Source organism: Zavarzinia compransoris (assembly GCF_003173055.1).
Classification (GTDB): Bacteria; Pseudomonadota; Alphaproteobacteria; order Zavarziniales; family Zavarziniaceae; genus Zavarzinia; species Zavarzinia compransoris.
Genome location: NZ_QGLF01000005.1, coordinates 276026 through 386159, shown reverse-complemented (window position 1 = coordinate 386159; position 110134 = coordinate 276026). Strand labels below are relative to the sequence as shown.

Below are 110134 nucleotides of genomic sequence, written 5' to 3'. Positions count from 1 at the left end.
CACATCCGGATTCCAGGCCTGCCCCATCCAGCGGCCGTCACCCTTGACCGTGCAGTTCCCCTTGGCGTCACACAGGACCTTTCCGGCGAAGGGGGTGGATATCAGGCGCTTGCGGGATGTTTCGACCCAGCTGTTGACCAGATTGCCGCCGGCGTCCCAGGCCAGGCGAAGCTGAACCGCGGCCTCGTAATCGAGCATGTCGACGACGCCGGCATAGGTACGGACCGCCACGGGATTGCCGGCCAGGGCTGGGAGCCCCTGGGTGCCCAGGCCCGTCAACTGCCCGCGCATGCCGAGCACCAGGGATTCGACATAGGGCTTGGCATTGGCGCCCAATGCGGGCGCGAGGCCGACGACGTAAACCTCCGCCCGCTGGAGATCGATCCCCAGGGATGCCGCGCGTTCCAGCCCCGCCCGCCGCGCCGCCGCGGGATCGGCCAGGCCGGCCGGATCGAGATCGGCGAAGGATGAAACCAGCAGGATGCGCGGAATCCCGTTGGCGAGATCGACGAAACGCCCGCCATTGGCCAGGCCGGGCAGAAGCGCGGGTGTTGCCTTCTCCCCCGCTTCCGCCTTGACTCCGCCCTTGCCGGCAAGGGAGTTGAGCGTGCCCTGCAGGCGCTTGCGGAACCCATCGCGCGCTTCCTCCTGCACGCCGTCGACGGATCCCTCGAAGAGGCTGCCGAAGGTGCCCTGCGCTTGCCGGCGTGCCTCCAGGTCCGCGGCGGAAATATTGGGCGAGCAACCGGAAAAGAGCAGCGAAAGCTCCCGGCTTTCCAGGCGGGCCACCTGCACGGTCAGCAATTCGCCCGGCAGCATGGCATTGGTGGCGGCGGATTGGCCCGCATCGGCGATTTTCAGGATCGGGGACATCCAGCCGTTATTGTGTCGGCGGATGTCCGCCGCGTCGTCCGCATCGGACGGCCTGTGGCGGACGAGGGCTTCGTCCACGACCACCACGGTCTGGCGCAGCGGGCGGTTGTCGCCGGTGCGGCAATACTGGTGATCGCGGACCGTTTCGAGCGGTTCCGCCCGGGCGGGACCGGCCCCGAACGGCAGCAGGAGCGCCAGGGCCAGGGCCAGGAGATATTCACGCATAGGGCAACTCCAGGTTCTGGCGTTGATACGTGGCGGCATCGACAAGCCGGTGCGGGTTTTCCACCGGCAGCATCAGATCCTCGACTTCGAAGCGGGCTTTGCCGCCCTGTGCCTTCAGCGCGTCGATCAAGCGGTTGCGATAGATTTGCAGCGCCGCGATCACTTTCCCGTCGACGGCGCGCAACCGCTCGAATTCCGTGCGAAGGGTCTGGTAATCGGGGAGATTGTTCAGTTCGATCCGCACCCGGCTCTGGAGATTGGTGCGTTCCTTGTCGCGCGTGGCGAGATGCAACTGATTGCCTTTGTCGATTCCGGTTTCCTGGAACTTCCGAAGTTTCCTGTTCAGCCTTTCGAGCAGACGTTCGATCTTGCCGAATTCCGGAATTGGGCAATGGGCAAACCAGGCAACCACCATGCCGGCCAGCCAGATGCCGACATTGATGCCCACGGTGGCCGCAATCTTCATATAGAGGCCGGCACCGACCCCCCCTTCACCGAGGATGTCAAGTTCGATTTCTTCCTTGAGCAGACTGTATCGAGCCCAGACAACGGGGAACATCGCCAGATCGAAGAGAATAAATCCGACCGCCAATCTGACCCGGTGATTCCATTTCTCTCCCGATGGCACCCCAGGTCCAAAAATACTACTCCACTGTAGTATGGACTTTCCGATTACGTCGCTTGAAACAGCAGTGAGTATTACGATAAGAATCGTAAATGCAGCAATAGCAGCCGGGGGAAATGACGGAATACCTTTTTGAATGCCAGAATAGTTCATAAAAAATTCGAGCATTCCCAACAATGATAGAGCAATTAGGTAAATAATCCGCGACCATTCGTTCGCAGCATTACCACCATTCAACGCCTTTTTTGCCTCATACTCTTTGTTCGCAACATCAATCTTATGAAGAACGTCCTTTATTTTTGGATTGTTGTAGAATTTTTCCCGCTCGGCGCGGATCGACTGGTTCTTTTTCTGCTCGGCTTTGCTGATTTCCGCTTCCAGCAGAAAACCGCGCTTGTCTTTTCCAAGGTCGATATCGTCGAACCGCTGCCGCAGCGGCTGAAGTGCCGCGATGCGCCATGACGCGATATAGGCGGTGTACCACTCCTTCATCCGCGGGGTGAGGAAGGCGGGGTGGCTTTCGCTGGCGCCGAATTCGGATGTCAGCGGGATGAGGGCCGACTTCGCCTCCCCCTCGACAGCGCCGAGGAGGTTGGTGATCAACGCCCCGTCGGGCGACAGATCGAGATTCTCGTAGCCCTGTCCGGGACTGGCGGGATTCGCACTCATAGATCTGGTACTCCCTGGACTTCGAAGCGACTGTCTCCGATACGGAGATCGATTGTGTCGGCGGGTCCGATGTAGGTGGTGCCGCCGGGCGCGGCCGGCGGCGCGGTCGCCCCGCCCCTTTCGTCATTCGGCGCCGGAACGGTGGCGCGCGGGTCCTCTTCGATTACGGTGCCGGGCGCCTCCGCCGGCGGCGCGATCGTGGGGAGGGGGGTGGGTCGAGGTGGCCGCCGCGGCGGCACGGGGGCGGTCGGCACGGGAACGGCCGTCACCCGCGGCAGGGCACGGATGCCGCGCTGGCATTCCTCGATCACCGCCGCGGGCTGGCCGGCGCAGACGATGTCCTTCTGCCGGGCGAGCCAGGTCGCCACCGCCTCGGGCCGGGCCGCGATCAGCAGTTCCACGCGGCGGTTCCGGGCCATGTTGTCGGCCGTGGTATTGGGCAGGAGCGGCAAGGCTTCGCCGAAGCCCACGCGCCAGAGATGAACGAGACCGATGCCGCGGGCGGACAGGGCCACGGCCACGGCATCGGCACGGGCCACCGACAGGCGGTGATTGTAATTGTCGTCGCCTCGCGAATCGGTGTGCCCGGCGACGAAGACGGCGACATCCGGCACATCGCGGCGCAGGGTATCGGCCATCAGGTCGAGCACGCGGGCGGCATCGGCGCGCAGGTCGCTGCGCCCGGTGTCGAAGAACACCCGGTCGGGGAACACCACCCGGAGAACCGGCGTCTCCCGCCCGTAGGGCAGCGCCCCGGCCTCGATCACCGCATCGAAGAAGCTCGGCCCCTCCGTCCCGTCCCGGGCGGCGAGGCGGAGGAATCTGTTCTTGCGGTCTTGATGCTCGTCGCCGATTGTATCGAGCCAGTCGCCGAGCACGGGCGGACCGCCGTTGCGCGCTCCCCCGACGGCGGGGGGCTCGGCGCAGGCGCCCAGCAAGGCGAACGACAGGCCGGCGAGCACGGCGCCGGACCGCCATCGCCCGCGCCGCGAATATTCCCTACGTTCCTGGTACACTTAAGCCCCCGACCTTATCGCCCCGATACTGCGGGCACGGTAGGGGACACAACCGCCCGGCGGTATTGCGCCTCCTTTCGGGAACTTGTGCTGGCGCTATTTTTTTTGTTTTCCCGCAGACCGGCCGGGGCCGGAAACGGAAACGGCGGTCACATGACGATGAATTCGACCGTCGCCGTGCGCACCGGATCCTTGGGATGAAGCTCCAGGTGGCGGATGATTTTCTGCGCGGTACTGTCCGACAGGCGCACCGCCGCCATCCGCGAGGCGCTTTCGCCCCTTGCGTCCGCGTCTTCCAGGTCGGGGCCGCCGAACAGCCGGATCAGCGTCTCCGAGCCCTCGACCACCATCAGGCGATAGCGCCCGGCGGGCTTGCGCAGGACCATGCCCGGCATGCTGAGCACGGATTCGACCATCAGCGTGTCGGGCAGGCCCGGAATCGGCGCCAAGGTCTCGATCGCATGCTCGATGTCGAGGACGAATTGAAGGACGGCGACATGCTTGCCCTCCGTCGCGCGGACCACGATCTCCACCCTCTCGCCGATATGAAACACTTCATTCTCGGGATGGCCGTCGTCGACATAGGCAACGCCGCGTTCGCGCCGGCTGTTCGTCCGGCGCAGGGTGATGGAGAGGCCGCTTTCGGCGGCGTTCTCATCCAACCGGCGCGCGAGACTCCGGCGCGGGTCGGCTTCATAGACCCCGACGCCATGGACGCATAGTTCCCTGCGGAAGGCTTCCTCGTCCGTAATATCGAACAATTTGTCCGTCAGGCCATAGACGCCAAGGCCGAAGCCCTGAATGATCGCGGCGGCGTCGCCGATGCGAAGGGGGGTGCTGCCGTTGCGGCGCTGCGTCACCCCCGACGGCTCGATCAGCAGGATTTTGGCCAGATTGGCGTTGGTCAGCTTCTTCGCGGGATGGGTGGCGCCAAGGACGCGAAACAGGGTTTTGATCTGCCAGTCGAAATCTGCCATTGCTATCTTTTCCGTGTCTATACTTCCCTGGAAAAGGGTTGCGCGATTTTGAACATGTCTCCGGATTTGTCACTTTTGCGAGGTTTCGCGGCGTTGTGCACGCTTTGTTTTTTTCGCCCATTCGGTGCATGTCAGGCCTGATAGCACTGAAACGCCGCCCAGTGGCATGGCGCCGCGAACGCGGGCACGAGGTTGAGCACCGCCGCCGCATCGGCCAGGGCAAGATCCGGCGGCTGTCCCCGGACGAGGGCGCCATGGATCAATACGGCCATGCGGGCCGCGGCCTCGTCGTCCACCGGCCACAGGGTGGCGATGACGTAGCGCACCCCCAGGGCGGTCAGCAAGCCGGCCAGGCTGCGTCCGCCGCCATGGCCCGCACTGCCGCAACCGGACAGAAAGACGAGATCGATACCATCGAGGTCGCGAGCGCCGAAAGCGGTCTCCAGGGGGATCGCCTCGCCCTTGGCGCCGATCAGGCAGGAGGCGGCAAGGTCATCCTCCTTCAGCCTGAAATGCGCGGCGATATGCAGAAGGGCGGGGCGATCCCGCAGGGCGGCGTCGAGCGCGGCGCGGTCGAAATCCCGGATCACCGCTTGTGCCGGAACGCCGTGCAGCGCGGCGACCGCAAGGGCCTCGTCGTCCACCCGGCCGAGGGGGGCATCATCGGCGCCCGGGGACGAAAGAATGCACACACCCCGGCGCGGCCCCTGCCCGGCCACCGGCGCTGCCGGGTGGCCGCAGGTCCTGATGGTCAGGCCGCGCCCGGTGCCGAGCGGGATACCGTCGAGCAGCAGGGCGGCAAAGGGCAGGCCGGCGACCGGCCCGAAAGGGGCGATATTCAGGGATGCCGCATCCCGGACCCGCGCCGCCAGCGGACCGAACAGGGCTTCGCCCAGGGCCGCGCGCTCCGCCGTCGCGTCGCGATGCAGGCGGATCTCCAGCGCCAGGCGCTGGACCAGCCCGGCCAAGGCGTCGGGCGCAAGCGCGACCACGCTCTGCCTTGGTCCGTCAGGCTCGTAGACGATGCGAAGAAGCCGGCCGTCCCGCGGCAGGAAGCTGACGCAGAGCCCGGAGGCCGCCGCCGGATTGAGCGCCGGAAAGGCGGGCTCGAGATCGAAGGCCATGACCGCGCAGTAAAAGGCCGCGCCATCGGCCTGCCCCCCGCGCGCGGCTTCGGCCGCCGCCCAGGCCGCCGCCGCCGCCGCGGCGATGCGGGGGCCGGGGGCCCAGTCCCGGTACTGCCGCGACCGCAGGCTCGCGCCATGCAGCATCATGGCATGAAGCCCGGCGACATCTTCCGCCCCGCGCAGGTAATCGGCGGCGACCAGGGCCTGCTGCAACGGCTCCAGGGCCGACAGGATCATGGTCCGCCGAAGGCGGGCGTCATGCGGATTGCGCGGCAGGGTGGCGGCAACCGAGTCCAGCCGGCGCAGGAACAGGGTGGCGGTCAGCACCGCAGGGCCGACCCGGCCCAGCTTGAACAGGGCGACCGCGAGCGCTCCCAGCATGGCCCAGTCGTTGGGGCGGCTTTCCTGGCAGCCGAGCAGGTGCAGGGCCTGATCGACCAGGACCGGATCGATATCGTTGGCCGCGATCTGGATTTGCAGGCGAACCAGCGCGTCCCGGGACCTTTCGCCGGGGCCGGCGGTTTCCGGCGGGGGCTCCCGGCCAAGGCGGGCGGCGGCTTCGGCCGGGGCATCCAGTTGCAGGCAGGTCAGGGCGACAAAGCGATCGACCTGCGGCAGCAATGGGGACCAAGGCCCGGTCATCATGCTGCGGATGATGTCGTGCCGGCGCAGCAGCAGGGCAAGATCGCCGGTTTCCAGCGGCGGAAACAACCGCGTGACCGCCATCTGCACCTTGACCTCGTCCGTCGGCCATGTTTCGGCCTCGGCTTCGGCCCATGCCATCAAGTGCCGGCCGCGAGAATAGTCGCCCAGTTCGTAGGCCGATTGCACCGCATTGGTGAGCACGAAGAACAGATCCTGGTCCAGGGCGGAAATCAATCCGCAGGCATCGGCGAGGGCCGAATGAATCTCCCGGGCCTGATCGAATTGGCCGTCGGTTTCGAGCAGCCGCGCCCGGGCGGAATACCATTTGATCCATTCCCGCAGGTCGTCGTCGGACAGGCCCGCGGGAAAGGCAAGAGGTTGCGCTTCATCGAGACCGGGCGGACGGGCGAGATCGACCATCGCCTTCGCCCGGTCCAGCGCCCCGGCATCGAAGCAGACCGTATAAAGCACCCGCCGCAGGTCGCGCAGCGCCCTGTCCCGCCGCGCCGGGTCGTCCACGGCACCGGCCGTGACGTGCCGGGCTTCGTCGATCAAGGCTTCCGCTGTCGCCGCAGTCAGGCCCCCGGCGTCGCGGCGCTCGAACAACCGGCGCAACAGGTCCTGGATGTCGGCCGGATCTTCTCGGCGGGAGCCCGAAGGTGGCACATGAGTCTCCTCGCTGAGGCCCGGCACAGGTATCGCCATGACGCGCAATGTCAACCGGCACGATCTTGCCCGATCGCCCCGATTCCCCGGATCGCCAATTTCTCGGATCGCCAATTTCCCCGATCGGTGGACGGCGAAGCGGTCTCCACGTCGCCCGGCGATGCCTATTGCACCGGCAGGCCCGGCAGCCCGCCGAGGCCCTGCAGCATCTGCTGCATCGGCATCACCTGATAGCCGGGCGGCACGCGGAAGCGGGCCGGATCCTGGGGCCCGAGGTCGACGTGACTGGCTGCAATCACATAGGTTTTGCCCTGGTCGACCGTTTCCGAATAGAGCATGACATTGTCCCCGGTCAGGCAGACCTTGGATTCCGCCGTCTCGCCGCCCAGGGTGCCGACGGCGCTGTAATAGGTACAGCTATGGCCGGCGATCGTCTTGGTGCCGAGGGGCGAGAGCTTGACGTCCGCCTCGGTCATCATCTGCTGGGGCGACAGGCCGGCGCCGGGCCCGGTCATGCCGGGCATCGGCTGGCTCATGTCCATCTCGAAGGCCATCTTCACCGGGGCCGACATCAGGACCACCATCTTGTTGCTGTGCAGGTCCATCAGGCCGGTCATGGCCTGGCCCTGCTCGGTCATGTCCATGCGCATCTTGCCGTCGTGATGCGCCATGGTCATCAGGTGGCCGCCGGGCTGGACCTGATAGGTGACCGAATAATCCACCTTCGGCAGGGGCATGGGCTCCGCCGCCGCGGGCAGCGCGCTGCCGGCGGCAAGGACGAGGCTGGCGGATATCAGACGGCGCATCGGCTTTCTCCCGTTTCGGGCCATGGTGCCATGGCAGCCCCCGGATAACAAACCGGGGGCGGGCCCGCCGGTTCCCCGGCCCCCCTATTGGCGCGGCATCCCCGGCACGCCCATGGCGCCGAGCCCGCCCAGCATCTGGGACATGTCCATGACCTGCATCCCCTTCGGCACCTCGAAGCGGGCCGGATCCTGGGGCTTCAGGCTGACCGAGGTCGCGGTCATGACATAGGGCTGGCCCTGGTCCTTCGAGACCGCTTCCAGCATCACCATATCGTCGGTCAGGCAGACTTCGGAACGGACCGGCTTGCCCCCGTCCCCCTCGCAGAAGGCTTCGTAGACGGTACAGCCGAGGCCGGCGATCACCTTGGTGCCGAGGGGCACCGGGGTATAGCGGGCGCTGCCCACCACGCCGGTCGGCGTCAGGCCCTTGCCGGCGCCGGGCAGGGGCTGGTCCATGCTGATCTTCATGGCCATGCCGTCCGCCAGCATGAACATCACCCGCTTCACCGGGTCCATGAGGATGGTGGCCGGGCGGCCGCCCTCGTCGGTATCGATGCGCATCCGGCCGGCGTGATGGCTCATGGTCATGACCATGCCGTCCGGATCGATGCGATAGGTGGCGCTATAGTCGACGCGCGGCCGCAGCATGTCCGCCGCCTGCACGGGCAAGGCGACGGCCGCCACGGCCGCCCCCAGCGCCAACCCGGAAATCATCCCCCGCATCCGTCCCTCCCGTCGCGAATCGTCCCACCGCGAATGATCCGGCCGATCATGCCACAGGCGGGCGGGCGCGGCCGTGACGGCCGTCACCGCGCCGCCGCGTCGCCGGCGGCGCAAGGTTGACGCTTGCGTCAACTCTCCCGGCCGGGCACCCTGTCGACCAAATGACAAATAGTCCGGCGATCCCCGCGCCGGCGCGGAGGAGAGCACCATGTCCGAACTGTCGCTGTTCGATCCCCTGCTGCACGAAGTGCCCAGCCCCTATTACACGCCCGCGCATCGGGAGTTCCGGGCCATGCTGCGCAAATGGGTGGACGAGCATATCGCCCCCTTCGTCGACGCCTGGGACGAGGCCGGCGGCTTCCCGCGCGAACTCTACCGCAAGGCCGCCGATATCGGCCTGATCGGCATGGGCTTTCCGGAGGCATACGGCGGCGTTGAGGGCACCGACCTGTTCCATTCGATCATCGCGACCGAGGAACTGGCGCGGCCCGGCTGCGGCGGCGTCATCGCCTCGCTGATGAGCCATTCGATCGGCGCGCCGCCGATCCGCGATCTCGGCTCGGACGAGATGAAGGCCCGGGTCCTGCCCGGCATCCTGTCGGGCGAGAAGATTTCCGCGCTCGCCATCACCGAACCCTCGGGCGGTTCGGATGTCGCCAACCTCCGCACCACGGCGGTGCGCGACGGCGATCATTACCGCGTCAACGGCGAGAAAGTCTTCATCACCTCCGGCATCCGGGCCGATTACATCACCACGGCGGTTCGCACCGGGGGCAAGGGGTTCGGCGGCATTTCCCTCCTCCTGATCGAGACCGAGCGCCCGGGCATCACCCGCACCCCCTTGAAGAAAATGGGCTGGTGGGCGTCGGATACCGCCGCCATCCATTTCAATGACGTGAAGGTCCCAGCCGACAACCTGATCGGGCCGGAGAACGCGGGCTTCCTCGGCATCGTGCGCAATTTCAACGCCGAGCGCATCGGCCTGGCCGCCGGTGCCAATGCCTTCGCCCGCGTCGCCCTGGAAGAGGCGCTGGCCTGGGCGCGCCAGCGCCAGACCTTCGGCAAGCGCCTGGCCGACCATCAGGTGATCCGCCACAAGCTGGTGGACATGGCCCAGCGCGTGAACGCGACCCAGGCCCTGCTGGAAAACCTCGCCTGGCGCATCGAACAGGGCGATGCCCCGATCGCCGAGATCTGCATGCTGAAGAACCAGGCGACCACGACCATGGAATTCTGCGCCCGCGAGGCGATGCAGATCCTGGGCGGCGCCGGTTACATGCGCGGCGTGAAGACCGAACGCATCTACCGCGAGGTGCGGGTGAATGCCATCGGCGGCGGGTCGGAAGAGATCATGCGCGATCTGGCGGCGCGCCAGATGGGCCTGTAGACTGCGCCTCCCTTTCATCCGGCTGCGTGGGGTTACGGTGCGTCCCTCCCTCGTCATCTTCGATTGCGACGGCGTCCTGGTCGATTCCGAAGGGATCGCCAACCGCGCCCTGGCGGCGGCGGTCACCGCCCACGGCCTCGCCCTGGACGAGGCGGGCAGCCGGCGGGAATTCGTCGGCCTGTCCATGACCTCGGTCATGGCACGGATCGAGGTCCTGACCGGCAAGGCCCTGCCGCCGGACTGGCTGCCCCGGCTCCAGGCCGAAACCTATGACGGCTTCCGCGCCGGGCTTCAGGCCGTGCCCGGCATCGCCGCCGCCGTCGCGGCGGTGCGGTCGGCGGGGCTCGCCACCTGCGTCGCCTCTTCCGGCACGCCGGACAAGATGGCGCTGACCCTGGGCCTGACCGGCCTCGCCCCCCTGTTCGAAGGCCGGATCTTTTCCGCGCTCGAGGTCCGGCACGGCAAGCCCGCCCCCGACCTCTTCCTCCATGCCGCCGCCCGCATGGGTCACGAGCCCGGCAAAAGCGTGGTGGTCGAGGACAGCGTGCCCGGCGTCACCGGGGCGGTCGCCGCCGGCATGCGCGCGCTCGGCTTCGCCCGCGAGACCGATGCCCGCCTGCTGGCCGCCGCCGGCGCCGAAACCTTCACCGACATGGCCGCCCTGCCCGCCCTTTTGGGCTTGCAACCGTGAATTGCCGACCCCATCTCCTGGCGGAAGGATCGGGGCAAGGCACCCGATCCCGCGAAAGAGAGGGGTGCCCATGACCATCGACGATATCGTCAAACAGCGGGCGGCCGCCCTGCTGCACACCTTCCGTTATGACTGGCCCCCCTCGGTCGAGGCCGAAGATGTCCGGGCCCTGGACAAATTGACGTTTTTTCCGGACGCATTCGGGCCCGGCGCGGTCAGCGGCCAGTTGGACCGGCGTTCGATCGCCAATGTGGTCATCATGGCCGGCAGCGACCGCCCCCATGACGCCAGCCTCTGGGTCAGGGCCAGCTACCGGGATTACCGCGGTGCCTATATCGCCTTCCTGAAGAAGATCTACGGCCTGACCGTAACACCCCAGGACCTCGCGCCCTACGATGTCGATCACCTGCTGAACCGCGCCCGCGCGGGGGGCGGCGGTAAGACCATGCTGCGCATCGAAGCCGTGCGGCGGTCCACCAACCGGCAATGGGGAGCCCTGATCGAGAAACTGGCCGCGTCGGACAAGATCGCCGGCAACCGGAGAACCAGCCGCCTGATGAGCTACCTGATCGCCGGCAAGGTCGCCGACTGCGCACCGCCCGCCGGCCTCGACGACCGGGCCGGCCGGGAACAGCTTGCCGTGGCATTGTCATCGCGTGGCCTGAACCCCGACGAGGTCCGGAAGGGCCTCGACAACATGCTCGGGCATATCGCGCGCAATCAGACGTAACCTCGACAGTAAAAGACCGGACGGCAAGCATGACCGCTGACCTTACCCTGCCTCATTTCGACGTCACCTGGCGCGGCGGCACCGATGCCTGGGAATGCGACCAGATGGGTCATATGAACGTGCAGTTCTATGGCGCCAAGTTCGACGAGGCGGAAGCGGTTCTCCTTGCCCGTCTGGGCCTGCCGGCGGGCGGGGCGGCGCAACCCCGCGCCGACCACATCGTCTTCCGCAAGGAAAGCCGGGTCGGCGCCGCCCTCTGGGTGCGCAGCGCCGTCATCGGCGCCGATCCGGGGGCCGGCACCCTGCGCCTCCGCCATATCATGTATCATTCGCCGAGCGGCGCGGTGGCGGCCACGGTCGAAACCCTGGTCGGCAACCTGCCGGCCGCGGTGGTCGCGGCCGGTGCCGCCCGCGGCGTCGATCCCGCGCTGGTCGAGGCCGGGGCCGCGTTCCCCGCCGTCGCCGCCCTCGACGGCGTCGGCCTGGAGCGCGCCCGGGCGCTCGCCCTGGTCGAGACCGGGGTCAGCGCGATCATCCCCGAAGACCTTCGCCCCGGCGGCATGATCGGCCGGCGCGGCCTGATCCGCCGCCTGTCCGAGGCGGTGGGGCATCTCATCGCCTCGGAAGACACATCGTCGGAAAGCCTGCGCGGCCGGCACATCGGCTCCGCCGCCCTGGACTACCGGATCCGCTGGTCGCGGCCGGTGGCGCCGGGCGATGTCGTCGTCCTGCGTTCCGGCGCCTCGGGCACGGTCGGGCGCACGCTCCGCTTCTTCCACTGGCTGCTGGACGAAAAGACAGGGGAAGCGCTCGCCACCGTCGAGATCGTCGCCGTCTATTTCGACATGCAGGCGCGAAAGGCCATCCCGGTACCGGCCGAAATCCTGAAACTGTTCGAGGGCCGCACCGTCGCCTGGCCTTGAGTCCCCGTTCCCAAGCCCGCCCGACCCTGCCAGGATGAAGATCCGACCCACGAACACGGATGGCGGGAATGAGGTTTCCCTCCCTTGGGCTTTTGCTCCTGCTGCTGGCTGCGGCCTTGCCGGCCACCGCGCTGGCCGGGCGCCTGTGCCTGCTGCCGGTCGGCGACGGCGCCCCCGGTGCCGCGGACCTGGGTGACGCCTGGCGGATCGTCCGGAAAATCGACAGTTTCCACGGCCGCCCTCGCCCCATCATGCAGGGCGGCAATAGGCGCGGTGTCTGGACCATCGACGAGAACCGCCGCCTTGTCCCCTATGGCGGCCCCTATCCGACCTTCGGCCTGGCCGCGAGATACCTGCATGATCCGGCCACGGACCGGCTCGTCGGCATCGATCGCACCGGTCTTTATGTCGCCCCCGCGGCGGACGGCCGCTTCCAGCCCCTGGCCACACCGCCGGGCTTCCGCTTTTACGACATCGCCCTGGCGCGCGGGCAAGTCTATGTCGGGGTCGCCGACGCCGGCGTTCACCGGCTGGCGGGCCCGACCCTGGTTCCCGCCTTCCCGCCGGCGGTGTGGACGGTACGGGAGGTGGAGGGCATGCCCGGCCTTCTCGCCACCGCGGCGGACGGCCTCATCCTTCATGTCGGCGAGGGGGCGGTGCAGACACCGCTCTATACCCTGGCGAAAACGACGGGGGATTATCTTCTCACCGCCGACCTCCTGCCGGGCAACCGGCTGCTGCTGCGCAGCCAGAAGGAGACCGTGGCCATCGACCTCGACTGGGCGGACGGCACCCCCCGCCCGCGCGCGGTCCATAGGCTCGAACGGCGGCAGACGAATCGCGCGGCCGCCGATCTCGTCTCGAAGGCCCTTGGCCTCTACCTCACCCTGTCCGACGCGGAACCGGGCCGCCTGCTGCGCCTGGGGGCCGCCGGGCTCGAAACCGTGGCCAGCCTGCCGCTGCGTCCCCATCCCTTCACCGACCTGCCCGCGCTTGGCCTCGTCCTGGTCAATGCCGGCCATGTTTCGGACCGCATCGGCAACGGCGGGCTTTACGCCTATGACGGCGATAGGCTCGTCCCCATTCCAGACAGTGGTGCCGACGCCATCGGCACCTGGACATGGATCCGGCCGGCCGAAACCATCGGCAAAATCCTGATCTACAGCGAACGCGGCCTGTTCGAACTCGGGCCCGACCTGCGCATCCGCCCCCTGCCGCCGCCCGAAGGCTTCCCGGCCGGGGAAGCCATCCGCGACATCGCCGAAATGCCGGCGTCCCGCCGTGTCGCGGTCATCACCGCCGGCGGGCTCTATACGATCGACGCCGAAGGCCGGGCGGAAACCGTCGCCGGCGGCCGCGATCATGAATTCCCCCACCTGCCCAGCCCGGCCTATCTGCAAGGCCGCCAGGAATTGCTGATCGTCGCCGGGGACCGCCTCCTCCTGCTGGCGGACGAAGCCTTGTCCGGCCCCTGCCCCCCGCCCTGACTATTTCCGCCGGCGATCCGGGTCCAGCAGGCCGGCGACACCCTGCAAGGCAGTGGAGGCGGCCGCGCCCAGCGGGTTGTCGTGAACCGCCTCGGCGATCGTGCGCAACTGGGCATTGGCCGCCGCCGCCGTCGTGCTCACCGTCCCGGTGACGGTGGGGACGGGCTTCTTCCGGGACAGTCCGACGATCAGGGCCGGCGCCAGGAAAACCAGCCCGGTCACGGCCGCCGCCAGGACCGGACCGGCCAGCCCGGCCAGCCCCGCAAACAGCGCATAGGCCAGAAAGCCGGCGCCGACCATCGTGGGCCCCGCCAGCAGCAGGGCACGGGCATAGGTCCGTTCCATCTCGATCCCTCCCGCCGGGCCGTCTTCCCGGCGCCGGACCGATGATCGAAGAGGCCCGGCCCACACGCAATGCCGGAATGCCCGGAAACGGTGCGGACGAAAAAGGCCGGCGGGTCGCCCTGCCGGCCTTCGTCTCGGTGTCGCGGCCGATTACTCGGCGGCGGCGGCCAGCTTGGCGGTCTGGTAGAAGGTCTCGCCCTTGGCCGCCATGTCGCGCAGCAGCTGGGGCGGGGTATAGCGCTTGCCGTATTTCTGGGCGTAACTGTCGGCCAGCTTCACGAATTCGGCAAGGCCCAGACGGTCGATATAGGACAGCGGGCCGCCGGTCCAGGGCGCGAAGCCCCAGGCCAGGATGGAACCCACGTCGGCGTCGCGGACGTCGGTCACCACCTGTTCCTCGAAGCAGCGCGCCGCTTCGACGGCCTGGCGGACCAGGAGGCGGGTACGGATTTCCGTGATCTGGTCGCGGCTCGCCTCGGCGATCTTCACCGGGGCGAGTTCGGCCAGGCCGTCCCACAGGTACTTCTTGCCGTCGGCCGGGTATTCGTAGAAACCCTTGGCGTTCTTGCGGCCATAGCGGCCGAGCTTCACCACCAGGGTCTCGACGATATCGTCCGCCGGGGTCGCCTCATAGGCATCGCCCAGGTCCACCTTAGTCTGGGTGCGCACCTTGTGGCCGAGGTCCAGCGCCACGTCGTCGTTCATCTCCAGCGGGCCGCGCGGCATGCCGGTGGCACGCCCCACGTTGTCGATGATGGCGGGCGCAATGCCTTCCGCCAGCATCTCGATGCCTTCGTTGACATAGGTGCCGAAGCAGCGGCTGGTGTAGAAGCCGCGGCTGTCGTTGACGACGATCGGGGTCTTCCGGATCTTCTTGACGTAATCCATGGCGACCGCAAGGGCGCGCTGGTTCGTCTGCTTGCCCATGATGATCTCGACCAGCATCATCTTGTCGACGGGCGAGAAGAAGTGGATGCCGATGAAGCTCTCGGGCCGCTTGCTGGCCTCGGCGAGGCCGGTGATCGGCAGGGTCGAGGTGTTCGAGGCATAGATCGCGGTTTCCGGGATCACGGCCTCGGACTTGCGGGTGGCTTCCGCCTTCACGTCCCGGTTCTCGAACACCGCCTCGATCACCAGGTCGCAGCCGGCGAGATCGGCGTGATCGGTGGTGGTGGTGATCAGGGCGAGGTGCTTTTCCTTCTTCTCCGGCGTCGACTTGCCGCGCGAGATCGCCTTGTCGAGCAGGTTGGTCGAATAGGCCTTGCCCTTGTCCGCCGCCTCGATCGTCTGGTCGAGCAGCACGCATTCGATGCCTGCCGCCGCCGAGACATAGGCGATGCCGGCACCCATCATGCCCGCGCCCAGGATGCCGAGCTTCTTCACCTCGGTCGCCGGCTCGTTCTTCGGGCGGCGCACGCCCTTGTTCAGCTCCTGCATGGAGATGAACAGGGTGCGGATCATGTTGCCCGCGGTCGGATCGAGGAGGAGGGAGACGAAGTAACGCGTCTCGATCCGCAGGCCGGCATCGAAGGGCACCTGAAGCCCTTCATAGGCGCAGGACAGGATCGCCTTGATCGCCGGGTAATTGCCGAAGCTCTCCTTGTGCGACATGGCGATGCCGCCCATGAAGGTCTGCGCGCCGCCGGGCGAATAGACCGCGCCGCCGGGGATCTTGAAACCCTTCTCATCCCAGGGCTGAACATTGCGCGGCGAGCCGAGGAGATAGTCCTTGGCCCGGGCCAGCAGCTGGTCGGCCGGGACCACTTCGTTGACGATGCCTTCCGACAGCGCCTTCTTCGGGTCCAGTTCCTTGCCCTGGAGCAGCAGCGGCAGGGCCTTGGCGATACCGACGATGCGCGGCAGGCGCTGGGTGCCGCCGGCGCCGGGCAGCAGGCCGACCTTCACTTCCGGCAGGCCGAGCTTGGTCTTCGGATTGTCGGCGGCGATGCGGTAATGGCACGCCAGCGTGATCTCGAGACCGCCGCCGAGCGCGGTGCCGTTGATGGCGGCGACGAAGGGCTTGCCCGAGGTCTCATACTTGCGGAAAATCCGCTGAAGGGTGCCCGAATTCTCGGTCAGGGCCTTCGCGTCCTTCGGGCCGAAGGCGGTCTTCACCAGCATGTCGAGATCGGCGCCGGCCAGGAAGGCATCCTTGGCCGAGGTGACGATCACGCCCTTCACCGCCGGGTCCGCGATCGCCTTCTCGGTCGCTTCGGCGAAATCCCGGATCGAGGCTTCGTTCAGCACGTTCATCGAACGGCCGGCCATGTCCCAGGTGATGGTGGCGATGCCGTCGGCGTCGACGTTGTAATTGATATTGTTGCTCATGGTAGCTCTACCCCGTCGCTCGATCAGACGCGCTCGATGATGGTGGCGGTGCCCATGCCGGCACCCACGCAAAGGGTGATCAGGGCGGTGTTGAGATCGCGGCGTTCCAGCTCGTCGAGCACGGTGCCGAGGATCATGCCGCCGGTGGCGCCCAGCGGGTGGCCCATGGCGATGGCGCCGCCGTTGACGTTGATCTTGTCGTGGGACACGTCGAGCGCCTGCATGAAGCGCAGCACGACCGAGGCGAAGGCTTCGTTCAGCTCGTAGAGGTCGATGTCGGTCGACTTCATGCCGGCGCGCTTCAGGGCGCGTTCGGCCGCGGCCGAGGGGCCGGTCAGCATGATCGAGGGTTCGGAACCGATCGAGGTGAAGCTGCGGATGCGCGCACGCGGGCGGATGCCGGCGGCGGCAGCGGCTTCCTTCGAGCCGACCAGCACGGCGGAGGCGCCGTCGACGATACCCGACGAGTTACCGGCATGGTGGATATGGGTGATCTTCTCGACTTCCGGATAGCGGAGTTGCACGACGCCGTCGAAGGCCATTTCGCCGAACATGGCGAAGGACGGCTGCAGCGAGGCGAGCGACTGCATGGTCGCGTCCGGGCGCATGTGCTCGTCGTGGTCGAGAATGGTCAGGCCGTTGATATCCTTCACCGGCACCACGGAATTCTTGAAATAGCCGTTGTCCCAGGCATGCTTGGCGCGCTTCTGGCTTTCGATCGCGTAACCGTCGACATCTTCGCGGGAGAAGCCGTATTTCGAGGCGATCAGGTCGGCCGAGACGCCCTGCGGCGCGAAATAGGACTTGAAGGCGATGGCCGGGTCCATTGGCCAGGCGCCGCCCGAGGTGCCCATGGGAATGCGCGACATGCTTTCCACGCCGCCGCCGATCGACATCGGGCTCTGGCCCGACATGACCTGGGCCGCCGCCATGTTCACGGCTTCGAGGCCCGAGGCGCAGAAACGGTTGATCTGCACGCCGGCGGTGGTTTCCGCGTAATCGGCGTTGAGCACGGCGATACGGGCGATATCGGCGCCCTGCTCGCCCACCGGCTCGACGCAGCCGAGCACGACGTCCTCGACCAGCGCAGTGTCGAGGTTGTTGCGGTCGCGGATCGCCTTCAGCGCCGTGGTGGCCAGGTGCAGGGAGGTCACCTCGTGCAGGGAACCGTCCTTCTTGCCCTTGCCGCGCGGGGTGCGCACGGCGTCGAGAACATATGCGTCAGCCATCGTCTCTCTCCTCTGAATTCCCGAATGATTTGCCCCGGGGAGGCACGCCCCGGGGCCTGTTCTTCTTGATCGTCCGCGTTACAGCGTGCGGCTGATCAGTTCCTTCATGATTTCGTTGGTGCCGCCGTAGATCTTCTGGATGCGGCCGTTCACGAACATCTGCGCGATCGGATATTCCATCATGTAACCATAGCCGCCATGCAGCTGGAGGCATTCGTCGACGACCTTGCACTGCAGTTCCGAGCACCACCACTTGGCCATGGCCGCGGTCTGGACATCGAGCTTTTCCTCGACCAGAAGCTCGATGCAATGATCGACGAAGACGCGGGCGATGCGCGCCTCGGTGGCGATTTCCGCCAGCTTGAAGCGGGTGTTCTGGAAATCGTAGATCGACTTGCCGAAGGCCTTGCGCTCCTTCGTGTACTTCAGGGTCAGTTCGAGCGCCTTCTCCACCGTCTTGATCGCGGTGACGCCGATCTGCAGGCGCTCGGACGGCAATTGCTGCATCAGCTGGATGAAGCCCTGGCCTTCCTCATGCCCCAGCAGGTTCGAGGTCGGGACGCGCACCTCGTCGAAGAACAGTTCCGACGTGTCCTGCGCCGCCATGCCCACCTTGTCGAGGTTGCGGCCGCGGCGGAAGCCGTCCACCTCGTCGGTCTCGACGATGACCAGGGAGGTGCCGTGCGCCCCCTTGCTCGGGTCGGTCTTGGCGACGACGATGATCAGGTTGGCCAGCTGGCCGTTGGTGATGAAGGTTTTCTGGCCGTTGACCACATAGTGGTTGCCGTCCTTCTTCGCCGTGGTGCGCACGCCCTGGAGATCGGAGCCGGCGCCCGGCTCGGTCATGGCGATGGCGCCGATCAGTTCGCCGGTGGCAAGGCGCGGCAGCCAGCGCTGCTTCTGCTCTTCCGAGCCATAGGCGAAGATATAGGGCGCGACGATATCGGAATGCAGCGAGAAGCCGGGGCCCGAGGTACCGGCCTCGATCTGCGCTTCCATCAGCATGGCGGAGGCGCGGAAGTTGAGGCCCGAGCCGCCGTATTCCGGCGGCATGGTGGCGCACAGGAGGCCGGCCTCGCCCGCCTTGGTCCAGGCTTCCCGGTCGATCACGCCCTGCTCGGCCCAGCGTTCGTTGTGGGGCACGCATTCGCGCTCGAAGAACTTCAGCGCGTTGTCATACACCATCCGGTCTTCTTCACTGAGCTTCAGGGTGCGCTCGAACATGGCGGTTCTCTCCTCTGCCAGATTGTTCTTCTATGTCGTGGAACCGGGGAATGCCCCCGGTTCCAGATTTCCTTCTTTTCCTTGCCGGGGGGAACGGCGCTGGCCACGCCGCTCCCCCTTCGTCCCCTCCGCGAGGCTTGCCCGATCAGAAGTTGGCCGCGTCGAGGGCCATGATCGTGTCGGCGCCGGCCGACAGTTTCGCCAGCAGGGCCTTGGTATCGGGGACGACGCGGGCGACGAAGAAACGCCCGACGATCAGCTTGTTGTCGTGGAATTCGGTCGCCGTGCCGGCGGCCTTCGCCTCCAGCGCCACCTTGGCCATCAGCGCCCACATATAGGCGAGGACCTGGATGCCGAAGAGGTGCATGTATTCGACCGAGCCGGCGCCCGCATTGTCCGGGTTGGCCAGGGCGTTCTGCATGAACCACATGGCGCCGTCGCGGAGGTCGTCGGTCGAGGCGCGCAGGCCGTCGAGGAAGGGCTTCAGCCCCTCGTTGCCCTGGTTCTCGGCGATGAAGCGCTCGATCTCGCCGATATAGGCCATCAGCGGCTGGCCGCCCTTGTGGCCGAGCTTGCGGCCGACGAGGTCGAGCGCCTGCACGCCGTTGGCACCTTCGTAGATCTGGGTGATGCGGGCATCGCGGACGAACTGCTCCATCCCCCATTCCTTGATGTAGCCGTGGCCGCCGAACACCTGCTGGGCGTTGACCGCCGACTCGAAGCCCTTGTCGGTCAGGTAACCCTTCACGACCGGGGTGACCAGGGCGACGATATCCTCGTTGGCCTCGCGCACGGTGGCATCGGGGTCGCGGTGGGCGAGGTCGATCTTCAGGCCGGTCCAGAGGTAGAAGGCGCGGGCGCCCTCGACGAAGGCGCGGATCGACAGCAGCATGCGGCGCACGTCCGGATGCACGATGATCGGATCGGCCGGCTTGTCCGGGAACTTGGTGCCCGAGATCGAGCGCGCCTGGAGCCGTTCCTTGGCATAGGCGGCGGCGTTCTGATAGGCGACCTCGGCCTGGGCGAGACCCTGCACGCCGACGCCGAGACGGGCGGCGTTCATCATGGTGAACATGGCGCGCAGGCCCTTGTGCGCCTCGCCGATCAGGAAGCCGGTCGCCCCGTCGTAATTCATGACGCAGGTGGCATTGCCGATGATGCCCATCTTGTGCTCGATGTTGCCGGCCTTCACCGCGTTGCGCGCACCGAGCGAGCCGTCGGCCCCGACCATGAACTTCGGCACGATGAAGAGCGAGATGCCCTTCACGCCTTCCGGCCCGCCCGGGATCTTGGCCAGCACGAGATGGATGATATTGTCCGACAGGTCCTGCTCGCCGGCCGAGATGAAGATCTTGGTGCCGGTGACCTTGTAGCTGCCGTCGGCCTGCGGCTCGGCGCGGGTGCGCAGCAGGCCGAGGTCGGTGCCGCAATGCGGCTCGGTCAGGTTCATGGTGCCGGTCCATTCGCCCGACACCAGCTTCGGCAGGTAGGTCTGCTTCTGCTCGTCGGTGCCCCAGACATGGATCGCCTCATAGGCGCCGTGGGACAGGCCCGGATACATGCCGAACGCCATGTTCGACGCCGAGACGAATTCGTTGACGGCAAAGCCGAGCACATAGGGCATGCCCTGGCCGCCGTATTCGGGGTCCGAGGTGATGCCCGACCAGCCGCCGTCGATGAAGGTCTTATAGGCTTCCTTGAAGCCCTTCGGCGTCGTCACCACGCCGTCGGCGATCTTGCAGCCTTCCTGGTCGCCCGACTGGTTGATAGGGGCCAGCACGCGCTCGCACAGCTTGGCGCCTTCCTCGAGGACGGCGTCCACCACGTCCCGGGGGGCATCGGCGAAGCCCGGCAGGTTGGAATATTTCTCGATGGTCAGCACGTCGTGCAGGACGAAACGGATATCGTCGACGGGCGCCTTGTAACTGGGCATGGGTCTCTCCTCAGACTTCCTGTGGCAGGAGCGGACGGGGAATCGCACGGCCCTTCGGCGACCTGGCCGTGACACCGCCGCCCGTTTTGGACTTGCGCCGCCCGGCTCCGCTCCAGCGTGCCTCGCCATAGCGGCAAGACAATGACAACTCAAGCACGATTATCGACATGATTGTCAGCATGGCGACGATCATGCGGCCATTCCGTCGCGGCAGGCGCCGGCACGGCACGGTGCCCGGTCGCGGCTGCCGATACTGTCCCCCGCGGCGGGGAAAGCGGGCGGGCCGCACCGAACAGAGGGGCGGCCGGGACAGGGCCCCGGCCGGCATGGGTCAAGGCCGCGCGACGACACGCGGCCGGAAGAGTGGCGGCACTCACGCCGTGCCGACCTTCCTGCGCTTCGGCGCGGCGACCGGCTGATGGGGGTCGATGCCCCGCTCCTTCAGCAGGCCCTCGAGGAAGCCGCAGGCATTGGTCAGCTCCACCAGGGTCTGGTCGATGTCCTGGCGCTGGCGCTCCAGGCTCGCGGCCTTGTTGCGAGCGATCAGAAGGGTGCGGCGGATCTGTTCGGTCTGGCCGTCGCCGAGATCGTAGAGATCCAGAATGTCGCGCAGTTCGGCCAGCGAGAAGCCCACCCGCTTGCCGCGCAGGATCAGCAGCAGCCGCACCCAGTCGCGCTGCGAATAGATCCGGGTCTGGCCATCCCGGCGCGGGTGCAGCAGGCCCTTGTCCTCATAGAAGCGGATGGCGCGGGGCGTCACGCTGAATTCTTCCGACAGCTGGGTGATCGAATAGGTTTTCGACCCCGCGGGTTCAGCCCCTGCCTTCATCCGATCGTCTCCTCCGAACGTGGGCAGACTCATAGATGACGTTGACGTTAACGTCAACTGGCAAATCGTCAGCGATGGCAATTTTATATCGCGCCGCAGTGCGAAATCATTTCAGGAATTCCAATATCTGGCACGAAACCGGGGGCGACCCCATATTCCCCCGGATGGACGAGGAGAATTGGCCCATGAATGGCTTGCGGCGCCTGCTGTTGCGGTCGTGGCAGGCCGCGGTGAGCGCCGGCGGGATCTTTCTCGCCTATTGCGGCTGGGTGATCGACGGCGCGGTGGGGCTGGCCCTGTTCACCCTGATCGCCGCCCTCCTGGTGCCCCTGCGCCTCCATCCGCGCCGGGCCCTGGCGACCCTGGCGGAGTTCCTGGCACTCTTTTCCCGCTGAGAGGCCCCTATCGGGGGAAATGCTCCACATGGGTTTCGGCGGCGCGGCCATAGTAGACGACGCGGCGGCCGGCAAAAGAGACCAGATAACCGGCACAGCCCGCCGCCCTGGCCCCTTCGGAAAAAGCCTCGTAGCGATAGTCCGCCGAACCCGACTGGGCCCAGCGGACCAGCGCTTCGATCCCGGCGGCGGCGAAGGCGGCCGCCACCGGCCCCCGGCCCCCGGGCATGGCCAGGGCCACGCTATCGCCGTCCGGCCGGTAGAAAATCTGGGCATGGCGACGATAGTCCACCGCATAACCCTCGAAACCGGCTCCGGCCAACCGGCCGACGATTTCAGGGAAACTCAGGCTGCCGTCATGGGCCGCCCTCAGGCAGGCTTCGGCAATGGCGATCCGGTCCGCGTCCATGGTCGTCTCCTACAGGCAATGGGTCATCGCTCAGTCGAGGGGGATCCGCGTCAGGCGCTGCCGATCCACCAGGGCCTTCAGCATCCGGTCCAGGCTCTCCCGCTCCGCCGGGTCCAGGGCGCCGAAATAATCCGCATCATTCCGATCGGCGATGGCGGCAAGGACAGGCACCTTGGCCCGCCCCGCCGCGGACAGGAACAGACGCTGGCCCCGCCGGTCCCCCGGATGATCCCCCCGCTCCGCCAGGCCCTTGGCCTGCAACCGGTCGGCCAGCTTGCTGATCGCCCCCCGGGTCAGGCCCATCTTCTCCGCCAGGGCGGAGGGGGCGACGGCCGCCTCGTCGTAGAGGGCGCGCAGGACACACCATTCCGCCACGGTTACGCCCTCGGCGCCCAGCCTGCTGGCGAAATCCTGCGATACCGCATTGGAGACCATGCGCATCCAATAACCCGTATGCGCGGTTAGATCCGAGACGAAAGCCATGGCCACCTCATTAGTTGACTAGGAAACTATACCCGCATTGTTTCCTAGTCAACAACAATCCATCCCGCCCTTGTCCCGGGCCGGGCTTCGAGGCGAGAATGGCGCCAACGACACGAGGGGAGCGCCATGACCAGCAACCGGCCGCAGCGGCTCGAAACCTACGCCGAATTCTTTCCCTACTACCTTCAGGAACATGCCAAGCCGGCAACCCGGGCGCTGCATTATATCGGCACCGGCCTGAGCTTCGGCTTCCTGGCGGCGGCGATCGCGACCGGCAACGGCTGGTGGCTGGCGGGCATGCCGCTGGCCGGCTATTTCTTCGCCTGGGTCGCGCATTTCGGCATCGAGAAGAACCGCCCGGCCACGTTCACCTATCCGCTGTGGTCGCTGGTCTCGGACTACCGGATGTTCTTCCTCTGGGCCGGCGGGCGGCTCGGCCGCCATCTTCGGGCGGCCGGGGTTACGGACTGACGCGCCGCTCGGAAGCCTCTGGCCACCCTGGCCACCCTCGCCCATACTCGGGCGACCGGCATCGCCTTCGGCCCCGAGTCTCAGATGCAGATCTACCTGCCCATAGCCGAGCTTTCGGTCGATGTCTTCCTCCTGCTTGGGCTTGGCGGCGCAGTCGGTTTCCTGTCCGGCCTGTTCGGGGTCGGCGGCGGCTTCCTGATCACGCCCCTGCTGATCTTCATCGGCGTGCCGGCCCCGGTCGCGGTCGGCACCGGGGCGCAGCAGGTGGTGGCGACCTCGGTTTCCGGCGTCATCGCCCATTGGCGGCGCAGCAATGTCGATGTCCCCATGGGCCTCGTGCTGACCGCCGGCGGCCTGGTCGGGTCCGGCCTCGGGTCCTGGGCCTTTGCCGCCCTGCGCAAGGCGGGCACGGTCGATGTCGTCATCGCCATCGCCTATGTGCTGTTCCTCGGCTCCATCGGTTCCCTGATGTTCATCGAGAGCGCGGGCGCGCTCTGGAAGCAGCGGCGCGGCACGGTCCGGCGCCGCAAGCTGCACCAGCACAATTGGGTGCACGGCCTGCCGTTCAAGATGCGCTTCCGGAAATCGCGGCTCTATATCAGTGCCCTGATGCCGCTCGCGGTCGGTTTCTGCATCGGCGTGCTCTCCGCCATCATGGGCGTCGGCGGCGGCTTCATCCTGGTCCCGGCCATGATCTACCTGCTCGGCATGCCTACCCAGGTGGTGATCGGAACCTCGCTGTTCCAGGTCATTTTCGTTACCGCCTTCGTTACCTTCCTGCAGGCCTGGGCCAACCAGTCGGTCGATATCCTGCTCGCCATGCTGCTGCTGTTCGGTTCCGTGATCGGGGCGCAGTTCGGCACCAGGGTCTCGCTGCGCCTGAAGGGCGAGCAATTGCGCGTGCTGCTCAGCCTGCTCGTGCTCGCGGTCGGGATCCGGCTGGCGGTCGATCTTCTCGTCACCCCGGCCGAACTCTATTCCCTCACCCTGATCGGGGCCCGGCTGTGAGGGCGCGCCTCGCCCTCCTGCTGTTCGCCGGCCTGCTGCTCGGCCTGCCGGCGCGGGCCGACACGCTGATGACCGACCTGTCGCAGCGCCTGATCGCCATCACCTCCAGCTTCACCGGCTCCTCCATCCTGGTCTTCGGCGCCGTGGTCGCCGACGGGCCGGGCAAGCGCGATGTGGTGGTCGTGCTGCGCGGGCCCGACCAGGGGATCCGGGTGCGGCGCAAGGAACGGGCCTTCGGCATCTGGGTGAACACGGACGCCCATCCCTTCGCCGGCATTCCCGCCTTCTATGCCGTCGCCTCGACACGGCCCCTGGCCCAGATCGGTGCCGCCTCCCATCTCGCCCGTCACCAGATCGGCCTCGAGGCGCTGAAGCTCCGCGAGCGCGACCGCCCGGAGGGGGAGGAGATCACCGCCGACGTCCTGCCCTTCCGCGAGGCGATCCTGCGCCTGAAGCAGCGCGCCACGCTTTATTCGCCCCAGGTCCAGCCGGTCACCTTCGTCGGCCCCAGCCTGTTCCGGGCGGAGTTCCACTTCCCCTCCAACGTGCCCGTGGGCAGCTACAAGGCCGAGATCTATCTGTTCAAGGACGGCGATCTGGTCGGCGCCAATTCCTCCGCCCTCTTCGTCGACAAGACCGGGGTGGAGCGCTGGATCTACAAGGCCGCGCTCAACTATCCCGCGCTCTACGGCCTTGCCGCCGTCGCCGTCGCCGTCGCCTTCGGCTGGGGTGCCGCCATCGTCTTCCGCCGCACCTGAGATGTTCTTCGTCGCCGCGAAACTGTTCTGGCTGGTCGCGGCCCCGCTCAATCTGGCGGTCCTGCTCGGCCTCGGCGCCGTGGCCGGTATCCTGTGCCGGTGCCCGCGGCTGGCCCGGCGGCTGGCCGCGGCAGCCTTGGCCGTGCTGTTGCTGGCGGCGGCGACGCCGCTCGGCCCCTATGCCGCCGCCGTGCTGGAACGGCGCTTTGTCCCGGCCCCGGCCCTGCCGGCAGCGATTGCCGGGATCCTCGTCCTTGGCGGCGGCATCGACACCGAACGCTCGCTCGGCTGGGGCCGGCCCATCCTCGGCGCCGAGGCCGAGCGGCTGACCGCCCTCATCGACCTCGGCCGGCGCTATCCCGAGGCCCCCGTGATCTATGCCGGCGGCTTCGGCGGCCTCGGCACGGTCGCGCGGACCGAGGCCGCTTTCGCCCGCGACTTCCTCCTCGCCGCCGGCTTCGACCTGACCCGGGTCGCCTTCGACGGCCGCTCGCGCAATACCCGCGAAAACGCCGTCGAGGCCCGCATGCTGGCCGGCGACAGCGCCGGCCGCCCCTGGGTCCTGGTCACCGGCGCCCTGCACATGCCGCGCGCCGTCGCCGTCTTCCGGCACGAGGGCTGGCAGGTGATCCCCTGGCCGGTCGCGCCCGTCACCCCGGGGCCGGACGCGATGCCCTGGACCCCGCTCGACACCGCCGCCACCCTCGGGCAATCGACCCGGGCGCTGCGCGAATGGATCGGGCTCGCCGCCTATCGCGCCGCCGGCTATACCGCGACCCTGCTGCCTAAATAGGGAAGCGGCAGCCATCCGCCAGCCTGTGGCCGCCAGCACACGGTAATTTACCTATGATAAATTGTTATTTATATTTTATTGACGAACATATTTCGGATAATCGTTGATGGGCGGGAAGCCGGCGGGAATTCCCCTCCGCCCGACGGCCGCACCCAGTCCGAGGTTCTTTCGATGCTCCGCCCCGTCAGCGCGTCTTCCCGCGCCACCCTCACGCTTGCCCTCGCCGCCGGCGCCGCCCTGGGGGCGGCCTTCCCGGCTTCGGCCACGGTCGGCTATTTCTCCCATGGCTATGGCGTGCAGGCGAAGGGTATCGCCGGCGCCGCCATCGCCTATCCCAAGGATTCGATCGCGATCGCTGCCAACCCGGCGGGCGCGGCCTTCCTCGGCGACCGTTTCGATATCGGCGTCGAAGTGTTCAGCCCCGACCGGGGCGCCACCATCGCCGGCAACGGCGCCGGCCCGGACCAGCATTACGACGGCAGCGACACCGAATTCTTCGCCATTCCGGAACTGGGCTATATCCGCCAGGTCAGCGATACCCTGTCGCTCGGCGTCGCGGTCTATGGCAACGGCGGCATGAACACCGATTACGGCACCAATCCCTTCGGCCGTTTCGGCGCCCAGGGTGCCGCCGGGGTCAATCTCGAACAATTGATCGTCTCGCCCACCATCGCCTATGAATTCCTGCCCGGCCATGCCGTCGGCGCCTCGCTGAACGTCAGCTACCAGCGTTTCGAGGCCAAGGGCATCGGCCTGTTCGCCGGCTTCTCCCAGGATCCGGCCCATGTCTCGAACCAGGGCGTCGACGATGCCTTCGGCTATGGTTTCCGCATCGGCTATCTCGGCGACATCACCCCCTGGCTCAGCATCGGCCTGAACTATCAGACCAAGACCTGGTCGCAGGAATTCGAGAAATACCGCGGCCTGTTCGCCGACCAGGGCGATTTCGACATTCCGGCACACTATGGCCTGGGCGTGACCCTGAAGGCGCCCTACGGCCTGGACCTGACGGGCGAGGTCCAGCGCATCGAATATTCGGGTGTCGGCGCCGTCGGCAATCCGGTGAACAGCCTGTTCCAGGGCGTGCCGCTCGGTGCCGACAACGGCCCGGGCTTCGGCTGGGACGATGTCACCGTCTTCCGCCTGGGCGCCAATTACCGGGTGAACGGGAACTGGCAGGTCCGCGGCGGCTGGGCCTATGTCACCGATCCGATCCCGGCCGACCAGACCTTCCTCAACACCCTGGCCCCCGGCGTGGTGCAGCATCACTTCACCCTGGGCGCCACCTGGAACAGCGACGGCGGCCTGGAACTCAGCGCCTATGGCCTTTACGCCCCCAAGGTGCGGGTCGACGGCGAGAATTCGATCCCGCCCGGCTTCGCCGGCGGCAATGCCAATATCGACCTGTCGGAAATCGCGGTCGGCGTCGCCGTCGGCTACAAGTTCGGCAGCCGCTGAGACTGAATACAGGCCGGCGATGACCTTTCCGGTCATTGCCGGCCGCAGCACCCTGCCGCACCCTGGCGCCATCGCAACCCGGAGGGGATGAAGATGGCGAATATGGCCGGGCTGATCGAAACCATCATCGTGGCGGCGCCGCTGGCCCGCCGCCTCGGCATCCGCCTGCTGGCCGTGGGCGACGGCCGCCTGGAGCTTGCCCTGCCCTTCTCGCCGGACAATGTCACGGTGGGGAACACGGTTCACGGCGGCGCCATCGCCAGCCTGATCGACATCGTCGGCGCCGGCCTGTCCTGCCTCGTCGCCGATCCGGAACGGCACACGGGCGGCGCCACCGCCACCCTGGACGTCAACTACCTGCGCCCCGCCCTCGGCATCGACCTGGTCGGCCGGGGCGTGATCCTGCGCGCCGGCCGCACCTCCCTCGTCAGCGAGGTCGAGGTCCGCGCCCCCGACGACCGGCTGATCGCCAAGGGCACGGTCAACAGCACACTCTTTTAAGCGGCCGCCAGCCCGCGCCGCAGCGAGGCCGCCATCTCGCGCATCGCCCGGTCGGCGGCGGGCACCGTGCCGGGGAACGCGATGAAGCCGTGGATCAGGCTTTCATACATCAGGACATTGACCGGCACCTGGGCCGCCGCCAGTGCCTCGCCATAGGCCTGGCCCTGGTCCTGCAAGGGATCGAAGCCGGCCAGCACCAAAGTCGCCCCCGGCAGGCCGGCGTGGCTGTCGGCGCCGAGCGGCGTGATCCGCGGGTTCGAGGTATCGCTCCCCGGCGGCAGGACGCTGGCCATGAAATGGTCGATCATCGGCCGGGTCAGCAGGAAGCCCCGGCCATAGGTCTCAAGCGAGCGCCAGGGCCGGGTCATGTCCACACTCGGATAGATCAGCAATTGGTGGCGCGGCGCCGGCACGCCCAGGCGCTCGCCCAGCAGCGAGATCACCGCGGCGATATGGCCGCCCGCGCTGTCGCCGCCGACGGCGATGCGCGCGGGATCGGCGCCGAGCACCGCCGCATTCTCCCCGACCCAGCGCCAGACCGCTTCCGCATCCTCGCTCTGCGCCGGGAAGACATGCTCGGGCGCCAGCCGGTATTCGGCCGACAGGACGAGGCAGCGGGCCTCGTCCGCCAGCAGGCGGCAAGGCACCTCGTAATCGTCGAGGTCACCGACGACGAAGCCCCCGCCATGGAAGAACACCAGCAGCGGCGCCCCCGGCCCCACCCCTTCGGGGACATAAAGCCGGGCGGACAGGGGCCGCGCCGGCCCCGGGATGACCAGCCGGTCGATCCGCGCCATCGGCCGGGGCTTGCCGCCGACGACGGCGCAAAGCCGGTTGTATTGCTGCCGGGCCCGCGGCGCCGGCAGGGATTCCATCGCCGGCTCGCGCGAGATCAGGCGCAGGATGAACTGGACCCTGGTGTCCAGCGTCCGCCCCCCGATCCGGATCGGGCGGCGCCCGGCAAGAAAGACCAGGGCTTTCTCCGGCAGCCGGACCAGCCAGCGGACGACGACAGCCTCGATCTTGCGTAACAGGCGCAACCAGCCGCTCATGACCCTCTCCCCGGGATGCTTCGGCATCTCCGCCAAGGGAGAGGTAGCAATATTACCGCCCGGGGACAATCTTGTCAGTTGACCAAATTCGCCCGAATTGCCGATGAAATTTCCTGCAAAGCCCGGTCGGCGCTGCCGACGACGCCGGGCAGCGAGACGAAACCATGGGTCAGAGTGTCGAATTCGAGCACTTTGACCGCAACGCCGGCGCCGGCCAGCGCCGCGGCATAGGCGCGGCCTTCGTCCTGCAGGGGGTCGAAGCCGGCGATGATCACGGTCGCGGCCGGCAGGCCGTCCATGCTGTCCGCCTTCAGGGGCGAGACCCGGGCATCGGTGCGATCCGCGTCGTCGGGCAGGAAATGGCCCATGAACCAGTGCATGGCCGCCTTGGTCAGCAGGAACCCTTCGGCATAGGTCTCGTGCGAGGCCCATTCGCGCGAGACGTCTGTCACCGGATAGATCAGCAACTGGTGCCTGGGCAGGGGCAGGCCCGCCGCCTTCGCCTGCTGGCTGACCACGGCGGACAGATGGCCGCCGGCGCTGTCGCCGCCGACCCCGATCCGGGCCGGATCGGCGCCATAGTCGCCGGGATCGGCCGTGACATGGCGCCAGACCGCCAGGCAATCCTCGATCGCCACCGGGAACCGGTGCTCCGGCGCCAGGCGATAGTCGACCGACAGCACCTGGCAGCGGGCGGCATCGGCCAGATAGCGGCAGACGCGGTCATAGGATTCGAGATCGCCGATGACGAAGCCGCCGCCATGGAAATAGACCAGGGTCGGCGCCGGCCCCGGCGGCAGGTCGTTCGGGACGTAGAGGCGGAGCGGGATATCGCCATAGGGGCCGGGGGCGCGCCGTTCCTCGACGCGGGCCATGCCCCGGGCGCCGCCGCCGAAAGTATAGGCCATGTCGCGGTAAAGCTGGCGGGCGCCGCTGACCGGCAGCGTCTCGATCGCCGGGCGCTTCGCGGCCAGCGCCAGCAGGAACTGGAGCTGGGGATCCAGGGTCTTGCCCTCGATCATGACCGGCCGGCCGCCCGCCATCTTCACCAGCCACGAGCGGGGCAGGCGCACGAGAATGGAGACCAGGATCTTCTCGATGACCCGGCGAATGGACATTGCTGTTTCCCCCTGCTGAAAGCGTCGGTATCGATGGTCGGTCAGGATTGCGGCGGGGCGGCCCAGCCGCCCAGCGCGCCGGCGACGAGAAGACCGGTGGCGAAACGGGCCGCCCGCTCGACGTCATTGTCCCCGGTCTCGATCATGCGCGCGGCCAGATTGACCGCGATGCCGTGAATGGCCAGGGTCAGCATGTCGGCGTCGGTCGTCGGCGGTAGCAGGCGGCGCACCACCGCATCGGCGATATCCTCGCGCAGTTCGTCCCGCCCCTCGGCCAGTTCCGGGCTGGCGAAAACCGAGGCGATCGCCGCCATGTTCCGCCGCATCAGGTCGTAGGTCGGGCGATCCTCGACGACATAGCGGAAATAGGTCAGATAGGCCTGATAGCAGAAATCCTGGAAACTGCGGGCCGAGCGCCGCTCCGCCCGCAGGCGCTGGCGCACGCGGCGGGCGCTGTCCTCGACCACGGCGCGGAACACCGCCTCCTTGGTCGGGAAATAATTATAGAAGGTTCCCGAGGCCAGCGAGGTGCGGCGGATGATGTCGCGCACCGTCGTCGCCTCATAGCCGAGACTGGCGAAGACTTCCCGCGCCGCCGCCAGGATCTGGGACCGGTTCTGCGCCTTGGTGGTCGCACGCTTGCCGGCCTGCAGGGCGTCCTCCGCCTCGTCCTCGGTGTCGATCACCGGCAGATCCTGTGTCGCCGCCAGCCCCTGTGTCATCAGCCCTCCATCCCCTGCCCGTCGGGTCTTCCCCCCTCGCGGGCCTTGGGCCTCTTGCCGGGGAAAAATGATGCCGGCGTCAAAGCCGGCCGGCGGACCGGCCCTAGTCCGCGCCGGTGCGCCCCGGCGCCATGATCACGAAAATGACGCCAAGGTCAAATGCGCCGAGTGTTTTGGGACCTTTTCCCGTCACGCCCCTTCCCGTCATGCCCCGGTAAAGCGGGGCGGGCGCTTTTCGATGAAGGAAAGCACCCCTTCGGCGGCGTCGGCGCTGCGGGCCAGGCGGCGCTGGGTCTCGCCGAAACCGGCGATCGCCGCCTCCTGGCCGTGCAGGGCATAGGTGCGGGCATTGTCCCTGGTGGCGCGCACCGCCAGCGGCGCCTTGTCCGTGATCTCGCCGGCGATCGCCAGCGCCCGGTCCAGCACCGACGCCGGTTCGACGATCTCCTGGACGAAGCCGAGGCGGCGGGCTTCCCCGGCATCGAATTCGCTGCCGGTCAGCAGCCAGCGCATGGCATTGCCCCAGCCCGCGCGCTCGACGAAGCGGAAAGTGGCGCCGCCGGTCGCCATGATGCCGCGTTTCGGCTCGATCTGGGCGAAGCGGCAGTCGCTGCCGGCGACGACGATATCGGCGGCCAGCATCAATTCGATGCCGGCGGTGAAGCAGATGCCCTTGACCGCGGCGATCACCGGCTTGCTGCGCGGGCGGCCACGCAGGTTGAAGGCATCCACCTTGTCGGGCGCATGGGGCAGGTCGCCGCCCTCGGCCATGGCGGCGGCGAAGCGCGGCAGATCGATGCCGCCGGTGAAATGATCGCCATGGGCGTGCAGGATGCCGACCCAGAGCCCGGGATCATCCTCCAGCAGCGTATAGGCATCGTTCAGGGCGTGAAACATTTCGGGCGTCAGGCCGTTCCGCTTTTCCGGCCGGTCGAGGCCGATCAACAGCAGGTTGCCGCGGCGCTCGACGCTGATGCGCCCGGCCGGATTCGCTTCGCTCATGCGGGTGCTCCCCCTCGTCCTGGTGTTTTTCGTCTTGTTGTTTCTTGGCTTCGCATAGCGCATTCCAAAAGCCGTGAAAACGCCGGAAGCAGGGCACCCGCCCGCCAAAGCGGTTCCCACGTCGGCTGAAACCGCGCTAGTGTCCGTTCGAATTGCCACTTGAAGGCCATCATGCCCCGCTCGCCGCGTCTTCACCTCCTCCTGCTCGTGCTGCTGCTTTGCATCCCCGCCGCCCCCCGGGCCTTCGCCGCCGAGGAGAACAGCGCGGAAAAGCCGATCGCCGGGGCGCCCGTCGCTTCGGACGGCCGGCAGGTCACCAGCCAGATCACCAGCTGGAGCGCGAGCCTCGACAAGCTGGAAGTGACGGTGCGCAATCCCGCCGCCGACGAACAGACGATTCTCGAAGCCAGAACCCAGGTCGAGGCGATCCGCGACGAAGCCCAGGCGCTGGCCGCATCGGTGAACAGTTCGCTGGCCGAGACCCGGGCCCTGCTCGACGCCCTGGGCCCGCCGCCGGCGGACGAGAACACCAAGGAATCGCCCGAGCTTGCCCGCCAGCGCGCCAGCCTGAACGCCGAAATCTCCGATCTCGACGGCCGGGCCAAGCGGGCCCTGGTGGTCGCCGCCCGCGCCGACGCCCTGGTCCTGATCGCGGTCGAGAATACGCGGAAACAGGTCACCGCCAAGGTCATGGCCCAGGGTCCCTCGCCCTTCTCGCTGGAACTTTGGGAAACCGGCCTGCCCGAGACGCTGGACGCCATCACCGCCCTGTCCGGGGTGCCGCTGGCGTGGTGGTCGGCGCCCGAGACCGGCGCCAAGCTGGCGACGGCATGGCCGACCGTGCTGCTCGTCATCGTCGGCGCCACCATCGTCGGCTGGCCGATCCGGCGCTGGCTGCTGCGGAAGGGCGGCCCGAAGCCCGAGGAGGAAGAGCCGAGCCAGGGCCGCCGCGTGCTGGCGGCGACGGCGGCCGGCCTTGCCACCTGCGCCATTCCGGTGCTGGCCATCGTCTCGGTCTATGTCTCCTTCAGCGTCCACGGCCTGCTGACCGGCGATTTCAGCCTGCTGGCCCGGGGGCTGGTGGCCGGCCTGTCGATCTATATCGTGGTCTCGGGCTTTGCCCATGTCGCCCTGCAACCGCGCCTGCCCCAGTGGCGGATTTCCGGCCTCTCGGAGAAAAGCGCCGAGACCTTGGAAAGCCGCCTGAAGCTGCTGGGCGTCATGATCGGGGTCAACAGCTTCATCTGGATCGCCTTCAACCTGGCCCAGGCGGACGGCAGTTTCCGCGCCCTGGTCAATCTCTTCGCCAATTCGACCATCGCCTTCGGTCTGTGGCCGATCCTGGGCGACCGTGCCTGGTATCGCAGCGAAGCCATGGTCTCTGCCGAGGCGACGGGGGGCGAGACGGTCGATCCCCGGCTCTACGTCTTCCCGCGGCGCGTGCTGCGCCTCCTGGTGCTGGCGATCCCGGTCACCGCGCTGGCCGGCTATTATAATCTTTCCGATTACATCACGCGCAACGTCATCCTGATCGGCGCCCTGTTCGGCATTTTCTCGGCCCTGACGACGGTGATCGGCGAGGCGACCGCGGCCATGCTGAATGCCCAGCGCGGCCCCTTGCGCCAGGTCCGGAGCGCCCTCGGCCTGTCGGACGATTCGGGCAAGGTCGCCCATTTCTGGCTCGCCGGCTTCTTCAACGTCGCCCTCGGCTTCGCCCTCTTCCTCGCCTTCCTGCCCAGCGCGGGGGTGCCGCGGCAGGATATCGCCAATTTCCTCGAATCCGGCATCTCCGGCGTCCGGATCGGCAATTTCACCATTTCCTTCACCGACATCCTGCTGGCGATCGTGGTCTTCATCGTCGCGCTGCGCCTGACGCGCATGGTGCAGCGCCTGCTCGAGCGGCGGATCCTGCCGCAGACCCGCTTCGATACCGGGGTGCAGAATTCGATCAAGTCGGCCGCCGGCTATGCCGGCACCACCCTCGGCCTCGTCATCGCCGTCTCGGTCGCGGGCATCAACTTCTCGAATATCGCGATCATCGCCGGCGCGCTCTCGGTCGGTATCGGCTTCGGCCTCCAGAACATCGTGAACAATTTCATCTCCGGCCTCATCGTGCTGGTCGAACGGCCGGTGAAGGTGGGCGACTGGGTGGTGATCGGCGGCGCCGAGGGCACGGTGAAGCGCATCAACGTGCGCGCGACCGAGATCGAGACCTTCAAGCGCACCACGGTAATCGTGCCGAACGGCGACCTCATCTCGCAGCCGATCGTCAACTACACGCTGCACAACAAGCTGGGCCGCATCGACATTCCGGTCGGCGTCGCCTATGGCAGCGATCCCTCGACGATCGAGAAGACCCTGATCGAGATCGCGAGCAGCCACAAGTCGGTGCTGTCCTTCCCGAAGCCCCGGGTGTTCTTCCTCAATTTCGGCGCCAGTTCGCTCGATTTCGAGCTGCGCTGCTTCCTTGCCAATATCGAGGAGGGCGCCCTGGTCCGCACCGACCTCATGTATGCGGTCGAACGCACCTTCCGCGAACGGAAGATCGAAATTCCCTTCGCGCAGTCCGAGGTGAACTTCAAGGACCGTGACTTCGATCGGATCGAAGCCCTGATCAACCGTTTCCTCGACCAGCGCGACGCGCAGCGGGCGGAACCGGCGGGCAAGCATGAAGGAACCGGGAACGCATGAGCGAGGACAACGGGCAGGAGCCCGCAAAGGTCATCGGCGAACTGATCGGCGAGAACAAGCATCTGCTGCTGTCCGCCGTGCCCTTCGCCATGGCGGTCGGCATGGCGGTGGAGGAGGTCGGCCCGGCCCGCGCCACCCTGTCCCTGCCCTGGCGCGAGGATCTGGTCGGCAATCCCGAGACCGGCGTCCTGCACGGCGGCATCGTCACCGCGCTGATCGACAATGCCTGCGGCACGGCGGTGATCTGCGCCCTGACGCGCATGACCAGCGTCGCCACCCTCGACCTCCGCATCGATTACCTGCGCCCGGCGACCCCGGGGCAGACCGTGTTCGTCGATGCCGAATGCTATCGCAAGACCCGCAGCATCGCCTTCATCCGGGCGCTGGCCCATCACGGCGACCGCGGCGATGCCATCGCCCATTCGGTCGCGACCTTCATGCTGGGCGCCAACCGGACCGGGCCGTCGCGCCAGATCGCCGAAAAGGTGGGCCAATGACCGACCGCCAGCGCCTGCCCCGCCTCACCCACCCGGTCAGCACCGAGGACATCGGCCGCCTGATGCAGGCGATTCCCTTCGCCCGCCTGCTCGGCGTCACCGCGACGACCGACGAGTCGGGCAGGGTGATCGCCCATATGCCCTATGCCGATCACCTGATCGGCAATCCGCGCCTGCCGGCGCTGCACGGCGGCACCATCGGTGCCTTCCTCGAAATGACGGCGATCGCCCAGCTCGTCGCCGACATGGCCGAGCCGGGAATCCCGAAGACGATCGACATCACCGTCGATTACCTGCGCTCGGGCCGGCCGCGCGACACTTTCGCCAAGGCCATCGTCGCCAAGCACGGCCGGCGCATCGCCAATGTCAGGATCGAAGCCTGGCAGGACGATCCGACCCGGCCGATCGCCACCGCCCACGGCCATTTCATGCTGCCCGAAGGGGGCGAGGCCGCGGTGCCCCCCGCTACCGACGAAGGCTGAGCCTCAGCGGCGCCGGGCGACGGCCAGGGCGCCCAGCCCGAGCCCGAGCGAGATCAGCGCGTTCCACCCGGCCATCGACAGGCCGAACAGCGACCAGGCGACATCGCCGCAGCGGACCACCGGCGCAGTCTCGATCTGGGACAGAAGATCCTGGACCGAGCCTGCCGTACTGCCGCCGCCACCGCAGGCGGCCAGCCCCTGCCACCAGCCCTGCTCGACCCCGACATGAAAGCCGGCGATCCCGACCCCGGCCACCAGCCCGACCAGGGCAAGCCCGAGGCCCAGCGCCGCCGGCAGGCCGCGCGGCAGCACCAGGGCGAGAACGGCGCCGGCCATGGCCGCGCCATGGGCCCAGCGCTGCCAGATGCATAATTCGCAAGGCGCCAGCCCGCCGCCATATTGGAACAGCAAGGCCCCGCCCAGCAGGGCGGCCGATCCGGCCAGCACCAGCGCCGCCCCCCGCCGCGCGCCCGATCCCGCTGCACCGCTTTTCCGCATCACCGAATCTCCAGCCGACCTGCTGCCCCAAGATACGATGGCCAAGCCACCCGATCCATCGCCCCCTGCCCCCCGCCCTCGTCGGAGGAAGCGCTTGCGCTCCCTGCCGCACGCTGTTATCTAGCCGATCTCCCCGGCCGGCCCCGCCGCCGGCGACACGCGCGGGCGTGGCGGAATTGGTAGACGCAGCGGACTCAAAAAGTGGTTTGTCTACCGTGCGACAGAATATCGCGGTGAATTGAAAAGCTGTTGTAGTTCAAGGAGTTGCCGGGGTAGGAGAAAAGCGGTCGAGGGAACCTCAAAAAGCGCTAGGTGCAGAATAGGTGCAGAGCGCGGAGGCTAGAATCGGCGGTAATGTGCGGGCGTGGCGGAATTGGTAGACGCAGCGGATTCAAAATCCGCCGTCCTTACGGATATGTCGGTTCGAGTCCGACCGCCCGCACCATGGTTTGCCTTGAATATCCGCTGCCGGAACGGAAAGGGCGGCACCTTGCGGCGCCGCCCCGGCCTCGACCTGAACCGCCGGCGGGCGGCGCTCGGTCAATAGCGGTAGTGTTCGGGCTTGTAGGGGCCGTCGACCTTGGCGCCGATATAGGCGGCCTGCTGTTCGGTCAGGCTGGTGAGCTTGGCGCCCAGCTTGGCCAGATGCAGGCGGGCGACCTTTTCGTCCAGGTGCTTCGGCAGCATGTAGACCTTGCGCTCGTAATTCTTGTGGTTCCCGAACAGTTCGATCTGGGCGATGACCTGGTTCGAGAAGGACGCCGACATCACGAAGCTGGGGTGCCCGGTGGCGCAGCCGAGGTTGACGAGGCGGCCCTCGGCCAGGACGATCAGGCGCTTGCCGTCGGGGAAGATCACCTCGTCCACCTGGGGCTTCACATTGTCCCACTGGTAGTTGCGGAGCGCGGCGATCTGGATCTCGCTGTCGAAGTGGCCGATGTTGCAGACGATCGCCCGGTCCTTCATCGCCCGCATGTGGTCGAGGGTGATCACGTCGATATTGCCGGTGGTGGTGACGAAGATGTCGCCGGCCGGGGCCGCCTCTTCCATGGTCACCACCTGATAGCCTTCCATCGCCGCCTGCAGGGCACAGATCGGGTCGATCTCGGTCACCATCACGCGGGCGCCCTGGCTGCGCAGCGAGGCGGCCGAGCCCTTGCCCACGTCGCCGTAGCCGGCGACGACGGCGACCTTGCCGGCCAGCATGACGTCGGTCGCGCGCTTGATGCCGTCGACCAGCGACTCGCGGCAGCCGTAGAGATTGTCGAACTTCGACTTGGTGACGCTGTCGTTCACATTGATCGCCGGCACCTTCAGCGTGCCCGCCTTGTACATTTCGTAGAGGCGGTGGACGCCCGTCGTCGTCTCTTCCGAGAGGCCGAAAACGCCGCCCATCAGTTCCGGATATTCATTGTGCATGAGAACGGTGAGGTCGCCGCCGTCGTCCAGGATCATGTTGGGGACCCAGCCGTCCGGGCCCTTCACGGTCTGGTGGATGCACCACCAGAATTCCTCTTCCGTCAGGCCCTTCCAGGCGAAGACCGGCACGCCGGCCGCCGCGATCGCCGCCGCCGCCTGGTCCTGGGTCGAGAAGATGTTGCACGACGACCAGCGCACCTCGGCGCCGAGCGCGGTCAGGGTCTCGATCAGCACCGCGGTCTGGATCGTCATGTGCAGGCAGCCGGCGATGCGGGCGCCCTTCAGCGGCTGGGCGGCGCCATATTCCTCGCGCAGCGCCATCAGGCCGGGCATTTCCGTCTCGGCGATGCGGATTTCCTTGCGCCCCCAGTCGGCAAGCGCGAGATCCTTGACCTTGAAATCGGTGAAAGCGGCCATGTCCATCATCCTCGGGCCGTGACGGGCAAGCCGGGCACGGCAGTTATACGCGGCTGCCCGCGTGGAATGGCCCTCTTCTACCAGCCTGCCCGGGGCGGCGCAACCACCGGGATAAAGATATCTTTATGTGTTGATGCATCTTCCGGTCACCGGCGGGCCGTGGCGCAGGCCCCGGGCCTGGGATAGGATCGGGTCATGCTCGACAGCCTTCTCGCCTCCCTTTTCGCCTTCGGCTTCACGGCGCCGGACCTGCTGGCTCTCGGCCTGTTCGGGGCGGTGTGGTTCGGCTACGAGCCGGGGCTGAACCTGGTCGGGCGGCGCTTCCGCACGATCAATTTCACCATGAAGGTGGTCCGGCGCCACTGGATGGAGAATATGGCGAAGCGCGAGATGCGGGTCGCCGATGCCGCCCTGATGGGCCATGTGATGAATTCGGCCGCCTTCTTCGCCTCGACCACGGTACTGATCGCGGCGGCCCTGCTCGGCGCCCTGGCCGGCCTCGACGGCTTGCAGCAGACGGTCGAGTCCCTCGATTTCACCACCAGGACGACGCGGGGCCTGTTCGAAGTGAAGGTGCTGCTGCCGCTTGCGGTTTTCGTCGCCGGCTTCTTCCGCTTCTCCTGGGCGCTGCGCCAGTTCAACTACGCGATCGCCCTGATCGGCGCCACCCCCGGGCCGCAGCAGGCCGAAAGGGCGGAAATGGACACGATGGCGGACCTGACGGCCGACGTCCTGTCGCAAGGGGCACAATCCTTCAACGGCGGCATCCGCGCCTATTATTTCGCCCTGGCGGCCCTGTTCTGGTTCGGCGGCCCCTATGCCTTCACGCTGGCGACGCTGGCCGTCGTCGTCACCTTGCTGCGGCGCCAGATCAGTTCGCGCACCGCCGTCGCCATCCGCAACGAGGCAAGAAAGCTGACCCGTTATTAAACATTTAAGGCAAAAGGGCTGCCCGGCACCCAAGCCGCACAGCCCTTTTCGCAGCCGGCCACCCCTGGGGGGCGCCGGCAAGCCCTGAGTGGGATCAGACCCTGAGATCGATCAGGCGGCGTGCGCGACGCTCTGATGCGCCCAGACCGAGCCGGCCAGGGTCTTCAGGGCGACTTCATATTCGCCTTCCAGGGCCAGTTCGCGGGCCTTGCGCTCGGCCCAGCGGAGGTGGCGGGCCTCGAACGTCTCGGTGGCGGTCACGACGTCGGTCGCCAGCACGCGGTCATTCTGCTTCAGTTCGATGATCATTTCAGAGTCTCGAATATCCAAGCCTTCGCCAGCCAAGGAGGGGACCGGCGCCCCAAGCCCGGATCAAGGACAGGATCGCTGCCCCACTTCCCGGCTTCCCCAGATAAACCCACCGGCCTTGGATGGGTTCCAGAAAACTTTCGCACAGGGGAATATTGCACTGCAATATTTCAATTTCGCGGCGGCAGCAGATTCTTCCCCCACCTTGGTCCAATCCCGGGCCATGCCGGCCACGCAAAAAAAGCGGCCCCGAAGGGCCGCTTGCCGAGAGAGCCGCGCGGGCGGCAGGGATGGGAGGAAACCGTCCGGCGTTTCGCCTCTCGAGTGATCAGAAGCGATAGCCGACGCCGAGGCCGACCAGCAGGGGGTTGATGTCGACATCGGCCTTGACCGCGCCGTTCACCTTCACGTCGGTCGACAGGAAGATCTGCTTCACGTCGACATTCAGCGCCCAATGGTCGTCGATGGCGAAATCGACGCCGGCCTGCAGGGCCCAGCCGAAATTATTGTCGTAGTCGACCGTGGTGCCCGACGGCTCGTCCTTGCCGTAGAAGATCGTGTAGTTCACGCCGACGCCCAGATAGGGGCGGATCTTCGCCTCGGGCGCGAAGTGATACTGCACCGTCAGGGTCGGCGGCAGCAGCCAGACGCTGCCGAGGTCGACGTCCGGCCCGGTCACCTTCACGTCGTGGGGCGTCGTGCCCAGGATCAGTTCGACCGCGATATTCTTGGTGAAGAAATAGGTGATGTCGAGTTCGGGCACCACGGAGTCGTCGATCGAGACGTCGGTGCTCGGCCCGAGAACCGGGTTGATCTTGTCCAGGTTTTCCTCGGGCAGCACGATCAGCGCCCGGCCGCGCACCATCCAGGGGCTCTGTTCGGCCGCCTGGGCACCGGTCGTCTGGATCAGGCCGCCCGCAAGACCGGCGGCGAGGACTGCGGCCGCCGGCAGGCCGGCCTTCAACATCTTCAGCATTGCTCTTCCCTCCTTGGCGACGGCGTCACGGCGTCACCTGCGGGATTGACAGTGCCCCCCGCACCAGGGTTAAGCGTTGATTAAGGTCAATCCCTTGCGGCTGCGACGAAATGGACCAGGGGCGTTCCGCAATCTTGACCTGGATCAAAGCAAGAAAAGGGCAGCGGGCGTTTCATCGTGTCATGGCCGACACACATCTCACTGCGCGCTTTCCGCGCTACACCAGCTTCCCCACCGCGCCGCATTTCCATGCCGGCATCGATGGCGAGACCTATGCGGACTGGCTGTACCGCCTGCCCGAGGACCGGGACCTGTCGCTGTACATCCATGTACCCTATTGCGACTCGCTGTGCTGGTTCTGCGGCTGTCACACCAAGGTGATGAACCGGGCGGCACCGGTAACACGCTATGTTACCGCCGTCGCCACCGAGGCCAGCCTGGTCGCCGAAAGCCTGGGCCGGCGGGCGCGCATCGCCCATCTCCATTTCGGCGGCGGCAGCCCGACGATCATGAGCCCGCAGGACATCGGCCACCTGATGCGCAGCCTGCACAACCGCTTCGTCATCGACGCCGGGACCGAGATCGCGGTCGAGATCGACCCCCGCGACCTCGACGAGCGCAAGCTCGACGCCTGGGCCGCCGCCGGCATGACCCGGGCCAGCATCGGCTGCCAGGACCTCGATCCCCGGGTCCAGCGGGCGATCAACCGCATCCAGCCCTTCACCGTGATCGCCCGCGCGGTCGAGGGCCTGCGCCGGCGCGGCGTGCAGTCGATCAACATCGACCTCGTCCACGGCCTGCCCTGGCAGACGGTCGAGGGCCTGCGCGAAACGGTGCGCGCCATCCTCAGCCTCGCGCCCGACCGCATCGCCCTGTTCGGCTATGCCCATGTCCCGCAGATGAAGCCGCACCAGCGCCTGATCCCGGTCGAAAGCCTGCCGGACGCCGCCGCCCGCCACGCCCAGGCCAGCACCGCCTTCGACATGATCGTCGCCGCCGGCTATGAGGCGATCGGCCTCGACCATTTCGCCCGGCCGGAGGATACGCTGGCCCGGGCCGCCGCCACCGGCCGGCTGCACCGCAATTTCCAGGGTTACACCACCGACGACGCCGGGGTCCTGATCGGCCTCGGCCCGTCGTCGATCGGCGAATTGCCCGGCGGCTATGTCCAGAACACGCCCGACGTCACCGCCTGGCACAAGGCGGTCGGCCAGGGCCTGTTCGCGACCGCCCGGGGCTTCGCCCTGTCGGCCGCCGACCGCCTGCGCCGCAGCGTGATCGAACGCCTGATGTGCGATTACCAGGTCGATGTCGATCATGTCGCCGCCCAGCTGCGCCTCGATCCCGCCCTGGTCGGCGACGCCTGGCCGCGGCTGGCCGCCCTCGGCGACGAGGTCGAGATCAGGGGCCGCCGTGTCGCCATCCCACCCGAGGCCCGCGCCCTGGTGCAGAAGATCGCCGCCTGTTTCGACGACCGCTTCACCGCCCCCGAGCCGCTGGCCGGCCGCGCCGCCTGAAGGTTCAGGCGGCGGGCAGCGACAGGCGGAAGCAGGTCCCGGCCGGGGCAGACACCAGGTCGAGATCGGCCCTGCCGTTGCGCAGCAAAGCCCGGGCGATGGCGAGGCCGAGGCCGGTGCCGCCGCTGGCCCGCCTGGTCGTGAAGAAGGGTTCGAACAGGCGGTCGCGGTCGCCGGGGGCGATCCCCGCGCCGTCGTCCGCCACTGTGATCGTTACCATCCCCCCGGCTGCCCGGACGTCCAAGGTTACCCGGCGGGCACCCGCCTGCCGGCTGTTCTCGAACAGGATGGAGAAGACCGCTTCGAGGACATCCTCCGCGATCGCCGCCGCCGGCCAGGGCGGGGCCGGCAGCTCGACCGCGAAACCTTCGCCCGCCAGGGCATCCGCCGCCCGCCGGCAGGGCACGGCGGGATCGACGGGACCCGGGGCCGCCGCCACCGCCATATCGGCCCGCGCCAGCGACAGCAGCCGCCCGACCAGCCGGTTGAGACGGCCCGCATCGGCCAGGGCATTGGCGATGAAATGCCGGCGCTCGGCCTCGGTCATGGCCGCGCCGTGGTCTTCCAGCAACTCCAGCGCGCCGCGGATGCCGGCCAGCGGCGTCTTGAACTCGTGGCTGACCGCCCGGGCGAAATCGCGGAGATAGTTGGAACGCTGCTCGATCCGCGCCGCCATGATGCGGAAATCGTGGAACAGGGCGCGGATCTCCACCGCCGCGGTCGGCGGCGTTTCGGGCAGGACATGGCCGCCGGCGGCAATGGTCGCGGTCGCCCGGCCCAGGGCGTCGATCGGCCGAGTGATGGTGCGCGACAGCACGCCCGCGACGGCGACGATGACGGCCAGCCCGGCGACGACGCCGAGCGCGATCTTGCCGAGATCGTCGTAAAGCCCGCGGAACAGCCCGCGCGGCGAACGCGACAGCAGCAAGACCGCCCGCACCTCGCCGCCGGAGACCACCGGCAGGGTGTAATGCACGCGGATCGCCGCCGCCCGGCTGAGCATTTCGAGGGCATAGCGCGGCTCGTAGTCGCCGCGCCGGCGCAGCACGGTGGACGCCGCCCCCGCCAGCGCCGCCCGCACCTCCGCCACCGTGCCGTAGGAAAGCCCGAGATCGTCCCGTCCGAGGACGACCACGCCCCGGGCATCGAGCACGCGGACGGCGGCGAGCGTGGTCAGCACCGCCCGCTCGACCACCGGCGCGACCGCCCTCGCCGCTGCCCCGAGGGCCGGATCGGCGGCCCCAGCCGCCACCGCCGGCGGCCGTTCCGCCAGGATTTCCATGGTGTTCAGGTCGATGGTCAGGGGCCGGGGGGCATAGGCCGGGGCATCGGCCGGCGCCGGTGGCGGCACGCCCAGGGCGTTCAGCAGGGCGGCCTCGATCACCGCCGCCTGGGCGATCAGTTCCGCCTCGGTCTGGCGCACCAGGGTGTTTTCGTAGACGCGCAGGAAAATCGCGCCGAGCGCCGGCAGCAAAGCGACGAAGAGCAGGACGGCGGTCAGGATGGCGCGCAGGCGCAGGGGCGGCCAGCGGCGCTTGACCGCATCCTTCAGGCGGGCGAGCACGTCGGCCCGTCGCCCCGGCAGGGGCCGATCCTGTAACCGATGCCGGCCCGGGTCTCGATCGCGTCGCCGAGGCCGGCGGCGGCGCATTTCCGCCGGATGTGGCGGATATGGCTGTCGATGGTGCGGTCGGTGACGGCAAAGCCGGGCCCGTGCAGCCGGTCGATGATCTCGTCGCGGGAAAAGACCTTGCCCGGGGCCGCCGCCAGGGCCGCCAGCACCTGGAACTCGGTCCGCGTCAGGCCGAGGTCGCGGCCCCCCGCGGTCGCCGCCCAGGCCGGCAGGTCGAGGTGCAGCAGGCCGTGGCGGAGGGCCGGGGCCGCCGGGGCGGCGCCATCCGGCCGCCGGCTGCGCTTCAGGATGGCGCCGATGCGGGCGACCACTTCCCGGGGCGAGAAGGGTTTCACCACATAGTCGTCGGCGCCCAGTTCGATGCCGATGATGCGGTCGATCTCGTCGTCGCGCGACGACAGGAACAGGATCGGCAGGTCGCCGCCCGCGCGCAGGCGCCGGCAGACCTCCAGCCCGTCGAGGCGGGGCATGTTGATGTCGAGGACGACGAGGTCGGGCGCCGCCGTCGCGACCATGGCAAGGGCCGCCTCGCCCTCCGCCGCCTCGGCAGGGGCATAGCCCGCCTTCGCCAGGGCGAAGGCCAGCAGTTCGCGGATATGGGGATCGTCGTCGACGATCAGGATGCGCTTGGCCATGGCCGCCATCACTGTCATTCCCGGCCCTCCCGGTCAATCAGGCGCTTCGCTTCGGCAAGGCGCCGCGCCCCCAGGAAACTCCACTCGGCCGGCCGCGCCTGCCGGCGTTCCAGGCAAGCCAGCAGGCGCTGGCGCAGGGCCGCGGCCCGGCGGCGCATATCGTCCGGGGCGTCGCTCCGCTCCAGGGCGAGCAGGGGCAGCAGGGCGGCATCGCCCAATTGATCAAGGTAATCCCAGTCGAGCGCAACCCCCTGCCCCGTCCGTTCCAGATTGTGGCGCGTGTTCCAGCCGGCGACCACCGCCGCCGGATCGATCGCCAGCAGGAACAGGAGCACGGTCGCCCCGGCGGCCGCGGCATTGGCGTTGATCAGCCAGGCGCCGCTGCGCCCGGCCAGCAGCCGGAAGCAGATCAGGCCGAGCCCGAGCGCCACCAGTGCCATCCAGACCAGGGCCAGCAGGCGCAGTTCGGTCAGGGAATAGGCGTCGATATAGGCGAGGGTGCGGCGCAGGCTGGAGGCGACCAGCAGGATATTCTGCCCGATCCACAGCACCACCAGCCGGCGCAGCAGGGGATCCGCCGCCGTCCGCGTCCCCGGGCGCAGGGCGGCCAGCACGAAAAGCCCGGCCAGCAAGGCGGTGAAGATCAGCGGATAGGCGCCGCGGTGGGCATAGGCCGCCAGGGTGACGCCCTCGGGCAGCGCCGCCCCGCTCCACAGAAATGCCAGATCCAGGGTGTTCTCGATGGCGAACAGCAGGTTGAACAGCAGCAGGGACAGGCGCACCGAGGCGGTGGAAACCCCCGGCCATTCCACCGGCCGCCGGCTTTGCCGCACCCGCCAGCGCAGCCGCGCGGGCCGGAGCAGCCCATAGGCGAACAGGAAGCAGACACCCCAGAACAGCAGCCGTCCCGGCGTCACCCCGCCCAGCAGGGACCAGGGCGTCAGCGCCGACAGCGCCTGTTCGACCAGGGGATTGGCACTCGAGAACAGCAGCAGGAAGAGCAGGCCGCCCCCCAGCGGCAGGGCCAGAAGCCCCAGCACCTGGCCGAAACCGGGCCCCGGCCCCAGCCGCCCGCGGATCTGCGCCAGGGCGATGCCGAGCGACACCGGCGTCAGCGCGCCGCGCCAGACGACGGCCCGAAGGCCGCGCCAGGCATCGAGTCGCGCCGGCGCCCGGGGCAGCAGGGCCGCCGCCCCGACCGCTGGCACGAAAAGGACGGCGGCCAGGGCCCCCGGCCGCTCGACCAGCGCCGCCAGCAGGAGAAGGGCCAGCGCCAGCACGCCCAGGGCCGGACGGTGGCGCAGCACCTCCGGCCGTGCCGCCAGCAGGGCCACGATCAGGCAAAACCCGAACAGGGCTGAGGCAAGGCCCGAGAACGGCCCGAACAGGAACAGGTCGCCGGCCGCCGCCAGCAGCAGGGCAAGGCCGATCCGCGACCAGAAGGAAAAGCGCAGGGACATGAACCACCTCCGCCCCGGACCCTGGCAGCCGGATGCGCAGGCCGCTGCGCCCCTCCCGCGTCTTTCCCGTGCCGGCGCGGTGCAGAACGGGTGCAGGGCGGCCCCGCTGCCGGTGTCGCCCTGCATCCGGGCACTTTTGACCAACGAACGGGCAGACACCCATCCGCTGCACAAGATACGTTCACCCCTCGACGCCGGGGCCATCTTCGGGTTCAATCGGGGGCAACGATAATTTCAAAACTTCGCCCCCGGACCCTCGGCCGGGCGGCATCGTGTCATTGGTCTTTTGTGCCGGTGCCCCGCGCACCGCGATTTCGGAGCGAGCATGACCATCAGGGTGGCCCTCAACCACAAGACGACCTACAAGTACGACCGTCTGGTCAATCTTGGACCGCAGACCATCCGGCTGCGCCCGGCGCCGCATTGCCGGACGCCGGTGACCGGCTATTCGCTGCGCCTCACGCCCAGCGTGCATTTCCTGAACTGGCAGCAGGACCCGCAGTCGAATTATCTCGCCCGCGTGGTCTTCCCCGAAAAGACCCGGGAATTCGAGGTCGAGGTCGATCTGGTCGCCGAACTGGCGATCATCAATCCCTTCGATTTCTTCCTGGAAAAGACGGCGGAACGCGCCCCCTTCACCTATGAGCCGAAGCTCGCCCACGAACTGAAGCCCTATCTCGAGATCGAGCCGGCGGGCCCCGAGCTTGCCGCCATCCTGGCCAAGGTCGACCGGCGCGAGCGCGGCACGGTGGATTTCCTGGTCGATCTCAACCGTCTCGTGCATCGCCACGTCTCCTATGTCATCCGCATGGAGCCGGGGGTGCAGACGCCCGAGGAGACGCTGACCCTGAAGAAGGGCAGCTGCCGCGATTCGGCCTGGCTGCTCGTCCACATGCTGCGCCACCTGAAGCTGGCGGCGCGTTTCGTCTCCGGTTACCTGATCCAGCTGGCGCCGGACGTGAAATCGCTGGACGGGCCTTCCGGCACCGAGGTCGATTTCACCGATCTCCACGCCTGGACCGAGGTCTACCTGCCCGGCGCCGGCTGGGTCGGGCTCGACCCGACCTCCGGCCTCTTCGCCGGCGAGGGCCATATCCCGCTCGCCTGCTCGCCCGAACCGGGCAGTGCGGCGCCGATCACCGGCATCGTCGACGAGGCGGGGGTCGAATTCGACTTCTCGATGAAGATCACCCGCATCGAGGAGGCGGCCCGCGTCACCAAGCCCTATTCCGAGGAGCAATGGGAGGCGATCGTCGCCGCCGGCGACGCGGTCGAGGAACGGCTGGTCGCCGGCGACGTGCGCCTGACCATGGGCGGCGAGCCGACTTTCGTCTCGATCGACGATTTCGACGGCCCCGAATGGAACACCGAGGCCCTGGGCCCGACCAAGCGCGGCCTCGCCAACACGCTGGTCCGCAAATTGAAGGACCGCTATGCCCCCGGCGGCGTGCTGCACTATGGCCAGGGCAAGTGGTATCCGGGCGAAAGCCTGCCGCGATGGGCGCTCGGCTGCTACTGGCGCGCCGATGGCGAGCCCCTGTGGCAGGACCAGAAATACCTGGCCGACGAGAATGTGAATTACGGCATCACCCTCGAACGGGCCGAGGACTTCCTCCAGACCCTGGCGGCCAAGCTCAAGGTCTCGCCGGACAATACGCTCGCCGCCTTCGAGGACCCCTGGTACTGGATGTGGCGCGAGCGGCGCCTGCCGATCAATGTCGATCCCCTCGAAAACCATATCGAGGACGCGGAAGAGCGCGAGCGCATGAGCCGCGTCTTCGACAAGGGCCTCGACACGCCGACCGGTTTCGTCCTCCCGCTCGAATGCTGGATGACGGTGGAAGGGCCGCTGTGGCAGGCGAAACCCTGGAAGTTCCGCTCGAAGCGCGTCTTCCTCACCCCCGGCGATTCGCCGGTCGGCTATCGCCTGCCGCTGCAAAGCCTGCCCTGGGTGAGACCGGAGGATTACCCCTACCACTTCGAGGAGGATCCCTTCGCGCCGCGCCCGCCGCTGGCCCCCGCAGGCCAGTCCGCGACGGTGACGGTCCAGGTGCCCGGCCGCCTGCCGGTGCGCCCGCTGCCGCCGCCCGACCCGCGCTGGCCGACCCAGCCGGCGGGCAATTTCGTCGGCGTCTCCATGCCCGGCGTGATCCGGACCGCCCTTTCGGTCGAGGTGCGGAACGGCCGCCTCTATATCTTCATGCCGCCCCAGTCCTATCTCGAAGCCTGGGTCGACCTGATCGCCCGGATCGAGGAGACCGCGGTCGAACTCGACATGCCGGTGGTCCTCGAAGGTTACGGCCCGCCCAAGGACTGGCGCCTGAGGAATATCATGGTAACGCCGGACCCGGGCGTGATCGAGGTGAACATCCACCCCTCGAAGACCTGGCGGGAACTGGTCGATCTCACCACGACGCTCTACGAGGATGCGCGCCAGACCCGCCTCGCCTCGGAAAAATTCATGGTCGACGGGCGCCATGTCGGCACCGGCGGCGGCAACCATATCGTGGTCGGCGGCGCGCGGCCGGAGGACAGCCCCTTCCTGCGCCGGCCGCACCTGCTGCGCAGCCTGCTGTCCTACTGGCAGAACCACCCGAGCCTGTCCTACCTGTTCTCGGGCATGTTCATCGGCCCGACCAGCCAGGCGCCGCGCATCGACGAGGCCCGGCATGATTCGCTCTACGAGCTGGAGATCGCCTTCCGCCAGGTGCCCGACCATACGGACGTGCCGTCCTGGCTGGTCGACCGCCTGTTCCGCCACCTGCTGGCGGATGTGACCGGCAATACCCACCGCTCGGAATTCTGCATCGACAAGCTGTTCTCGCCCGATTCCTCGTCCGGGCGGCTCGGGCTGCTCGAACTCCGCGCCTTCGAAATGCCGCCCCACGCCCGCATGTCCTGCGTGCAGCAGCTGATCCTCAGGGCGCTGATCGCGCATTTCTGGGACCACCCCTATCCGCCGCGGCTGGTGCGCTGGGGCACGGAACTGCACGACCGTTTCCTCCTCCCGCATTTCGTGTCGGAGGATCTGGACGATGTCGTCGCCGACCTCAACCAATGGGGCGTCGCCTTCGAGCGCTCATGGCTGGAACCGCATTTCGAATTCCGCTTCCCCCATTACGGCACCATTCACCAGCGCGGCCTGACCCTGGAACTGCGCCAGGCGCTGGAACCCTGGCATGTGCTGGGCGAGGAAGGCATGGCCGGCGGCACCGTCCGCTTCGTCGACAGTTCGGTCGAACGCATCCAGGTGAAGGTGAACGGCATGACCGACGGGCGCCATGCGGTCGCGGTCAACGGCTATCGCGTGCCCCTGACCAATACCGGGCGCGAGGGCGAATATGTCGCCGCCGTGCGCTTCCGGGCGTGGCAGCCGGCCTCGGCCCTGCACCCGACCATTCCACCCCACGGGCCGCTGGTGTTCGACATCGTCGACGAATGGTCGGGCCGGGCGATCGGCGGCTGCACCTATCACGTCTCGCACCCGGGCGGGCGCAACTTCGTCACCGCCCCGGTCAATGCCTATGAGGCGGAAGGCCGCCGCCTCGCCCGCTTCTTCGGCTTCGGCCATACGCCGGGACCGATGACGCTGGGGCCGGTCGAAGTGTCGCGGGAATTCCCCCTGACCCTGGACCTGCGCCGCCAGTAAGGCTTTGCCCGGCGCCGGACCGACGTCCGGCGCCGGCAAATGACTGTGTTCGACAGGTGATTGACCGGATAATACCGGCAATTGACTGCATCAATTCTCTCCAGGAATGATCGTGAAAAACCGTGGCGGCCCCGGACCTGCCTGATACGATGAGTCGCGTGAGTCTAGCGACCGAACCCACAAGCCCCGAGGACGGGGCCCAGATCCCCCTGCCCTTGCCCGGCGCCCCCCTGGCGGCCGACGGGCAGGCTGCGGCCTTTTACCGGCCCGCCCCCGGCACTTACGACGAATGCGTGGACGGCCAGGGCCAGCTGCGCCCCCATTGGGCCGAACTGGTGGAAAGCCTCGAAGACCTGGGCCCCCGGGAATTCGGCCAGCGCACCGCCCGCGCCCGCCAGTTGCTGCACGACAACGGCGTCACCTACAATGTCTATGGCGACCCGCGGAATGCCGCCCGCGCGATCGAACTGGACCTCGTCCCCCTCGTCATCTCGGAGGAGGAATGGGCCGGGATCGAGCGGGGCCTGATCCAGCGCGGGCGCCTGATGAATGCCCTGCTGGGCGATCTCTACGGTGCCCAGCGCACCTTGAAGGACGGCGTGCTGCACCCGGGCGTCGTTCTCGCCAATCCGGATTACCTGCGCCCCCTGGCCGGTTTCCGGCCGCCGGGCGATCTCTGGCTGCATGTCTATGCGGTCGATCTGGTGCGCGGGGCGGACGGCCGCTGGCTGGTGGTGGGCGACCGCACGCGGACCCCGGCCGGCCCCGGCTATGCCCTCGAGAACCGCATCATCACCTCGCGCTCCCTGGCCGAGACTTATCGCGCCATGAAGGTGAAGCGCCTGGCCTCGTGGTTCGGCACGCTGCGGCAGACGCTGCGCAACCTCGCGCCCTGGACGCGCTATCCGCGCATCGTGCTGCTCACCCCCGGGCCCTATAACGAGACGTATTTCGAGCACGCCTATCTCGCCCGCTACCTCGGCTATACGCTGGTCGAGGGCAACGACCTGACGGTGCGCGGCGACCGGGTGTTCCTGAAGACCCTGGGCGGCCTCGAACCGGTCGACGTCATCCTGCGCCGGGTCGACGACGATTTCTGCGATCCCCTGGAATTGCGCGGCGATTCGACGCTGGGCGTGGCCGGCCTCGTCCAGGCGGTGCTGGCCGGCCATGTGGTGGTGGCCAATGCGCTCGGCGCCGGCCTGGTCGAGACGCCGGCCCTGCTGCCCTTCGTGCCCGCCCTGTCGCGCCACCTGCTGGGCGAGGACCTGCTGCTGCCCAATCTCGAAACCGTTTGGGCGGGCGAGCCCCAGGGCCGCGCCCGGCTGACCGCGAAATCCAGCGCCTATGCGCTGCGCCCGGCCTTCCCCAGGATCGGCGTGGCGCCGCCCGCCGATCTCGAGGCCTGGAACCACCATCTCGACGAACACGCCTATGACGCCGTGGGCCAGGCGCCGGTGCGGCTGTCGACCGCCCCCGGCTATACCGCCGCCGGCGTAGCGCCCCAGCCCGTCGTGCTGCGCGCCTTCCTGACCGCGACCGACAGGGGCTTCTCGGTCATGCCCGGGGCCCTGGTCCGGGTGGCGCCCACCGCCGACCGGCCGCTGCTGCGGCTTCAGCAATGGGGCCTGTCCAAGGATGCCTGGGTGCTGTCGGCAAGCCCGGTCGAACAATTCAGCCTGCTGCGCTCGCCCGATACCACGGTCGAGGTCAAGCGCCAGGGCAACAACCTGCCCAGCCGGGTGGCCGACGATCTCTATTGGGTCGGGCGCTATGCCGAACGGGCGGAATTCGGCGTCCGCGCCTTCCGCGCCGTGATCCAGCGCCTGATCGACGGCGGCAGCCTGGTCGGCCAGGGCGAATTGGGCCCGGGTGCCGCCTTCCTCGCCATGGTCGGGGAAATCCCCGCCGAACTGGCTGATCTCGCGACCACGGACCGGGCGGAATTCGATGCCCAGCTGCTGCCCGTGCTGACCGACGAATTCCGCGCCACCGGCTTCACCTCGGCGGTGCGGCGCCTCAACATGAACACCGGCATGGTGCGCGATCGCCTGTCGGTGGACATGACCCGCGTGCTGCTCCAGCTGAACGGCCAGATCGACCGGGTGCGCAAGGCGACGCCGGGGGATTACGTCGGCCTGCTCGACTGTTTCGATTCCCTGGTCGCCTCGATGGCGGCGCTGTCGGGCCTCGGCATGGAGAACATGACCCGGGGCCAGGCCTGGCGCTTCATGGACCTGGGCCGGCGGGTGGAACGGGCGCTGATCGCCATTTCCCTGGTGCGCGGCCTCGTCATGGGCGGCGACGAGGGCGACATGCGCGCCCTCGACCTCGCCCTCGACATCGCCGACAGTTTCATGACCTATCGGGCGCGCTATTTCACCGGCGCCCAATTCGCCCCCGTGCTCGACCTCCTGCTGCTCGACGAGGCCAACCCCCGCTCGCTCGCCCGTCAGATGTGGGCGATCGCCGACCATGTCGAGAATCTCCCGCGGGAAAAGGGCGCCTTCGGCTCGGGCGCCGCCCGCCTGCTGGCCCAGACCGCGCTCGCCGAATTGCGCGGGGCCGAGATCCAGCGCCTGGCCGGCACCGCATCCGATGGCCGCAACACCGAATTATCGGCCCTGCTCGATGCGGTCGGCGTCACCCTGCCCGAGCTTTCGGACATTATTTCCCAGACCTATTTCAGCCATGCCCTGGCCGTCCGGCCGGGCGGGCCGATCCGCAGCACGGCGATGACGCCATGATCCGCTATCAGGCCCGGCACAATACGGTCTACGACTATGGCGAGGCGGTGACCCTCGCCCATCATCTCGCCCATCTGAAGCCGCGGCCGGTCGGGCGCCAGGAGGTGCTGCGCCACGAATTGCGCGTGGTCCCGGAGCCGACCACCTGGAACGAGCGCACCGACGGCTTCGGCAATCCGATCGTGCAATTCGCGATCGAGGAACCGCACCAGCGCCTGATCGTCGAATCCCTGATCGAGGTCGAGATCAGGACCGAAACCCCGCCCGCGCCGGATTCGCGCCCGGCCTGGGACGTACTGCGCGCCCGCCTCGACGAGGCGGGGCCGGAGACGCTGGGCCTGCATTCCTTCCGCGAGAATTCGATCCTGATCGAACTCGCCGCTGAATTCGCCGACTTCGCCCGCCCCGACTTTCCCGCCGGGCGCCCGATCATCGAGGCGGTCGCCGCCTTCAATGCCCGCATCCACCGCGACTTCGCCTTCGATCCCCAGGCGACCACGGTGACCACCCCCCCGCGCGAGGTGCTGCGGGTGAAACGCGGCGTGTGCCAGGACTTCGCCCATCTGATGATCGCCTGCCTGCGCTCGCTGGGCCTGCCCGCCTGCTATGTCAGCGGTTACCTGCGGACCACGCCGCCGCCCGGCCGGCCGCGCCTCGTCGGCTCGGACCAGTCGCATGCCTGGGTCGCGGTCTGGATCGGTGGCGGCGACTGGCTGGAACTCGATCCCACCAATGATTGCATCCCCTCGGTCGATCATATTACCGTCGCCCATGGCCGCGACTACGACGACGTCGCGCCCTTGCGCGGGATCATCGTCGGCGGCGGGCCGCACCGGCTCCAGGTCGGCGTCGACGTCGTGCCGCTGAAAGATGGGGCAGCGCCGAAAAATTATGCAGATGGGAAGCCCTGAATAGGTCGTGCCGATTTTTGATGCGGTGCATCCGAATAGTTTGCTAGGCTCGATTCAGGGTTGATGCGAGGGCTTGGATGAGCGGCGTTCTTTCCCGATATGATCAGGGTCCTTTCTTCTGCGAGATCATGGGGCGATCGGGAACGCCCGCCGCCGAACATACGGCAGCGATCCGCGAACGATTGGCTCAACTCGACCTCGACGCGCTGCAACGGCGCTCCGAGGATGCCGAACGGGAGTTGTACAACCTCGGCATCACTTTCACCGTCTATTCGGACAAGGACGCGATCGACCGCATCCTGCCCTTCGACGTCATCCCCCGCATCCTCTCCCGCGAGGATTGGGCCCATCTCGAGGCCGGGGTAATTCAGCGGGTTACCACGATCAACCTGTTCCTGGCCGATGTCTACGGGCCCCAGCACGCCTTGAAGGACGGTATCGTCCCGGCCGAACTGGTGCTCGGCAACAGCAATTTCCAGGAAGCGATGATCGGCGTGAAGGTCGCCCATGGCGCCTATGCCAATATCTGCGGCATCGACGTGGTGCGCGACGATGCCGGCAAGTTCATGGTGCTCGAAGACAATGCCAGGACGCCGTCGGGCGTTTCCTACGTGCTCGAGAACCGGAACATGATGCTCCGGGCCTTCCCGGACCTGACCACCGACATTTCGATCCGCCCGGTCGACAATTACGGCCCCAAACTTCAGGAGGCGATGGTCGAGATCGCGCCGACCGAGGTCGCCGATCCGCAGGTCGTGCTGCTCTCCCCCGGCACCTATAATTCCGCCTATTTCGAGCATATCTTCCTCGCCCGCGAGATGGGCGTGCCGCTGGTCGAGGGCCGCGACCTCGTGGTCGAGAACGACCGTGTCTACATGAAGACGACGGGCGGGCTGGAACGGGTGCATACGATCTACCGCCGCCTGAACGACGACTTCCTGGACCCCGAGGTGTTCCGCCCGGATTCGACCCTGGGCGTGCCCGGGCTGATGCGGGCGCTCAGGGCCGGCAATGTGGCGATCGCCAATTCGGTCGGCACCGGCGTCGCCGACGACAAGGCGGTCTATGCCTATATGCCGCGCCTGATCAAATATTACCTGCAGCAGGAACCGATCCTGGACAATGTCCAGACCTTCATCTGCCGCGAGCAGGAAGCGCTGTCCTATACGCTCGACAATCTCGACAAGCTGGTGGTGAAGCCGGTGGCCGAATCCGGCGGCTACGGCATCACGGTCGGCCCCAAGGCCTCGAAAGAGGAACTGGAGGTCTGCCGCGCCAACCTGCTGAAGGACCCGTCGAACTACATCAGCCAGCCGACCATCCAATTGTCGGTCTGCCCGACGCTGGTCGAGGGCGAGGTGGAACCCCGCCACGTCGACCTGCGTCCCTTCGCCATCACCGGCAAATCCACCTGGGTCCTGCCCGGCGGTCTCACCCGGGTCGCGCTGCGCCGCGGCTCGCTTGTCGTCAACTCCAGCCAGGGAGGCGGGTCGAAAGACACGTGGGTGCTTGGCTAGACTTCTTGCCCGTTTCGCCGAAGACATGTTCTGGCTCGCCCGCAATATGGAGCGGGCGGAGAACCTGGCGCGCATTCTCGACGTCAACGAAACCTTCAGCCGCGATGCCCGGGGCTCGCAGAACTGGCTGTCGATCGTGCATCTGCACGCCGACAACGAGCGGTTCTTCGCCAAGTACCAGGCGGCGACGGCGAACAACGTCATCCATTTCTACCTTCTCGATCCCGAGAATCCGTCGTCGATCTATTCCTGCCTCAAGGCCTCGCGCGACAATGCCCGCACGCTGCGCCCGCTGATCTCGACGGAACTCTGGACCCAGCTGAACATGTTCTACAGCTGGATCCGCACGCTGACCCCGGCCGACGTGAACCGCGCCGACCTCGCCCGCGTGTGCAACAAGATCAAGGAAGGCTGCCAGAGCCATACCGGCATCCTGGAAGGCACGCTCTATCGCGACGAGGGCTGGTATTTCTACCAGCTCGGCAAGCTGATCGAGCGGGCGGACCAGGGCACCCGCATGCTGGACATCAAGTACCACATGCTGCTGCCGGCCACGACCGAAGTGGGCTCGCCCCTCGACGTGTCGCAGTGGAATGCCCTGCTGCGCTCCGCCGCCGGCTATCATGCCTATCGCCGGGTGCAGCCCCGGGGCATGAGCCCGACCTCGGTCGCCGGCTTCCTGATCTTCAACAATGCCTTCCCCCGCTCGCTCGCGGTCTGCATCGCCTCGATCGACGAGATCGTGGTCCGCCTGCGCCAGCGCTATGGCCTGCGCGCCGGCAACCGCACCCTCGAAATCCTCGACGGCATGCGCGGCACGCTCGCCAACCGCTCGATCGAAATGGTGCTGGGCGGCGGCCTGCATGAATTCCTCGACTGGGTGCAGGTGCAGCTGATCGCCGTCACCGACGATTTCGGCCGCTCCTTCTTCGGCCACGCCCCCTCGCCCGAACAGGCTCAGGTGGCCTGATACCGTATTGCCGGGGCCTTGCGCGGCCCCGGCATTTCCCTCCCCCGGTTCAGGGGGTGATCGCCCTCACCGCATCGTCAAGCCCGATCGTGTTTGATATTCTCCTGCCATTCCAATCAGGGGGACGAACATTATGAGATTCTTCGCCTTCATCGCCGCCCTGCTGGTGGCTGCGACGCCGGCTTTCGCGGGCAAGCGCATCGATGAATATGTTTCGGGCTATTGGACGACCTATGCCTTCCAGAACGACAATGGCAGCTTCGACCATTGCGGCATGGAAACCCGTTTCGACGACGGCATGATGCTGGGCATCCTGCTGTCGGACAACGGCGTGAACATCGTCTTCATCCAGGACCGCTGGCGCCTGCAGAAGGGCGGCAATGCCGCGCTCGAGATCCGCATCGACCGGCGTTACAACAAGTTCAGCAGCATGACCTATGCCGATACCGACATCATGGTCGCCGGCCTCGGCTTCGATCCCGGCTTCTGGCAGGCGTTCAAGGCGGGTTCGACCATGTATCTGACCTCGTCCACCGGCCAGAGCTGGACCGTGAACCTGAAGGGTTCGAACAAGGCGACCCAGGCGCTCACCGTGTGCTACGACCTCTACGCCCCGAACGGGCGGAAGGGCATGTTCAAATAGGCGGCACAGGCTGCATGGAACAGGCGGAACGGCACCCGTTCCGCCTTTTTTTTCAAGTCAGTAATCGAATTTGTAGTTCAGGCCGACGGAAGTGTTGTTGGCCTGGCCGATATTCCCCTCGACGGTGACGCGGGGATAGACCTCGACCTCGATGTTGATGGCGCCGGAATCCGGCGTCAGCCCCTGTTCGAAGCCGAGATAGACGCCTTCCGCGATATAGCGCCCGGCCGACAGGCTGGTGCCCGCCAGCGCCCCGCCCTCGCCCGAGGTATCGGCCGAATCGTCCGAGCCGATGTCCAGCCGGTCCAGGCCCAGGGCATCGCGCACGCCGCCGATGAGCCCGGGCCCGCCGCCGCCGACCCCCGACAGTTCCAGCGCCGTCTGGCCGAGGCGAAGCGCCTGGGTCGCGGTCAGATTGGCGACTGAACGGCCGAACAACACCCGGCTCAGCACTTCGTCGTTCGGCAGGGCCGGTTCGGACGAGAGTTCGATCTTCAGCGCCGTCACGGGGCCGGAAACCGAGACTTTCGCCTCGACATCGTCGGCCGGGGCCGAGGCCACCACCTTCACCTGGGGCGGCGCCGCAAGACCGGAGGGGAAGGTCAGCGACCCCTCCGAAATGGCGAAGGGCCGGCCCGCCAGCGTATAGGTGCCGCGCACCACTTCGAAACCACCCGAAACCTCCGGCGCCGTGATCGCCCCCGCCACCTTGATGGTGCCACGCCATTCCGAATCGAGGCCGCGGCCGCGGACGAAGAATTGCCCCGGGGCATTGATCGCCAGATCCAGCCGGCCAACCTTGGGTTTTGCCGGCGCGCCGCCGCCCTGCTCTGCGGGCGCCAGGGATTCCGGGGCCTGCGATTCGGACGCCGACGCCGGGTCACGCACCTCGACCACCGGAACCGAGGGCGGCGGCATGCTGGCCGCGATCTCCACCCGGCCCTGGCGGATGGTGACCGTGCCCTTCACGTCGGGCGCGGTGGCGGTGCCGCCCACCGCAAGGTCGAGATCGCCGTCCGTGGTCGCTAGGTCCAGGCGGGAAAAGCGGAAACGCTCTGCCCGGATCGCCGCCTCCAGGGCGAAATCGCCGTCCGGCAATTGCCGGGCGGCGCCGCGCCCGGTCAGCTTGCCCTTTTCGCCGTCCGTCGCGGTCAGGGTTTCGAGGGTCGCCGCCGTCCCCGTGAACGTCATGGCCAGGGCCAGATCGCGCAATTCGAAGCCGGACAGGCCATTGGCGAAGCGCCCGCGCTCGATGGTCAGGCGGCCCGAGGGTTCGGGCGCCGAGATCGGCCCGCGGATGGTCGCATCCAGCGCCAGCCGGCCCCGCACCTCATTGTCGCCCAGCGGCAGCAGGGGCGCCAGCCGGCGCAGGTTGGCATCGACCTTGACCGCAAGGTCCAGGCTGCCCCGTTCCGCCGGCAGGGGAATGCCGCCGTCGATGCGGATCGGCACGCTGCCCGTGGCCTTGATCGTCGCCTCGCGGATGCCGGACACCGACAGGTCGACCTCGCCCTTGGCGCCCGACCAGTCGAAACGCAGGTCGACATCGGGGCGCGGCATATCCGCCGCCGCGACATCGACGAGGCCGGCCGGCGGCAGCAGTTTCCGCGCCGCCACCGTCAGGCGCCCGCCGTTGCCCTTCAGGGACAGGTCGGCATCGACGGTGCCGCCCGGCACCTGCCCCTCGGGCAGGATCCCGGCAAGATCGCCGAGGTCGAAACCGGCAATGCGCAAGCTGCCGCCGACCGTGGTGCCCAGGCTGATCTCGCCCGTGATCGCCGCCTTGCCGAAGCCGAGGTCCAGGCCCTTGACCGTGGTCGCGGCGCCGAGCCCGACCTCCAGCGGCTTCCGCAGCCGGATCGGCGCCTCGGCCACTTGCCCGGCCAGCGTGGCGAGTGTCACCTTCGCCGTCTCGCCGCCCTGATAGCGGCCCTTGGCGTCGAGGTGCAGGGGCGCCGGCACCGCCCCGCCCTTGAGGCCGAGGGTGAAGGCGACATCGGCGAAACTGGCCAGTTCCGCCTTCAGGTTCAGGCTTTCCACCGTGGCGGTGCCGGCGGCGATGCGGCTGACCGTGGCTTCCGCCCGGCCCTTGCCGGCGCCCAGCAGATCATCGAGTGCCGCCTTCGCCTCGATCCGGGCGACGGTCGCAGCGCCGGCGGCGATATTGCGCCCGTCGAGGGCGACATCCGCGCCCTGGCCGCCGTTCCGGGGCACCAGGGCCAGATCGAGGGTCAACGCCCCCGCCAGCGTCTGCCCGGCCAGGGCCGAGAAGCGGTCGAGCCGCGGCGCCGCCAGCTTCAGGCCGCCCGCCGCCAGGCCGGTCTCAAGGCCATAGGCGAGATCGCCGCTGACCGCGGCCCCCATGACATCACCGGCCAGCCCCTTGACCTGCGCCTCGCGGCCGTCGAAGGCGAGATCGGCGCCCAGGGTCAGCGGATAGGCACCGCCGAGCGCAAGGTCCAGCCGCCCGGTCGAAACCCCGGCCGCATCCGGCGCCGCCTTGATCACGGCGCGCGGATCGCCCAGCGCGGTGCCGCCGAAGGCCAGACCCTGGCCGTCCAGGGTCAGGTCGATCACCGGCAGGCCGATGGTGCCGCCGATGGTCGCCGCCAGGGCGGCGCTGCCGGCAAGGCCGGGCTCGCCCAGGCGGGCCAGATCCTCGGCCCGGGCGGTGACGGTCGCGGCCACCGTTTCCGTCGCCGGATCGAACCGCCCGCTGCCGCCGGCGATCAGCGCCGCGGTCGCGATCGAAAAATTCTCGACCGCGACGCCCGTCGCATTGTAACGCCCGGCGACCGAGAGCTTCGGCGTCTCGCCCAGAAGATGGGGCACGAGATCGGCGCCCGCGACGGCGCTGGCGGCCAGCGCCAGATCGAAGGCGATATCGGGCTCGTCGAGCCGTCCCTTGGCCGTCACCGCCAGCGTGCCGGCGCCGGTCAGCCCGGCATCCGGGACCACCGCGAGATCGGGCAGGCCGGCCCCGAGATCGGCCGTGAAGGTGCTGAAACCATCGGCGAGCGCCGCCTTGCCCTCGATCGTCGCGCCCGGGGCGGTGACCGTCAGGCGTGAGACATCCGCCGTGCCCGCGGCCAGATCGGCACTCGCCATCAGTTCCACCCGCCCGGGCCGCAGGGCCGCCGGCACGGTGGCCAGGGCCGCCAGGGGGGCGGCGGGGTCGATGGCAAGGGTCGCCGCCAGTTCCGCCCTGGCGCCGTCGGCCAGCCGGCCCTTGGCGTCGAGCACAAGGCCGGTCAGCCCGATGCGGGCATGGTCGAGGTCCAGCACCGATCCCGCCACCGTCAGCCCGAGGTCGAGGGCGATGCCCTCCGCCGCCAGCGGCGCCAGGTCGGGCGGCAGGAACGGGCCGGGCGCGGCCGTCGCGACCAGCGCCGCCGTGATCACCCCCGGCGCGCCCCGGCCCAGGCGCAATTGACCGTCGATGCCGGCGCCTTCGGCCGCCGCCGACAATTGCGCACTGAAGGACGACAGCGGCCCATCGCCCGCCAGCGACAGGCGGATCGGCCCCGCGCCCGAGAGGCCGGCGATACGGGCGATGGGGCCGGCCGGCGGCTCGTCCAGCGCCAGCTTCAGGGTCAGGTGATCGTCGGCCGGCCGGTGCACGGCATCGAGGGTAAGCCGGGTTGATTCCTGCCCGGCCAGGGGCGCCAGCACCAGGGCGGCACCGGCCGCGCCGTCGTCGCCGACCCCGAGACGGCCGCTCAGGGTGTAACGCGTCTCGACCCCGGCGACCGCGGCCCCGAGCACGATCTCCCGCACTTCCAGCCGGTCGAGGGCGAGGCCCGCCGGCAGTTGCGGCAGGGACAGGTCCAGGGGCTCGTCGCTCGGCGGCGGCGCTTCCGCCCCGCCCGCCGGCAGGCGCGCCAGGGTGATCCGTTCGGCCGTGACCTTTTCCACATGGATGCGGCCGCCGATCAGGGCCCAAGGGTCGACGGCGACCGCCGCCCCCTCGACCGTCGCCCAGGTCCCGCCGGCATCGCCCAGCTCGACCCGCCCGACCAGGGGGCCGAAGGGCAGGCCGCCGGACAATTGCTCGATCTTCAGGGTGAAGTCGGGGCCGGAGACCATCTCCGAGACATAGGCCGCGAGCCAGGATTTCACCGCCGGCACCTGCAAGGCGCCGAGCGCGGCAGCGGCGAGGGCGACGGGCGTCGCCAGGCCGATGCCGGTCCATTTCAGGGTGCGGGACAGGGCAGGTTTCATGATCGCCTTCACCCGCCTCAGAAGGCCTGGCCGATGGAAATATAGATCTGGATGATATCGTCGCTGTTGCGCTTGCCCGCGACCGGGGTCGCGACGTCCAGGCGCAGCGGCCCGATCGGCGACATGTAGCGGAGGCCAAGACCGGCACCGATGAAAAGATCGGCGCCGAAATCGGGCAGCGAATCCTCGAACACCGAACCGAAGTCGACGAAGGGCACGATGCCGATGCTTTCGGTCACGCGCCAGCGCATCTCGACGGCGCCGGTCGCCAGCGACTTGCCCCCCGTCGCCTCGCCGCCGATGCCGAGCGGTCCCGCCTTCTGGAAGGCATAGCCGCGCAGCGAATCGCCGCCGCCGGCATAGAAGCGCTTGTCCGCCGGCAGCGACAGGGTGGAACCGCCGAAGGTGGCGCCGAGCCCGCCGCGCAGCGCCAGCACGTAATCCGCCGCATCATCGAGCGGCAGATAGACCGAGGCCAGCGCCTTGCTGACGATGAAGGTCCCGGCCGTGCCCGCCAGATCGTAATAGGGTGTCACCGACAGGGTGAGGCGGTGGCCCCGCGTCGGGTCCAGCACGTCGTTCGACGTATCCTGCCGCGCCACCGCGGGGAAGCCGATCAGGGTGTAACTCTCACTGTTGCCCTGGTCGTCGATATAGCTCTGTTCGAGGGTGACGCCGCCCGAGAAGAACCATTCCGGCGAATAGCGCCATTCGAGGCCGGCGCCGATCAGCAGGCGGTCCATGTCATAGGCTTCGAGCTGTTCCTGTTCCGCCTTGGCCTGGGCGACGAGGTCGACGCCGCGCCATTCGAAATCGGGCTTGCGCGCCCGGCCTTCCAGACTGTAGCCGGTCTCGGCGACATCGGCGGTGACGCGCAGCGACTCCCGCCCGCCCATCAGGTTGCGGTGTTCCCAGAAGGCGCGGAGGCCGGCGCCCTCGCTGGTCGAATAGCGGATGCCGCCGCCGATGGTGCGGGGCGGGCTTTCCTCCACCCGGATCAGCACCGGGGCGGGCCCGTCGCCGCCCTGGGGCGGGGGTTCCACGGTCACGGTCACGGTGCGGAACAGGCCGGTCTCGACGAAGGTGCGGCGGGTCTCCTCCACCTTCGCGGTATCGACCTGCTCGCCCGCCTGCCAGCGCAGCAATTCGCGCGCCGGCTTGTCCTTCAGGCGCTCCAGCCCCTCGAAGCGGACTTCGCCGAAGGTGACCAGGGGCCCGTAGTCGATCGCCCAGGCGGCATCGACCCGGGTCGCGCCCCGGTTCAGCACGATGTCGCGCTTCGCCACCTTGGCGAAGGGCCGGCCCCGGCGCCCGAGATCGGCCAGGATCGCGCCCTCGGTATCGATCACGGCCTGGGCGGCATAGGGCTCGCCCTCCTTCAGGGCGATGCGGCCCGGCGCCGGCGACAGCGCGGGGCCGAGCGGCACGCCGCCGGGATCGGTCAGGCGCACCGTGCCCACCCGGTACTGCGGGCCGGGCGTCACCACCATGACCACCGGCACCGGGCTCTTGTCCTCGTCCATCGAGACGTCGATGGTGCCGTCGAAATAGCCATAGGCATCCAGGATCTTGCGGATGCGGTCGACGTCGCCGCGCACCCGGTTGCGCAGCGCGGTCAGGCTGGGCGGCGGCTCGTTCTTCTTGTTGATCAATTCGCTGGTCTCGCCCAGCAGCGACCAGGTCAGGGGATCGGGCATCCCCTTCATGTCCAGCGAATAGGGGCTGTCGGCCCGGGCCGCGACCGGGCCGAGCAACAGAAAGGACACAAGGCCGAGAATAAGTGCCGCCCGGACTTCAAAGGAGACCCGCATTCCGTTAGCGTCCCACCATCATGACCGCGTCTCCCTATGCCCCCGTCGGCTGGTACCGGCTAGTATGGCCGATCCTCCGGCACTTTGAACCCGAAACCGCCCATGGCCTGGCCTTGGACCTGCTGCGCCACGGCCTGCTGCCGCCGGTCTGCGCCGGTACCAATCCGCCGGTGCTGGCGGTCCGGGCGCTCGGCCTCGATTTCGCCAATCCGGTCGGCCTTGCCGCGGGCTTCGACAAGAATGCCGTCGCCGCCCGCCAGTTGCCCCGCCTCGGCTTCGGCTTCGCCGAGGTCGGCGGCGTCACGCCCAAGCCCCAGGCCGGCAATCCTCGCCCAAGGCTGTTTCGCCTTGATGGCGATTTTGCGGCCATCAATCGTATGGGCTTCAACAACCAGGGCGAGATCGCCGTCGCCGCCCGGGTGCGCGCCGGCCGCAGGCCGGGCTTTCCCCTGGGCATCAATCTCGCCAGCAACACCGACAGCGACAACCCGGCCGAGGATTTCGTGCGCCTGGTCGGCAGCTTCGCCCCGATCGCCGATTACCTGACCGTCGACGTCTCCTGTCCCAATACGAAAAACGGCCGGATGTTCCAGGACCCGGTGAAACTGGATGATCTGCTTCGCCGATTGCTGGAGGCGCGGGCGAATTACCGCACCCCCATGCTGGTGAAACTCGCCGCCGACCTGACCGAGGGCGAGGCGCTGGCGATCGCCGAGGTCACCCTGCGCCACGGCCTGGCCGGCCTCGTGGTGGCGAATACCAGCGCCGCCCGCCCGGACAGCCTGACCTCGGACAAGAAGGCGGAACGGGGCGGCCTGTCGGGCCGGCCGATCTTCGCCGCCTCCACCGCCCTGCTGGCCGCGATCCGCCGCCTGGGCGGGCCGGGGCCGGTGCTGGTCGGGGTCGGCGGCGTCTTCACCGGCGCGGATGCCTATGCCAAGATCCGGGCGGGGGCCAACCTGATCCAGCTCTATACCGCCATGGTCTATCGCGGGCCGGGGGCTGTCGGGGCGATCAAGCGCGAACTGGCGGCCCTGCTGGCCCGCGACGGTTTCACCGGCGTGGCCGATGCGGTCGGGGACGGCACCCTCTCATGACCGGCCCGGGACGCCTGTTCCGTATCGCCGGCTCATCCCGCGTGATGACCCTTTACGGCAAGGCGTCCCCTGTCCTCGAACCCTATCTCGCCCGGCGCAGCCTGCCCTGGAACGTCGACGGCAAGAGCGTACGCCATTGGCTGACCCGGGCCGGGTTGCTCCACGCCTTTCTCCAGGCGCAGGTTCAGGGCGGCGAAGACTTGCCCGCCGGCGGCATCGTGGCGCCGTTGCCGAAAGCCGACCGGCTGAAGTGACCTCTTCTACGGCGGCCCCCGGCCCCGCTGTTTCGATATTGAGCGTTTTTTTGCGGGAAATCGGTGATATATTTCGCGTCCTGATCGCAGCGAAAAATAATACCGCGGGGCGCTCATGACAGGCCGGCTTTTCTTGCTCTGGATGCTGGCGGTGACGGCGGGCCTCGGCGCCTGCGCCACGCCGCCGGCGGAAACGGCGGCCGCCGTGCCGGTGCCCGAGGCCCAGGACCCCCGCACCGCCCTCATCGCATCCGTCCCCAACGGCAGCCTGATCTTTCGCCTGAAGGGCGAACACGACATTCAGCATGTGCAAAGCGGCATGGCCTGCCCCCTGGCCCGCATGGCGGAGGCGGACCGGCTGATTCGCCTCTTCGTCTTCCCGAACCCGCGGGACGGCGACGACGTCGCCTGCGACTACGCCTTTTTCGGCGGCAAGCTGACCGCCTACGCCACGCGCAACACGGGTCTCACCGCCGAGGCCGTGGTCGGCGCAACCGCGGACTTCATCAGGGGGGCGCATCCGGAAGCGACACCCGCAGCCCTCGACCTGCCGGCAGCCGATGGCCTGCCCAAGATCACGGGCGCGGTCTTCAACATCGTCCTGGACGGCAAGCCGGCCAGAACCAAGGTCCTGGTCGCCATCAAGGACGGCTGGGTGATCAAGGTGCGCGCCACCTATCCGACCGATCCCGCGGCGCCGGCGGAACCGCTGCTCGCCGATCTCGGCGCCAGCCTGTGGATCTTGCCCGTCCTGCAATCGATGCCGCCAAGCGCCCGGACCGTCTTGCTGACGGATTGAACCGGACCTCACATCACCGTCAGCTTGCCGCCCTTCCAGACGTAATAGACGACGCCGGGCTTGGTCAGGTCGCCATGGGCGTCGAAGGACATTTCGCCGAGCACGGTGGAGAAGCGGTTGACCCGGATGGTCGCCGCCAGCCGCTTGCCGTCGATGGCGGCGGCCGGGTCGGGCTTGACTTCGAGGCGCAGGGCCGCGGTCACCACTTCGATCGCGGCAAAGGCGTTAAGGGCATAGCCCGAGGGGTCCTTGCGCGCCGCCAGCAGGCGCTCCACCGCCTTGGCCGCGGTCGGATAGTCGAGGGGATTGCGCGCGAAAGTGACGATGGCGCCGTCCGCCGCCTTGCCCGCCGCCTCGCCGAATTCCGGGCTGGCCAGGCTGTCGGGCCCGATGATCGAGGCGGTGACGCCCGCCTCGCGCAGCGCCTTGACCAGGGGACCGGCCGCCGCCGGCGCCGCCGCCAGGAAGACGACGCCGACCCCGGCCGACTTCAACTTGGCCGCCGCCGCCTTGGGCGCCAGCGCGGAGCCGAGTTCGAGATCCGCCGCCGGCACCGGCAAGTCCAGCTTGGCGGCCGCCGCCTTGAAGGTGGTCGCCACCTGAAGGCCGTAGAGCGTGCCGTCGCGGACCACGCCGATCTTCTTGCCCGCCAGGGTCTGCTTCACCAGCGCGGCCGCGATCAGCCCCTGATAATCGTCGCGCCAGACCGTGCGGAAGACGAGGCCGGTGCCCGCCGGCGCCCCTTGCGTCAGCCGCGGATCGCTGGAGGCGGGCGTCACCATGACGGTGCCGGCCGGCCCATAGACCTCGGCCGCGGCAGCGCTGGCGGCGGAACAGAAATGGCCGATCACCCCGGCCGCCTTGGCGGCGACGAATTCGGCGGCGACCGCGCGGGCCCTGTCGCCGTCGCAGGCATCGTCGCGAACGAGCAGCCGGACCTTCCGCCCCTCGATGCCGCCGTTGCCGTTGATCACCTCGACGGCGAATTCGGCGCCGATGCGCAATTGCTCGCCGAAGCCGGCCCGTTCGCCGGACAGGGGGGCGCCCAGGCCGATCACGATCTCCGGCAGGCTGGCCGTCGGGGTGCTCGCCATCGGCGCGGTGCCGCGCGGCCCGCCCTGGGTCCAGAACCAGGCCACGGTGGCGGCAAAGGCGACCAGCGCCACCAACCCCAGAACCAGCTTGCGCATACTCCCGCCCCCTCACGAGCCACCATTCCGCCGACGCTAAGGTTCGTCACGATTCGGCGCAACCGCGACTATTCCCGAAACAGAAGGGCCCCAAAACAGAAAGGCCCGGCCGTCGCCGGCCGGGCCCTTCCCGTCACGAAGCCGCGCCGATCACTTCTTCTCGGCGTATTGGCCCTTCGACCATTCGTAAACGATGTATTCGGGATTCTTTACATCGCCCTTGGCATCAAAGCTGAGGTCGCCCAGGACGGTCGGGAACGTACCCGCGCGGATCGCTGTGGCAACTTTCGCCGTATCGGTCCCGCCGGCGGTCTTTACCGCATCGGCCCAGACCTGGATCGCCGCATAGGTATACAGGGTGTAACCCTCAGGATCATAGCCGGCAGCCTTGAACTCCTCGACGACCTTAGCCGCGGTGGGCTTCAGGCGCGGGTCAGGAGCAAAGGTGAAAAGGAACCCCTCGCCCGCTTCGCCGGTAATGGACCAGACTTCGGCGGTATTCGCCGCATCCCCGGAAAGAAATGTCGCCTTCAATCCCTGTTCCGAGGCTTGCCGAACGATGAGGGCCGCTTCGGTATGATAACTGCCAAGATAAATGACATCCGCACCCGCCGCCTTGATCTTGGAAATCAATGCGGTGAAGTCCTTGTCGCCTTGCGTGAAGGCTTCATACAATACGGGTTTGACACCCCCGGCTTCGAGCCCTTTGACCGTCTCATCGGCAAGGCCCTTGCCGTACGCCGACTTATCGTGAAGGACCGCGACCTTCTTTCCCTTCAAGTGCTCGATAATATACTTCGATGCAGTCGCCCCTTGATAATCGTCGCGTCCGCAGGTTCGGAAGATATTGGTCCAACCCTTGACAGCCGCTTCTTCGGTAAACAATGGATTGGTTGAAGCCGGCGAGATTTGAAGAATGTTATTCTCGTTGTAGACAGCTGAGGCCGGGATCGACGAACCCGAACAGAAGTGGCCGGCGACGAAGACCACGCCCTTGTTCACGAGGTCGTTGGCGACCGCCACGGCCTGCTTCGGATCGCAGGCGTCGTCGCCGACTTCGAGCTTCAGCTTTTCGCCGTTCACGCCGCCGGCGGCGTTGATGTCGGCGATCGCCCGTTCGGCACCGCGGCGCATCTGTTCGCCGAAGGCGGCGTATTGGCCGGTCATCGGCCCCGCGGTGGCGATGACGATATCGGCCTGTGCAACGCCGGCGATGCCAATGCCGGCAAGCAGGGCAACGGCGGCGAGCCCGGTTTTGAGCTGCTTCATGCGATCCTCCGATAATCTCCCCCGACGCGTCTCGACGCCGACATGGCGACCGGGTAACGCGCCGCAGGACAAGAGCCTAGACACAACAACACGGCCCGCGCAACGGGCCGATCCCGAATTCGTCACCCGACCTTGGTCTTCTCCGGCGCGCGGTCGCGCCAGGTGAAGGGGCCGGTCTGTTCATAAAGCCAGGGGTACTGGCGCGCCATCTTGGCCGCCAGGGTCAGCCGGTGGCCGACCAGGGCATAGGCCGACAGGATGATCCCGTTCAGGACATAGCCCTGCAGCGACCACAGGTGGCCGGAGAACAGGCCCCAATGCAGGAAGCGGTCGAAAATCGCGACGCCGAAGCCCGCCGCCACCGCCACCCAGGCCGGGCGCCAGGTTTCCGCCACCGCCTGCCCGGCCAGGAAGCTGCACAGGCCGAACAGGACCAGGGTCAGGCCGATGAAGGGGCCGAGCGTGGTATCGAAAATCTCTGCCATCTCAATGCCCGCCTTCGAGATAGGCCGCGCGCACTTCCTCGTTGCCGAGGAGATCGGCGGAGGAGCCGCTCATCTGCACCCGCCCGCCCGCCAGCACATAGCCGCGGTGGGCCAGCTTCAGGGCGTGGTAGGCATTCTGCTCGACCAGGAACACGGTCATGCCCTGGCTCGCGTTGATCTCGCGGATGACCTGGAAGATCTGGCGCACGATGATCGGCGCCAGGCCCAGCGACGGTTCGTCGAGAAGGAGAAGGCGCGGCCGGCTCATCAGGGCACGGGCGATCGCCAGCATCTGCTGCTCCCCGCCCGACAGCGTGCCGCCGCGCTGGTGCTGGCGCTCCTTCAGGCGCGGGAACATGGCGAAGGCGCGCTCCAGGTCTTCGTCGAAGAAGGCGGGGTCGGTGACGACGGCGCCCATGCGCAGGTTCTCGAGCACGGTCATGCGCGGGAAGATGCGCCGCCCCTCCGGGCTCTGGGCGACGCCCATGCGCATGATCCTATGGGTGGGCAGGCCGGTGATGTCCTGGCCGTCCAGCAGGATGCGGCCCGCCGTCGGCTTCGGCTTGCCACACATGGACATCAGCAGGGTCGACTTGCCGGCGCCATTCGCCCCGATCAGGGTGACGATCTCGCCCGCATGGATCTCGACGTCGACGCCGCGCAGCGCCTCGATCGCGCCATAGGCGGCGCGCAGGCCCTCGATCTTCAGGAGCGGCGTGCTCATGCCACCGCTCCTTCCGCCTCGTCGTCCTCGCCCAGATAGGCGCGGATGACATCCGGGTTGGCCTTGATCTCGGCGGGCGTGCCCTCGGCGATCTTGCGGCCGTAGTCGAGGACCACGATGTGGTCGGAAATGCCCATGACCACGCTCATGTCGTGTTCGATCAGAAGGATGCCGGCGCCGTAATCGTCGCGGATCATCAGTAGCAACGTGTTGAGTTCCGCCGATTCGCGCGGGTTCAGCCCTGCCGCCGGCTCGTCGAGGCAGAGCAGCGCCGGCCCGGTGCACATGGCCCGCGCGATCTCCAGCCGGCGCTGGTCGCCGTAGGGAAGCGAGCCCGCCGGCTCGTCCGCCCGCGCCAGAAGGCCGGTGCGGTCGAGCCAGAAGCGCGCCCGCTCGATCGCCTCGCGCTCGGCGGCGCGATAGCTGGGCCAGCCGACCAGGCCGAGCAGGCTGTAACCGCTAGCGACCATGAGGCGGTTGTGCTGGGCGACCAGCAGGTTCTCGAGCACCGACATGCCGGCGAAGAGCCGGATGTTCTGGAAGGTGCGGGCGACGCCGGCGGTCTGGGTGATGCGGAAATCGTCGAGGCGTTCCAGCAGATAGGCCTTGCCGGTCTCGTGGCGGGTCAGGGTCAGGCGCCCGACGGTCGGCTTGTAGAAGCCGGTCAGGCAGTTGAACACCGTGGTCTTGCCGGCGCCGTTCGGGCCGATGACGGCGGTGATCTGGCGCTTCTGCGCCTCGAAGGAGACGTCGTTGATCGCCGTCAGCCCGCCGAAGCGCATGGTCAGGTGCTCGACCTGGAGCAGGGGTGCGCTCATCGCGTCACCCCCTTGCGGCCGTGCAGCAGGACTGTGGGATCGCGATGGGCCAGCAGCCCGCGCGGCCGCCACACCATGATCAGCACCATGCCGAGGCCGAACACCAGCATGCGGTATTCGGCCAGGCCGCGGAACGCCTCGGTCAGGCCGATGACCAGGATCGCGGCCAGCGCCACGCCCAACTGGCTGCCCATGCCGCCCAGCACGACGATCGCCAGGATCATGGCGGATTCGAGGAAGGTGAAGCTCTCGGGCGAGACGAAGCTCTGGGTCGTGGCGAAGAAGGAGCCGGCGAAACCGGCGAACATGGCGCCGATGGCGAAGGCCGTCAGCTTGGTGTTGGTCGGGTTGATGCCAAGGGCCCGGCAGGCGATCTCGTCCTCGCGCAGCGCTTCCCAGGCCCGCCCCACCGGCAGGCGGCGGATGCGGATGGTGAAGACATTGACGATAAGCGCCAGCACCAGGATCAGGTAGAAGAAGAAGATCGAGCGGTGCAGCGGCGAAAACTCGATGCCCATCAACTGGTGGAAGGGCACCACGCCCTCGGGCGCATTGCGGACGAAAGGATGGCCGAAGAAGGTCAGCCGCGGGATCGAGCCGATGCCGTTCGGCCCGCCCGAGAACGAAGTCCAGTTGAGGAGGACGATGCGGATGATCTCGCCGAAGCCAAGCGTCACGATGGCGAGATAGTCGCCGCGCAGGCGCAGCACCGGGAACCCCAGCAGGACGCCGAAGCTGGCGGCCAGCAGCCCGGCGATCGGCAGCGCGCCCCAGAAGCCGAAGCCATGGTCTTTGGACAGCAGGGCATAGGTATAGGCCCCGACCGCATAGAAGGCGACATAGCCGAGGTCCAGCAACCCGGCGAGGCCGATCACGATATTGAGGCCCCAGGCCAGCATCATATAGGTGAGCACCCGGATCGCCGTATCCAGTATATAGGAATTGGCGAAGGGCATCAGCGGCAGCAGCAGCGCCGCGACCAGCAGCAGCGCGCCGAGCCCCTTGGTGAACAGCCGGCGCAGGCGCTCCGCCCTGGCGTCGTCCTCGTCGGTCGGGGCCCGGGCCATGGCGGCGCGATGCGCCCCGACCTGGCCCGCGACGCCCCGCAGCACCAGGGCGACGCCGGCCGCGACCGACAGCACCTGCAGCAGGCCCGCCGGCCAGGGCAGCAGGAAGCCGGCGGCGATAAGCGCCGCGCCGATGCCATAGGCCGGCACCGGCAAGCCGCGCTCGCCGAGCGCCAGGCCGAGCCGGCCGAAGAAGACGAGGACGATGCCGATCGCGACCTCGGTGAAGCGGAGATCGACGGTCAGCTGCCCGCCCCGGTCGAGGGTCTGCAAGCCGACGATGGGCCCGGCCAGGGCCATGGCGACGAGGGCGACCAGGGCCGCATCCCGGAGCGCCGCCAGCGGCGGGCTGAGCGCCACCCGGGCGCCGCCGATCGAAGCGTGAGCGACGGCCATGGTCACACCTTCTCGATTTCGGGCCGGCCGAGCAGGCCGGTCGGGCGGAAGATGAGCACGAAGACGAGGATGGTGAAGGCCGCCACATCCTTGTATTCGACCGAGAAATAGGCCGACCACAGCGCCTCGATCAGCCCGATCAGAAGCCCGCCGAGCACCGCCCCGGGCAGGGAGCCGATGCCGCCGAGCACGGCCGCGGTGAACGCCTTCACCCCGGCGAGGAAGCCGATATAGAAGTCGATCACGCCGTAATAGAGGGTGACCATCATGCCGGCGACGGCGGCCAGCGCCGCGCCCATGACGAAGGTCATCGAGATCGTGCGGTCGACGTCGACCCCGATCAGCGACGCCATGGTGCGGTCCTGCTCGCAGGCGCGCTGGGCCCGGCCGAGGCTGGTGCGCGTGATCAGATAGGTGAAGCCGACCATGAGGGCGATGGTCAGCACCACGATGAAGACCTGGAGGTAGGACAGGGTGACGGTGAAACCGTCCGCGCTGGTCATCAGCTCGAAACCGCCGCGGATCACCGGCGCGATCGGCTTCGGCCGCGCGCCCTGGGCGATCTGGACATAGTTCTGCAAGAAGATGGAGACGCCGATGGCCGAGATCAGGGGCGCCAGCCGGAACGACCCGCGCAAGGGCCGATAGGCGATGCGCTCGATCGACCAGCCGTAGAGCGCGGTGATCGCCATCGCCAGGAGCAGGACGAGGAACAGCGCGAGCGGCACCCAGGTGAGCCCGACCAGGCCCATGACGATGATGCCGATGAGGGAGACGAAGGCCCCGATCATATAGACCTCGCCATGGGCGAAGTTGATCATGCCGATGATGCCGTAAACCATCGTGTAACCGATGGCGATCAGGGCGTAGACCGAACCGAGGGTGATGCCGTTGATCAGCTGCTGAACCAGATATTCCATGGCTCAGCCCCCTTTGCCGCAAGGCCGGCAGGACGCAAACGACAGCTCAGGACAGGAACGGGCATCGCCCGCCGCCAGGTAGATCCGCAAATTCCAACCCCCATCGGAAGAGCCCCGTTCGGCTGTCGCTCTTATTGCCGGGGCCGATTGATGGAAAACGTTAGCGCCCATTTCCGCCTGCCGCAATCGCGCTGCTGCGATTGGATCGAGACAATCGGCCGAAGGTCGCAGGGCCGGAGGTCGGTGTCGCAAGACGGCAAGCCCGGGCCACCCCCGCCCCGAATCGCCTTTCACGATTCGTTAGAGCTTTTGCCCTATAAACAAAACCGTCAGCGTACCCTCGTCGAAAACGCCGCCCGTCCCCCCCCCGATGGCGGCGACGATGGCCGATCATCCCCCTTTCGGCCTTCGGGAAGCCCGGCAGTGCCCCCCGCTGCCGGGCTTTCTCGTCTTCTCCGGTTCCGGCGTTCCCGGGCTTGCTTGTGCGCCGCATCTGTCCCCAAACTGTAACGGACATAAGCGGGAGGGGGCCCATGCAGAAAGATGCGCGCGGCAACGACGTCACCACCGACAATCCCGCGGCCGTTTCGGCCATCAACCGCATGATCGAGCAATGGCTGGGCTATGGCCAGTCGGCCAGCGTCATCTTCGAGGGTGTCGCGGCCGATCCCCGCTGCGTGATGGCGCAGGTGCTGGGCGCCGTGCTCAACCTCTTCCTCGAATCCGCCGCCGGGCGGCGGGCGGCCCGGCCCTTCCTGGCCCGGGCGCGCCAGCAGGTCGAGAAGGCGACAAGGCGCGAGCAATTGTGGCTGCTGGCGGTCGAAGCCTGGGCCAAGGGCGATACGGATCTCGCCATCCGCCTGCATCTCGATATCGCCGCCCATTGGCCGGGCGACCTCGCCAGCGTCAAGCTCTGCCAGCATCACCAGTTCAACCAGGGCGATGCGGCCGGCATGCTGGCGCTGTCCGAAGCCACGCTGCCGGCCAGCCGCGACGATCCCCATGCCCATGGCATGCGCGCCTTCGCCCTGGTCGAGAACCACCGGCTGCGCGAGGCGGAAGCCGCCGGCCGCCACGCCGTCGACCTGCGCCGGCGCGAACCCTGGGCCCATCACGCCGTCGCCCATGTCCTGGCTGCCGAGGGCCGGATCGACGAGGGCATCGACTGGCTGGAAAGCCATGCCGACAGTTGGGACGACTGCAATTCCTTCATGCTGACGCATAATTGGTGGCATCTCGCCCTGATGCATCTCGATCGCGACGATGCCGGCGCCGCCCTGGCGCTCTATGACACGCGCATCTGGGGCGTCTGGAAGGATTGCGCCCAGGACCAGGTCAATGCCGCCGCCCTGCTGTGGCGGCTGGAGACGCGGGGCGTCAACGTCGGCCACCGCTGGCACGATCTGGCGCGCCATGTCGCCGCGCGCGAGATCGATCACATCGAGCCCTTCCTCGATCTTCACTACCTGATGGCCTTGCTGCGCGGTGCCGGCCCGGCCCAGGCCGAGCGTTTCCTGGCCAGCCTGACCGCCCAGGCGCCGCTGGCCAAGCGCCACCGCCAGCGCGACTGGACCGGCGTCGCCCTGCCGCTGGCCGCCGGCCTTGCCGCCCGCGCCCGGGGCGACCATGGCACGGCCGCCGCCGCCTTCGCCGCCGCCCTGCCCGGCCTTGCCCGCATCGGCGGCAGCAACGCCCAGCGCGACCTGTTCATCGAATGCTGGATCGACAGCGCGCTGCGGGCCGGGGCGACCGCAGGCCTTGCCCCGGTGCTGGCGGAGCGGGCACGGCGGCGCCCCACCGTCGCCCGCCATTTCCGCGACCTCGCCCATCTCGCCCGCATCGAGGGCGCCATTCCCCGCGCCATCGACGCCGAACACCGGGCCGAGGCCCTGGCCCGCAGCTACGCCGTGTAACCCCCCTCGCCCCGCTTGCGGGGAGAGGGCGGGGTGAGGAGCAGACCGCTGCCCCCGCATGCCATCCCCAAACGAAACGGGCCGCCCTTTCGGAGCGGCCCGTCGCTTGGGTCGAAGCCGCGGTCAGAGCTTCTTCACTTCATCCAGGAACTTGGCCACTTCGCCGCGCATCAGCGCCGCCTGATCGGCCAGCGAGATGGCACCGCTGGCGACCTTCGAGACCGCAGCACCGGATTCGCTGGTCGCCTGGCTCAGCGCGGCGACATTGTTGGTCACTTCGCGAGTGCCGCCCGCCGCTTCCTGGACGTTGCGGCTGATCTCGTGGACGGCGCTGCCCTGTTCCTCGACCGCGGCGGCGATGGCGCCGGCGATTTCGTTGATCTGGCTGATGGTCTGGGTGATCGCGGTGATCGCCCCGACCGCGTCGTGGGTCGCGCCCTGGATCGAGGTGATCTGGCCGGCGATTTCCTCGGTCGCCTTCGCCGTCTGGTTGGCGAGGTTCTTCACCTCCGAGGCGACGACGGCAAAGCCCTTGCCGGCCTCGCCGGCGCGGGCCGCCTCGATCGTCGCATTGAGGGCGAGGAGGTTGGTCTGGCCGGCGATATCGTTGATCAGCTTCACGACGGCGCCGATCTTCTCGGACGCCTCGGCCAGGCCCTTCACGGTGACATTGGTCTTTTCCGCCTGGGCGACCGCGGCCTGGGCCACGGTCGACGACTGGGTCGCCTGGCGGCCGATCTCGGCGACCGAAGCGGCCAGTTCCTCGGTCGCGGCGGCGACCGTCTGGACGTTGGACGAGGCTTCGTCGGCATTGGTGGCGATGGTTTCCGACTGGGCGACGGTTTCCTGCACCACCGCGGCCATGACATCGGCGGCCGAGCGCATTTCATCCGCCGAGCCGGCGACCGATTCGACCGCCGTCTTCACGTTGCGCTCGAAACTGTCGATGACCTCGACCGTCTTGGTCACGATCGACCAGGTCACCATCGGGCCGATATAGGAACCGTCGTCGTCCATGATGGCGGAGACCCGCAGGTCCAGGGTCTCGGGCCCGAGCCTGATCTTGGCATTGTGCGGCAGGTTGCGCGGGTCGGCCAGCAGGCGGCGCTGGTGCGACGGGTTCTTGTGGAAAATGTCGATGCAGGTGCCGAGCGCGCGGTCGGCCTTGATCGGCAGCAGGTGTTCGACCGCCCTCAGCGTCGTGGTCGAGGTGCGGTTGATATAGTTGATTTCCAGCGTGTCCTTGTCCGCGGTCATCACATTGATGGGCATGTCGTCCATCATGCGCATCAGCAGCTTGGTCTGCTGCTCCTTCTTCACGAAGTCGGTGATGATCGACCAGGTCAGCATCGGACCGATATAATTGCCCTGGACGTCGCGGATCGCGGAGACCTGAAGGTCCAGGATCTCGGGCCCGAGCTTGATGCGGGCGCGATGCGGCAGGTTCTTCGGGTCGGACAGCATGCGGCGCTGGTGCGCCGGATTCTTGTGGAAGATATCGATGGAGCGGCCGAGCAGTTGATCGGCCTTCGCGGGCAGCAGGTGTTCGAGCTTGCGCAGGGTCTCGACCGAGGTCCGGTTCATATAGGTGATCGAGAAATCCTTGAGTTCGCACATCATGACATTGACCGGCATGGCATCGAGCATCTGCTTCAATGCCGCCAGCTCGCCCTTCACTTCGGCGAGCGAGCCTTCGGCCGCGGTCGCGGCTGACTTGGCGGAGGCGAGTTCAGCCTCGAATTCCCTACGGCGCGTTGCAAACATCTTGGGGCCCTCTTGGACGATTGTCCCGCATGCATTGATGCCCGACATCGTGATCCGTATTCCCTAATTATTGGTAAGCTGCGGCGCCCCGACCAACCGAACCCGAGGCTGTATGTCACTTTCCCTTGCCGAAACCGTCGCCGCCATCGCGGCCGACATGGCCGGCCGTACCGAACGCGGCAAGGTCGCGACCTATATCCCGGAACTGGCCGGCGTCGATCCCGGGCAATTCGGCATCGCGGTCGTCGATGCCGAGGGCACCCTTACGGCGGCGGGCGATTCGGAGACGCCCTTCTCGATCCAGAGCGTCTCCAAGGTCTTCACCCTGACGCTGGCGCTGGGCAAGGTGGGCGATACCCTGTGGAACCGGGTCGGGCGGGAGCCGTCGGGCAATGCCTTCAACTCGATCACCCAGCTCGAATACGAGAAGGGCATCCCGCGCAATCCCTTCATCAATGCCGGCGCCATCGTCGTCGCCGATGCCATCCTGGCCGGCCATACGCCCAAGGTGGCGCTGGGCGAGATCCTGCGCTTCCTGCGCTTCATCGCCGACGACGAGGACATCCACATCGACCAGAAGGTCGCCCGCTCGGAACAGGACACCGGCTTTCGCAACGCCGCGCTGGCCAATTACCTGCGCGCCTTCGGCAATCTGCGCGCCCCGGTCGAACAAGTGCTGGGGGTCTATTTCCATCATTGCGCCATCGCCGTGACCTGCCGCCAACTGGCCCTGGCCGGCCGCTACCTGGCCTTCGGCGGGCGCCATCCCACCGCCGGCGGCCGGGTGGTGTCGGCGGGCCGGGCCAAGCGCATCAACGCCCTGATGCTGACCTGCGGCCATTACGACGGCTCGGGCGACTTCGCCTTCAAGGTCGGCATCCCCGCCAAATCCGGCGTGGGCGGCGGCATTCTCGCCGTCGTCCCCGGCAAGGCCGCCATCGCCGTCTGGTCGCCCGGGCTGGACGCCCAGGGCAATTCCGTCTTGGGATCGGCGGCGCTGGAGATCCTGTCCCAGCGCATGCAATGGTCGGTGTTCGGGGCGTGAGCCCGCCCGAAACGGTCGGGGCCCGACCTAGCCGATACGGCTATGGAGCACTTCTTTCCTCCGGCCAAAATTGATCGTCTATAATTTTCTCGAACGACCAAGGGCATTTGGCCGGAAAGGTTATCTCCGGCAGACCGGTTTCATCCGCAGCCAGGATCAAGGCATTGCCATAGGCCTGTTCGATGACTTCCGGGACTCTCGATTTCAGGCTGGGATTGTCCTTAAGGTGAACCGCGAGATCGCGCCGCTGCACCCTGATGGTCGCTTCCCAGGAAGACCCCCGCCGTACAGGCTGAAACTGCCATTTCAGCAAGTGCAGGAACAATATGGCGAGACGATTTGCCAATTCCCGCTTTTCGGTCTTGCCCATGCTCTCGATTTCCTCGGCGATATTCTCAATGTCGGCCGCCGCCAGCTTCCCGGCACGCAGAAGGGCAGCCTGTTCATTGGCCCAGGCATAAAAATCGCGATCATAGAGACCGGATTTCGAAGAGGAGGGTGGCATATCTCGATTTCCTCCAGAGACGCCGCAACAGTTTACAACGGTCGGGCCCCGGGGGCACATCGCATGTCGAATGAGCTGGCGAAGGGCTTGAAGAGCCGGCCCCTCGGGCCCGGCTCTTCATCATCGCGGCAGGACGGTCAGCCCCGGCGTTCGACCATCATCTGCTTGATGCCGGCGATCGCCTTGGCCGGGTTCAGGCCCTTGGGGCAGGTGTTGGCGCAATTCATGATGGTGTGGCAGCGATAGAGGCGGAACGGGTCCTCGAGATTGTCGAGGCGCTCGCCCGTGCCTTCGTCGCGGGTGTCGACCAGCCAGCGGTAGGCCTGGAGCAGGATCGCCGGGCCGAGATAACGGTCGCCGTTCCACCAGTAGCTGGGGCAGGAGGTGGAGCAGCAGGCGCAGAGGATGCATTCATAGAGACCGTCGAGCTTTTCGCGGTCGTCCTTCGATTGCAGCCGCTCGCGCGTCGGGGCCGGGGTCTCGGTCTGCATCCACGGCTTGATCGAGGCGTATTGGGCGTAGAAATGGGTCAGGTCGGGGACCAGATCCTTCACCACCGGCATATGCGGCAGCGGATAGATCTTGACCTCGCCCTTCACGTCCTCGATCGCCTTGGTGCAGGCGAGCGTATTGCCCCCGTCGATGTTCATCGCGCAGGAACCGCACACCCCCTCGCGGCAGGAGCGCCGGAAGGTGAGGCTCGGGTCCAACTCGTTCTTGATCTTGATCAGGGCGTCCAGGACCATGGGCCCGCATTGATCGAGATCGACCTCGTAAGTGTCGAGGCTGGGGTTCTTGCCGGTGTCCGGGTCGTAGCGATAGACCTTGAACGCCTTCACGCGCTTGGCGCCCTTCGCGGCCTTCACCGTCTTGCCGGTGCCGACCCTCGAATTCTTGGGCAGTGCGAATTCAACCATTGGCCTTGCCTTTCGTAATCCCGCCGGTCGCGCTCAGTAAACGCGCGGGCGCGGCGTGATGTATTCGATTTCGTCGGTGAGCGTGTAGGTATGGACCGGACGGTAGTCGAGGGCGACATTGCCCTGCTCGTCGGCCCAGGCCAGCGTGTGCTTCATCCAGGTTTCGTCGTCGCGATTGGCGAAATCCTCGCGGGCGTGGGCGCCGCGGCTTTCCTGGCGGTTGGCGGCGCCGGTCATGGTGACCAGGGCCTGGCGCAGCAGGTTGTCCAGTTCCAGGGTTTCCATCAGGTCGCTGTTGTAGATCACCGAACGGTCGGTCACGCCGACGTCCGACCACAGGTCCCAGACTTCCTTGATCAGGCCCTTGCCCTCGTCGAGCACGTCGCCGGTACGGAACACCGCGCAATTGTTCTGCATCACCCGCTGCATCTTAGCCCGGATGACCGCGGTCGGCGTGCCGCCCTTGGCGTTGCGCAAGCCGTCGAAGCGGCTGAGCGCCGGCTCGGCCGAATCCTTGGCCAGGTCGCGCTGGGATTCGCCCGGCTTCACGATCTCGGCGGCGCGGATGGCGGCGGCGCGGCCGAACACCACGAGATCGATCAGCGAGTTGGAGCCGAGGCGGTTGGCGCCATGGACCGAGACGCAGGCCGCCTCGCCGATCGCCATCAGGCCGGGGATCACGTGATCCGGATTGCCGTCCTTCAGGGTCACGACTTCGCCGTGATAATTGGTCGGGATGCCGCCCATGTTGTAGTGGACGGTGGGCAGCACCGGGATCGGCTGCTTGGTGACGTCGACGCCGGCGAAGATCTTGGCCGATTCCGAAATGCCCGGCAGGCGCTCGTGCAGGATCTTCGGGTCGAGATGTTCGAGGTGCAGGTAGATATGGTCCTTGTTCGGACCGACGCCGCGCCCCTCGCGGATCTCGATGGTCATGGCGCGCGAGACGACGTCGCGCGAGGCCAGGTCCTTGGCCGACGGCGCATAGCGTTCCATGAAGGCTTCGCCGTTGGAATTGCGCAGGATGCCGCCTTCGCCGCGGGCACCCTCGGTGATCAGGCAGCCCGAGCCGTAGATGCCGGTCGGGTGGAATTGCACGAATTCCATGTCCTGCAGGGGCAGGCCAGCGCGCAGCACCATGCCGCCGCCGTCGCCGGTGCAGGTATGGGCCGAGGTCGCCGAGAAATAGGCGCGGCCATAGCCGCCGGTGGCCAGCACGACGATCTTCGCCCGGAAGCGATGGATCTTGCCGTCGTCGAGGCACCAGGCGACGACGCCCCGGCACTCGCCGTTCTCCATGATCAGGTCGAGCACGAAATACTCGATGAAGAACTGGGCGTCGAAGCGCAAGCTCTGCTGGTACAGCGTGTGCAGGATGGCGTGGCCGGTCCGGTCGGCGGCGGCGCAGGTGCGCTGGGCCTGGCCCTTGCCGAAATGGGTGGTCATGCCGCCGAAGGCGCGCTGGTAGATCTTGCCCTCGGGCGTGCGCGAGAAGGGCACGCCGTAATGTTCCAGTTCGACCACCGCCGCCGGAGCCTCGCGGCACATGTATTCGATGGCGTCCTGGTCGCCCAGCCAGTCCGACCCCTTGACGGTGTCGTACATGTGGAAGCGCCAGTCGTCCTCGCCCATGTTGCCGAGAGCGGCGGAGATGCCGCCCTGCGCCGCCACGGTGTGGGAGCGGGTGGGGAACACCTTGGTGATACAGGCGGTCTTCAGACCGCGTTCCGCCATCCCGAAGGTGGCGCGGAGACCGGCGCCGCCGGCGCCGACGACCACGACGTCGAACGTATGGTCCGTGATTGCATAAGCCTGGGGCATGACGTCACTCAGATCGCGATTTTGAGGATCGAGAAAACGGCCGCGGCACCAAGCACGACGGTCGCGAAATTCACCAGCATGGAAACGATCAGCTTGGTCGATTCCGCGTGGATATAGTCTTCGATGACGACCTGGGCCCCGAGTTTCAGGTGCCAGAAGCCGACCCCGACGAAGAGGCCGAGCAGCACGGCGACGAGCGGCTGCGCCACCCAGCCGACGAAGACTTCATAGGGGCTGCCGGCCAGCACGACGAGGCTGGCGACGAACCAGATGGTGAGCGGCACCAGGGCGATGGCCGAGACGCGCTGCAACCACCAGTGATGGGTGCCGTCCTTGGCCGAGCCGAGGCCGCGGACGGCGCCGAGCGGCGAACGAAGGGAGCTACGGGGGGAAGCCATGGTTGCGACCTCAGAAAATATAGGCGGCCAGCCAGACGATCACGGTAAGCGCGACCGACCCGGCGACGACGGCGAGCGACGCCTTGTGCGAGACCTGCTTGTCGAAGCCCCAGCCCGCGTCCCAGAACAGGTGGCGCAGGCCGTTCAGCAGGTGGAAGCAAAGCGCCCAGGTGAAGCCGAACAGGATGATAAGGCCGACGAAGGAGCCGGCGAACCACTGGAAGGTGGCATAAGCATCGGGGCCCGACGCGGCGGCGACCAGCCACCAGGTGAGCAGCAGCGTGCCGAAGCCGAGGCCGACGCCGGTCGCGCGGTGCGTGATCGAGGCGAGGGCGGTCAGCGGCAGTCGGTAGACCTGGAGATGCGGCGAAAGCGGACGCTCGAATTGAGCCATCGCTGGTCCTCATTCTGTTGGGTCGAACCCCAGCCCGACCTTTGGTTGCCCCCCGTGGGGGGCCGATACGCGGCGGGCCAGGGCGGCCCGCCAAACGGCCTGATACTAAAGGCGGATCACCGCCAGTCAACGAAACCTAAGTCAAAAGTGGAAGCAGCGCTTCCAGGGCCACCCCGGCGGGCGCCGGGATGGCGATACACGTTCAGCGGCGCGGGATCAGCACCCAATAGTCGAAGTCGAGCACGACATGCTCGCCCGACTCGGGGAAATCCGCCGCCGGCAGGTTCTTGGTGGCGACGAGGCGAAGGCGCAGCGCGCCCACATCCCTGCGCCCCGGGATCTCGGCCTTGTCCTTCACTTCCGACCACGCGAACAGCGTGTCGCCGGCGAAGGTCGGGGCCGCATGGCGCCCGCCGTTGATCGCGGCGATGAAGAGCGCATTGCCGAGGCCGTTGAACGACAGCGCCCGCGCCAGCGAGATGACGTGGCCGCCGTACATCAGGCGCCGGCCGAAACGGCCGTCCTTCTCGGTGAACTGGTTGAAGTGGACGCGCGCCGTATTCTGGTAGAGGCGCGTCGCCATCATGTGCTCGGCTTCCTCGATGGTCATGCCGTCCACATGGTCGATCTTCTCGCCGACGGCGTAATCGTCCCAGAGATGGGGCGAGCCCGACAGCACGCTATCGAAGGTCGAAAGGTCGAGGCCGGCCGGCACGGTCAGGAACTCGGGCGAGACCACCGGGGCGAGGTCGGGGACCACCGCTTCGGGCGCCGGGCTCGCCTTGTCGCGCTTCCTGACCATGACCCAGCGGTAATAGTCGAGCACGAGGTCGCCGGCATCGTCGCGGCCGACGGAGCGGACATAGACCGTGCCCGTCTCCTTGTTCGAATTTTCCTTGAGGCCGGCGACCGTCGAGGTGGTCGACAGCGTCGTCCCCGGCGCCACCAGCTTGTGGAAACGCCCCTGGGCGTAGCCGAGGTTGGCGACCGCGTTCAGCGAGACGTCCGGCACCGTCTTGCCGAAGACGACATGGAAGGTGAGCAGGTCGTCGACCGGCGCCCCCGCCAGCCCGATCGCCCGGGCGAAGGCGGCCGACGACTGGGCGACGAAACGGCTGCCGGTCAGCGCGGTATAAAGCGCGACATCGCCCTCGGTCACGGTGCGCGGGGTCGCGTGCACCAGCTCCTGGCCGACCTTGAAGTCCTCGAAGAAATTGCCTTTGGCGGTCTTGGGGGCGGTCTTGGTGCTCATCGCCTCACCCCCGCGCCGCGATGGCGTCGGCCAGCGCCACGATGCGCTTGGCATTGTCGACATGCAGGTTCTCGATCAGCTTGCCGTCGACCAGGACCACGCCCTTGCCCTCGGCTTCCGCCGCGGCGAAAGCGTCGATGATCTTGCGCGACCAGGCGATTTCCGCCTCCGACGGCGCGAAGACCTCATTGGCGCCCTCGACCTGATTGGGATGGATCAGGGTCTTGCCGTCGAAGCCGAGTTCGACGCCCTGGAGGCACGAGGCGCGATAGCCCTCCTCGTCCTTGAGGTCGAGATAGACGCCGTCGAGGATGCTGAGGCCATAGGCCCGGGCCGCCAGCATGGTGATGCCGAGCGAGGTCAGCATCGGCAGGCGCAGCGGCGTATGGCGCGAATGCAGGTCCTTGGTCAGGTCCGAGGTGCCCATGACGAAACAGGTGAGGCGCTTCGACGCGGCCGCGATCTCCGCCGCGCGCAGGATGCCGAGCGGGGTCTCCATCATCGCCCAGATCGTGGTCGTGGCCGGGGCGCCCGCCTCGTTCAGCAGGGCTTCCGCCTTCAGGATGGTCGCCGCATCCTCGACCTTGGGCAGGAGGATGGCATCGGGGCCGAGCGGCGCCAGGACCTTGATATCGTCCAGGCCCCAGGGGGTTTCGAGGCCGTTGGTGCGGACGACGACTTCGCGGAAGCCATAGCCGCCGGTCTTCAGGGCCTCCGCGATCTGGGTGCGGGCCAGGTCCTTGGAATCCGGCGACACCGCATCCTCGAGATCCAGGATCAGGCCGTCCGCCGGCAGGCTGCGGGCCTTGTCGAGCGCGCGGGCATTCGCCCCCGGCATGTAGAGAACAGAGCGGCGCGGCCGGACAGTGCTCATGATTTCCCCATCGATCGGAAATAAATTGCGAAATTGGCGCCGACTATAGTCAGGCCTGGACGACAGGCAAGGTCGCAACGCAGCAATTTTACCGCTTAGCGAAAGCAGGCTGGCCTTCGAACCGGTCCGCGCCCAAGCTGGCGGCCATGTCGGCCCCGATCGTCCTCTCCATCCAGTCCCGAGTCGCCCACGGCCATGTCGGCAATTCGGCCGCGGTCTTCGTGCTGCAATCGCTCGGCTGCGAGGTGATCGAGGTCCCGACCGTGCTGCTTTCCGCCCATCCGGGCTACGGCCCGCCGGGGGGCGGGGCCCTGCCGGTCGAATTGTTGCGCGGGGTGATCGACGGGCTGGAACGGATCGGCATGCTTGCCCGCATCGATGCGGTGATCGTCGGCTTTCTCGGCACGGTCGAGACCGGCCATCTGGCGGCCGACGCCATCCGCCGGGTGCGGGCGGCCAATCCGGCGGCCCTGGTGGTGATCGATCCGGTGATCGGCGACCGGGACGGCGGGCGCTATGTCCGCGACGGCATCGCCGAGGTCTTCCGCGACCACCTGATCCCGCTGGCCGACGCGGTGAAGCCGAACCACTTCGAACTGGAATATCTGGCCGGGCGGCCGCTCCCGGACCTTGCCGCCGCCCTTGGGGCCCTGGACGCCCTGAAGGTGCCGGTCGCCGTCGCGACCTCGCTGGAATTGCCGGAGGGCGATCTCGGCACCCTGGCCCTGGTCGGGGGCACGGCCTGGCTGGCCCGCACCCGGCCCGCCGCCGATCCGCCCCACGGCCTCGGCGACTCGCTGGGCGCGGCGCTGGCGGCCCATATGAGCGCGGGCGAAACCGCCCTGACCGCCCTCGGCCGGGCCATCGGCATGGTGGAAGCCCTGATCGGTGCCGCCCGCAGCCTGGGCCGGGCGGAACTGCCGCTGATCGAGGCGGCGAGCCTGATCGCCGGGGCGCCGCCGAAGCGGCTGGAACGGCTCGCCATCCCACCCCGGTGATGGGCCCGGTGACGGGAAAGGCTTATTCTTCGGCCGTGGGGGCCTTTTCCGGCTCGGCCTTCTTGGCGATGCCGTCGAGCTGGCGCTGCATCGCCTCGATCTGGGCGCGCAGGGCCGAGATTTCGGTTTCCGAACCGCCGGCGACCGGCGCCATGGACGGCAGTTCCCCGGTCGGATTGTCGCCGGTCGCGGCGCGCAGCGCGGCGAAGGGCGAGAAGGCGCGGATCGCGCGCTCGAACAGCTGGAAATTCTGCCGCGCCAGTTCCTCGAAGGTGCGCAGCGGGTTCTTGCCCGAGAACGCCTCGGAGATCACGCTCTTCACCTGCTCCTGGTTCTTGGCGAAGGATTCCATCGACAGTTCGAGATAATTCGGCAGCACGCCCTGAAGCTGGTCGCCATAGAAGCGGATGAGCTGGCGCAGGAAGCGGATCGGCAGCAGGTTCTGGCCCTTGCCCTCTTCCTCGAAGATGATCTGGGTCAGCACGGAACGGGTGATGTCCTCGCCCGTCTTGGCGTCATAGACGACGAAATCCTCGCCGTTCTTCACCATCTGGCACAGGTGATCGAGTGTCACGTAACTCGACGTCGCCGTGTTGTAGAGACGCCGGTTGGCGTATTTCTTGATGGTGACGGGCGCTTCGCCAATCGTTTTTTTTGCCACAGCCGTACCAATCGTTCTGGGGGACGTTTCCGCGGCATTCTCGCTTGTTGCGGTGCCGTGACGCAAGCGCCGCGTGAGACCGAAGGCGCAGCAAAGCGGTTGCGGGGCCGCGACTAATTTCTCGTTTACCGCCGTTGGCCGGTCATGCAATGTGGCGCCGCGACGGCCGGAAAGCCGCCCGAAATATTCAGATGAAGGCACCAGGCGAACCCCGCGCGGTGCCGCAGCAGATCTGGGAGAGAACACATGACCGACGTTGTCATCGTCGCCGCTGCCCGTACTCCGGTCGGCTCCTTCAACGGCTCGTTCGCCGACGTGCCGGCCCATGTCCTCGGCCAGACGGTGATCACCGAAGTGCTGAAGCGCGCCAATGTCGCGCCGGCGGATGTTTCCGAAGTCATCCTCGGCCAGATCCTCGCCGCCGGCCAGGGCCAGAACCCGGCGCGCCAGGCCACGGTCAACGCCGGCCTGCCGGTCGAAGTGCCGGCCTGGGGCATCAACCAGCTGTGCGGCTCGGGCCTGCGCGCGGTCGCCCTCGGCTTCCAAGCGGTGAAGAACGGCGACTCGGCCATCGTCGTCGCCGGCGGCCAGGAAAGCATGAGCCAGGCCCAGCATGTGGCGCACCTGCGCTCGGGCACCAAGATGGGCGACCTGAAGTTCGTCGACAGCATGCTGAAGGACGGTCTGACCGACGCTTTCTACGGCTACCACATGGGCATCACCGCCGAGAACGTGGCGCGCCAGTGGCAGCTCACCCGCGAGGAGCAGGACGCCTTCGCCGTCGCCTCGCAGAACAAGGCCGAGGCCGCCCAGGCCGCGGGCAAGTTCAAGGATGAAATCGTCCCCGTCACGATCAAGACCCGCAAGGGCGACATCGTCGTCTCGGAAGACGAATACATCCGCAAGGGTGCCACGATCGACGTCATGACCAAGCTGAAGCCCGCCTTCGACAAGGAAGGCACGGTCACGGCCGGCAATGCCTCGGGCATCAACGACGGCGCCGCCGCCGTGGTCCTGATGAGCGCCGAGGAAGCGAAGAAGCGCGGCCTGACCCCGCTCGCCCGCATCGTCTCCTGGGCCCAGGCCGGCGTCGATCCGAAGATCATGGGCACGGGCCCGATCCCGGCCTCGCGCGCCGCGCTGAAGGCCGCCGGCTGGTCCGTCGACGATCTCGACCTGATCGAGGCGAACGAGGCTTTCGCCGCCCAGGCGCTGGCCGTCAACAAGGATCTCGGCTGGGATACCTCGAAGGTGAACGTGAACGGCGGCGCCATCGCCATCGGCCACCCGATCGGCGCTTCGGGCGCCCGCGTGCTCGTCACCCTGCTGCACGAAATGCAGAAGCGCGACGCGAAGAAGGGTCTCGCCACGCTGTGCATCGGCGGCGGCATGGGCGTCGCCCTGACCGTCGAGCGCGACTGATCTCCTTAACCGTCACCCGGCCGGGGCCAAACCCCGGCCGGTCTCTCTGCAGCGAATATAGGGCATTGGAGGAAAACATGGCTCGGGTTGCGGTCGTCACCGGCGGCACGCGTGGTATTGGCCACGCCATTTCCGTCGCGCTGAAGGATGCCGGCTACATCGTCGCGGCGAATTACGCCGGCAACGACGAAGCGGCGGCGAAGTTCAAGGAAGAGACCGGTATCGCGGTCTACAAGTGGAATGTGGCGAGCTTCGCCGAGTGCCAGGAAGGCCTCGCCAAGATCGAGGCCGAACTCGGCCCGGTCGAGGTCGTCGTCAACAACGCCGGCATCACCCGCGACGGCCTGCTGCACAAGATGTCGCTGGAGCAGTGGACCCAGGTCATCGACACCGACCTGAATTCCCTGTTCAACATGACCCGCCCGGTGATCGAGGGCATGCGCACCCGCGGTTTCGGCCGCATCGTCAACATCTCGTCGATCAACGGCCAGAAGGGCCAGGCCGGCCAGACCAATTACTCGGCGGCCAAGGCCGGGCTGATCGGCTTCACCAAGGCGCTGGCCCAGGAAGGCGCCTCGAAGGGCATCACCGTGAACGTGGTGGCGCCCGGCTACATCAACACCGAAATGGTCGCCGCCGTGCCGGAGCCCGTGCTCCAGAAGATCATCGGCCAGATCCCGGTCGGCCGCCTCGGCAAGGCCGAGGAAATCGCCCGCGCGGTGGTCTTCCTCGCTTCCGACGATGCCGGCTTCATCACCGGTTCGACCATCACCGCGAACGGCGGCCAATATTACGCCTGATCACCGCATGACGATGGTGACGACGCGCGGCCCCAGCGGCCGCGCGACGCTTTTGGGCACGGGCGCGATCGCGCTCTGGTCCGTTCTCGCGGTGCTGACCGCGCTGGCCGGCGACCTGCCCCCCTTTCAGATGACCGCCGTCACCTTCGGCATCGGCGGCCTGCTGCTGGCGCTCGCCAATCTGGTGCAGGGCCGGGGCTTCGCGCTCTACCGCCAGCCGGCCGCCGCCTGGGCGGTCGGGCTGGGCGGGCTGTTCGGCTATCACGCCCTCTATTTCACCGCCCTGACCGCGGCGCCGCCGGCCGAGGCCAGCCTCGTCTGCTATCTCTGGCCCTTGCTGATCGTGGTCGGCTCCGCCCTCCTGCCGGGGGAAAGGCTGCGGCCGCTGCATGTGCTCGGCGCCCTGCTCGGGCTGGGCGGGGTCGCCTTCCTGCTCGGGCCGAAGGCGCAATTCTCCCTCGATGCCATGGGCGGCTATCTGGCGGCGCTGGCCGCCGCCGTCACCTGGGCCGCCTATTCGCTGGCGTCGAGGCGCTTTGCCGCGGTGCCGAGCGCCATCGTCGCCGGCTATGCCCTGGGCACCGCCGTGCTCGCCGCCGCTGCGCATCTTCTGTTCGAGACCTGGGTCTGGCCGGCCGGGGCGGGGGCCTGGGCGGCGCTGGCCGGGCTCGGCCTCGGGCCCGTGGGGGCGGCCTTCCTGCTCTGGGATATCGGCATGAAGCGGGGCAATCCCCGGCTGCTCGGCGCCCTCGCCTATGCCGCCCCCCTGGCCTCCACCCTGATCCTGATCGCGACCGGCAAGGCGGAGGCGAGCCTCGGCATCCTGGTCGCCTGCCTCGCCATCACCCTCGGCGCCATTCTCGCCGGGCGGAAGGGCTGAGCTTCCAAAGCACGGCCGCCTCGCCTACCCTTGGCGGAAAACGGCGCCTGAGGGAGAGAGCGGCATGATCAAGGTCCACCACCTGAACGATTCCCGGTCCCAGCGCGTGCTCTGGCTGCTCGAAGAACTGGGCCTGCCTTACGAGATCGTGCCCTATCAGCGCGACGCGGCGACGCGGCTGGCGCCGGACAGCCTGAAGGCCGTGCATCCCCTGGGCAAGAGCCCGGTGATCGGCGACGGCGACCTGACCGTGGCCGAATCGGGCGCCATCGTCGACTATCTGATCACCCATTACGGCAAGCGCCGCTTCGGCCCCCCGCCGGATGTCGAGGGCGAGGTCCAGTACAGCCATTGGATGCATTTCGCCGAAGGCTCGGCCATGCTGCCGGTCATGCTGATGCTCTATTGCAGCCGCCTGGGCGAGGCCGCGGGGCCGCTCTGGCCGCGCATCCAGTCCGAGATCGACAATCACCTGTCCTATCTGGAAGGCGAGTTGGCCGACCAGGAATACTTCATGGGCGCCGAGGTCACGGGCCCCGACTTCATGCTGGTCTTCGTGCTGGAAGCGGCGCGGGCCTTCGGCCAATTGGCCAAATACCCGAAGCTCGCCGCCTATGTCGACCGCATCCACGCCCGCCCGGCCTACCGGGCCGGGATCGAAAAGGGCGGCCCCTACAGTCTCGGGGGCTGACAATCCCCCACCTCAAGGGTAAGCATCGCGCCCCCTTGAGGAGAAAGCGCCATGCCCCACGGCCGGATGATCGTACTCGACGCGGGCCCGTCCCGCTTCCAATTGCGGGCCGCCGCCCTGATCCGCGCCGGCGACCATGTCCTGGTGCATAGTCCGGCCGGCGAGAATATCTGGTCCCTGCCCGGCGGCCGGGTCGAATTCGGCGAGAGCGCGGCCGAAACCCTGGCCCGCGAAATCCGCGAGGAATTGTCGCGCGCGGCGGCAATCGGTCCCTTGCGCTGCCTGATCGAGAATTACTTCACGCTCGACGGCCGGGACGTCCATGAACTCTGCCTGATCCACGACGCCGCCTTGACCGAGCCCCTGCGTTTTCACGAAACCGAGATCGTGCACCGCTGCCGCGACGGCGCAACCGACCTCGAATTCCGCTGGGTCCACGCCGCTACCCCGGCCCTCGATGCCATCGGCCTTTACCCCGCCCCCTTGCGCCAGCTGATCGGCGCCCTGCCCGACGCACTGTTGCATGTCGTGCATCGGGACACGGTATAGAGATCACCGCCGCGGTGTCGGCCGCCAGTCGGGCGGGGCCATTTCGAAGCCTGAAAACTCGAAGCCCGGCGCCACGGTGCAGCCGACCAGGGTCCAGCGCCCGAGGCTGACCGCCGCCTGCCAGCCCTGGGCCGGGACCACGGCCTGGGGCTGCTGGCCGAGATGAATCTCGGGCCCGAGGTGCACGGCTGAAATATCGTGGCCGTTCGGCGAGACGGAAAGGGCCAGCGGCGCGCCGGCATACCAGTGCCAGACCTCGACCGCATCGACCCGGTGCCAATGGGACGATTCGCCGGCCTGCAACAGGTAATAGATCGCGGTCGAGGCCGGCCGCCCCGGCCCCGCGTCGCGGAATGTCTCGCGGAAATGCCCGCCTTCCGGGTGCGGCCGGAGATCGAGGCGCCGGATGATCTCGGCCGCGGGCAGATCGCTGACGATCACGCCGGATCCTTCGGCACGGTGGCCAGGAAGGAGGGGCGTTGGGCCGCCTGCCCGAACCAGGCGGCCAGCGCCGGGCGGCCGCTGCGCCAATCGAGATTGGTGAAACGGAAATCGAGATAGCCGAGCGCCGACAGCACCGTGATCTGCCCGGCATCGAGGCCGGGGCCGAAGCCCGCCACCTGTGCCTCGACGGCATCGAGGCCGCGATCGATCGCCCGCCGCTGCCGCGCCACCCAGTCGGCGGAGCGTTCCGCCGCCGGGCGCCGGCTTTCGAGCAGGGTCAGCACCGCGGCGTCGAGCACGCCGTCGGCCAGCGCCTGAAGGGTGAGCACGCGGACCCGCGCCGGCCCTTCCGCCGGGATCAGGCGCGGGCCGCCGTGCAGCGTGTCGAGATGATCGAGGATCACCGGGCTGTCGAAGATCACCGTGCCGTCGCCGAGAACGAGGGCCGGCACCTTGCCCAGCGGGTTGGTCGCGCCGATATCCGTATCCGCCGCCCAGACATTCTTCGGCAGCAGTTCGATGCGCGCCGCGAGGCCGGTCTCATGGGCCAGGATCATGACCTTCCGCACATAGGGCGAGGTCGGCGACCAGCACAGCGACAGGCGGCTCACCGGAAATTGTCCTTGGCCTTGCGGGTGGCGGCGAAAACCGCGACCGGATCGGCGCCCGCCATGTTCATGGCCTTGGCGAAATCCGGATTGTCGGCGCGGAGGAACGGGTTGGTCGCCAGTTCGACCGCGATGGTGGTGGGCACGGTGGGCTCGCCCCGGCGCCGCGCCGCCTTCACGCTCAGGTCGCGGACCCGGAGCGCGGCATTGTCGATATCGACCGAGACGGCGAAGCGGATGTTCGATTCGGTATATTCATGGGCGCAATAGACCGCCGTCTGCCCCGGCAGGTCGGCCAACTTGTTGAGGGAGGCCCACATCTGTTCCGGCGTGCCCTCGAACAGGCGGCCGCAGCCGACCGCGAACAGCGTATCGCCGACGAAGACCGTCTCCGCCCCCTCGAACCAATAGGCGATATGGCCGGCGGTATGGCCCGGCACGTCGAGGACCACGCCCGCCTGGCTGCCGATGGCGACACTGTCGCCCTCGCCCACCGCGCGGTCGATGCCGGGGATGCGGGCCGCCTCGCGGCGCGGGCCGGTGATGGTCAGGCCGTAGCGGGCCTTGAGTTCCAGGTTGCCGCCCACATGATCCGGATGGTGGTGGGTGTTCAGGATCATGGTCGGGCGCCAGCCCAGCTGATCGAGCGCGGCCGCGACGGTCGCGGCATCCGCCGGATCGACGATGGCGACGGCACCGCTCGCCGGGTCGCGGACGAGGGGCACGTAATTGTCCGTGAGACACGGGAGGAGATGGATATCGAAGCCAGTCATAGGAACAGTATAGGCAGACGCGCGGCAATCGGCCACGATGCCCGCCAATCCGGATTGAAAACATGCGGCTGGACGTCACCGAATTCCGTGCATTCTACGATAGTCCGCTCGGCGCCGTCACCCGCCGGTTGCTGCGCCGCCGCCTGCGCGAGATGTGGCCGGACCTGCATGGCCTCACCCTGCTCGGTCTCGGCTATGCCACGCCCTTCCTGCGCCCCTTCCGTGATTCGGAAACGCGGGTGATCGCCCTGATGCCCGGGCCGCAGGGGGTGACGCGCTGGCCGCGGCGCGGGCCCGCCGCCGTCGCCCTGTCGGAGGAAACCCTGCTGCCCCTGGCGGACGGCTCGGTCGACCGCATCCTCCTCCTCCACGAACTGGAACTGGCGACCGACCTGCGCCCCCTGCTGCGCGAGATCTGGCGGGTGCTGGCGCCCGAGGGCCGGATCCTGGCGGTGGTGCCGAACCGGCGGGGCATCTGGGCCCGGCTGGACATCACCCCCTTCGGCGCCGGCCAGCCCTTTTCGCTCGGCCAGATCGAGCAGACACTGCGCGGCGCCATGTTCGAGCCGCGGCGCAGCCTGCCCGCCCTCTACCTGCCGCCGACGCGGCGGCGCTTCCTGCTGCGCACCGCCCCCTTCTGGGAACGGCTGGGGTCGCGCTGGAGCAAGGGTTTCGCCGGCGTCTGGCTGGTCGAGGCCTCGAAAAGCCTCTACGCCCTGACCCCGCCGGGCGAACGGGCGAGCGCCCGTATCCCCTTGAAAAACAAGGTTCTGGTCCCTTCCGCCCGGCGCTCCGACCCCGCGTCGGAGACGGCCCGGCGGGGCGGCTGAGCGCCAATGTTTTCTTTGCGTTCCCCTGTACATGCGTCTAAAAACAACTGGCTCCCGACCCTTGATCCCCGACCGCAGCCCCGATTTCACCAGCCCTTTGCCGGCAGTACCCTGAATGAGCGACAACCCGATCGACCTCGACGCCCTGCGCCGCGAGATCGACCAGATCGATGACCGCCTGCACGACCTGCTGATCCAGCGTGCCGAAACCGTGCAGCGCCTGGCCAGCGTGAAGCGCAGCGGCCCCGCCATGCGCCCGGAACGCGAGGCCAGCATCCTGCGCCGGCTGGTCGGCCGCCACCGGGGGCCGCTGCCCGCGGGCGTCGTCGGCCGCATCTGGCGCGAGATCATCGCCAGCCTGACCCGGTTCCAGTCGCCCCATTCGGTCGCGCTCTATGCCGCCTATGGCACCATCGAGCATTTCGACGTCGCCCGCGCCCATTTCGGCGCCGCCCGCATCGACCTGCACGACACGCCGGTGCAGGCGCTGCGCGCCGTTGCCGAAAGCGCCGGCCAGGTGATCGCCGTCATGCCCCTGCCGGGCAGCGAGGAACAGGCGTGGTGGCCCCTGCTCGCCTCGACCGATTCGCAGCGCCCGCGCATCGTCGCCCGCCTGCCGTTCCTGCGCGACGGCACCAGCCCGGTCGAAGCGGTGGTGGTCGCGCCCTTCGGCCCCGGCCTCAGCGGCGACGACGCCTCCTATCTGATCATCGTCACCGGTTATGGCACGGAAATCAGCCGCGGCCGCCTGAACGACCGGCTGGTCGCCGCCGGCATCCACGGCCAATGCCTGGACAGCCGGCCGCGCGGCGGCGACACCCTGCATCTGTTCGAGGTCGACGGCCTGCTGGACGACCAGGATCCCCGGCTCCAGGCCCTGATCGCCGCCCATGGCGACGAGATCGCCCAGGCGATCCCGGTCGGCGGCTATGCCCGCCCGCTCGATCTCGCCGCCCGCTGAACACCCCGGTCTGGAATTCGTAGTGAGGAGAGGCGTCATGCCCCCCGTCGAGCAGAAGCCCGTTCCCCGCCCCGGCATCCTGGACATCGCCGCCTATGTCGGCGGCCGCGCCAAGGCCGAGCCGGGCCAGCGGGTGATCAAGCTGTCGTCCAACGAATCGGGCATCGGCCCCAGCCCGAAGGCGGTCGACGCCTTCAAGGCCAGTGCCGCCGACATGCACCGCTATCCGGAAGGCACCGCCCAGGACCTGCGCCAGGCGATCGCCGAACGCTTCGACGTGCCGGCCGACCGCATCGTCTGCGGCGCCGGCTCGGACGAATTGATCCACCTGCTGACCACCTCCTATGCCGCCCCCGGCGACGAGGTGCTCTATTCCGAGCACGGCTTCCTCGTCTACCCGATCTCGGCCCATGCGGCGGGGGCGACCCCGGTCAAGGCGCCGGAACGCGACCTGACCACCGATGTCGATGCCCTGCTCGCCGCCGTCACCCCGGCGACCCGGATCCTCTATCTCGCCAACCCGAACAACCCGACCGGGACCTATCTGCCGGCGGCGGACGTGGCTCGCCTGCACGCCGGCCTGCCGCCCCATGTCCTTCTCGTCCTCGACGCCGCCTATGCCGAATTCGTCGATGCCGCCGACTACGAGGCCGGCTTCCGCCTGGTCGAGGCGGCCGAGAATGTGGTCATGCTGCGCACCTTCTCGAAACTCTACGGCTTGGCCGCGCTTCGCCTCGGCTGGGCCTATTGCCCCGCAGGGGTGGCGGATGTCCTGAACCGGGTGCGCGGGCCGTTCAACGTTTCGACGGCGGCCCAGGCGGCCGGCATCGCCTCGCTGAAGGATGTCGATTTCCTCGACCATGCGCGCCGGCACAATGCGACCTGGCGGGCCTGGCTGACCGGCCGGCTGGCCCAGCTCGGCCTCGAAGTCACGCCCAGCGTGGCCAATTTCCTGCTGGTCCGCTTTCCGGACGAGGCGGGCCGGACCGCGGCCGAGGCGGACGCCTTCCTGACCGCGCGGGGCATATTGCTGCGCCGGGTCGCGGCCTATGGCCTGCCGAAGCACCTGCGCATCTCGATCGGCACCGGCGAGGAATGCGAACTGGCGGCCGCCGCCATCGCCGATTTCCTGCGGGGCGATCATGGCTGAGACTACCCCCCCCCTGTTCCGCCGGGCGGCCCTGATCGGCATCGGCCTGATCGGCTCGTCCATGGCGCTGGCCATGCGCCGGGCCGGCCTTGCCGGTGAGATCGTCTGCGCCGCCCGTTCCGCGGCGACCCGGGCGACGGCGCTGCGCCTCGGCCTCGTCGACGCCGCCTTCGCCGAGGCAGCGGAAGCCGTGCGCGGGGCCGACCTGATCGTGCTGGCGACGCCGATCGGCGCCTTCGGCGCCATCGCGGCTGAAATCGGCCCGGTGGTCGAGGCCGGCGCCATCGTCACCGACGTCGGCTCGGTCAAGGCCATGGTGCTGCGCGACGTCGGGCCGCACCTGCCGCTGAACGTCCACCTGGTGCCCGGCCATCCGGTCGCCGGCACCGAACATTCGGGGCCCGAGTCGGGCTTTGCCGAATTGTTCGAGAACCGCTGGTGCATCCTGACCCCGCCCGAGGATGCGGACGAACGCGCGGTCGACAAGGTCGTCGCCCTGTGGGCCGCCATGGGCGCCAAGGTCGAGCGGATGACGGCGCAGCACCACGACCTGGTGCTGGCGATCACCAGCCACGTGCCCCACCTGATCGCCTATAACATCGTCGGCACGGCCTCCGATCTCGAAGCCGTCACCCAGTCGGAAGTGATCAAATATTCGGCCGGCGGCTTTCGCGACTTCACCCGCATCGCCGCCAGCGACCCGACCATGTGGCGCGACATCTTCCTGAACAACAAGGAAGCCGTGCTCGAAATGCTGGGCCGCTTCGTCGAGGACCTGACCGCGCTTCAGCGCGCCATCCGCTGGGGCGAGGGCGACACCCTGTTCGACCTCTTCACCAGGACCCGGGCCATCCGCCGCTCGATCGTCGACGCCGGCCAGGAAACCCAGGCCCCGGACTTCGGCCGCCGCGCCCCGGGGGAGTGATCCCCCGGGCATCCATCCTCAGAAGATCGGTTGCAGTTCGCCGACCGGGACCGGGCCGACCATGATCCGGCCGTCCTGCAAGGTGGCCGAGACCGGCACGCGGCCTTCCTGGTCGCGGGCGATGAAGCCGATGGCGCCCAGGGCCTGCTTGATGCTGCGGGCCTGGCCGTCGTTGAGCCGGCCCTCGGCGACCGCCGCGTCGATCAGGGGCTCGAGGCCGCCGATCCGGCCCGAGATCGCCCCCATCGGCCGCATCTCCCGGTCGACCGCGAAGGACCCGGTCAGGGTCAGGTTGAGGCTGCCCCATTTCACCTCGCCCCGGGTCAGTTCGACCGTGCCGCCGCCCCGGGCCCAGGCGTCGACGATCGTGCGGAGGTTCTGGCCCGGTGCCACCGGGGGCAGCGGACCGGCCAGGCCGACGGTCAGGGCCAGCCGGTCGATCTCGGGCCCGAGCGGGTTACGCGCATCGGGCGGCAGGCGGATGGCTTCGCCGTCGATCGCCAGTTCGCCCAGCAGGGGCGCGGTGGGCGCCGCGCCGCCCGCCGCCGGGGCCGCGCCGCCGTCGAGGCGGCGGGCGTGAATCTCGAACACTTTGGCCGTGACCGGCGCCGCCAGGGTCGTCGCGGTCACCACCGGCCGATCGCCCGAGAAGGCGAAACGGTCCGGCTTGCCGTCGGCGAAACCGACCGAGATCCCGGTCGAGGCGGCCTTGTAGGTCGCGCGCTGCTCGGCGCCCTTGGGGTCGGTCCAGCGGAACAGCACTTCGCCCTCGATGCCGGCGACGACGAGGCGGGGGTTCCAGGGCAGGGACAGCACGGTCAGCCTCGGCACCGCCAGGGCACCCTTGCCGGGCAGGTTGGGGCCCGCAACGGTGATATCCTGCGCCACCACCTCGATCCGGTAGGGATAGCCGGAAATACTGAGATCGGTATAGGCGACCTGGATGCCCTGGGCCTCCTGCTGGGCGACCCAGGCGTCGATCCCGTCCCTTACCTTGCCGGCGAGATAGAACCAGAAACCGGTCCAGGCCCCGACCGCCAGCAGCACGAAAAGACCGAGGTAGAGATAGCGTCGCGAACTGCGCACAATGGATCTCCTTGCGTGGCGGCTTTCTCTATAGGCAATGATCGCTGCCGGGGGAAGTAACGTACGGTCAGGGGGCCTGAAGGTCAAAATGGCGGCTGCTGGTGATTGCTGGGTCTTTGCCTATGGTTCGCTGATCTGGCGGCCGGGTTTCGCCTTTCTCGAAGCCGTGCCGGCCACGCTCCACGGCTATCACCGCGCCTTCTGCATCTATTCCCACCACTACCGCGGCACGCCGGAGCGGCGCGGCCTCGTGCTCGGCCTCGCCCGGGGCGGGTCCTGCCGGGGCATGGCCTTCAGGGTAGCGGCCGACGCCTGGGCGGAGACGCTCGGCTACCTGCGCGAACGCGAACTGGTGACCAATGTCTATAAGGAACGGCTGCTGCCGGTCCGCCTCGCCGCCGGCGTGGTCGAGGCCGTGACCTATGTCGCCGATCCCGGGCACGAGCAATATGCCCGCGGCCTGACGTTCGAGGATCAGGTGCGCATGATCGCGGGCGCCGCCGGCATCGCCGGCCGCAACCGCGACTATCTGGCGGCGACAGTGCAGGAGATGGAGCGCCTGGGCCTGGGCGACGGCGTGCTGCACCGCCTGAACCGGGCGGTGCAGGCCCTGCCCGAGGCCCCGCTCGGCGAACACGAGATCGCCCGCCACGCCGGCTGAGGCCGCGCGAAGGCGGCAGCCTTCTCAGTGCAGGCGGGACAAGCCCGCCTCGGCCAACGGGCTTTGCGCGAAGACGTGATCGAGGGCGGACAGGCGGCCGCAATCCGTATCCGCCAGGCGCAGCCCGCCAAGCGAAAAGGCATCGGCGACATGGCCGAGCGCCGCCGCCCCGGCCCGCGCCGCCGGCACGTCGAGCAGGGTTTCCAGTAGGCCGCGGGCCAGCGTCCCCTGCCCGGCCTGGCAGGCCGCCAGCGAACGCAGCATCAAGGCCTCGTCGCGGCCGAGCGTCATGGCGCAGGGGCTGCGCATCTCGACCGGGCGATGGGCCCCGGCGGCGGCGATGCGCAGAAAGGTTTCGAGCGGGGCTAGAGCCCGCGGCACCTCGGCCACCGCCAGCGCTTCCTGGATGCGGCGGCGCGCCGCCTCTTCCCCCAGGATCAGGTGCAGGCCCTGGCGGAACGACCACAGCGCCAATTGCCCGGCGAAACGAAGATCGCGCAGGCGCGGCTCGCGCAGGGCCGGCGCCCCGATCTCCCCGCCCGCGGCCGTGCCACCGCTCACCGTGCTACCACTCACCGTGCCACCACTCACCGGGCCCCCGCTCACCGGCCGGGCCGCCTCGGCCGCGCGGTTCGGATTCTTCTCTTGCATCGGGCTCCCCTCGCATTCGGTGGCTCACAGTAAATGCTCTGCAAACGCAATTGCAAGTCATTCGCAAATAGGCTAGAAACTTTTCCATGACGGCCGGCAGACGGCAGGGCCGGGGGTGATTGGTCGCTTGCGGCCGTGGGAAGAGCGCACCCCCGCCTTCACGAACAATGCTCACCCGCAACCGATTGCGATAAGGAAAGACAAAAATGTCGATCTCGCTGCGCCAGATCCGGTACCTCGTCGCCGTTGCCGATCATCAGAGCTTCCGCAAGGCTGCCGCGGCCCTGAATGTCAGCCAGCCGGCGATGACCGCCCAGATCCAGCTGCTCGAACAGTCCCTGGACGGGCTGGTGCTCACCCGGTCGCGCCGGGGCGTCGCCCCGACCGCGCTGGGCGAGGCGGTGATCGCCAAGGCCCGGGGCATCCTGGCCGAGGTCGAGAACCTGCGCGCCCTGGGCGCCGCCGCCGCCGCCCGGCCGCTGCGCCTCGGCATCATCCCGACCATCGCGCCCTATATCGGGCCGGACGTGGTCGAGATGGGCGCCACCTATGCCGCCGAGGGCCTGGAACTGATCGAGGGCCGGACCCAGGACCTGCTGTCGGGCCTGCGCACCGGCACGCTGGACGCCGCCCTGCTGGCGGTGCCGGCCCATGGCGCGCTCGGCCGCGACCTTGAAACCGCCATGTCCTTCACCGAGCCCTTCTTCGCCCTGGTCCCCGGCGACGACAGCCTGGCCGCGGCCGGCGAAGTGACGGTCGAGGCGCTGGCCAGCCGCCCGCTCCTCCTTCTCGAGGAAGGCCATTGCCTGGCCGACCAGGCCCTGAGCATCTGCGGCGAAGGGCAGCAGCGCGGCCCGATCCGCGCCGCCTCCCTCTCCACCCTCAGCCGGCTCGTCGCCCGGGGCAAGGGCGTGACCCTGCTGCCGGCCATGGCGGTGGCGGTGGAATGCCATGCCGGCGACGGCACCGCGGTGCGCCCGCTGGCCGCCGACGCCGGCCGCAGCATCGGCATCGCCTGGCGGAAGGGCGCCACCGGCGAGCGCTGCTGGCGCCGCCTCGCCCTGGCGCTGGCCCGGTTGAAGCCCGAGGTGAAGCTGGAACAGCCGAGCATCATGGCGATCGCCGCCGAATAAGGCGGACGAGCCTTCAGGACGACGGCGCCCTCAGCTTCAGGGCCGCCGTCGCCCGCGCCTCGCGCTCCATGAAGCGGAACAGCGCGAGCATTTTCGGCCGGTGCGACGCCTCGGGCCGCGACACCAGCCAATAGGACAGGCCCGACGGCACTTCGACCGGAAAGGGCGCCGCCAGCCGGCCGAGCGCGATATCGTCCGCGATCATGGCGACATCGCCGATGGCGACGCCCAGCCCCTGCTCCGCCACCCGCAGCGCCATGTCCAGGATGGTGATGACCTGGGCCCGTTCCCCGGTCAGGCTGTCCAGCCCGACCACTTCCAGCCACAGCCGCCAATAGCGCCGGTCGGGCACCGTGTCGATCAGCGTATGGCGGGCAAGGTCCTGGGGCGTCTTCAGCGGCCGGTCGCCCTCGATCAGCCGGGGGGCGGCGACCGGGATCAGGCGTTCGCCCGCCAGCTTCAGGGCATGCAGGCCGGGCGGCGGGGTCGCGCCGTAATGGACCGCGACGTCGAAGCCCGACAATTCCGAGACATCGTCGGTGGTGATGGTCAGCCGGGCGTCGATCCGGGGATTGTCCGCCTGGAACCGGGTGATGCGCGGCATCAGCCAGCGCATGCCGAAGGAGGGCGGCGCCCCGATCGACAGGCGCCAGGGATCGTCGCGCAGCGCCGCCGCCGCCTCGCTCATGCGCACGAAGGATTCGGTCAGGACCGGCAGCAGGCGGTCGCCCTCCGCCGTCAGGCTGACCCCGGTCGCCTGGCGCAGGAACAGTTCGATGCCGAGCTGGCCCTCCAGCAGCTTGATCTGGCGCGAGATCGCGCCCTGGGTCACGCCCAGTTCCTCCGCCGCCCGGGAAAAGCTGCGCAGGCGCCCCGCCACCTCGAAGGCGCGCAGCGCATTCAGCGACGGCAGATTGCCCCGGCCGATCACCGCCGCCGTTCCGCAGCCGCGAAAGGCATGAGAAAAACTGATGAGATCATGACCAGAACTCCGTGGCGGAAAACCCGCCCCGGGCCCATTTTCAGGGCCTGAGTTCAAGGATGCAAGTCATGTCCACCGTTTATACCGCCACCCCCCGCCGCCCCGCCAGCCTGCTCGCGCGCCTCGTGCAGCGCATGATCGAAGCTCATGCCGAACAGCGCGCCCGGCGCGTCGCCCGGCAGGAACTGGTGCGCCTGGCCGCCACCTCCAGCCATCTGATCGCGGATATCGGCCTTACCCCCGCCAATGACGCGGGCCCGCGCCGGGTCGCCCCGATCGTCGGCTGGTAATTACAGCAGGGCGGCCCGCACCACCCGCGACAGGCGGGCCAGTTCGAGCGGCTTCTCGACCACGGCGAAAGCGCCCGAGGTCGTGTTCAGGGCCGGCGTCACCCAGCTGGGGTTGCCGGTCATCAGGATGATGCGGATGGAGGGATCGCGCCGGTGGATGGCCTGCGCGATCTCGATCCCGTTCCAGCCCGGCAGATCGATGTCGAGCACGGCAAGGTCCGGCCGTTGCCGGCGCAGCGCCGCCGACAGGGTGGGGCCGTCGCCGGCCTGCATCACCTGATAGCCGCTGATGGTGAAATATTCGGCCAGTTCCTCGCGCAGCGCCACATGGTCGTCCAGGATCAGGACGACTTTCTTTGCCGCTGTGGCGGCGGCATTTCCCGCGGCGGCGACCATGGACACCCTCCATCACCCGAAGCCCTTGCGCTCCCCGCACGCAAGCACGCGGAGGCCGGGCATTTCAATCGAAACTATCCCCATCCGCCTGGACCGCCCGGTAAATTCGGGCGGATCGCGTCAGACGCGATAGGCGATGCGCAGCGCCCCCCAGTGGCGGCCGCCGAGCCGGATCGGCACCGAGAGATCCTTCATCAGGGCGAATTGCCCGCCGCCCATGTCGCGGCGATAGGTCTGGAGCAGGAAATCGCCCTGGCCGCGCGCCGCCGCCAGCCCCACCCGGTCGTCGAACAGCCGGCGGTTGCGGCAATGCGCCGCGTTCCAGGCCGGATCCGCCCCTTGCGGCTTGGAGAAGGCGGCATTGTGGGTCGGCAGATAGCCGTTGCGGTCGACCGCGGCGGCGAAGACGATCCGCTCGTCCGCGCGCAGCAGGGGGTCCTGGATCGGCGGCAGCACCCGGTCCGCAAGGGCGGTGAAGCGGGTCAGGACCTGCGGCGGATTGCTGCCGGCGACGGGGCGGTAGTGCTCGTCGAAGACATCGTCGCGGCCAGCCCGGCCTTCCGCGATTTCCCGGGCGAAGGCGGCCTCGATCGCCGCCCGCGCCCCAGTCGCCAGGGCCAGCACCCGGGCATCGACCGTATCGACCCCGGGCACCAGGGTCCGGCTCAGCAGCTTTTCGGCGATCGACAGCACGGCGGCGCTGCGCGCCCGCGCCTCGCCGAGCGCGCGGGACGAGCCTTCGACCCCGTCGGCCAGGGTATTCGCGGTCCCGACCAGGCCCGCGATGCGGCCGGCGATATCGTCGGCCGCCCCCGCGATCGCGCCGATGCCGGTATCGACGGTGGCGAAGCGCCGGGCGAGATCGCCCATGGCCGCGCCGATGGTGGCGGTGCCCTGCTCGGCCGCCGCGGCGCGGTCGCTGGCGGCGGCGCTTTCCTCGACCAGGCGGGCGCTTTGCCGCCCCAGCATGGTCAGGGTGGCATCGATTTCGGTGGTCGCGGTCGAGGTCGAGCGGGCCAGCGCCTTCACCTCGGCGGCGACGACGGCAAAGCCCTTGCCCGCCTCGCCCGCCCGGGCCGCCTCGATCGAGGCGTTGAGGGCGAGAAGATTGGTCTGCCGGGCGATGGCATCGATGCCGCGGGCCACTTTCCGCACGTCTTCGAGCGCGGTCACCAGGCTGCGCAATTCCGCGGCGACGGTGACGGCATTGGTGACCAGGGCGCGGATTTCCGCCAGCGACGCCTCGACGTCGGCGGCGCCCCGCTGCATCGCCTCGGCGGCGCTGCGGCTGGTTTCGCGGGTTTCCGCCACCGCTTGAAGAATGGTTCGATTCGATTGCGCCAGGGCGCCGGCCTCGTGGCGCAGGCCCTCGAAAGCCTCGGCCTGCGTCTGGACGCCGCTCGCGACCGTATCGACATGGCCGGCGACATCGGCGATTTCGACGCTCAGGCGGCCGACATCGTCGGCGATATGCACCAGGGCCGTCTGGGCGGCCTTCCCGGCTTCGGTTTCCATTTCTGCACCCGGATCATGGGCGGCCCCTGCTCTCCTTCTATGCCCGCCGGCCTTAACGGCGGCTTAAGGCGAAGGGCAGCCCTGCGCCAGCGCGATTGCAATATCCGGGCGTAATCCTTACCTTGCGCCGATAATTTCGACCCTGGGGCCCCGTCCATCATGTCCGACACTTTCGACGCCATCGCCGATATCATCGCCGAGACCTGCAACATCGAGCGCGACACCATCACCCCGGAAAGCCACTCGATCGACGACCTTGGCATCGACAGCCTCGATTTCCTCGACGTCACCTTCGCCATCGACAAGAAGTTCGGCATCAAGATGCCGATCGAAGCCTGGATGAAGGAAGTGAACGAGGGCCGCGCCTCGACCGAGGATTACTTCATCATGTCGAACCTCGCCGCCAAGATCGACGAGCTGCGCGCCGCCAAGGGCTGATCGCGCCACCCCCATGCGGCTGGAATATTTTCAGCTTGTCGACCGGATCGAGACGATGGATGCCGCTGCCGGCACCATCGTCTGCCGGGCGACCGTGCCCACCGAGTCGACCGTGTTCGAGGGCCATTTCCCCGGCCATCCCCTGATGCCGGGCGTGCTCCTGCTCGAATGCATGGCGCAGACCGGCGGGCATCTGATTCTCGCCCGCAACGATTACGAGAAGATGGCCTTCCTCGCCCAGGCCGACCGGGCGAAGTTCAGAAGTTTCATCGTGCCCGGCGACAGTCTCGACGTGCACAGCCGGCTGACCCACGAGGGCTCGGGCTATGCGGTCTGCGAGGCCCGCATCCTGAAGGCCGGCAAGGCGGTGGCGGAAGCGGAGATCCGCTACCGCGTGGTGCCCTTCCCCTCCCCCGAACTGCGGGACAAAATGCTGGAGTTCGTGCGTTCCGTCGGCCACACCGGCATCGCCTGAACCGGGAATTGCGAAAGAACAGGATCATCATGACGCGCGAGGTTTGGATCACGGGCCAGGGGCTGCTGTCGCCGCTGGGGCACGATGTCGAAGCCACCTGGGCCGGCCTGTCCGATCCCGCGGCGATCGCTGCCGCGACCGACACGACCTATCTCCCGCCCTTCACCTTTCACCCCGTCACCCTGCCGGCGCTCGACCGATTCGTGCCGAAGCGCGGCGATCAGCGGGCCATGGGGCCGGTCATGCTGTCGGGCTGCGTCGCCGCCGCCATGGCCATGGAACAGGCCGGCCTGCTGGGCGCCGCGCCTGAAGTCCTGAAGCAGATCAACCTCATGGTCGGCGTCGGCGGCGGCGAGCGCGACGAGACCGTGGACGAAGCCATCCTGGCCGCGCTGAACGGCCGGGACGACGGCAATCTCCTGGCCGAAAAGCTCCAGACCGAACTGCGCCCGACCCTGTTCCTGGCCCAATTGCCCAATCTCTTCGCCGGCAATATCTCGATCGTGCTGGGCGTTTCCGGCTCCAGCCGCACCTTCATGGGCGAGGAGGCGGCGGGCGTCGACGCGGTCCGCGTCGCCTTCGAGCGCATCCAGGGCGGCCAGGCCGATCTCTTCCTGGTCGGCAGCGCCTTCAATGCCACGCGCCGGGACATTCCCCTGCTCTATCAAGCCGGCGGCTACCTGCTGGACGATCCGAAGCTGCCCTTCTGGCAGCGCCCGAAGGCGGGCATGGAACTCGGCTCCGCCGGCGCCTTCCTGGTGATCGAATCGCGCGACAGCGCCGAGGCGCGGGGTGCGAAGCCCCTCGCCCGCCTGAAGGGCGTACTGAACGACCGCTGCCGCCGCGCCCCCGGCCAGGCGACCGCCAATGCCGCCCGCGAATGGGCGGCGCTGGCGCCGAAGCCGGGCAGCGCCGTGCTCTCGGCCGCGACCGGCGTCGGCCCGGTGACGGCCGAGGAACGCGCCTTCCTGCTGGCCAAGGTCGAAGCGGCAGGCGTACAGGTGCGCCCGACCGCGCTCGGCCTCGGCCATTCCATCGAATGCGCCTTCCTGACCAATCTCGTGCTCGCCACCAAGGCGGCGCAGGACGGCAAGCTGTTCCCCGCGCTGACCGGCGATGCGGTCGAGGCGGGGCCGGAAGTACCCTTTGACCAGGTGGTCGTCACCACCTGGGGCCACCGCCGCGGCGAGGGCATGGCCCTCGTCGAGCGGATCTGATTGCGAGCGGAGGAGTAGGATCATGGCCTCTCGTGCTGTCGCCGTGACCGGCATCGGTCTCGTCACCTCGCTCGGCCAGGGGGCCGAGGAAAACTGGCAGAAGCTGGTGGCCGGCGAGTCCGGCATTCACCGCATCACCCGCTTCCCGACCGACAACCTGCGCACCACCATCGGCGGCTCGGTCGATTTCCTGCTGGAGCAACCCTTCTCGGCCACCCTGCTGTCCTTCGCCCTGGCCCGCACCGCGGCGGCGGAAGCGATCGAGCAGGCCGGCCTCGGCACGGCCGGCGATTTTCCGGGCGAATTGTTCCTGGCCTCGCCGCCGGTCGAGCACGAATGGCCCCAGCGCACCCGCCTGGACCGCCAGGCCCCCGGCCAGCCCCACACCTATGACGGCATGATGGCCGCCGCCGCCCAGGCCGGCGAAGACATCTATGTCGATTTCCTGAACGGCACCATCGCCGACAAGCTGGCCGACGAATTCGGCACCAAGGGCAGCCCGATCACCCTCACCACCGCCTGCGCCTCGGGGGCCACCGCGATCCAGCTGGGCGTCGAGGCGATCCGCCGGGGCCAGACCAAGGCGGCGCTCGCCATCGGCACCGACGGCTCGATCCAGGTCGAGGCGCTGATCCGCTTCACCCTGCTCTCCGCGCTCTCGACCAACAACGAAGACCCGACCAAGGCGGCCCGCCCCTTCGCCAAGGGCCGCGACGGCTTCGTCATGGCGGAAGGCGCCGGCGCCCTGGTGCTCGAGGATGCCGAGGCGGCCAAGGCGCGCGGCGCCACCATCCTCGGCTATATCAGGGGTGTCGGCGAGGCGGCGGACACGTTCCACCGCACCCGGTCGAACCCGAACGGCGAGGCGATCATCCGCGCCATCAACAATGCGCTGAACGATGCCGGCATCACCCCGGACGACATCGACTATATCAACGCCCACGGCACCTCGACGCCCGAGAACGACAAGATGGAAGCCTTCGGCATCCAGCAGGTGTTCGGCGACAAGGCGGCCGAAGTCCCCGTCTCCTCCAACAAGTCGATGATCGGCCATACGCTGACCGCGGCCGGCGCGGTCGAGGCGGCGATCTCGGTCCTGACCCTGCAGCACCAGGTGCTGCCGCCGACCATCAATCACGACGGGCCGGCGGATATCCCCCTCGATCTCGTGCCGAACGAGGCGCGCCCGGCCGAGGTGGACCTGATCCTGTCCAATTCCTTCGGCTTCGGCGGGCAGAACGTCTGCCTCGTCATCGGCCGCAATCCCGACTGATGGGCTATCCGGTTCTCGTCACCGGCGGCACCGGGGGCATCGGCAGCGCCATCGTCCGCCGCCTGTCCGCCGACGGCTATCAGGTGACCTTCACCTGGCGCCGCGACGAAGCCGCGGCCGCCGCCCTGGCGGCCGAGACCGGGGCCGAGGCCCATCGCCTGGACCTGGCCGACCGGGCCGCCGTCGCCACTTTCGCCGAGACGCTTCAGGCGGCGGAGGAACCGTTCTACGGTTTCGTCCACAATGCCGGCGCCACCCATGACGCCCTGGCCGCGACCCTGGACGTCGAGCGGGCGGCGGCGGTGATGGAAGTCAATCTCTTCGCCTTCATGGGCCTCGTCAAAGGCGTGGTGCGGGGCATGACCGCCGCCCGCCAGGGCCGGATCGTCGCCATCGGGGCCCTGGCGGCCACGCGCGCCGCGGCCGGGAACGGCGCCTATGCCGCCTCCAAGGCCGCCCTCGAAGCCTATGTCCGCACCTTGATGACCGAGGTGGCGCGGCGCGGCGTCACCGCCAATGTGGTCGCGCCCGGCTGGGTCGAGACCGCCATGGCCGGCGAGGTGCCGCCCCAATTGGCCCGGGCGATCCCGGCCCAGCGCCTGGGAAAGGCGGCCGAGGTCGCCAATGCCGTCGCCTTTCTGTTGCGCGGCGAGGCGTCCTATGTCAATGGCACCACCCTGACGGTGGACGGCGGCCTGGGCACGATGCTGGCCGCGACGAAGTGATCGAGAAGAACAGGGGAATGGCATGCTGGCGCTGCGCCTGATCGAGGAAGGCCGTACCGAACTCGTCGAGATGGAAACGCCGCCGGCGCCGCCGCCGGGCCGGATCCAGGTCCGGATGAAGACCGTCGCCCTCAACCATATCGACGTCTGGGGCCTGCGCGGCATGGCTTTCGCCAAGCGGAAACTGCCCCTCACCGTCGCGGTCGAGGGTGCGGGCGTGGTCGCCGCCGTCGGCGAGGGGGTGAGCAGCCACAAGGTCGGCGACCGGGTGGCGATCTATGCCGGCGTCACCTGCGGCCAGTGCAAGCGCTGCCTGAAGGGCCAGGAGAATCTCTGCGAGAATATCGCCGGCATCATGGGCTTCCACATCGACGGCGTCGCGGCCCAGGTGCTGAACCTCGATCCCCGCCAGGCGATCCACATTCCCGACGGCGTGAACGACGTCGATGCCGCCTGCGCCACCACCACCTTCGGCACCGTCGAACACATGCTGTTCGAGAATGCCAGGCTGGAGCCGGGCGAAACCATCCTGATCCAGGCCGGCGGCTCGGGCATCGGCACCACCGCGATCCGCATGGCCAAGGATATCGGCGCCTATGTCTTCACCACCGTCGGCTCGGACGACAAGATCGAGAAGGTGAAGGCGCTCGGCGCCGATGTCGCCATCAACTACAACAAGGACCGCTTCGAATCGATCGTGCGCCGCGCGACCGACAAGAAGGGCGTCGACGTCGTCTTCGAGCATGTCGGCCCCGACACCTGGGCGAAATCCCTGTTCTGCCTGAAGCGCGGCGGCCGCCTCGTCACCTGCGGCTCGACCACCGGGGTTTCCGCCGAAACCAATCTGTTCCAGCTGTTCCAGAGCCAGCTGCGCATCTTCGGTTCCTTCGGCGCCAATTTCGGCAATATCCGCAACGGCCTTGCCAAGATGGCCGCCGGCATCCGCCCGGTGATCGACAGCGAGATCGAACTGGGCGACATCGGCACCGCGCTCCGCCGCATGCAGAGCCGCGATCTCTTCGGCAAGATCGTCGCCCATGTGCCTGAGTAAATTTATCGACTGACGATAAAAAATTATCGTAATTCGATAAGTTTATGCCATGCTCCCATTGTCTTCACAAGGGGAGTCCATGATGTCCGATCATGATCCCGCCCGGCACCGGCGGATGCGCCGGCGGGCGGCGGCGCTCGCCTGGGCGACCCGGGCCGTGATCCTGGCCCTGCCGGCCGCCACCGTCGCCTTCGGCGAACTGGCGCCGGCGGTCGATCTTCTCGCCGTCGCCAAATTGCCGGGCACGGTGATGGCCGCCTTCGATCCCGCCTCCCTGGCGCCCTGGCAGCGCCATGCCGCCGCCGCGGTGTCCCTGGTGCCGGTGCTGTTCCTGATGCTGGGGCTGCATCACCTGGCGCGCTGTTTCGGCAATTTCGCCGCGGGCGCCGTGCTGACGGCCGAGAATGCCCGCCGTTTCAGCCGCTTCGGCGCCTGGATCGCGGTCGCGGTCGTCGCCTCGCTGGTCGCGACGCCGGTGCTCTCGGTCCTCCTCACCCTCGGCATGCCGGCGGGCGGGCGCCAGCTGGCGCTCAGCATCGGTTCGGATCAGCTGGTCAGCCTGCTGGTGGCGGGCGGGGCCTGGATCGTCGGCGCGATCATGGCCGAAGGGGCGCGGGCCGCGGAAGAAAACGCCCAGTTCGTCTGATGCCGATCACTGTCACCCTGGACCGCGTGATGGCGGCAAGAAAGGTCAAGTCCAAGGACCTTGCCGCCGCCATCGGCATCACCGAAGCCAATCTGTCCCTGCTGAAACAGGGCAAGGTCAAGGGGATCCGCTTCGAGACCCTGGAGGCGATCTGCCGCCATCTCGACTGCGCGCCCGGCGACCTGCTGCAGATCACCGATTGAAGGCACAACATGACCCGGATGATCCTGATCGCCCTTCTCGTGCCCCTGCTCGGCGCCTGCGCCGATTTCAACTGGCGCGACGCGGGCCGCCACAGCCTGGAAAGCCTGTGCGGCAGCACCTCGGGCTGCGACCGCCGCTGCGAGACCGACACCGGGGCCCGCACCGGCGACTGCCGGCTGGGCCACGGCGAGCCTTGAGGGCCGCCTGCGTCAGCCGAGGAAAGGCCCCAGGAACTGGCGCAGCGACGGCACCGCCTTGGCGTCGAAGGCTTCGATCAGGGTGCGGGACAGGGCATAATTGGTCTGGCGCCGCTCGGTGAAGCTGACGTCTTCGGCCATGGTCTTGAACTGGTCGACGGCAACCGTGGTGCGGCCGCCAACCAGCCGGCTCGGATCCTCGGCGACGAATTCGACGACCAGGCGGACCGTGACCTTATAACCCTGTTCGCTGCGGAACAGCCCCTCCACCCCGCCGGTGGTGGCCAGGCGCTCCTGCACCGCCGAGGCTTCGCGCACATTGACGATCAGCCGGCCGCTGGCGCCGGCGGCCTGGATACGGTCGCCGACCCAGTTTTCGAGCGCGGTCAGCGGCGGCACGTCGAAATCCGCCTCGACATGGCCCTGGCCGAGCGCGGTCGAGAGATTGCGCACTTCGACCTCGGCCAGGTTGAACAGCAGGGGACTGCCGCCGACATGGAAGGGCGGGAAGCTGGGTGCCGGGTCCCGGCCGGCACAGGCGGCAAGCCCGGCCGCGGGCACGGCGATGAGGAAGTCGCGACGCGAGACCATGAACGAACCCCTATTCCTGCGGCACCTCGGCCTCGATCGCCACGGGATCGAAGTCATAGGCCGAATTGCAGAATTCGCAGCTGACGCGGATGCGCCCGTCGACCGCCATTTCCGCACGATCTTCGGGCGAAAATCGGGCGAGCACCTGGGCGATCTTCCCGCGCGAGCAGCGGCAGCCCTCGGCAAGGCCGAGGGTCGGATAGACCAGCACCTCGTCCTCGTGGTAGAGGCGCCAGGCGACCTCGGCCAGACGGAGATCGGGGCCGAGCAATTCCGCCGCCGCCACCGTCGCCGCCTTGCTGCGGGCATTCAGCCAGCGGTCCTCGGCCGCGGCATCCGGCAGGTGGCCGCCGGCATCGGTGCGGGCGCCGGCACTGCCGTGGGGCAGGTGCTGCACCATCAGGCCGCCGGCCAGCCAATGGCCGTCGGCGCCAAGCGCTGCGGCCAGCCGCACCAGGGTCGGGATCTGTTCGGAATCGCGGAAATAAACCTCGGCGCATTCGCCCAGATTCTGCCCCTCCAGGGCGACGATGCCCTGATAGCGGTCGGTCTCCGGGCCCTGGTCCAGGGTCAGGGCCAGGTAGCCCTTGCCGAAGACCGCGGTGAAGGCAGGCTCGGGGCCCAGGCGTTCCAGCGCCTCGCGGTCGAACTGGGCATAGCCGCGCACGGTGCCGGGGGTGACGAAATCCGCCACCATCAGGGACACCGGCCCGTCGCCCTTGGTCTGGACGGTGAAGGTGCCCTGGAATTTCACCGAATTGCCGAGCAGGACCGCGACCAGGATCATTTCCGCCAGATGGCGCGAGACGACGGGCGGATAATCGTGGCGCGACAGCACGCTGTCGAGCAGGGGCCCCAGGCGCACGAGGCGGCCGCGCACGTCCAGCGTATCGATCTGGAACGGCAGGACCCGGTCCAGGCCCTTGTCGTTGTGATGATGGCTCATCGGCTCGAAACCCTTCTGCCGGGCGCGGAACGGCCGCCCCGGGCGATCCGCGCTATATGGGGATGTCCGCCGCGCGCTGGCCCTGCGCGGCGGACATGGCCGGATGCGGCGGCGCGGGGGCTCAGTCCGCGAGGCACCAGGTCAGGATGCCCTTCTGGGCGTGCAGGCGGTTCTCCGCCTCGTCCCAGACGACCGACTGCGGCCCGTCGATGACCTCGGAGGTCACTTCCTCGCCCCGGTGGGCGGGCAGGCAGTGCAGGAACACCGCATCCCTGGCGGCAAGGCCCATGCGCCGCATATCGACCCGATAGGGCGCCAGCAGGTTGTGGCGGCGTTCCGCCTCGCTGTCGCCCATCGAAACCCAGGTGTCGGTGACGATGGCGTCCGCGCCGCGGGCGGCGGCATCGGCATCCCGGGTCAATTCGACCTTGGCGCCTTCCCGGGCCGCCCAGTCGAGAATGTCCTTCGGCGGGGCCAGTTCGTCCGGGCAGGCGAGGCGGAGCGTGAAATCGAAGCGCGCCGCCGCATGGATGAAGCTGCGCGCGACATTGTTGCCGTCGCCGAGCCAGGCGAAGGTGCGGCCGGTGACCGGGCCCCGGTGCTCCTCGTAGGTCATGATATCGGCCATGATCTGGCACGGGTGCGACCAGCGGGTCAGGCCGTTGATCACCGGCACCGTCGCCGCTTCCGCCATTTCGGTCAGGTTCGAATGGGCGGAGGTGCGCAGCATGATGGCGTCGACGAAGCGCGACAGCACGCGGGCGGTGTCGGCGATCGTCTCCTCCCGGTTCAACTGCAGTTCGGAGCCCAGCATCAGCAGGGTCTGGCCACCGAGCTGGCGCATGCCGACATCGAAGGAAACCCGGGTCCGGGTCGACTGTTTCTCGAAGATCATGGCCAGCACGCGGCCGTCCAGCGGCTTGCCGGCATCGGGCATGCCCTTGGGCTGGCCCTGGCGTGCGGTCTTCAGCTTTTTCGCGCGCTCGAGGATCGAACGCAAGGTCGCCTTGTCGAGCAGGTCGAGGTCGAGGAAATGCTTGGGGGCCTTGGCGGTGACAGTCATGATGCAGCCTTCGCTTCCGCCTTCAACTCGGCCGAGAGGGCGGCGCAGGCGGTATCGAGAAGCCGGGCGCAGGCGGCCACGTCTTCTTCCGTGATGTTCAGGGGGGGCAGCAGGCGGACGGTATTGTCGCCGCCGCCGACGCCGATCAGGCCGGCGGCGCGCATGGCCACCAGCAAGCGCTTGTTCTCGATGCCGTCGCGGACCTTGAGGCCCAGCATCAGGCCGCGCCCGCGGACGCCCTCGACGAGGCCGGGATGGCTGTCGACGATCATGGCCAGCGACTGGCGCAGCGAGCTGGCGGCCGCATTCACCCGGTCGAGGAAACCGGGTTCGAGCAGCAGGTCGAGGACCGCATTGCCCACCGCCATGGCCAGCGGATTGCCGCCATAGGTCGAGCCGTGGGTGCCGGCGTTCATGCCGACCGCGGCCTTTTCGCTGGCAAGGCAGGCGCCGAGCGGGAAGCCGCCGCCGATGCCCTTGGCGGTGGCCAGGATGTCCGGCGCGACGCCGGCCCATTCATGGGCGAACAGCTTGCCGGTCCGGCCCATGCCGCATTGAACCTCGTCGAGGATCAGCAGGATGCCGTTGTCGTCGCACAATTGGCGGATCGCCCGCATCGTCTCGTCCGACAGGGGATTGATGCCGCCCTCGCCCTGGATCGGCTCGAACAGGATGGCGGCGGTTTCATGGCTGATCGCGGCCTTCAAGGCGTCGAGGTCGCCGAAGGGGACATGGTCGAAGCCTTCGACCGGCGGGCCGAATCCCTCCAGCAGCTTCTTCTGGCCGGCGGCGGCGATGGTCGCCAGGGTGCGGCCGTGGAAGGCGTCATGAAAGCCGATGATGCGCCAGCGTTCCGGGTTGCCGGTGGCGACATGATATTTGCGCGCCGTCTTGATCGCGCATTCGACCGCTTCCGCACCGGAATTGGTGAAGAACACATAGTCGGCGAAACTGGCGTCGGCAAGGCGCCGGGCCAGCAGTTCCTGCCCCGGGATGCGGAACATGTTGGACGTGTGCCACAGCTTGCCCGCCTGCTCGGTCAGGGCCTTGACCAGATAGGGATGGGCATGGCCGAAGGCGCAGACTGCGATACCGGCGGCGAAATCCAGGAATCGTCGGCCGTCCGTCGCCACCAGCCAGGCGCCTTCGCCCCGCTCGAAGGCGAGATCGGCACGTGCGTATGTGGGCAGAACGGCAGACGTAGTCACGGGTTCGCTCCTGGAAATAGAAAAGCCTGCCGGCCGCCCGTCATCCCCCATGGATGGCGGTGCCGCCAGCAGTTCCCGGCACAGAAGAGCGGCGAGTAAATAGCCGCTCCCCCGATCTGTCAACGTTTCTGCCGTTTTACCGGCGAAATACCGGCGCGCGGTACCCGCTTACTTGGCGGCGACGACCTGGATTTCCACCGTGTACTGGGGTGCGGCCAGTTTCGCCTCGAT

The 110134-nt window shown here is 68.1% G+C and carries 108 protein-coding genes and 1 tRNA gene (2 of these 109 cut by a window edge); 51 read left to right on the top strand and 58 right to left on the bottom strand.

The window, feature by feature from the left end; translation table 11 throughout:
- The 7 genes from DKG75_RS18725 to DKG75_RS18690 all read right to left on the bottom strand — a co-directional run.
- Positions 1-1098: the 5' portion of a hypothetical protein gene (locus DKG75_RS18725; protein WP_109922689.1), read on the bottom strand. Its footprint begins 201 nt before the window's first position; 1098 of the gene's 1299 nt are visible here — the first part of the coding sequence; its start codon is at positions 1096-1098; the stop codon falls past the left edge of the window.
- Complete coding sequence (locus tag DKG75_RS22785; protein ID WP_133636702.1) at positions 1091-2392, bottom strand: hypothetical protein; 1302 nt, start codon at positions 2390-2392, stop codon at positions 1091-1093. The genes DKG75_RS18725 and DKG75_RS22785 overlap by 8 nt, the downstream gene beginning before the upstream one ends.
- Positions 2389-3408 carry an OmpA family protein gene (locus DKG75_RS18710; protein WP_109922686.1) on the bottom strand — a complete coding sequence of 340 codons (1020 nt, stop codon included), beginning with the start codon at positions 3406-3408 and terminating at the stop codon, positions 2389-2391. The genes DKG75_RS22785 and DKG75_RS18710 overlap by 4 nt, the downstream gene beginning before the upstream one ends.
- Before the next feature lie 149 nt (positions 3409-3557).
- Positions 3558-4385, bottom strand: a complete 828-nt coding sequence (locus DKG75_RS18705) for a hypothetical protein (RefSeq protein ID WP_109922685.1) — start codon at positions 4383-4385, stop codon at positions 3558-3560.
- A gap of 131 nt (positions 4386-4516) precedes the next feature.
- Positions 4517-6823 (bottom strand): CHAT domain-containing protein, encoded by a 2307-nt coding sequence (locus DKG75_RS18700; protein WP_133636700.1) that lies wholly within the window; start codon positions 6821-6823, stop codon positions 4517-4519.
- Positions 6824-6987: 164 nt separating this feature from the next.
- Positions 6988-7629, bottom strand: a complete 642-nt coding sequence (locus DKG75_RS18695; RefSeq protein ID WP_109922683.1) for a hypothetical protein — start codon at positions 7627-7629, stop codon at positions 6988-6990.
- Positions 7630-7713: 84 nt separating this feature from the next.
- Positions 7714-8343, bottom strand: a complete 630-nt coding sequence (locus DKG75_RS18690; RefSeq protein WP_133636698.1) for a hypothetical protein — start codon at positions 8341-8343, stop codon at positions 7714-7716.
- A 217-nt stretch (positions 8344-8560) separates the two neighbouring features.
- On the opposite strand from DKG75_RS18690, the gene DKG75_RS18685 reads away from it, so the two are divergent.
- The 5 genes from DKG75_RS18685 (at position 8561) to DKG75_RS18665 (ending at position 13570) form a co-directional block, all read left to right on the top strand.
- Positions 8561-9739, top strand: a complete 1179-nt coding sequence (locus DKG75_RS18685; RefSeq protein WP_109922681.1) for an acyl-CoA dehydrogenase family protein — start codon at positions 8561-8563, stop codon at positions 9737-9739.
- A 37-nt stretch (positions 9740-9776) separates the two neighbouring features.
- Complete coding sequence (locus tag DKG75_RS18680) at positions 9777-10430, top strand: HAD family hydrolase (protein ID WP_208111888.1); 654 nt, start codon at positions 9777-9779, stop codon at positions 10428-10430.
- 70 nt (positions 10431-10500) lie between these two features.
- The gene (locus DKG75_RS18675; RefSeq protein WP_109922679.1) at positions 10501-11160 is read left to right on the top strand and encodes a hypothetical protein; all 660 of its coding nucleotides are present in this window, start codon (positions 10501-10503) and stop codon (positions 11158-11160) included.
- A 29-nt stretch (positions 11161-11189) separates the two neighbouring features.
- Entirely contained in the window at positions 11190-12083 is an 894-nt protein-coding gene (locus DKG75_RS18670; RefSeq protein WP_109922678.1) for a thioesterase family protein, read from the top strand.
- 68 nt (positions 12084-12151) lie between these two features.
- Positions 12152-13570 carry a hypothetical protein gene (locus DKG75_RS18665; protein ID WP_133636696.1) on the top strand — a complete coding sequence of 473 codons (1419 nt, stop codon included), beginning with the start codon at positions 12152-12154 and terminating at the stop codon, positions 13568-13570.
- Here DKG75_RS18665 and DKG75_RS18660 read toward each other — a convergent pair whose 3' ends face one another.
- The 7 genes from DKG75_RS18660 to DKG75_RS18635 form a co-directional block, all read right to left on the bottom strand.
- The gene (locus DKG75_RS18660; RefSeq protein ID WP_109922676.1) at positions 13571-13915 is read right to left on the bottom strand and encodes a hypothetical protein; all 345 of its coding nucleotides are present in this window, start codon (positions 13913-13915) and stop codon (positions 13571-13573) included.
- A gap of 150 nt (positions 13916-14065) precedes the next feature.
- A complete protein-coding gene (locus DKG75_RS18655; RefSeq protein ID WP_109922675.1) occupies positions 14066-16243 on the bottom strand; it encodes a 3-hydroxyacyl-CoA dehydrogenase NAD-binding domain-containing protein in 2178 nt (725 codons plus the stop codon).
- A gap of 23 nt (positions 16244-16266) precedes the next feature.
- Positions 16267-17472 carry an acetyl-CoA C-acetyltransferase gene (locus tag DKG75_RS18650; RefSeq protein ID WP_109922674.1) on the bottom strand — a complete coding sequence of 402 codons (1206 nt, stop codon included), beginning with the start codon at positions 17470-17472 and terminating at the stop codon, positions 16267-16269.
- Positions 17473-17550: 78 nt separating this feature from the next.
- Complete coding sequence (locus DKG75_RS18645; RefSeq protein ID WP_208111887.1) at positions 17551-18696, bottom strand: acyl-CoA dehydrogenase family protein; 1146 nt, start codon at positions 18694-18696, stop codon at positions 17551-17553.
- Between the two features lie 145 nt (positions 18697-18841).
- A complete protein-coding gene (locus DKG75_RS18640; protein WP_109922673.1) occupies positions 18842-20629 on the bottom strand; it encodes an acyl-CoA dehydrogenase C-terminal domain-containing protein in 1788 nt (595 codons plus the stop codon).
- Between the two features lie 10 nt (positions 20630-20639).
- Positions 20640-20822, bottom strand: coding sequence for a hypothetical protein (locus DKG75_RS22780; protein ID WP_133636694.1), 183 nt, complete (start codon positions 20820-20822; stop codon positions 20640-20642).
- Between the two features lie 180 nt (positions 20823-21002).
- Positions 21003-21458, bottom strand: coding sequence for a MerR family transcriptional regulator (locus tag DKG75_RS18635; protein WP_109922672.1), 456 nt, complete (start codon positions 21456-21458; stop codon positions 21003-21005).
- A 185-nt stretch (positions 21459-21643) separates the two neighbouring features.
- Here DKG75_RS18635 and DKG75_RS18630 point away from each other — a divergent pair, with 185 nt between their 5' ends.
- Entirely contained in the window at positions 21644-21853 is a 210-nt protein-coding gene (locus DKG75_RS18630) for a hypothetical protein (protein WP_133636692.1), read from the top strand.
- 7 nt (positions 21854-21860) lie between these two features.
- On the opposite strand, the gene DKG75_RS18625 is transcribed toward DKG75_RS18630, so the two are convergent.
- Positions 21861-22262 (bottom strand): DUF1398 domain-containing protein, encoded by a 402-nt coding sequence (locus DKG75_RS18625; RefSeq protein ID WP_109922670.1) that lies wholly within the window; start codon positions 22260-22262, stop codon positions 21861-21863.
- Between the two features lie 30 nt (positions 22263-22292).
- Entirely contained in the window at positions 22293-22745 is a 453-nt protein-coding gene (locus DKG75_RS18620; RefSeq protein WP_109922669.1) for a MarR family winged helix-turn-helix transcriptional regulator, read from the bottom strand.
- Between the two features lie 126 nt (positions 22746-22871).
- Here DKG75_RS18620 and DKG75_RS18615 point away from each other — a divergent pair, with 126 nt between their 5' ends.
- The 6 genes from DKG75_RS18615 (at position 22872) to DKG75_RS18590 (ending at position 27734) form a co-directional block, all read left to right on the top strand.
- Positions 22872-23216, top strand: a complete 345-nt coding sequence (locus DKG75_RS18615; RefSeq protein ID WP_109922668.1) for an Mpo1-like protein — start codon at positions 22872-22874, stop codon at positions 23214-23216.
- Between the two features lie 84 nt (positions 23217-23300).
- Positions 23301-24224 carry a sulfite exporter TauE/SafE family protein gene (locus DKG75_RS18610; protein WP_109922667.1) on the top strand — a complete coding sequence of 308 codons (924 nt, stop codon included), beginning with the start codon at positions 23301-23303 and terminating at the stop codon, positions 24222-24224.
- Complete coding sequence (locus DKG75_RS18605) at positions 24221-24982, top strand: TIGR02186 family protein (RefSeq protein ID WP_109922666.1); 762 nt, start codon at positions 24221-24223, stop codon at positions 24980-24982. The genes DKG75_RS18610 and DKG75_RS18605 overlap by 4 nt, the downstream gene beginning before the upstream one ends.
- A gap of 1 nt (position 24983) precedes the next feature.
- The gene (locus DKG75_RS18600) at positions 24984-25775 is read left to right on the top strand and encodes a YdcF family protein (protein ID WP_109922665.1); all 792 of its coding nucleotides are present in this window, start codon (positions 24984-24986) and stop codon (positions 25773-25775) included.
- Positions 25776-25946: 171 nt separating this feature from the next.
- Positions 25947-27233, top strand: coding sequence for an OmpP1/FadL family transporter (locus DKG75_RS18595; protein ID WP_109922664.1), 1287 nt, complete (start codon positions 25947-25949; stop codon positions 27231-27233).
- Positions 27234-27326: 93 nt separating this feature from the next.
- Positions 27327-27734 (top strand): PaaI family thioesterase, encoded by a 408-nt coding sequence (locus DKG75_RS18590; protein ID WP_166646269.1) that lies wholly within the window; start codon positions 27327-27329, stop codon positions 27732-27734.
- On the opposite strand, the gene DKG75_RS18585 is transcribed toward DKG75_RS18590, so the two are convergent.
- The 4 genes from DKG75_RS18585 to DKG75_RS18570 all read right to left on the bottom strand — a co-directional run bounded on the left by DKG75_RS18585 (position 27731) and on the right by DKG75_RS18570 (position 31628).
- A complete protein-coding gene (locus DKG75_RS18585; protein ID WP_166646268.1) occupies positions 27731-28786 on the bottom strand; it encodes an alpha/beta hydrolase in 1056 nt (351 codons plus the stop codon). The two genes, DKG75_RS18590 and DKG75_RS18585, sit on opposite strands and share 4 nt — an antisense overlap.
- A 74-nt stretch (positions 28787-28860) precedes the next feature.
- The gene (locus tag DKG75_RS18580; RefSeq protein ID WP_109922661.1) at positions 28861-29904 is read right to left on the bottom strand and encodes an alpha/beta hydrolase; all 1044 of its coding nucleotides are present in this window, start codon (positions 29902-29904) and stop codon (positions 28861-28863) included.
- A 41-nt stretch (positions 29905-29945) separates the two neighbouring features.
- On the bottom strand, positions 29946-30626 hold the full coding sequence (locus tag DKG75_RS18575; protein WP_109922660.1) for a TetR/AcrR family transcriptional regulator: 681 nt from the start codon (positions 30624-30626) through the stop codon (positions 29946-29948).
- A gap of 204 nt (positions 30627-30830) precedes the next feature.
- The gene (locus DKG75_RS18570) at positions 30831-31628 is read right to left on the bottom strand and encodes a crotonase/enoyl-CoA hydratase family protein (RefSeq protein ID WP_109922659.1); all 798 of its coding nucleotides are present in this window, start codon (positions 31626-31628) and stop codon (positions 30831-30833) included.
- A gap of 171 nt (positions 31629-31799) precedes the next feature.
- Here DKG75_RS18570 and DKG75_RS18565 point away from each other — a divergent pair, with 171 nt between their 5' ends.
- Genes DKG75_RS18565 through DKG75_RS18555 form a run of 3 tightly spaced genes read left to right on the top strand, consistent with a single transcriptional unit; the run spans position 31800 to position 35298 of the window.
- Positions 31800-34319, top strand: coding sequence for a mechanosensitive ion channel family protein (locus tag DKG75_RS18565; RefSeq protein WP_133636688.1), 2520 nt, complete (start codon positions 31800-31802; stop codon positions 34317-34319).
- Positions 34316-34816, top strand: coding sequence for a PaaI family thioesterase (locus DKG75_RS18560; RefSeq protein ID WP_109922657.1), 501 nt, complete (start codon positions 34316-34318; stop codon positions 34814-34816). The genes DKG75_RS18565 and DKG75_RS18560 overlap by 4 nt, the downstream gene beginning before the upstream one ends.
- Positions 34813-35298, top strand: a complete 486-nt coding sequence (locus DKG75_RS18555; RefSeq protein ID WP_109922656.1) for a PaaI family thioesterase — start codon at positions 34813-34815, stop codon at positions 35296-35298. The genes DKG75_RS18560 and DKG75_RS18555 overlap by 4 nt, the downstream gene beginning before the upstream one ends.
- A 3-nt stretch (positions 35299-35301) precedes the next feature.
- On the opposite strand, the gene DKG75_RS18550 is transcribed toward DKG75_RS18555, so the two are convergent.
- Positions 35302-35796: a disulfide bond formation protein B gene (locus DKG75_RS18550; RefSeq protein ID WP_109922655.1), complete on the bottom strand. Its 495-nt coding sequence runs from the start codon at positions 35794-35796 to the stop codon at positions 35302-35304.
- 358 nt (positions 35797-36154) lie between these two features.
- Here DKG75_RS18550 and DKG75_RS18545 point away from each other — a divergent pair.
- Positions 36155-36241, top strand: a tRNA-Leu gene (locus DKG75_RS18545).
- Positions 36242-36336: 95 nt separating this feature from the next.
- On the opposite strand, the gene ahcY is transcribed toward DKG75_RS18545, so the two are convergent.
- Positions 36337-37632, bottom strand: a complete 1296-nt coding sequence (gene ahcY, locus DKG75_RS18540; RefSeq protein WP_109922654.1) for an adenosylhomocysteinase — start codon at positions 37630-37632, stop codon at positions 36337-36339.
- Positions 37633-37827: 195 nt separating this feature from the next.
- Here ahcY and DKG75_RS18535 point away from each other — a divergent pair, with 195 nt between their 5' ends.
- Complete coding sequence (locus DKG75_RS18535) at positions 37828-38562, top strand: DUF599 domain-containing protein (protein WP_109922653.1); 735 nt, start codon at positions 37828-37830, stop codon at positions 38560-38562.
- A 111-nt stretch (positions 38563-38673) separates the two neighbouring features.
- Here DKG75_RS18535 and DKG75_RS18530 read toward each other — a convergent pair whose 3' ends face one another.
- Both DKG75_RS18530 and DKG75_RS18525 read right to left on the bottom strand, forming a co-directional pair.
- On the bottom strand, positions 38674-38871 hold the full coding sequence (locus tag DKG75_RS18530; RefSeq protein ID WP_109922652.1) for a hypothetical protein: 198 nt from the start codon (positions 38869-38871) through the stop codon (positions 38674-38676).
- Between the two features lie 328 nt (positions 38872-39199).
- Positions 39200-39847: an OmpW/AlkL family protein gene (locus DKG75_RS18525; protein WP_208111886.1), complete on the bottom strand. Its 648-nt coding sequence runs from the start codon at positions 39845-39847 to the stop codon at positions 39200-39202.
- A 182-nt stretch (positions 39848-40029) separates the two neighbouring features.
- Between DKG75_RS18525 and hemN the strand changes: the two genes are divergently transcribed.
- Entirely contained in the window at positions 40030-41364 is a 1335-nt protein-coding gene (gene hemN, locus DKG75_RS18520) for an oxygen-independent coproporphyrinogen III oxidase (RefSeq protein WP_109922651.1), read from the top strand.
- 4 nt (positions 41365-41368) lie between these two features.
- Here the strand turns inward: hemN and DKG75_RS18515 are convergent, their stop codons facing one another.
- The 3 genes from DKG75_RS18515 to DKG75_RS18505 are packed head-to-tail and all read right to left on the bottom strand — an operon-like array spanning position 41369 to position 45092.
- Complete coding sequence (locus tag DKG75_RS18515) at positions 41369-42928, bottom strand: sensor histidine kinase (RefSeq protein WP_208111885.1); 1560 nt, start codon at positions 42926-42928, stop codon at positions 41369-41371.
- Positions 42913-43650 carry a response regulator transcription factor gene (locus DKG75_RS18510; RefSeq protein ID WP_243746405.1) on the bottom strand — a complete coding sequence of 246 codons (738 nt, stop codon included), beginning with the start codon at positions 43648-43650 and terminating at the stop codon, positions 42913-42915. The genes DKG75_RS18515 and DKG75_RS18510 overlap by 16 nt, the downstream gene beginning before the upstream one ends.
- On the bottom strand, positions 43647-45092 hold the full coding sequence (locus DKG75_RS18505; protein ID WP_166646267.1) for a DUF4153 domain-containing protein: 1446 nt from the start codon (positions 45090-45092) through the stop codon (positions 43647-43649). Before DKG75_RS18505 ends, DKG75_RS18510 begins: the two co-directional genes overlap by 4 nt.
- Positions 45093-45417: 325 nt before the next feature.
- On the opposite strand from DKG75_RS18505, the gene DKG75_RS18500 reads away from it, so the two are divergent.
- The 6 genes from DKG75_RS18500 to DKG75_RS18475 all read left to right on the top strand — a co-directional run bounded on the left by DKG75_RS18500 (position 45418) and on the right by DKG75_RS18475 (position 55529).
- Positions 45418-48741 carry a transglutaminase family protein gene (locus tag DKG75_RS18500; protein WP_109922647.1) on the top strand — a complete coding sequence of 1108 codons (3324 nt, stop codon included), beginning with the start codon at positions 45418-45420 and terminating at the stop codon, positions 48739-48741.
- A gap of 158 nt (positions 48742-48899) precedes the next feature.
- Positions 48900-51488, top strand: a complete 2589-nt coding sequence (locus DKG75_RS18495) for a circularly permuted type 2 ATP-grasp protein (protein ID WP_133636684.1) — start codon at positions 48900-48902, stop codon at positions 51486-51488.
- Complete coding sequence (locus tag DKG75_RS18490) at positions 51485-52399, top strand: transglutaminase family protein (protein WP_109922645.1); 915 nt, start codon at positions 51485-51487, stop codon at positions 52397-52399. The genes DKG75_RS18495 and DKG75_RS18490 overlap by 4 nt, the downstream gene beginning before the upstream one ends.
- 77 nt (positions 52400-52476) lie before the next feature.
- Positions 52477-53916 carry a circularly permuted type 2 ATP-grasp protein gene (locus DKG75_RS18485; protein WP_109922644.1) on the top strand — a complete coding sequence of 480 codons (1440 nt, stop codon included), beginning with the start codon at positions 52477-52479 and terminating at the stop codon, positions 53914-53916.
- Positions 53909-54886, top strand: a complete 978-nt coding sequence (locus DKG75_RS18480) for an alpha-E domain-containing protein (protein ID WP_109922643.1) — start codon at positions 53909-53911, stop codon at positions 54884-54886. Before DKG75_RS18485 ends, DKG75_RS18480 begins: the two co-directional genes overlap by 8 nt.
- Positions 54887-55019: 133 nt before the next feature.
- Positions 55020-55529: a hypothetical protein gene (locus tag DKG75_RS18475; RefSeq protein WP_109922642.1), complete on the top strand. Its 510-nt coding sequence runs from the start codon at positions 55020-55022 to the stop codon at positions 55527-55529.
- 57 nt (positions 55530-55586) lie between these two features.
- Here the strand turns inward: DKG75_RS18475 and DKG75_RS18470 are convergent, their stop codons facing one another.
- Complete coding sequence (locus DKG75_RS18470) at positions 55587-59750, bottom strand: translocation/assembly module TamB domain-containing protein (RefSeq protein WP_109922641.1); 4164 nt, start codon at positions 59748-59750, stop codon at positions 55587-55589.
- Between the two features lie 17 nt (positions 59751-59767).
- Positions 59768-61561 carry an autotransporter assembly complex protein TamA gene (locus DKG75_RS18465; protein WP_109922640.1) on the bottom strand — a complete coding sequence of 598 codons (1794 nt, stop codon included), beginning with the start codon at positions 61559-61561 and terminating at the stop codon, positions 59768-59770.
- A 20-nt stretch (positions 61562-61581) separates the two neighbouring features.
- On the opposite strand from DKG75_RS18465, the gene DKG75_RS18460 reads away from it, so the two are divergent.
- The 3 genes from DKG75_RS18460 to DKG75_RS18450 all read left to right on the top strand — a co-directional run bounded on the left by DKG75_RS18460 (position 61582) and on the right by DKG75_RS18450 (position 63711).
- Positions 61582-62658, top strand: a complete 1077-nt coding sequence (locus tag DKG75_RS18460; protein ID WP_109922639.1) for a quinone-dependent dihydroorotate dehydrogenase — start codon at positions 61582-61584, stop codon at positions 62656-62658.
- On the top strand, positions 62655-62912 hold the full coding sequence (locus tag DKG75_RS18455; protein ID WP_109922638.1) for a hypothetical protein: 258 nt from the start codon (positions 62655-62657) through the stop codon (positions 62910-62912). Before DKG75_RS18460 ends, DKG75_RS18455 begins: the two co-directional genes overlap by 4 nt.
- 115 nt (positions 62913-63027) lie before the next feature.
- Complete coding sequence (locus tag DKG75_RS18450) at positions 63028-63711, top strand: hypothetical protein (protein ID WP_109922637.1); 684 nt, start codon at positions 63028-63030, stop codon at positions 63709-63711.
- Positions 63712-63719: 8 nt separating this feature from the next.
- Here the strand turns inward: DKG75_RS18450 and DKG75_RS18445 are convergent, their stop codons facing one another.
- The 7 genes from DKG75_RS18445 to DKG75_RS18415 all read right to left on the bottom strand — a co-directional run bounded on the left by DKG75_RS18445 (position 63720) and on the right by DKG75_RS18415 (position 70580).
- A complete protein-coding gene (locus DKG75_RS18445) occupies positions 63720-64901 on the bottom strand; it encodes a branched-chain amino acid ABC transporter substrate-binding protein (RefSeq protein ID WP_109922636.1) in 1182 nt (393 codons plus the stop codon).
- A gap of 150 nt (positions 64902-65051) precedes the next feature.
- Complete coding sequence (locus DKG75_RS18440; protein WP_109922635.1) at positions 65052-66170, bottom strand: branched-chain amino acid ABC transporter substrate-binding protein; 1119 nt, start codon at positions 66168-66170, stop codon at positions 65052-65054.
- Between the two features lie 122 nt (positions 66171-66292).
- Positions 66293-66655 carry a DUF6867 family protein gene (locus DKG75_RS18435; protein ID WP_109922634.1) on the bottom strand — a complete coding sequence of 121 codons (363 nt, stop codon included), beginning with the start codon at positions 66653-66655 and terminating at the stop codon, positions 66293-66295.
- Between the two features lies 1 nt (position 66656).
- Positions 66657-67379 carry an ABC transporter ATP-binding protein gene (locus DKG75_RS18430; protein ID WP_109922633.1) on the bottom strand — a complete coding sequence of 241 codons (723 nt, stop codon included), beginning with the start codon at positions 67377-67379 and terminating at the stop codon, positions 66657-66659.
- On the bottom strand, positions 67376-68197 hold the full coding sequence (locus DKG75_RS18425; protein WP_109922632.1) for an ABC transporter ATP-binding protein: 822 nt from the start codon (positions 68195-68197) through the stop codon (positions 67376-67378). The genes DKG75_RS18430 and DKG75_RS18425 overlap by 4 nt, the downstream gene beginning before the upstream one ends.
- Complete coding sequence (livM, locus tag DKG75_RS18420; RefSeq protein WP_109922631.1) at positions 68194-69660, bottom strand: high-affinity branched-chain amino acid ABC transporter permease LivM; 1467 nt, start codon at positions 69658-69660, stop codon at positions 68194-68196. Before livM ends, DKG75_RS18425 begins: the two co-directional genes overlap by 4 nt.
- 2 nt (positions 69661-69662) lie before the next feature.
- Entirely contained in the window at positions 69663-70580 is a 918-nt protein-coding gene (locus DKG75_RS18415) for an ABC transporter permease subunit (protein ID WP_109922630.1), read from the bottom strand.
- Between the two features lie 533 nt (positions 70581-71113).
- Between DKG75_RS18415 and DKG75_RS18410 the strand changes: the two genes are divergently transcribed.
- Positions 71114-72493, top strand: a complete 1380-nt coding sequence (locus DKG75_RS18410; protein WP_109922629.1) for a tetratricopeptide repeat protein — start codon at positions 71114-71116, stop codon at positions 72491-72493.
- A gap of 123 nt (positions 72494-72616) precedes the next feature.
- Here the strand turns inward: DKG75_RS18410 and DKG75_RS18405 are convergent, their stop codons facing one another.
- Entirely contained in the window at positions 72617-74257 is a 1641-nt protein-coding gene (locus DKG75_RS18405; RefSeq protein ID WP_208111884.1) for a methyl-accepting chemotaxis protein, read from the bottom strand.
- Between the two features lie 112 nt (positions 74258-74369).
- Between DKG75_RS18405 and DKG75_RS18400 the strand changes: the two genes are divergently transcribed.
- The gene (locus tag DKG75_RS18400) at positions 74370-75302 is read left to right on the top strand and encodes a glutaminase (protein ID WP_109922627.1); all 933 of its coding nucleotides are present in this window, start codon (positions 74370-74372) and stop codon (positions 75300-75302) included.
- Positions 75303-75342: 40 nt separating this feature from the next.
- Here the strand turns inward: DKG75_RS18400 and DKG75_RS18395 are convergent, their stop codons facing one another.
- From DKG75_RS18395 to DKG75_RS18365, 7 genes are all read right to left on the bottom strand, one after another.
- On the bottom strand, positions 75343-75807 hold the full coding sequence (locus tag DKG75_RS18395) for a DUF29 domain-containing protein (protein WP_109922626.1): 465 nt from the start codon (positions 75805-75807) through the stop codon (positions 75343-75345).
- Between the two features lie 137 nt (positions 75808-75944).
- Positions 75945-76724, bottom strand: coding sequence for a succinate dehydrogenase iron-sulfur subunit (locus DKG75_RS18390; protein ID WP_109922625.1), 780 nt, complete (start codon positions 76722-76724; stop codon positions 75945-75947).
- Between the two features lie 33 nt (positions 76725-76757).
- Positions 76758-78545: a succinate dehydrogenase flavoprotein subunit gene (gene sdhA / locus DKG75_RS18385; RefSeq protein ID WP_109922624.1), complete on the bottom strand. Its 1788-nt coding sequence runs from the start codon at positions 78543-78545 to the stop codon at positions 76758-76760.
- 8 nt (positions 78546-78553) lie between these two features.
- A complete protein-coding gene (gene sdhD, locus DKG75_RS18380) occupies positions 78554-78943 on the bottom strand; it encodes a succinate dehydrogenase, hydrophobic membrane anchor protein (RefSeq protein WP_109922623.1) in 390 nt (129 codons plus the stop codon).
- 10 nt (positions 78944-78953) lie between these two features.
- A complete protein-coding gene (gene sdhC / locus DKG75_RS18375; protein WP_109922622.1) occupies positions 78954-79337 on the bottom strand; it encodes a succinate dehydrogenase, cytochrome b556 subunit in 384 nt (127 codons plus the stop codon).
- A 202-nt stretch (positions 79338-79539) separates the two neighbouring features.
- A complete protein-coding gene (locus tag DKG75_RS18370) occupies positions 79540-80589 on the bottom strand; it encodes a MaoC family dehydratase (protein ID WP_109922621.1) in 1050 nt (349 codons plus the stop codon).
- Positions 80590-80593: 4 nt separating this feature from the next.
- On the bottom strand, positions 80594-81466 hold the full coding sequence (locus DKG75_RS18365; protein ID WP_109922903.1) for an HpcH/HpaI aldolase/citrate lyase family protein: 873 nt from the start codon (positions 81464-81466) through the stop codon (positions 80594-80596).
- A 143-nt stretch (positions 81467-81609) separates the two neighbouring features.
- On the opposite strand from DKG75_RS18365, the gene pdxY reads away from it, so the two are divergent.
- Positions 81610-82461: a pyridoxal kinase gene (gene pdxY / locus DKG75_RS18360; RefSeq protein ID WP_109922620.1), complete on the top strand. Its 852-nt coding sequence runs from the start codon at positions 81610-81612 to the stop codon at positions 82459-82461.
- A 22-nt stretch (positions 82462-82483) separates the two neighbouring features.
- On the opposite strand, the gene phaR is transcribed toward pdxY, so the two are convergent.
- Positions 82484-83122 carry a polyhydroxyalkanoate synthesis repressor PhaR gene (gene phaR, locus DKG75_RS18355; protein WP_243746403.1) on the bottom strand — a complete coding sequence of 213 codons (639 nt, stop codon included), beginning with the start codon at positions 83120-83122 and terminating at the stop codon, positions 82484-82486.
- 246 nt (positions 83123-83368) lie between these two features.
- Here phaR and DKG75_RS18350 point away from each other — a divergent pair, with 246 nt between their 5' ends.
- The 5 genes from DKG75_RS18350 to DKG75_RS18330 all read left to right on the top strand — a co-directional run bounded on the left by DKG75_RS18350 (position 83369) and on the right by DKG75_RS18330 (position 87464).
- Positions 83369-84544 carry an acetyl-CoA C-acetyltransferase gene (locus DKG75_RS18350; protein ID WP_109922619.1) on the top strand — a complete coding sequence of 392 codons (1176 nt, stop codon included), beginning with the start codon at positions 83369-83371 and terminating at the stop codon, positions 84542-84544.
- Positions 84545-84621: 77 nt separating this feature from the next.
- Positions 84622-85344: an acetoacetyl-CoA reductase gene (gene phbB / locus DKG75_RS18345; RefSeq protein ID WP_109922618.1), complete on the top strand. Its 723-nt coding sequence runs from the start codon at positions 84622-84624 to the stop codon at positions 85342-85344.
- 7 nt (positions 85345-85351) lie between these two features.
- Positions 85352-86224 (top strand): aromatic amino acid exporter YddG, encoded by an 873-nt coding sequence (gene yddG / locus DKG75_RS18340; RefSeq protein ID WP_243746402.1) that lies wholly within the window; start codon positions 85352-85354, stop codon positions 86222-86224.
- Positions 86225-86288: 64 nt separating this feature from the next.
- On the top strand, positions 86289-86915 hold the full coding sequence (locus tag DKG75_RS18335) for a glutathione S-transferase family protein (RefSeq protein ID WP_109922616.1): 627 nt from the start codon (positions 86289-86291) through the stop codon (positions 86913-86915).
- Between the two features lie 51 nt (positions 86916-86966).
- Positions 86967-87464, top strand: coding sequence for an NUDIX hydrolase (locus tag DKG75_RS18330; protein WP_208111882.1), 498 nt, complete (start codon positions 86967-86969; stop codon positions 87462-87464).
- A 3-nt stretch (positions 87465-87467) separates the two neighbouring features.
- Here DKG75_RS18330 and DKG75_RS18325 read toward each other — a convergent pair whose 3' ends face one another.
- From DKG75_RS18325 to gloB, 3 genes are read right to left on the bottom strand one after another with little or no spacing between them, the layout of a single operon-like run.
- Positions 87468-87905, bottom strand: coding sequence for a cupin domain-containing protein (locus tag DKG75_RS18325; RefSeq protein WP_109922615.1), 438 nt, complete (start codon positions 87903-87905; stop codon positions 87468-87470).
- The gene (locus DKG75_RS18320) at positions 87902-88519 is read right to left on the bottom strand and encodes a glutathione S-transferase N-terminal domain-containing protein (protein WP_243746401.1); all 618 of its coding nucleotides are present in this window, start codon (positions 88517-88519) and stop codon (positions 87902-87904) included. The genes DKG75_RS18325 and DKG75_RS18320 overlap by 4 nt, the downstream gene beginning before the upstream one ends.
- Entirely contained in the window at positions 88516-89289 is a 774-nt protein-coding gene (gene gloB / locus DKG75_RS18315; RefSeq protein WP_109922614.1) for a hydroxyacylglutathione hydrolase, read from the bottom strand. Before gloB ends, DKG75_RS18320 begins: the two co-directional genes overlap by 4 nt.
- A 62-nt stretch (positions 89290-89351) precedes the next feature.
- Here gloB and DKG75_RS18310 point away from each other — a divergent pair, with 62 nt between their 5' ends.
- The 4 genes from DKG75_RS18310 to DKG75_RS18295 all read left to right on the top strand — a co-directional run bounded on the left by DKG75_RS18310 (position 89352) and on the right by DKG75_RS18295 (position 93155).
- On the top strand, positions 89352-90119 hold the full coding sequence (locus tag DKG75_RS18310; protein WP_109922613.1) for a methyltransferase domain-containing protein: 768 nt from the start codon (positions 89352-89354) through the stop codon (positions 90117-90119).
- Between the two features lie 115 nt (positions 90120-90234).
- The gene (gene pheA / locus DKG75_RS18305; protein ID WP_109922612.1) at positions 90235-91080 is read left to right on the top strand and encodes a chorismate mutase; all 846 of its coding nucleotides are present in this window, start codon (positions 90235-90237) and stop codon (positions 91078-91080) included.
- 37 nt (positions 91081-91117) lie between these two features.
- Positions 91118-92230 carry a histidinol-phosphate transaminase gene (hisC, locus tag DKG75_RS18300; protein ID WP_109922611.1) on the top strand — a complete coding sequence of 371 codons (1113 nt, stop codon included), beginning with the start codon at positions 91118-91120 and terminating at the stop codon, positions 92228-92230.
- A complete protein-coding gene (locus tag DKG75_RS18295; RefSeq protein WP_109922610.1) occupies positions 92223-93155 on the top strand; it encodes a prephenate/arogenate dehydrogenase family protein in 933 nt (310 codons plus the stop codon). Before hisC ends, DKG75_RS18295 begins: the two co-directional genes overlap by 8 nt.
- An 18-nt stretch (positions 93156-93173) precedes the next feature.
- On the opposite strand, the gene DKG75_RS18290 is transcribed toward DKG75_RS18295, so the two are convergent.
- A complete protein-coding gene (locus tag DKG75_RS18290) occupies positions 93174-94241 on the bottom strand; it encodes a DUF2125 domain-containing protein (protein WP_166646266.1) in 1068 nt (355 codons plus the stop codon).
- A gap of 88 nt (positions 94242-94329) precedes the next feature.
- Here DKG75_RS18290 and DKG75_RS18285 point away from each other — a divergent pair, with 88 nt between their 5' ends.
- Entirely contained in the window at positions 94330-94902 is a 573-nt protein-coding gene (locus DKG75_RS18285; protein ID WP_109922608.1) for a gamma-glutamylcyclotransferase, read from the top strand.
- A 24-nt stretch (positions 94903-94926) separates the two neighbouring features.
- Here the strand turns inward: DKG75_RS18285 and DKG75_RS18280 are convergent, their stop codons facing one another.
- Entirely contained in the window at positions 94927-95553 is a 627-nt protein-coding gene (locus DKG75_RS18280; RefSeq protein WP_133636682.1) for a hypothetical protein, read from the bottom strand.
- A 206-nt stretch (positions 95554-95759) separates the two neighbouring features.
- Here DKG75_RS18280 and DKG75_RS18275 point away from each other — a divergent pair, with 206 nt between their 5' ends.
- The gene (locus tag DKG75_RS18275; RefSeq protein WP_109922606.1) at positions 95760-96686 is read left to right on the top strand and encodes a hydrogen peroxide-inducible genes activator; all 927 of its coding nucleotides are present in this window, start codon (positions 95760-95762) and stop codon (positions 96684-96686) included.
- A 13-nt stretch (positions 96687-96699) separates the two neighbouring features.
- On the opposite strand, the gene DKG75_RS18270 is transcribed toward DKG75_RS18275, so the two are convergent.
- Positions 96700-97617, bottom strand: coding sequence for a LysR substrate-binding domain-containing protein (locus DKG75_RS18270; RefSeq protein ID WP_166646265.1), 918 nt, complete (start codon positions 97615-97617; stop codon positions 96700-96702).
- 119 nt (positions 97618-97736) lie between these two features.
- Between DKG75_RS18270 and DKG75_RS18265 the strand changes: the two genes are divergently transcribed.
- Positions 97737-97958 (top strand): hypothetical protein, encoded by a 222-nt coding sequence (locus DKG75_RS18265; RefSeq protein WP_109922604.1) that lies wholly within the window; start codon positions 97737-97739, stop codon positions 97956-97958.
- Here the strand turns inward: DKG75_RS18265 and DKG75_RS18260 are convergent, their stop codons facing one another.
- Together DKG75_RS18260 and DKG75_RS23060 are read right to left on the bottom strand one after the other, a co-directional pair.
- A complete protein-coding gene (locus DKG75_RS18260) occupies positions 97959-98354 on the bottom strand; it encodes a response regulator (protein WP_109922603.1) in 396 nt (131 codons plus the stop codon).
- A gap of 120 nt (positions 98355-98474) precedes the next feature.
- Positions 98475-99869 (bottom strand): methyl-accepting chemotaxis protein, encoded by a 1395-nt coding sequence (locus DKG75_RS23060; protein ID WP_109922602.1) that lies wholly within the window; start codon positions 99867-99869, stop codon positions 98475-98477.
- A 159-nt stretch (positions 99870-100028) separates the two neighbouring features.
- On the opposite strand from DKG75_RS23060, the gene DKG75_RS18250 reads away from it, so the two are divergent.
- The 9 genes from DKG75_RS18250 to DKG75_RS18210 all read left to right on the top strand — a co-directional run bounded on the left by DKG75_RS18250 (position 100029) and on the right by DKG75_RS18210 (position 106095).
- On the top strand, positions 100029-100307 hold the full coding sequence (locus DKG75_RS18250; RefSeq protein WP_109922601.1) for an acyl carrier protein: 279 nt from the start codon (positions 100029-100031) through the stop codon (positions 100305-100307).
- A 13-nt stretch (positions 100308-100320) separates the two neighbouring features.
- The gene (locus DKG75_RS18245) at positions 100321-100782 is read left to right on the top strand and encodes a 3-hydroxyacyl-ACP dehydratase FabZ family protein (protein WP_109922600.1); all 462 of its coding nucleotides are present in this window, start codon (positions 100321-100323) and stop codon (positions 100780-100782) included.
- Between the two features lie 29 nt (positions 100783-100811).
- Positions 100812-101999 (top strand): beta-ketoacyl-ACP synthase, encoded by a 1188-nt coding sequence (locus DKG75_RS18240; protein WP_109922599.1) that lies wholly within the window; start codon positions 100812-100814, stop codon positions 101997-101999.
- Between the two features lie 22 nt (positions 102000-102021).
- Positions 102022-103272 (top strand): beta-ketoacyl-ACP synthase, encoded by a 1251-nt coding sequence (locus DKG75_RS18235; protein WP_109922598.1) that lies wholly within the window; start codon positions 102022-102024, stop codon positions 103270-103272.
- Positions 103272-103997, top strand: a complete 726-nt coding sequence (locus tag DKG75_RS18230; protein WP_109922597.1) for an SDR family NAD(P)-dependent oxidoreductase — start codon at positions 103272-103274, stop codon at positions 103995-103997. The genes DKG75_RS18235 and DKG75_RS18230 overlap by 1 nt, the downstream gene beginning before the upstream one ends.
- Positions 103998-104019: 22 nt before the next feature.
- A complete protein-coding gene (locus DKG75_RS18225) occupies positions 104020-105048 on the top strand; it encodes a zinc-binding dehydrogenase (RefSeq protein WP_109922596.1) in 1029 nt (342 codons plus the stop codon).
- Positions 105049-105127: 79 nt separating this feature from the next.
- On the top strand, positions 105128-105694 hold the full coding sequence (locus tag DKG75_RS18220; RefSeq protein ID WP_109922595.1) for a hypothetical protein: 567 nt from the start codon (positions 105128-105130) through the stop codon (positions 105692-105694).
- Positions 105694-105897 carry a helix-turn-helix domain-containing protein gene (locus DKG75_RS18215; RefSeq protein ID WP_109922594.1) on the top strand — a complete coding sequence of 68 codons (204 nt, stop codon included), beginning with the start codon at positions 105694-105696 and terminating at the stop codon, positions 105895-105897. The genes DKG75_RS18220 and DKG75_RS18215 overlap by 1 nt, the downstream gene beginning before the upstream one ends.
- A 9-nt stretch (positions 105898-105906) precedes the next feature.
- A complete protein-coding gene (locus DKG75_RS18210) occupies positions 105907-106095 on the top strand; it encodes a hypothetical protein (RefSeq protein ID WP_133636680.1) in 189 nt (62 codons plus the stop codon).
- A 12-nt stretch (positions 106096-106107) separates the two neighbouring features.
- Here the strand turns inward: DKG75_RS18210 and DKG75_RS18205 are convergent, their stop codons facing one another.
- The 5 genes from DKG75_RS18205 to DKG75_RS18185 all read right to left on the bottom strand — a co-directional run.
- On the bottom strand, positions 106108-106686 hold the full coding sequence (locus tag DKG75_RS18205; protein ID WP_109922592.1) for a hypothetical protein: 579 nt from the start codon (positions 106684-106686) through the stop codon (positions 106108-106110).
- Between the two features lie 10 nt (positions 106687-106696).
- Positions 106697-107632 carry an Hsp33 family molecular chaperone gene (locus DKG75_RS18200; protein WP_109922591.1) on the bottom strand — a complete coding sequence of 312 codons (936 nt, stop codon included), beginning with the start codon at positions 107630-107632 and terminating at the stop codon, positions 106697-106699.
- 121 nt (positions 107633-107753) lie between these two features.
- Positions 107754-108695 carry an ornithine carbamoyltransferase gene (gene argF, locus DKG75_RS18195; protein ID WP_109922590.1) on the bottom strand — a complete coding sequence of 314 codons (942 nt, stop codon included), beginning with the start codon at positions 108693-108695 and terminating at the stop codon, positions 107754-107756.
- A complete protein-coding gene (locus DKG75_RS18190) occupies positions 108692-109903 on the bottom strand; it encodes an aspartate aminotransferase family protein (RefSeq protein ID WP_243746400.1) in 1212 nt (403 codons plus the stop codon). The genes argF and DKG75_RS18190 overlap by 4 nt, the downstream gene beginning before the upstream one ends.
- A 168-nt stretch (positions 109904-110071) precedes the next feature.
- Positions 110072-110134: the final stretch of a RidA family protein gene (locus tag DKG75_RS18185; RefSeq protein WP_109922588.1), read on the bottom strand. Its footprint extends 288 nt past the window's final position; the window shows 63 of its 351 coding nt (coding positions 289-351); its start codon lies beyond the right edge, outside the window — the gene reads right to left on this strand; its stop codon occupies positions 110072-110074.

Excerpts from the sequence above, each read along its gene's own strand:
- DKG75_RS22785 (WP_133636702.1), bottom strand. The coding sequence starts at position 2,392 with ATGAGTGCGAATCCCGCCAGTCCCGGACAGGGCTACGAGAATCTCGAT.
- DKG75_RS18705 (WP_109922685.1), bottom strand. The coding sequence starts at position 4,385 with ATGGCAGATTTCGACTGGCAGATCAAAACCCTGTTTCGCGTCCTTGGC.
- DKG75_RS18695 (WP_109922683.1), bottom strand. The coding sequence starts at position 7,629 with ATGCGCCGTCTGATATCCGCCAGCCTCGTCCTTGCCGCCGGCAGCGCG.
- DKG75_RS18690 (WP_133636698.1), bottom strand. The coding sequence starts at position 8,343 with ATGATTTCCGGGTTGGCGCTGGGGGCGGCCGTGGCGGCCGTCGCCTTG.
- DKG75_RS18685 (WP_109922681.1), top strand. The coding sequence starts at position 8,561 with ATGTCCGAACTGTCGCTGTTCGATCCCCTGCTGCACGAAGTGCCCAGC.
- DKG75_RS18675 (WP_109922679.1), top strand. The coding sequence starts at position 10,501 with ATGACCATCGACGATATCGTCAAACAGCGGGCGGCCGCCCTGCTGCAC.
- DKG75_RS18670 (WP_109922678.1), top strand. The coding sequence starts at position 11,190 with ATGACCGCTGACCTTACCCTGCCTCATTTCGACGTCACCTGGCGCGGC.
- DKG75_RS18665 (WP_133636696.1), top strand. The coding sequence starts at position 12,152 with ATGAGGTTTCCCTCCCTTGGGCTTTTGCTCCTGCTGCTGGCTGCGGCC.
- DKG75_RS18660 (WP_109922676.1), bottom strand. The coding sequence starts at position 13,915 with ATGGAACGGACCTATGCCCGTGCCCTGCTGCTGGCGGGGCCCACGATG.
- DKG75_RS18655 (WP_109922675.1), bottom strand. The coding sequence starts at position 16,243 with ATGAGCAACAATATCAATTACAACGTCGACGCCGACGGCATCGCCACC.
- DKG75_RS18650 (WP_109922674.1), bottom strand. The coding sequence starts at position 17,472 with ATGGCTGACGCATATGTTCTCGACGCCGTGCGCACCCCGCGCGGCAAG.
- DKG75_RS18645 (WP_208111887.1), bottom strand. The coding sequence starts at position 18,696 with ATGTTCGAGCGCACCCTGAAGCTCAGTGAAGAAGACCGGATGGTGTAT.
- DKG75_RS18640 (WP_109922673.1), bottom strand. The coding sequence starts at position 20,629 with ATGCCCAGTTACAAGGCGCCCGTCGACGATATCCGTTTCGTCCTGCAC.
- DKG75_RS22780 (WP_133636694.1), bottom strand. The coding sequence starts at position 20,822 with ATGATCGTCGCCATGCTGACAATCATGTCGATAATCGTGCTTGAGTTG.
- DKG75_RS18635 (WP_109922672.1), bottom strand. The coding sequence starts at position 21,458 with ATGAAGGCAGGGGCTGAACCCGCGGGGTCGAAAACCTATTCGATCACC.
- DKG75_RS18630 (WP_133636692.1), top strand. The coding sequence starts at position 21,644 with ATGAATGGCTTGCGGCGCCTGCTGTTGCGGTCGTGGCAGGCCGCGGTG.
- DKG75_RS18625 (WP_109922670.1), bottom strand. The coding sequence starts at position 22,262 with ATGGACGCGGACCGGATCGCCATTGCCGAAGCCTGCCTGAGGGCGGCC.
- DKG75_RS18620 (WP_109922669.1), bottom strand. The coding sequence starts at position 22,745 with ATGGCTTTCGTCTCGGATCTAACCGCGCATACGGGTTATTGGATGCGC.
- DKG75_RS18615 (WP_109922668.1), top strand. The coding sequence starts at position 22,872 with ATGACCAGCAACCGGCCGCAGCGGCTCGAAACCTACGCCGAATTCTTT.
- DKG75_RS18610 (WP_109922667.1), top strand. The coding sequence starts at position 23,301 with ATGCAGATCTACCTGCCCATAGCCGAGCTTTCGGTCGATGTCTTCCTC.
- DKG75_RS18600 (WP_109922665.1), top strand. The coding sequence starts at position 24,984 with ATGTTCTTCGTCGCCGCGAAACTGTTCTGGCTGGTCGCGGCCCCGCTC.
- DKG75_RS18595 (WP_109922664.1), top strand. The coding sequence starts at position 25,947 with ATGCTCCGCCCCGTCAGCGCGTCTTCCCGCGCCACCCTCACGCTTGCC.
- DKG75_RS18590 (WP_166646269.1), top strand. The coding sequence starts at position 27,327 with ATGGCGAATATGGCCGGGCTGATCGAAACCATCATCGTGGCGGCGCCG.
- DKG75_RS18585 (WP_166646268.1), bottom strand. The coding sequence starts at position 28,786 with ATGAGCGGCTGGTTGCGCCTGTTACGCAAGATCGAGGCTGTCGTCGTC.
- DKG75_RS18580 (WP_109922661.1), bottom strand. The coding sequence starts at position 29,904 with ATGTCCATTCGCCGGGTCATCGAGAAGATCCTGGTCTCCATTCTCGTG.
- DKG75_RS18575 (WP_109922660.1), bottom strand. The coding sequence starts at position 30,626 with ATGACACAGGGGCTGGCGGCGACACAGGATCTGCCGGTGATCGACACC.
- DKG75_RS18570 (WP_109922659.1), bottom strand. The coding sequence starts at position 31,628 with ATGAGCGAAGCGAATCCGGCCGGGCGCATCAGCGTCGAGCGCCGCGGC.
- DKG75_RS18565 (WP_133636688.1), top strand. The coding sequence starts at position 31,800 with ATGCCCCGCTCGCCGCGTCTTCACCTCCTCCTGCTCGTGCTGCTGCTT.
- DKG75_RS18560 (WP_109922657.1), top strand. The coding sequence starts at position 34,316 with ATGAGCGAGGACAACGGGCAGGAGCCCGCAAAGGTCATCGGCGAACTG.
- DKG75_RS18555 (WP_109922656.1), top strand. The coding sequence starts at position 34,813 with ATGACCGACCGCCAGCGCCTGCCCCGCCTCACCCACCCGGTCAGCACC.
- DKG75_RS18550 (WP_109922655.1), bottom strand. The coding sequence starts at position 35,796 with ATGCGGAAAAGCGGTGCAGCGGGATCGGGCGCGCGGCGGGGGGCGGCG.
- ahcY (WP_109922654.1), bottom strand. The coding sequence starts at position 37,632 with ATGGCCGCTTTCACCGATTTCAAGGTCAAGGATCTCGCGCTTGCCGAC.
- DKG75_RS18535 (WP_109922653.1), top strand. The coding sequence starts at position 37,828 with ATGCTCGACAGCCTTCTCGCCTCCCTTTTCGCCTTCGGCTTCACGGCG.
- DKG75_RS18530 (WP_109922652.1), bottom strand. The coding sequence starts at position 38,871 with ATGATCATCGAACTGAAGCAGAATGACCGCGTGCTGGCGACCGACGTC.
- DKG75_RS18525 (WP_208111886.1), bottom strand. The coding sequence starts at position 39,847 with ATGCTGAAGATGTTGAAGGCCGGCCTGCCGGCGGCCGCAGTCCTCGCC.
- hemN (WP_109922651.1), top strand. The coding sequence starts at position 40,030 with ATGGCCGACACACATCTCACTGCGCGCTTTCCGCGCTACACCAGCTTC.
- DKG75_RS18510 (WP_243746405.1), bottom strand. The coding sequence starts at position 43,650 with ATGACAGTGATGGCGGCCATGGCCAAGCGCATCCTGATCGTCGACGAC.
- DKG75_RS18505 (WP_166646267.1), bottom strand. The coding sequence starts at position 45,092 with ATGTCCCTGCGCTTTTCCTTCTGGTCGCGGATCGGCCTTGCCCTGCTG.
- DKG75_RS18500 (WP_109922647.1), top strand. The coding sequence starts at position 45,418 with ATGACCATCAGGGTGGCCCTCAACCACAAGACGACCTACAAGTACGAC.
- DKG75_RS18490 (WP_109922645.1), top strand. The coding sequence starts at position 51,485 with ATGATCCGCTATCAGGCCCGGCACAATACGGTCTACGACTATGGCGAG.
- DKG75_RS18485 (WP_109922644.1), top strand. The coding sequence starts at position 52,477 with ATGAGCGGCGTTCTTTCCCGATATGATCAGGGTCCTTTCTTCTGCGAG.
- DKG75_RS18475 (WP_109922642.1), top strand. The coding sequence starts at position 55,020 with ATGAGATTCTTCGCCTTCATCGCCGCCCTGCTGGTGGCTGCGACGCCG.
- DKG75_RS18470 (WP_109922641.1), bottom strand. The coding sequence starts at position 59,750 with ATGAAACCTGCCCTGTCCCGCACCCTGAAATGGACCGGCATCGGCCTG.
- DKG75_RS18465 (WP_109922640.1), bottom strand. The coding sequence starts at position 61,561 with ATGCGGGTCTCCTTTGAAGTCCGGGCGGCACTTATTCTCGGCCTTGTG.
- DKG75_RS18460 (WP_109922639.1), top strand. The coding sequence starts at position 61,582 with ATGACCGCGTCTCCCTATGCCCCCGTCGGCTGGTACCGGCTAGTATGG.
- DKG75_RS18455 (WP_109922638.1), top strand. The coding sequence starts at position 62,655 with ATGACCGGCCCGGGACGCCTGTTCCGTATCGCCGGCTCATCCCGCGTG.
- DKG75_RS18450 (WP_109922637.1), top strand. The coding sequence starts at position 63,028 with ATGACAGGCCGGCTTTTCTTGCTCTGGATGCTGGCGGTGACGGCGGGC.
- DKG75_RS18445 (WP_109922636.1), bottom strand. The coding sequence starts at position 64,901 with ATGCGCAAGCTGGTTCTGGGGTTGGTGGCGCTGGTCGCCTTTGCCGCC.
- DKG75_RS18440 (WP_109922635.1), bottom strand. The coding sequence starts at position 66,170 with ATGAAGCAGCTCAAAACCGGGCTCGCCGCCGTTGCCCTGCTTGCCGGC.
- DKG75_RS18435 (WP_109922634.1), bottom strand. The coding sequence starts at position 66,655 with ATGGCAGAGATTTTCGATACCACGCTCGGCCCCTTCATCGGCCTGACC.
- DKG75_RS18430 (WP_109922633.1), bottom strand. The coding sequence starts at position 67,379 with ATGAGCACGCCGCTCCTGAAGATCGAGGGCCTGCGCGCCGCCTATGGC.
- DKG75_RS18425 (WP_109922632.1), bottom strand. The coding sequence starts at position 68,197 with ATGAGCGCACCCCTGCTCCAGGTCGAGCACCTGACCATGCGCTTCGGC.
- livM (WP_109922631.1), bottom strand. The coding sequence starts at position 69,660 with ATGGCCGTCGCTCACGCTTCGATCGGCGGCGCCCGGGTGGCGCTCAGC.
- DKG75_RS18415 (WP_109922630.1), bottom strand. The coding sequence starts at position 70,580 with ATGGAATATCTGGTTCAGCAGCTGATCAACGGCATCACCCTCGGTTCG.
- DKG75_RS18410 (WP_109922629.1), top strand. The coding sequence starts at position 71,114 with ATGCAGAAAGATGCGCGCGGCAACGACGTCACCACCGACAATCCCGCG.
- DKG75_RS18405 (WP_208111884.1), bottom strand. The coding sequence starts at position 74,257 with ATGTTTGCAACGCGCCGTAGGGAATTCGAGGCTGAACTCGCCTCCGCC.
- DKG75_RS18400 (WP_109922627.1), top strand. The coding sequence starts at position 74,370 with ATGTCACTTTCCCTTGCCGAAACCGTCGCCGCCATCGCGGCCGACATG.
- DKG75_RS18395 (WP_109922626.1), bottom strand. The coding sequence starts at position 75,807 with ATGCCACCCTCCTCTTCGAAATCCGGTCTCTATGATCGCGATTTTTAT.
- DKG75_RS18390 (WP_109922625.1), bottom strand. The coding sequence starts at position 76,724 with ATGGTTGAATTCGCACTGCCCAAGAATTCGAGGGTCGGCACCGGCAAG.
- sdhA (WP_109922624.1), bottom strand. The coding sequence starts at position 78,545 with ATGCCCCAGGCTTATGCAATCACGGACCATACGTTCGACGTCGTGGTC.
- sdhD (WP_109922623.1), bottom strand. The coding sequence starts at position 78,943 with ATGGCTTCCCCCCGTAGCTCCCTTCGTTCGCCGCTCGGCGCCGTCCGC.
- sdhC (WP_109922622.1), bottom strand. The coding sequence starts at position 79,337 with ATGGCTCAATTCGAGCGTCCGCTTTCGCCGCATCTCCAGGTCTACCGA.
- DKG75_RS18370 (WP_109922621.1), bottom strand. The coding sequence starts at position 80,589 with ATGAGCACCAAGACCGCCCCCAAGACCGCCAAAGGCAATTTCTTCGAG.
- pdxY (WP_109922620.1), top strand. The coding sequence starts at position 81,610 with ATGTCGGCCCCGATCGTCCTCTCCATCCAGTCCCGAGTCGCCCACGGC.
- DKG75_RS18350 (WP_109922619.1), top strand. The coding sequence starts at position 83,369 with ATGACCGACGTTGTCATCGTCGCCGCTGCCCGTACTCCGGTCGGCTCC.
- phbB (WP_109922618.1), top strand. The coding sequence starts at position 84,622 with ATGGCTCGGGTTGCGGTCGTCACCGGCGGCACGCGTGGTATTGGCCAC.
- yddG (WP_243746402.1), top strand. The coding sequence starts at position 85,352 with ATGACGATGGTGACGACGCGCGGCCCCAGCGGCCGCGCGACGCTTTTG.
- DKG75_RS18335 (WP_109922616.1), top strand. The coding sequence starts at position 86,289 with ATGATCAAGGTCCACCACCTGAACGATTCCCGGTCCCAGCGCGTGCTC.
- DKG75_RS18330 (WP_208111882.1), top strand. The coding sequence starts at position 86,967 with ATGCCCCACGGCCGGATGATCGTACTCGACGCGGGCCCGTCCCGCTTC.
- gloB (WP_109922614.1), bottom strand. The coding sequence starts at position 89,289 with ATGACTGGCTTCGATATCCATCTCCTCCCGTGTCTCACGGACAATTAC.
- DKG75_RS18310 (WP_109922613.1), top strand. The coding sequence starts at position 89,352 with ATGCGGCTGGACGTCACCGAATTCCGTGCATTCTACGATAGTCCGCTC.
- pheA (WP_109922612.1), top strand. The coding sequence starts at position 90,235 with ATGAGCGACAACCCGATCGACCTCGACGCCCTGCGCCGCGAGATCGAC.
- hisC (WP_109922611.1), top strand. The coding sequence starts at position 91,118 with ATGCCCCCCGTCGAGCAGAAGCCCGTTCCCCGCCCCGGCATCCTGGAC.
- DKG75_RS18295 (WP_109922610.1), top strand. The coding sequence starts at position 92,223 with ATGGCTGAGACTACCCCCCCCCTGTTCCGCCGGGCGGCCCTGATCGGC.
- DKG75_RS18285 (WP_109922608.1), top strand. The coding sequence starts at position 94,330 with ATGGCGGCTGCTGGTGATTGCTGGGTCTTTGCCTATGGTTCGCTGATC.
- DKG75_RS18280 (WP_133636682.1), bottom strand. The coding sequence starts at position 95,553 with ATGCAAGAGAAGAATCCGAACCGCGCGGCCGAGGCGGCCCGGCCGGTG.
- DKG75_RS18275 (WP_109922606.1), top strand. The coding sequence starts at position 95,760 with ATGTCGATCTCGCTGCGCCAGATCCGGTACCTCGTCGCCGTTGCCGAT.
- DKG75_RS18265 (WP_109922604.1), top strand. The coding sequence starts at position 97,737 with ATGTCCACCGTTTATACCGCCACCCCCCGCCGCCCCGCCAGCCTGCTC.
- DKG75_RS18260 (WP_109922603.1), bottom strand. The coding sequence starts at position 98,354 with ATGGTCGCCGCCGCGGGAAATGCCGCCGCCACAGCGGCAAAGAAAGTC.
- DKG75_RS23060 (WP_109922602.1), bottom strand. The coding sequence starts at position 99,869 with ATGGAAACCGAAGCCGGGAAGGCCGCCCAGACGGCCCTGGTGCATATC.
- DKG75_RS18250 (WP_109922601.1), top strand. The coding sequence starts at position 100,029 with ATGTCCGACACTTTCGACGCCATCGCCGATATCATCGCCGAGACCTGC.
- DKG75_RS18245 (WP_109922600.1), top strand. The coding sequence starts at position 100,321 with ATGCGGCTGGAATATTTTCAGCTTGTCGACCGGATCGAGACGATGGAT.
- DKG75_RS18240 (WP_109922599.1), top strand. The coding sequence starts at position 100,812 with ATGACGCGCGAGGTTTGGATCACGGGCCAGGGGCTGCTGTCGCCGCTG.
- DKG75_RS18235 (WP_109922598.1), top strand. The coding sequence starts at position 102,022 with ATGGCCTCTCGTGCTGTCGCCGTGACCGGCATCGGTCTCGTCACCTCG.
- DKG75_RS18230 (WP_109922597.1), top strand. The coding sequence starts at position 103,272 with ATGGGCTATCCGGTTCTCGTCACCGGCGGCACCGGGGGCATCGGCAGC.
- DKG75_RS18225 (WP_109922596.1), top strand. The coding sequence starts at position 104,020 with ATGCTGGCGCTGCGCCTGATCGAGGAAGGCCGTACCGAACTCGTCGAG.
- DKG75_RS18220 (WP_109922595.1), top strand. The coding sequence starts at position 105,128 with ATGATGTCCGATCATGATCCCGCCCGGCACCGGCGGATGCGCCGGCGG.
- DKG75_RS18215 (WP_109922594.1), top strand. The coding sequence starts at position 105,694 with ATGCCGATCACTGTCACCCTGGACCGCGTGATGGCGGCAAGAAAGGTC.
- DKG75_RS18210 (WP_133636680.1), top strand. The coding sequence starts at position 105,907 with ATGACCCGGATGATCCTGATCGCCCTTCTCGTGCCCCTGCTCGGCGCC.
- DKG75_RS18205 (WP_109922592.1), bottom strand. The coding sequence starts at position 106,686 with ATGGTCTCGCGTCGCGACTTCCTCATCGCCGTGCCCGCGGCCGGGCTT.
- DKG75_RS18200 (WP_109922591.1), bottom strand. The coding sequence starts at position 107,632 with ATGAGCCATCATCACAACGACAAGGGCCTGGACCGGGTCCTGCCGTTC.
- argF (WP_109922590.1), bottom strand. The coding sequence starts at position 108,695 with ATGACTGTCACCGCCAAGGCCCCCAAGCATTTCCTCGACCTCGACCTG.